103 protein-coding genes and 2 riboswitches (2 of these 105 only partly in view) are annotated in these 112,584 nt (G+C 72.3%); of the genes, 69 read left to right on the top strand and 34 right to left on the bottom strand.

The genetic code is table 11. The annotated features are described in order from the left end of the window. From NMQ01_RS15780 to NMQ01_RS15725, 12 genes are all read left to right on the top strand, one after another. Positions 1–342, top strand: the end of a protein-coding gene (locus tag NMQ01_RS15780) for a PP2C family serine/threonine-protein phosphatase (RefSeq protein WP_255184839.1). The gene continues 489 nt to the left of window position 1, outside the view; the window shows 342 of its 831 coding nt (coding positions 490–831); its start codon lies off the left edge, out of view; the stop codon is at positions 340–342. Between the two features lie 2 nt (positions 343–344). After that, positions 345–3,065 (top strand): FHA domain-containing protein, encoded by a 2,721-nt coding sequence (locus NMQ01_RS15775; protein WP_255184838.1) that lies wholly within the window; start codon positions 345–347, stop codon positions 3,063–3,065. A 7-nt stretch (positions 3,066–3,072) separates the two neighbouring features. Continuing rightward, the gene (locus NMQ01_RS15770; protein WP_255184837.1) at positions 3,073–4,782 is read left to right on the top strand and encodes a serine/threonine-protein kinase; all 1,710 of its coding nucleotides are present in this window, start codon (positions 3,073–3,075) and stop codon (positions 4,780–4,782) included. Further along, the gene (locus tag NMQ01_RS15765) at positions 4,779–5,264 is read left to right on the top strand and encodes a hypothetical protein (protein ID WP_255184836.1); all 486 of its coding nucleotides are present in this window, start codon (positions 4,779–4,781) and stop codon (positions 5,262–5,264) included. Before NMQ01_RS15770 ends, NMQ01_RS15765 begins: the two co-directional genes overlap by 4 nt. Further along, positions 5,264–5,980, top strand: coding sequence for a hypothetical protein (locus NMQ01_RS15760; RefSeq protein WP_255184835.1), 717 nt, complete (start codon positions 5,264–5,266; stop codon positions 5,978–5,980). The genes NMQ01_RS15765 and NMQ01_RS15760 overlap by 1 nt, the downstream gene beginning before the upstream one ends. A gap of 7 nt (positions 5,981–5,987) precedes the next feature. Then, complete coding sequence (locus NMQ01_RS15755; RefSeq protein WP_255184834.1) at positions 5,988–7,388, top strand: PQQ-like beta-propeller repeat protein; 1,401 nt, start codon at positions 5,988–5,990, stop codon at positions 7,386–7,388. 13 nt (positions 7,389–7,401) lie between these two features. Further along, positions 7,402–8,370, top strand: a complete 969-nt coding sequence (locus tag NMQ01_RS15750) for a MoxR family ATPase (RefSeq protein WP_255184833.1) — start codon at positions 7,402–7,404, stop codon at positions 8,368–8,370. Positions 8,371–8,390: 20 nt separating this feature from the next. Further along, positions 8,391–9,803 carry a DUF58 domain-containing protein gene (locus tag NMQ01_RS15745; protein ID WP_255184832.1) on the top strand — a complete coding sequence of 471 codons (1,413 nt, stop codon included), beginning with the start codon at positions 8,391–8,393 and terminating at the stop codon, positions 9,801–9,803. Beyond that, positions 9,800–12,271: a transglutaminase domain-containing protein gene (locus NMQ01_RS15740; protein ID WP_255184831.1), complete on the top strand. Its 2,472-nt coding sequence runs from the start codon at positions 9,800–9,802 to the stop codon at positions 12,269–12,271. Before NMQ01_RS15745 ends, NMQ01_RS15740 begins: the two co-directional genes overlap by 4 nt. Then, entirely contained in the window at positions 12,268–16,665 is a 4,398-nt protein-coding gene (locus tag NMQ01_RS15735; RefSeq protein WP_255184830.1) for an FtsK/SpoIIIE domain-containing protein, read from the top strand. The genes NMQ01_RS15740 and NMQ01_RS15735 overlap by 4 nt, the downstream gene beginning before the upstream one ends. 182 nt (positions 16,666–16,847) lie before the next feature. Then, a complete protein-coding gene (locus NMQ01_RS15730) occupies positions 16,848–17,120 on the top strand; it encodes a WXG100 family type VII secretion target (RefSeq protein WP_255184829.1) in 273 nt (90 codons plus the stop codon). Positions 17,121–17,188: 68 nt separating this feature from the next. Then, positions 17,189–17,470 (top strand): WXG100 family type VII secretion target, encoded by a 282-nt coding sequence (locus NMQ01_RS15725; RefSeq protein WP_255184828.1) that lies wholly within the window; start codon positions 17,189–17,191, stop codon positions 17,468–17,470. A gap of 76 nt (positions 17,471–17,546) precedes the next feature. Here the strand turns inward: NMQ01_RS15725 and NMQ01_RS15720 are convergent, their stop codons facing one another. Continuing rightward, positions 17,547–17,765 (bottom strand): biotin/lipoyl-binding carrier protein, encoded by a 219-nt coding sequence (locus tag NMQ01_RS15720; RefSeq protein ID WP_255184827.1) that lies wholly within the window; start codon positions 17,763–17,765, stop codon positions 17,547–17,549. 66 nt (positions 17,766–17,831) lie between these two features. Between NMQ01_RS15720 and NMQ01_RS15715 the strand changes: the two genes are divergently transcribed. After that, positions 17,832–19,034: a cytochrome P450 gene (locus NMQ01_RS15715; protein ID WP_255184826.1), complete on the top strand. Its 1,203-nt coding sequence runs from the start codon at positions 17,832–17,834 to the stop codon at positions 19,032–19,034. Between the two features lie 99 nt (positions 19,035–19,133). Here NMQ01_RS15715 and NMQ01_RS15710 read toward each other — a convergent pair whose 3' ends face one another. Beyond that, positions 19,134–20,225 (bottom strand): inositol-3-phosphate synthase, encoded by a 1,092-nt coding sequence (locus tag NMQ01_RS15710; protein WP_255184825.1) that lies wholly within the window; start codon positions 20,223–20,225, stop codon positions 19,134–19,136. Further along, a complete protein-coding gene (locus NMQ01_RS15705; RefSeq protein WP_255184824.1) occupies positions 20,222–20,830 on the bottom strand; it encodes a PadR family transcriptional regulator in 609 nt (202 codons plus the stop codon). The genes NMQ01_RS15710 and NMQ01_RS15705 overlap by 4 nt, the downstream gene beginning before the upstream one ends. A gap of 187 nt (positions 20,831–21,017) precedes the next feature. On the opposite strand from NMQ01_RS15705, the gene NMQ01_RS15700 reads away from it, so the two are divergent. The 10 genes from NMQ01_RS15700 to NMQ01_RS15655 all read left to right on the top strand — a co-directional run bounded on the left by NMQ01_RS15700 (position 21,018) and on the right by NMQ01_RS15655 (position 30,414). Further along, positions 21,018–23,387 (top strand): transglycosylase domain-containing protein, encoded by a 2,370-nt coding sequence (locus NMQ01_RS15700; RefSeq protein WP_255184823.1) that lies wholly within the window; start codon positions 21,018–21,020, stop codon positions 23,385–23,387. Then, positions 23,387–24,709, top strand: a complete 1,323-nt coding sequence (locus NMQ01_RS15695; protein WP_255184822.1) for a hypothetical protein — start codon at positions 23,387–23,389, stop codon at positions 24,707–24,709. The genes NMQ01_RS15700 and NMQ01_RS15695 overlap by 1 nt, the downstream gene beginning before the upstream one ends. 171 nt (positions 24,710–24,880) lie before the next feature. After that, complete coding sequence (gene rpsF, locus NMQ01_RS15690; protein WP_084451046.1) at positions 24,881–25,168, top strand: 30S ribosomal protein S6; 288 nt, start codon at positions 24,881–24,883, stop codon at positions 25,166–25,168. A gap of 73 nt (positions 25,169–25,241) precedes the next feature. After that, complete coding sequence (locus tag NMQ01_RS15685) at positions 25,242–25,859, top strand: single-stranded DNA-binding protein (RefSeq protein WP_255184821.1); 618 nt, start codon at positions 25,242–25,244, stop codon at positions 25,857–25,859. Positions 25,860–25,954: 95 nt separating this feature from the next. Beyond that, positions 25,955–26,191, top strand: coding sequence for a 30S ribosomal protein S18 (gene rpsR, locus NMQ01_RS15680; RefSeq protein ID WP_007925814.1), 237 nt, complete (start codon positions 25,955–25,957; stop codon positions 26,189–26,191). A gap of 29 nt (positions 26,192–26,220) precedes the next feature. Further along, on the top strand, positions 26,221–26,667 hold the full coding sequence (gene rplI, locus NMQ01_RS15675) for a 50S ribosomal protein L9 (protein WP_255184820.1): 447 nt from the start codon (positions 26,221–26,223) through the stop codon (positions 26,665–26,667). A gap of 163 nt (positions 26,668–26,830) precedes the next feature. Next, complete coding sequence (locus NMQ01_RS15670) at positions 26,831–27,394, top strand: hypothetical protein (protein WP_255184819.1); 564 nt, start codon at positions 26,831–26,833, stop codon at positions 27,392–27,394. Beyond that, the gene (locus tag NMQ01_RS15665) at positions 27,391–27,981 is read left to right on the top strand and encodes an OmpA family protein (protein ID WP_255184818.1); all 591 of its coding nucleotides are present in this window, start codon (positions 27,391–27,393) and stop codon (positions 27,979–27,981) included. The genes NMQ01_RS15670 and NMQ01_RS15665 overlap by 4 nt, the downstream gene beginning before the upstream one ends. Positions 27,982–28,067: 86 nt before the next feature. Next, positions 28,068–29,729 carry a DUF3352 domain-containing protein gene (locus NMQ01_RS15660; protein ID WP_255184817.1) on the top strand — a complete coding sequence of 554 codons (1,662 nt, stop codon included), beginning with the start codon at positions 28,068–28,070 and terminating at the stop codon, positions 29,727–29,729. A 67-nt stretch (positions 29,730–29,796) separates the two neighbouring features. After that, a complete protein-coding gene (locus tag NMQ01_RS15655; RefSeq protein ID WP_255184816.1) occupies positions 29,797–30,414 on the top strand; it encodes a hypothetical protein in 618 nt (205 codons plus the stop codon). Between the two features lie 60 nt (positions 30,415–30,474). Here NMQ01_RS15655 and NMQ01_RS15650 read toward each other — a convergent pair whose 3' ends face one another. Next, positions 30,475–31,818: an MATE family efflux transporter gene (locus tag NMQ01_RS15650; protein WP_255184815.1), complete on the bottom strand. Its 1,344-nt coding sequence runs from the start codon at positions 31,816–31,818 to the stop codon at positions 30,475–30,477. Between the two features lie 86 nt (positions 31,819–31,904). Here NMQ01_RS15650 and NMQ01_RS15645 point away from each other — a divergent pair, with 86 nt between their 5' ends. The 8 genes from NMQ01_RS15645 (at position 31,905) to NMQ01_RS15610 (ending at position 40,726) form a co-directional block, all read left to right on the top strand. After that, positions 31,905–33,983, top strand: coding sequence for a discoidin domain-containing protein (locus NMQ01_RS15645; protein ID WP_255184814.1), 2,079 nt, complete (start codon positions 31,905–31,907; stop codon positions 33,981–33,983). Between the two features lie 88 nt (positions 33,984–34,071). Continuing rightward, positions 34,072–35,064: a MoxR family ATPase gene (locus NMQ01_RS15640; protein WP_255184813.1), complete on the top strand. Its 993-nt coding sequence runs from the start codon at positions 34,072–34,074 to the stop codon at positions 35,062–35,064. Positions 35,065–35,071: 7 nt separating this feature from the next. Beyond that, complete coding sequence (locus tag NMQ01_RS15635) at positions 35,072–35,953, top strand: DUF58 domain-containing protein (protein ID WP_255184812.1); 882 nt, start codon at positions 35,072–35,074, stop codon at positions 35,951–35,953. Further along, positions 35,943–36,416, top strand: coding sequence for a hypothetical protein (locus NMQ01_RS15630; protein WP_255184811.1), 474 nt, complete (start codon positions 35,943–35,945; stop codon positions 36,414–36,416). Before NMQ01_RS15635 ends, NMQ01_RS15630 begins: the two co-directional genes overlap by 11 nt. Then, a complete protein-coding gene (locus NMQ01_RS15625; protein ID WP_255184810.1) occupies positions 36,416–37,399 on the top strand; it encodes a VWA domain-containing protein in 984 nt (327 codons plus the stop codon). The genes NMQ01_RS15630 and NMQ01_RS15625 overlap by 1 nt, the downstream gene beginning before the upstream one ends. Beyond that, positions 37,396–38,385: a VWA domain-containing protein gene (locus tag NMQ01_RS15620; RefSeq protein ID WP_255184809.1), complete on the top strand. Its 990-nt coding sequence runs from the start codon at positions 37,396–37,398 to the stop codon at positions 38,383–38,385. The genes NMQ01_RS15625 and NMQ01_RS15620 overlap by 4 nt, the downstream gene beginning before the upstream one ends. After that, a complete protein-coding gene (locus NMQ01_RS15615) occupies positions 38,382–39,125 on the top strand; it encodes a hypothetical protein (protein ID WP_255184808.1) in 744 nt (247 codons plus the stop codon). Before NMQ01_RS15620 ends, NMQ01_RS15615 begins: the two co-directional genes overlap by 4 nt. A 92-nt stretch (positions 39,126–39,217) precedes the next feature. Then, on the top strand, positions 39,218–40,726 hold the full coding sequence (locus tag NMQ01_RS15610) for a CoA-acylating methylmalonate-semialdehyde dehydrogenase (protein ID WP_255184807.1): 1,509 nt from the start codon (positions 39,218–39,220) through the stop codon (positions 40,724–40,726). Between the two features lie 98 nt (positions 40,727–40,824). Here the strand turns inward: NMQ01_RS15610 and NMQ01_RS15605 are convergent, their stop codons facing one another. Together NMQ01_RS15605 and NMQ01_RS15600 are read right to left on the bottom strand one after the other, a co-directional pair. Then, complete coding sequence (locus NMQ01_RS15605; RefSeq protein ID WP_255184806.1) at positions 40,825–41,397, bottom strand: hypothetical protein; 573 nt, start codon at positions 41,395–41,397, stop codon at positions 40,825–40,827. 52 nt (positions 41,398–41,449) lie between these two features. Then, the gene (locus NMQ01_RS15600) at positions 41,450–42,256 is read right to left on the bottom strand and encodes an alpha/beta hydrolase (RefSeq protein ID WP_255184805.1); all 807 of its coding nucleotides are present in this window, start codon (positions 42,254–42,256) and stop codon (positions 41,450–41,452) included. Between the two features lie 161 nt (positions 42,257–42,417). Here NMQ01_RS15600 and NMQ01_RS15595 point away from each other — a divergent pair, with 161 nt between their 5' ends. The 3 genes from NMQ01_RS15595 to NMQ01_RS15585 all read left to right on the top strand — a co-directional run bounded on the left by NMQ01_RS15595 (position 42,418) and on the right by NMQ01_RS15585 (position 47,161). Continuing rightward, positions 42,418–44,508, top strand: coding sequence for an AAA family ATPase (locus tag NMQ01_RS15595; protein ID WP_255184804.1), 2,091 nt, complete (start codon positions 42,418–42,420; stop codon positions 44,506–44,508). 31 nt (positions 44,509–44,539) lie between these two features. After that, positions 44,540–45,766, top strand: coding sequence for an NAD(P)/FAD-dependent oxidoreductase (locus NMQ01_RS15590; RefSeq protein ID WP_255184803.1), 1,227 nt, complete (start codon positions 44,540–44,542; stop codon positions 45,764–45,766). Positions 45,767–45,901: 135 nt separating this feature from the next. Further along, positions 45,902–47,161, top strand: a complete 1,260-nt coding sequence (locus NMQ01_RS15585; protein ID WP_255184802.1) for a hypothetical protein — start codon at positions 45,902–45,904, stop codon at positions 47,159–47,161. A gap of 13 nt (positions 47,162–47,174) precedes the next feature. Here NMQ01_RS15585 and NMQ01_RS15580 read toward each other — a convergent pair whose 3' ends face one another. Then, on the bottom strand, positions 47,175–48,659 hold the full coding sequence (locus NMQ01_RS15580; protein WP_255184801.1) for a multicopper oxidase family protein: 1,485 nt from the start codon (positions 48,657–48,659) through the stop codon (positions 47,175–47,177). Next, on the bottom strand, positions 48,656–49,087 hold the full coding sequence (locus tag NMQ01_RS15575) for a hypothetical protein (RefSeq protein WP_255184800.1): 432 nt from the start codon (positions 49,085–49,087) through the stop codon (positions 48,656–48,658). Before NMQ01_RS15575 ends, NMQ01_RS15580 begins: the two co-directional genes overlap by 4 nt. Before the next feature lie 173 nt (positions 49,088–49,260). Between NMQ01_RS15575 and NMQ01_RS15570 the strand changes: the two genes are divergently transcribed. Next, positions 49,261–50,052: a MerR family transcriptional regulator gene (locus NMQ01_RS15570; protein WP_255184799.1), complete on the top strand. Its 792-nt coding sequence runs from the start codon at positions 49,261–49,263 to the stop codon at positions 50,050–50,052. A 106-nt stretch (positions 50,053–50,158) separates the two neighbouring features. On the opposite strand, the gene NMQ01_RS15565 is transcribed toward NMQ01_RS15570, so the two are convergent. After that, on the bottom strand, positions 50,159–50,773 hold the full coding sequence (locus tag NMQ01_RS15565) for a DUF5701 family protein (RefSeq protein WP_255184798.1): 615 nt from the start codon (positions 50,771–50,773) through the stop codon (positions 50,159–50,161). 182 nt (positions 50,774–50,955) lie between these two features. Between NMQ01_RS15565 and NMQ01_RS15560 the strand changes: the two genes are divergently transcribed. The 6 genes from NMQ01_RS15560 (at position 50,956) to NMQ01_RS15535 (ending at position 56,855) form a co-directional block, all read left to right on the top strand. After that, positions 50,956–51,348 (top strand): YciI family protein, encoded by a 393-nt coding sequence (locus NMQ01_RS15560; protein ID WP_255184797.1) that lies wholly within the window; start codon positions 50,956–50,958, stop codon positions 51,346–51,348. Further along, entirely contained in the window at positions 51,345–52,595 is a 1,251-nt protein-coding gene (locus NMQ01_RS15555) for an RNA polymerase sigma factor (protein ID WP_255184796.1), read from the top strand. Before NMQ01_RS15560 ends, NMQ01_RS15555 begins: the two co-directional genes overlap by 4 nt. A 136-nt stretch (positions 52,596–52,731) precedes the next feature. After that, a complete protein-coding gene (locus tag NMQ01_RS15550) occupies positions 52,732–53,076 on the top strand; it encodes a helix-turn-helix transcriptional regulator (protein ID WP_255184795.1) in 345 nt (114 codons plus the stop codon). Then, complete coding sequence (locus tag NMQ01_RS15545) at positions 53,073–53,582, top strand: SRPBCC domain-containing protein (protein ID WP_255184794.1); 510 nt, start codon at positions 53,073–53,075, stop codon at positions 53,580–53,582. The genes NMQ01_RS15550 and NMQ01_RS15545 overlap by 4 nt, the downstream gene beginning before the upstream one ends. Positions 53,583–53,694: 112 nt before the next feature. After that, a complete protein-coding gene (locus tag NMQ01_RS15540; RefSeq protein ID WP_255184793.1) occupies positions 53,695–55,137 on the top strand; it encodes an alkaline phosphatase PhoX in 1,443 nt (480 codons plus the stop codon). A gap of 122 nt (positions 55,138–55,259) precedes the next feature. Next, entirely contained in the window at positions 55,260–56,855 is a 1,596-nt protein-coding gene (locus NMQ01_RS15535; protein WP_255184792.1) for a GMC oxidoreductase, read from the top strand. Positions 56,856–56,862: 7 nt separating this feature from the next. Here NMQ01_RS15535 and NMQ01_RS15530 read toward each other — a convergent pair whose 3' ends face one another. Both NMQ01_RS15530 and NMQ01_RS15525 read right to left on the bottom strand, forming a co-directional pair. Further along, positions 56,863–57,147 (bottom strand): sulfurtransferase TusA family protein, encoded by a 285-nt coding sequence (locus NMQ01_RS15530; RefSeq protein WP_255184791.1) that lies wholly within the window; start codon positions 57,145–57,147, stop codon positions 56,863–56,865. Beyond that, positions 57,148–57,636, bottom strand: coding sequence for a glutathione peroxidase (locus tag NMQ01_RS15525; protein WP_255184790.1), 489 nt, complete (start codon positions 57,634–57,636; stop codon positions 57,148–57,150). Positions 57,637–57,800: 164 nt separating this feature from the next. On the opposite strand from NMQ01_RS15525, the gene NMQ01_RS15520 reads away from it, so the two are divergent. Both NMQ01_RS15520 and NMQ01_RS15515 read left to right on the top strand, forming a co-directional pair. Continuing rightward, positions 57,801–58,463: a lysoplasmalogenase family protein gene (locus NMQ01_RS15520; protein WP_255184789.1), complete on the top strand. Its 663-nt coding sequence runs from the start codon at positions 57,801–57,803 to the stop codon at positions 58,461–58,463. After that, on the top strand, positions 58,460–59,677 hold the full coding sequence (locus tag NMQ01_RS15515; RefSeq protein ID WP_255184788.1) for an MFS transporter: 1,218 nt from the start codon (positions 58,460–58,462) through the stop codon (positions 59,675–59,677). Before NMQ01_RS15520 ends, NMQ01_RS15515 begins: the two co-directional genes overlap by 4 nt. Before the next feature lie 91 nt (positions 59,678–59,768). On the opposite strand, the gene NMQ01_RS15510 is transcribed toward NMQ01_RS15515, so the two are convergent. After that, positions 59,769–61,256 (bottom strand): DHA2 family efflux MFS transporter permease subunit, encoded by a 1,488-nt coding sequence (locus NMQ01_RS15510; RefSeq protein ID WP_255184787.1) that lies wholly within the window; start codon positions 61,254–61,256, stop codon positions 59,769–59,771. Between the two features lie 95 nt (positions 61,257–61,351). Between NMQ01_RS15510 and NMQ01_RS15505 the strand changes: the two genes are divergently transcribed. The 3 genes from NMQ01_RS15505 to NMQ01_RS15495 all read left to right on the top strand — a co-directional run bounded on the left by NMQ01_RS15505 (position 61,352) and on the right by NMQ01_RS15495 (position 65,242). Then, positions 61,352–61,627, top strand: a complete 276-nt coding sequence (locus NMQ01_RS15505) for a DUF2277 domain-containing protein (protein WP_072625968.1) — start codon at positions 61,352–61,354, stop codon at positions 61,625–61,627. A gap of 375 nt (positions 61,628–62,002) precedes the next feature. Then, positions 62,003–64,429: a replicative DNA helicase gene (locus tag NMQ01_RS15500; RefSeq protein WP_255184786.1), complete on the top strand. Its 2,427-nt coding sequence runs from the start codon at positions 62,003–62,005 to the stop codon at positions 64,427–64,429. Positions 64,430–64,678: 249 nt separating this feature from the next. After that, the gene (locus tag NMQ01_RS15495) at positions 64,679–65,242 is read left to right on the top strand and encodes a hypothetical protein (RefSeq protein ID WP_255184785.1); all 564 of its coding nucleotides are present in this window, start codon (positions 64,679–64,681) and stop codon (positions 65,240–65,242) included. A 662-nt stretch (positions 65,243–65,904) separates the two neighbouring features. Here NMQ01_RS15495 and NMQ01_RS15490 read toward each other — a convergent pair. The 3 genes from NMQ01_RS15490 to NMQ01_RS15480 form a co-directional block, all read right to left on the bottom strand. After that, positions 65,905–66,615: a VOC family protein gene (locus tag NMQ01_RS15490; RefSeq protein WP_255184784.1), complete on the bottom strand. Its 711-nt coding sequence runs from the start codon at positions 66,613–66,615 to the stop codon at positions 65,905–65,907. Positions 66,616–66,926: 311 nt separating this feature from the next. Further along, positions 66,927–68,879: a heavy metal translocating P-type ATPase gene (locus NMQ01_RS15485; RefSeq protein ID WP_255186394.1), complete on the bottom strand. Its 1,953-nt coding sequence runs from the start codon at positions 68,877–68,879 to the stop codon at positions 66,927–66,929. A 288-nt stretch (positions 68,880–69,167) separates the two neighbouring features. Beyond that, a complete protein-coding gene (locus NMQ01_RS15480; RefSeq protein WP_255184783.1) occupies positions 69,168–71,366 on the bottom strand; it encodes a DUF4185 domain-containing protein in 2,199 nt (732 codons plus the stop codon). Between the two features lie 125 nt (positions 71,367–71,491). On the opposite strand from NMQ01_RS15480, the gene NMQ01_RS15475 reads away from it, so the two are divergent. The 5 genes from NMQ01_RS15475 (at position 71,492) to NMQ01_RS15455 (ending at position 75,272) form a co-directional block, all read left to right on the top strand. Continuing rightward, a complete protein-coding gene (locus NMQ01_RS15475) occupies positions 71,492–72,658 on the top strand; it encodes a glutathione-independent formaldehyde dehydrogenase (RefSeq protein WP_255184782.1) in 1,167 nt (388 codons plus the stop codon). 1 nt (position 72,659) lies between these two features. After that, positions 72,660–73,229 carry a type 1 glutamine amidotransferase domain-containing protein gene (locus NMQ01_RS15470; RefSeq protein WP_255184781.1) on the top strand — a complete coding sequence of 190 codons (570 nt, stop codon included), beginning with the start codon at positions 72,660–72,662 and terminating at the stop codon, positions 73,227–73,229. Continuing rightward, entirely contained in the window at positions 73,226–73,528 is a 303-nt protein-coding gene (locus NMQ01_RS15465) for a putative quinol monooxygenase (RefSeq protein ID WP_072625910.1), read from the top strand. The genes NMQ01_RS15470 and NMQ01_RS15465 overlap by 4 nt, the downstream gene beginning before the upstream one ends. A 141-nt stretch (positions 73,529–73,669) precedes the next feature. Then, positions 73,670–74,800 carry an FAD-binding oxidoreductase gene (locus NMQ01_RS15460; protein WP_255184780.1) on the top strand — a complete coding sequence of 377 codons (1,131 nt, stop codon included), beginning with the start codon at positions 73,670–73,672 and terminating at the stop codon, positions 74,798–74,800. Positions 74,801–74,933: 133 nt separating this feature from the next. Then, entirely contained in the window at positions 74,934–75,272 is a 339-nt protein-coding gene (locus NMQ01_RS15455) for a TraR/DksA C4-type zinc finger protein (protein WP_255184779.1), read from the top strand. A 78-nt stretch (positions 75,273–75,350) separates the two neighbouring features. On the opposite strand, the gene NMQ01_RS15450 is transcribed toward NMQ01_RS15455, so the two are convergent. Further along, a complete protein-coding gene (locus NMQ01_RS15450) occupies positions 75,351–76,235 on the bottom strand; it encodes an aldo/keto reductase (protein ID WP_072625908.1) in 885 nt (294 codons plus the stop codon). Positions 76,236–76,406: 171 nt separating this feature from the next. After that, entirely contained in the window at positions 76,407–77,039 is a 633-nt protein-coding gene (locus NMQ01_RS15445) for an alpha/beta hydrolase (RefSeq protein ID WP_255184778.1), read from the bottom strand. Positions 77,040–77,258: 219 nt separating this feature from the next. Here NMQ01_RS15445 and NMQ01_RS15440 point away from each other — a divergent pair, with 219 nt between their 5' ends. Next, positions 77,259–80,555 carry an SNF2-related protein gene (locus NMQ01_RS15440; RefSeq protein ID WP_255184777.1) on the top strand — a complete coding sequence of 1,099 codons (3,297 nt, stop codon included), beginning with the start codon at positions 77,259–77,261 and terminating at the stop codon, positions 80,553–80,555. A 79-nt stretch (positions 80,556–80,634) separates the two neighbouring features. Here NMQ01_RS15440 and NMQ01_RS15435 read toward each other — a convergent pair whose 3' ends face one another. Beyond that, entirely contained in the window at positions 80,635–80,979 is a 345-nt protein-coding gene (locus NMQ01_RS15435; protein ID WP_255184776.1) for a DUF2200 domain-containing protein, read from the bottom strand. Between the two features lie 77 nt (positions 80,980–81,056). Here NMQ01_RS15435 and NMQ01_RS15430 point away from each other — a divergent pair, with 77 nt between their 5' ends. Then, complete coding sequence (locus NMQ01_RS15430; protein WP_255184775.1) at positions 81,057–81,341, top strand: hypothetical protein; 285 nt, start codon at positions 81,057–81,059, stop codon at positions 81,339–81,341. A gap of 10 nt (positions 81,342–81,351) precedes the next feature. On the opposite strand, the gene NMQ01_RS15425 is transcribed toward NMQ01_RS15430, so the two are convergent. Further along, a complete protein-coding gene (locus NMQ01_RS15425; protein ID WP_255184774.1) occupies positions 81,352–82,446 on the bottom strand; it encodes a hypothetical protein in 1,095 nt (364 codons plus the stop codon). After that, a complete protein-coding gene (locus tag NMQ01_RS15420; protein ID WP_255184773.1) occupies positions 82,443–83,549 on the bottom strand; it encodes a hypothetical protein in 1,107 nt (368 codons plus the stop codon). Before NMQ01_RS15420 ends, NMQ01_RS15425 begins: the two co-directional genes overlap by 4 nt. Before the next feature lie 127 nt (positions 83,550–83,676). On the opposite strand from NMQ01_RS15420, the gene NMQ01_RS15415 reads away from it, so the two are divergent. The 5 genes from NMQ01_RS15415 to NMQ01_RS15395 all read left to right on the top strand — a co-directional run bounded on the left by NMQ01_RS15415 (position 83,677) and on the right by NMQ01_RS15395 (position 89,002). Next, positions 83,677–84,285 (top strand): TetR/AcrR family transcriptional regulator, encoded by a 609-nt coding sequence (locus tag NMQ01_RS15415; RefSeq protein WP_255184772.1) that lies wholly within the window; start codon positions 83,677–83,679, stop codon positions 84,283–84,285. After that, positions 84,282–85,826 carry an MFS transporter gene (locus tag NMQ01_RS15410; RefSeq protein ID WP_255184771.1) on the top strand — a complete coding sequence of 515 codons (1,545 nt, stop codon included), beginning with the start codon at positions 84,282–84,284 and terminating at the stop codon, positions 85,824–85,826. Before NMQ01_RS15415 ends, NMQ01_RS15410 begins: the two co-directional genes overlap by 4 nt. A gap of 148 nt (positions 85,827–85,974) precedes the next feature. Continuing rightward, positions 85,975–86,751, top strand: coding sequence for a HEAT repeat domain-containing protein (locus NMQ01_RS15405; RefSeq protein WP_255184770.1), 777 nt, complete (start codon positions 85,975–85,977; stop codon positions 86,749–86,751). Positions 86,752–86,780: 29 nt separating this feature from the next. Then, entirely contained in the window at positions 86,781–88,676 is a 1,896-nt protein-coding gene (locus tag NMQ01_RS15400; RefSeq protein ID WP_255184769.1) for a hypothetical protein, read from the top strand. Positions 88,677–88,693: 17 nt separating this feature from the next. Continuing rightward, positions 88,694–89,002, top strand: coding sequence for a GNAT family N-acetyltransferase (locus tag NMQ01_RS15395; protein ID WP_255184768.1), 309 nt, complete (start codon positions 88,694–88,696; stop codon positions 89,000–89,002). Between the two features lie 5 nt (positions 89,003–89,007). Here NMQ01_RS15395 and NMQ01_RS15390 read toward each other — a convergent pair whose 3' ends face one another. The 3 genes from NMQ01_RS15390 to NMQ01_RS15380 all read right to left on the bottom strand — a co-directional run bounded on the left by NMQ01_RS15390 (position 89,008) and on the right by NMQ01_RS15380 (position 91,451). Then, positions 89,008–90,417 (bottom strand): NAD(P)/FAD-dependent oxidoreductase, encoded by a 1,410-nt coding sequence (locus tag NMQ01_RS15390; RefSeq protein WP_255184767.1) that lies wholly within the window; start codon positions 90,415–90,417, stop codon positions 89,008–89,010. A 40-nt stretch (positions 90,418–90,457) separates the two neighbouring features. Further along, positions 90,458–90,940 (bottom strand): cupin domain-containing protein, encoded by a 483-nt coding sequence (locus tag NMQ01_RS15385; RefSeq protein ID WP_255184766.1) that lies wholly within the window; start codon positions 90,938–90,940, stop codon positions 90,458–90,460. A 121-nt stretch (positions 90,941–91,061) separates the two neighbouring features. Then, positions 91,062–91,451 (bottom strand): ankyrin repeat domain-containing protein, encoded by a 390-nt coding sequence (locus tag NMQ01_RS15380; protein ID WP_255184765.1) that lies wholly within the window; start codon positions 91,449–91,451, stop codon positions 91,062–91,064. A gap of 193 nt (positions 91,452–91,644) precedes the next feature. On the opposite strand from NMQ01_RS15380, the gene NMQ01_RS15375 reads away from it, so the two are divergent. Continuing rightward, positions 91,645–93,216 (top strand): serine/threonine-protein kinase, encoded by a 1,572-nt coding sequence (locus tag NMQ01_RS15375; protein WP_255184764.1) that lies wholly within the window; start codon positions 91,645–91,647, stop codon positions 93,214–93,216. Positions 93,217–93,257: 41 nt separating this feature from the next. Here NMQ01_RS15375 and NMQ01_RS15370 read toward each other — a convergent pair whose 3' ends face one another. Together NMQ01_RS15370 and NMQ01_RS15365 are read right to left on the bottom strand one after the other, a co-directional pair. Further along, positions 93,258–94,448 carry a winged helix DNA-binding domain-containing protein gene (locus NMQ01_RS15370; RefSeq protein WP_255186393.1) on the bottom strand — a complete coding sequence of 397 codons (1,191 nt, stop codon included), beginning with the start codon at positions 94,446–94,448 and terminating at the stop codon, positions 93,258–93,260. After that, positions 94,448–95,104, bottom strand: coding sequence for a class I SAM-dependent methyltransferase (locus NMQ01_RS15365; RefSeq protein WP_255184763.1), 657 nt, complete (start codon positions 95,102–95,104; stop codon positions 94,448–94,450). The genes NMQ01_RS15370 and NMQ01_RS15365 overlap by 1 nt, the downstream gene beginning before the upstream one ends. A gap of 139 nt (positions 95,105–95,243) precedes the next feature. On the opposite strand from NMQ01_RS15365, the gene NMQ01_RS15360 reads away from it, so the two are divergent. Both NMQ01_RS15360 and NMQ01_RS15355 read left to right on the top strand, forming a co-directional pair. After that, on the top strand, positions 95,244–96,341 hold the full coding sequence (locus tag NMQ01_RS15360; protein ID WP_255184762.1) for an excalibur calcium-binding domain-containing protein: 1,098 nt from the start codon (positions 95,244–95,246) through the stop codon (positions 96,339–96,341). A gap of 141 nt (positions 96,342–96,482) precedes the next feature. Beyond that, on the top strand, positions 96,483–97,064 hold the full coding sequence (locus NMQ01_RS15355; RefSeq protein WP_255184761.1) for a class F sortase: 582 nt from the start codon (positions 96,483–96,485) through the stop codon (positions 97,062–97,064). Between the two features lie 32 nt (positions 97,065–97,096). On the opposite strand, the gene NMQ01_RS15350 is transcribed toward NMQ01_RS15355, so the two are convergent. The 4 genes from NMQ01_RS15350 to NMQ01_RS15330 form a co-directional block, all read right to left on the bottom strand. Beyond that, entirely contained in the window at positions 97,097–98,836 is a 1,740-nt protein-coding gene (locus tag NMQ01_RS15350) for a long-chain fatty acid--CoA ligase (RefSeq protein WP_255184760.1), read from the bottom strand. Between the two features lie 140 nt (positions 98,837–98,976). After that, positions 98,977–99,792 carry a C40 family peptidase gene (locus tag NMQ01_RS15345; protein ID WP_255184759.1) on the bottom strand — a complete coding sequence of 272 codons (816 nt, stop codon included), beginning with the start codon at positions 99,790–99,792 and terminating at the stop codon, positions 98,977–98,979. After that, positions 99,793–99,979: riboswitch (cyclic di-AMP (ydaO/yuaA leader) on the bottom strand. A gap of 198 nt (positions 99,980–100,177) precedes the next feature. Continuing rightward, the gene (locus NMQ01_RS15925) at positions 100,178–100,951 is read right to left on the bottom strand and encodes an NlpC/P60 family protein (protein ID WP_303707959.1); all 774 of its coding nucleotides are present in this window, start codon (positions 100,949–100,951) and stop codon (positions 100,178–100,180) included. Continuing rightward, positions 100,948–101,130: riboswitch (cyclic di-AMP (ydaO/yuaA leader) on the bottom strand. (Overlaps the previous gene by 4 nt.) Positions 101,131–101,281: 151 nt before the next feature. Further along, positions 101,282–101,953, bottom strand: a complete 672-nt coding sequence (locus NMQ01_RS15330) for a GTP pyrophosphokinase family protein (RefSeq protein WP_255184758.1) — start codon at positions 101,951–101,953, stop codon at positions 101,282–101,284. Positions 101,954–102,090: 137 nt separating this feature from the next. Here NMQ01_RS15330 and NMQ01_RS15325 point away from each other — a divergent pair, with 137 nt between their 5' ends. After that, positions 102,091–102,600, top strand: a complete 510-nt coding sequence (locus NMQ01_RS15325) for a DUF4919 domain-containing protein (RefSeq protein ID WP_255184757.1) — start codon at positions 102,091–102,093, stop codon at positions 102,598–102,600. Continuing rightward, a complete protein-coding gene (locus NMQ01_RS16015) occupies positions 102,597–103,556 on the top strand; it encodes a GNAT family N-acetyltransferase (RefSeq protein ID WP_369694819.1) in 960 nt (319 codons plus the stop codon). Before NMQ01_RS15325 ends, NMQ01_RS16015 begins: the two co-directional genes overlap by 4 nt. Positions 103,557–103,559: 3 nt before the next feature. On the opposite strand, the gene NMQ01_RS15310 is transcribed toward NMQ01_RS16015, so the two are convergent. Next, positions 103,560–104,546: a WXG100 family type VII secretion target gene (locus tag NMQ01_RS15310; RefSeq protein ID WP_255184756.1), complete on the bottom strand. Its 987-nt coding sequence runs from the start codon at positions 104,544–104,546 to the stop codon at positions 103,560–103,562. Positions 104,547–104,671: 125 nt separating this feature from the next. Between NMQ01_RS15310 and NMQ01_RS15305 the strand changes: the two genes are divergently transcribed. Continuing rightward, positions 104,672–105,166, top strand: coding sequence for a hypothetical protein (locus NMQ01_RS15305; RefSeq protein ID WP_255184755.1), 495 nt, complete (start codon positions 104,672–104,674; stop codon positions 105,164–105,166). Here NMQ01_RS15305 and NMQ01_RS15300 read toward each other — a convergent pair. Next, on the bottom strand, positions 105,153–105,419 hold the full coding sequence (locus tag NMQ01_RS15300) for a metal-sensitive transcriptional regulator (protein ID WP_255184754.1): 267 nt from the start codon (positions 105,417–105,419) through the stop codon (positions 105,153–105,155). The genes NMQ01_RS15305 and NMQ01_RS15300 overlap by 14 nt on opposite strands. Positions 105,420–105,443: 24 nt before the next feature. Then, positions 105,444–105,845, bottom strand: a complete 402-nt coding sequence (locus tag NMQ01_RS15295; RefSeq protein WP_255184753.1) for a DUF302 domain-containing protein — start codon at positions 105,843–105,845, stop codon at positions 105,444–105,446. Between the two features lie 122 nt (positions 105,846–105,967). Between NMQ01_RS15295 and NMQ01_RS15290 the strand changes: the two genes are divergently transcribed. The 3 genes from NMQ01_RS15290 (at position 105,968) to NMQ01_RS15280 (ending at position 108,816) form a co-directional block, all read left to right on the top strand. After that, entirely contained in the window at positions 105,968–106,780 is an 813-nt protein-coding gene (locus NMQ01_RS15290) for a sulfite exporter TauE/SafE family protein (protein WP_255184752.1), read from the top strand. Between the two features lie 63 nt (positions 106,781–106,843). Next, complete coding sequence (locus NMQ01_RS15285) at positions 106,844–107,431, top strand: rhodanese-like domain-containing protein (protein WP_255184751.1); 588 nt, start codon at positions 106,844–106,846, stop codon at positions 107,429–107,431. A gap of 11 nt (positions 107,432–107,442) precedes the next feature. After that, positions 107,443–108,816 carry a rhodanese-like domain-containing protein gene (locus tag NMQ01_RS15280; protein ID WP_255184750.1) on the top strand — a complete coding sequence of 458 codons (1,374 nt, stop codon included), beginning with the start codon at positions 107,443–107,445 and terminating at the stop codon, positions 108,814–108,816. 151 nt (positions 108,817–108,967) lie between these two features. Here the strand turns inward: NMQ01_RS15280 and NMQ01_RS15275 are convergent, their stop codons facing one another. After that, positions 108,968–109,864, bottom strand: a complete 897-nt coding sequence (locus tag NMQ01_RS15275; protein ID WP_255184749.1) for a hypothetical protein — start codon at positions 109,862–109,864, stop codon at positions 108,968–108,970. Positions 109,865–110,013: 149 nt separating this feature from the next. On the opposite strand from NMQ01_RS15275, the gene NMQ01_RS15270 reads away from it, so the two are divergent. After that, complete coding sequence (locus NMQ01_RS15270; protein WP_255184748.1) at positions 110,014–111,051, top strand: NAD(P)-dependent alcohol dehydrogenase; 1,038 nt, start codon at positions 110,014–110,016, stop codon at positions 111,049–111,051. Between the two features lie 247 nt (positions 111,052–111,298). Beyond that, a complete protein-coding gene (locus tag NMQ01_RS15265; RefSeq protein WP_255186390.1) occupies positions 111,299–112,480 on the top strand; it encodes an endonuclease in 1,182 nt (393 codons plus the stop codon). A 3-nt stretch (positions 112,481–112,483) separates the two neighbouring features. Here the strand turns inward: NMQ01_RS15265 and NMQ01_RS15260 are convergent, their stop codons facing one another. Next, positions 112,484–112,584 carry the final stretch of a hypothetical protein gene (locus NMQ01_RS15260; RefSeq protein WP_255184747.1) on the bottom strand. The gene runs 307 nt beyond the window's last position, so the window shows 101 of its 408 coding nt (coding positions 308–408); its start codon lies off the right edge, out of view; the stop codon is at positions 112,484–112,486.

Genomic DNA, 112,584 nt, shown 5'->3' with positions numbered 1-112,584 from the left:
GCACGCAATGTCGTCACCCGCTCCCTCGGCACCGACTACGCCTACCAGTCCGACGTGTGGGTGCTGCCGCCCTACGCCGGCGAGCGCTTCATCATCTGCAGCGACGGCCTGACCAACGAGGTCCCCGACGAGCGGATGCGTGACATCCTGCAGGCGTGCCCCGACCCGCAGGTCGCGGCCGAGGAGCTCGTCCGTGCTGCCGTCGAGGCCGGTGGCCGCGACAATGTCACCGTCGTCGTCGTCAACCTCGACGGGGACGTCGGGGACGACCTCGCCGAGACCAGTCCGCGCCGTCCGGGGGACGACACGACGCCGCGGGACAGCTTCACCGAGGAGGAGTGAGCATGCAGACGAGGATCGAGGGCCACGAGGGCTGGGTCGAGGTCACCCGCGACGGGGTGTCCGTCCTGGCGAAGGGGGACGAGACCCTCGTCGAGCGCATCACCGCTGCCCTCGACGCGGCCGACGGCGACGAGCTCGCCGATGTCGTCGTCGACGAGCTGAGCGCGGGCGGCGTGCGCCGCACGCCCGACTTCGCGCTCGTCGACCACGCGAGCGGTCGCGTCCTCGTCCGCGGCAGTGCCGTCGTGCGGCACACGGCCGCCGACGGCTCCAGCCGCGAGGTCACCGCACCCACCCGCGGCCCCTGGGCCGACGAGGACGTCGACACCGACGGTGAGGTCACGCTCGTGACGGGCGAGGCCGCCGCCGAGCCGGTCGCCGCCGTGGCCGGCCCCGAGACGGACAACCCCGAGACGGACGCGGCCGAGCGGGTTGCTGACTCCGGCGCCCCGGCGCCGGTCGTGGTTCCCGCGCCGGAGGCGGCAGCTCAGCAGGCCCCGGTGGCCGATGAGCGGACCGACGCGGCCGAGACCGACGCCGAGCAGGTCGAGGAGCCCAGCCCCGAGGCGCCGGCTGACGACGAGCCGGTGGGCATCGAGCCCGCCGAGGCCGAGCAGCAGGCCGACGCCGAGCCGGCCGACGAGCCGGTGGGCATCGAGCCCGCCGAGGCCGAGCAGCAGATCGACGGCGAGCAGGTCGACGAGCCGAGCCCCGAGACGCCGGTCGACGACGCCCCCTTCGCTCCTGACGAGGCTCCGCAGGCCCCGGCCGAGTCGGACGAGACGCCCGATCCCGAGGCGGCCGTGGAGACGCCGGGTGCGCCGAACGAGGCCCCGGCTGCGTCCGCAACCCCGGCCAGCACCGGGCAGCCGGCGGACCAGCCGGCAGGCTGGGCGATGCCCTCCGTCTTCGGCGGAGGCCAGCCGAGCGACGGGTCGAGTGACAGGCCGAGCGAGCAGCAGCGCCCCCAGCTGTCCGTCGTGCCCGACCCGGTCGCCGCCGCGCAGCAGCGTGAGCAGGGCGAGGAGCCCACACCCGTCGACGAGGGTGCGGTCATCGAGACCCCGGCGCCGGAGGGACGGTCGATCGGCGCCGGCGAGGCGACCCCCGTCGCCGACCTGACGGACGAGCCCGTGGCCGACGCCGCACCCGCGGCCGGCATGCCGGACGGCGCCGCCCAGGGCGCGGCAGCCCCGGCCGCCGTCGGCGGCGCGAGCGGCGACGACGAGGAGCTGCCGAGCTTCGACTTCCTCTTCGGCACCACCCACAGCCACCGCAGCTCCCTGCTGGCCGGCATGGAGGAGGACGAGGCGCAGGCCGAGGCCATCGACTCCGGTCCGGTCGCCGCGGCCGGCGGCTTCCAGCCCCAGGACAACCCCGCCAACGCGACCCTCGCCCCGCCGAGCGAGGACGAGGAGATCGACCGCCCCGCGGGCCCGCGCGGGCCGACCATCGGAGCGCTTCCCGGTGGGCTGCCGCCCATGCCGGGCAGCGCCCCGGCCCGGGAGGACTCGCCGGCCGGCGCACCCGGCCAGGAGGACTCGCCCGCCGACGCGGCAGGGGGAGCTCCCGCCGGCGACCCCGGCCACTTCGTCTCCGGCGCCGTCACGGGCGGGTCGCCGGAGCAGGGCCCCGCCGCCACTCCCGCCGCTGCCTCCCCCGACGGCTCCGCCGAGTCCGCACGACCGGACGACGCCGAGCCGGCACCGTCGGAAGAGCGTCCGGCGGTCTTCGGTGCCATGACCGGCCGCGAGCCGGGTCCGGCGCCGTCGACGCCTCCGTCGGCCCCCTCCTTCGGCGTGCAGTCCGCTCGTGACGACGCACCCGGCCACGAGCCGGGTGGCAACGTGCGCCCGCTCTTCCGCGACGGACACCTCGTCGGCAGCCGCGTGCCGCGGGCCGGTGGATCGGCCGACGAGGCCAGCACGGCGCAGCCCTTCGGGGGCGCCCCCGCGCCCCACGGCGCCGCAGCCGCCCCCGCACCTGCCGCTGGCGGTGCCGCCGGGGCGTCCTCCGCCCCCGCCGCGGGCCCGGCCGACCACGCGGCGGGAGGGGAGCCCCCTTCGTCCTCGGGTGAGGGGGTCATCTCCTCCGTGCCCTGGGGCGACGGCGGCACCGGCTCCATGCCCGGTGGCGTGCCGGCCATGCCCGGCCTCCCCGGGAGCATGCCCGGCCTGCCGACGCCCGACCTCGGTCCCGCCCAGCCGGCCCAGCAGGTCGCCCCGGCGGTCGATGCCGACACCGGCGACATCCCGACCGGCCCGATGGTCCTTGCGGTGCGCTGCTCGCGCGGTCACCACAACGCGCCCCACGCGACCCGCTGCCGGGTCTGCGGCCAGGACCTGCCGAGCCAGCAGCCCGAGCAGACCCCGCGGCCGGCTCTCGGCCAGCTGCGGCTCTCGACCGGCGACGTCGTCACCCTCGACCGGGGCGTGCTCATCGGTCGTGCGCCGCGCGCGGCCGCCGAGGCAAGCGGGGCCCGTGCCCCGCACCTCGTGCGCATCTCCAGCCCCGACAACGAGATCTCCCGCAACCACGTCGAGATCGTCCTCGATGGCTGGCACGTCCTCGTGCGCGACCTCGGCTCGACCAACGGCACCACGGTCGCGCTGCCCGGGTCCTCGCCGGTGCGCGTGCGCCCCGGTGACCAGCAGACGATCGAGCCGGGGACGACGATCACGCTCGCCGACCAGGTGTCGATGGTCTTCGAGGTCACGGGATGATGCCTGAGTGAGCAGCGCCCTCCCACCGGACCTGCCCGGGCTCGACTACGTCCAGCCGCTGGGGTCGGGCGGCTATGCCGACGTCTTCCTCTACGAGCAGCAGATGCCGCGGATGAAGGTCGCGGTCAAGGTCCTCAAGACCGAGGGCCTGACCCAGGCCATCAAGCAGCAGTTCATCGACGAGGCCAACACCATGGCCCAGCTCGCCGACCACCCCTACATCGTCCAGGTCTTCCGCTCCGACACGAGCGACGACGGGCGGCCGTACCTCATCATGAAGTACTACCCGCCGCCCAACCTGGCGCAGCGGGCCCGGGCGGCACGGTTCTCCGTCGAGGAGGTGCTGCGCACCGGCATCCAGCTCTCGAGCGCCGTCGAGACCGCCCACCGGGCCGGCGTCATCCACCGCGACATCAAGCCGGCCAACGTCCTCGTCAGCCAGTACGGCTCGCCGGGACTGACGGACTTCGGCATCGCCGGGCGTGGTGGTGCCCTCGAGGAGCTCGACGACGACATCGGCGTCTCCATCCCGTGGGCCCCGCCGGAGGTGCTCTTCGGCCAGAGCAACGGCGACGCCCGCGCGGACGTCTACTCCCTCGCCGCCACCCTGTGGCAGCTGCTCGTGGGGCGCTCTCCCTTCGAGGTGCCGGGCGGTGACAACTCCGCCTATGCGCTCATGCCGCGCATCCGCTCCAACCCGCCGCCGACGACCGGCCGTGCCGACGTGCCCCAGTCGCTCGAGCGGCTGCTCGCCCAGGCGATGAGCAAGAACCCGCTCGCGCGGCCCGCGAGCGCCATCGAGTTCGCCCGCAGCCTGCAGGCCATCGAGCAGGACGAGCGCTTCTCGCGCACGGCGATCGTCGTCCTCGACGAGCTCGGCCACAGCGCCGACTCGGGCCCGACACCCGGGGACTCCCCGGACCGCACGCAGCTGCGGGCCAACTCCGGCTCCGAGCCGCGACCGGTCCCCGGCATGCCACCCCCGCCGCTCGGTCAGCCGGTCATCGGCGGTCAGCTGAGCGGTGGCCGCTCCATCGGCGCGACCGGCGCGGTCCCGATCGCGCAGGGCGTCTCCCGTCGCACCGACGGACCGCCCCCGCCGGTGACCTCCGGTGCTCCGCCGTCCCAGCGTCGCCCCGGGCCCTCCGGCGGGGTAACCGGCGCACCCTCGGGCCAGCCCGCCGCGCCCGGCTCCGGCCCCCCGACCTCCTCGGGTCCGATCCCGCACGCCTCGGGGCCGCGACCCGTCACGTCCTCCGGCCCACGGCCGGCTCCAGACGCCGGCCGGCGCCGGATGCTCCCGATCGCCGCCGGCGTCGCGGCCCTGCTCGTCGTCGTCGGCATCGTCGCCGGCGTGATCGCGCTCAACGGCCGCGGCGGCGGGGAGGCGAGCTCGAGCAGCTCCTCCTCGGCGTCCGGTGGCGCCGCCTTCGGCGGCAGCGTCCCGACCTTCGAGATGAAGCAGGAGGGGTCGAAGGCCGTCATCACGATGAAGGTCGACGGCTTCCAGGACGGTGACAGCTACTTCGTGCGGGCGGGGCCGGGAGATGCCGACCTCTCCCGGATCACGGCGTCCGGCGTCGGCAACATCACCGACGGCACGGGCACCTTCAGCCAGGAGTTCGGCACCTCGGACCGGGTCTGCAGCCAGGTCCAGGCGCGTCGCGGCACCGACGCGTCGCCGTGGACCGAGATCAAGTGCCTGGACAAGTCGTGACGACCCCGACCGTGCCCCCGCAGGGTCAGCCGGCGCCGCCCGAGCCCCCGTCGAAGGGGATCGAGGTGGGCCTGATCCCCTTCGTGGCCGGGATCGTGGGCCTCGTCGTCGCGGCAGCCGTCCTCGCTCTCGTCCTGTGGGTCACCCGCGAGGATGCGCAGCCGCCTGCGCCCACGTACACCGACGCGACGCAGCCCAGCGGCGCGCTCGCGGACGCCCCGACCCTCGAGGTCACCGTCCACGACGAGGTGCTGCGCTGGGAGATGACGTACCCGGACCTGCGCACCGGTGACCGCTTCCGCATCCGGACCGGTCTCGACGAGGACCAGGTGTCCGGTGAGCCGGTCACGCTCCTGCCGGGGGAGACGGTCTACGAGCAGACGCTCGCCCCCGGACAGCGACAGTGTGGGATGGTGCAGGTCGTCCGGGGTGGGCAGGTCTCCGGGTGGTCGACGGTCCAGTGCGAAGAGGTGGGTGGCTGATGAGCGACAGCGTGGTGACGGTGGACTTCTGCGGTGAGCTGCACGAGGCACCGCGGGAGGGCAGCCTGACGATCGGTCGGGAGGGCGACGTCGAGATCGACGACAACCCCTTCCTCCACCGGCACTTCCTCCAGATCACCCACGAGGGTGGCTGGTGGTGGCTGACCAACGTCGGCTCGACGCTCACCGCCACCGTCGCCGACAAGAAGGGCCTCTTCCAGGCCTGGCTCAACCCCGGCGCCCGCATCCCGCTCGCCTTCGAGCGGGTCACCGTGTGGTTCACCGCCGGGCCGACGACCTACGACTTCGACGTCCTCGTCGGCAACCCGAGCTTCACCTCGGTCGACCACGAGGTCCTCCTCCCGCAGCAGGGTGGCGAGACGACCGTCGGCCGGGTCGCCTTCACCCCCGACCAGAAGCTGCTCGTCGTCGTCCTGTGCGAGGACTTCCTGCGTCGTGACGGGGCCGGGCAGGGCACGATCCCCAGCTCCGCGGCGGCCGCCGAGCGCCTCGGCTGGAAGGTCACGAAGTTCAACCGCAAGCTCGACAACGTCTGCCAGAAGCTCGCCGATGCCGGCATCCGCGGCCTGCACGGCGGGCCGGGCAAGCTCGCGAGCAACCGCAAGTCGCGCCTCGTCGAGCACGCCCTGTCGACGCGCATGGTGACCGAGGACGACCTCGTCCTGCTCGAGGACCCCGAGAGCGCGGAGGGCTGAGCCCGGCATGACCGCTCAGGGGGAGCAGACCGCGGGCGCGCAGCGCCGCCCGCGACCGGTGTGGCTGCGGGTCGCCTCGGGTGGCGTCGTCGCGCTGCTCGTCGCCGTCGCCGCGATCTACGCCTGGCGCGCCGATGGGCAGCCGGTGCACGACGTCGCCCTCACCGACGGGGGCATCTGGGTCTCCGGCGGCCGCACCGGCTACTGGGGTCGGGTCAACACCGGCGCCCACGAGCTCGACCTTGTCGTCCAGGGCGCCGGTCGCTCCGGCAACGGCGAAGGGGTCGTGCGACCCGACGTGCTCCAGGACGGGCGGCAGGCGATCGGCGTCACCGCAGACCGCCAGCTCGTCGCCATCGACACCCGCACCGGCGAGCCGGTCCGGGACGACTCCGGCACGGTCGAGACGGTCCAGATGCCCGAGCCGCACTGGGCGACGGGCCAGGACTTCCAGCGGCCCGACCTCGTGGCCCTCGGCGGCGACACCCTCGCCTTCGTCGACCACGACACCGGGCGGATCGTCGGCACCCGGCTCGACCCCGAGGGCGGCAGCTCGATCGGCGACCTCGCCGAGGTCGGTCCGCTCGACACCGTCGGGCCCCGGGCCTCGATCACCGTCGACGACGACGGCGACATCATGGCCGTGTCGGCGCAGAGCGGCCGGGTCGTCGAGATCCCGGCGAAGGGGGACGGCTTCGGCACCCCGAAGCGCACCTCCCTCGGTTTCACCGGCCGGGCCGCCGACATCACCGCGGTCGGCGACGCGTGGGTGGTCCTCGACCTCGAGACGGGCAAGGTCATGGCCGAGGGGCTGGAGCAGCCGCAGGCGCTGCCGGCGTCCAACGAGGAGGCCGGCCAGTCCCTCGTCGTGGCCACGCTCCAGCAGCCGGGGCCGGCGAGCCACGTCGTCGCCTACTCGACCGTCGAGAGCGCCGGCTTCATGCGGATCGACTCCGACAGCGACGGGGGCAACGAGGGTGAGATCCTCTCGGGCATCGACGAGGACAGCGGGGCCGGGGTCACCGGGGGCTCCCGATCGCGCTTCAACCGCATCTCACGCCCGGCGCTCAACGGCCCCTGCCTCTACGCGGCATGGGGCGAGGGCGGCACGATCCGCTGGGGTCGCACCTGCACCCAGGACAAGCGCCCGACCGTGGAGCTGCCCACCGAGGGCGAGCAGACCCGTCGCAACGGCGTCGCCGTGCGGCAGGCCCGTGGCCAGCTCGTGCTCAACGACCTCGACACCGGGCGGGTCTTCGACCTGAGCCTGCCCGACGACGTGCGCATCGACACCTGGCCCGGCGGCGCCCCCCGTGACGAGATCGAGCGCTACGAGCCGACACCCTGGGGTCGACCGACGACGTCGAGCCCCACCACCAGCCCCACGACCGCCACGAAGACCGGATGAGGAAGTAGGACGGATGAGCGTCACCCAGGAGCAGGCCAGCTGGTTCAGCCAGGCCTTCCAGCAGATGGTCGGCAACGTCGACCAGGTCGTCCTCGGCAAGCAGCACGTCGTGCGGCTGGCCCTCACCTGCCTGCTGTCCGAGGGGCACCTGCTCCTCGAGGACTACCCGGGCACCGGCAAGACCCAGCTCGCCCGGGCCATCGCGGGCACCGTGCAGGGGTCCTCGAGCCGCATCCAGTTCACCCCGGACCTGCTGCCGAGCGACGTCACCGGTGTGACGATCTACGACCAGCAGACCAAGCGCTTCGACTTCCACCGCGGCCCGGTCTTCGCGACGATCGTCCTCGCCGACGAGATCAACCGCGCCTCGCCCAAGACGCAGGCGGCCCTCCTCGAGGTCATGGAGGAGGGACGGGTCACCGTCGACGGCACCACCCACGACGTCGGGCGTCCCTTCATGGTCGTCGCGACGCAGAACCCGATCGAGCAGGCCGGGACCTATCGCCTGCCCGAGGCGCAGCTCGACCGCTTCCTCATGAAGACCTCGCTCGGCTACCCCGACCACGAGGCGACCGTCGCCGTCCTCGCCGAGGCCGGCCGGCGCGACCGCACCCGTGGGCTGCGCCCCGTCGTCACGGCGAAGGTCGTCGAGGACATGGCCGGTCTCGCCGACCAGGTCCACGTCGACCCGGCGATCCTCGCCTACGTCTCGCGCCTCGCCGAGGCCACGCGACGCCACCGCAACCTGCGCCTGGGTCTGTCGGTGCGCGGCTGCCTCGCCCTCGTGCGCTGCGCGAAGACCTGGGCGGCCAGCCAGGGCCGGACCCACGTCGTGCCCGACGACGTCAAGGTGCTCGCCGAGCCGGTGATGACCCACCGCCTGCTGCTCACCGCCGAGGCGGAGTTCGCCGGGGTGCGGACCACCGACGTCATCGGCCAGATCCTCGGCGAGGTCGCCCCGCCGACCGAGCGGGTGGCCTGAGCGGCCCGAGCGACCAGCAGATGACGACCGGAACCCCCACACCCCCGCCCGGGCCCCCGCGCGGGCGGGGCCGCGTGCGCGACGACGGGCCCGACCAGGGCCGTCCGGAGGACGCGCGGCTGGAGCAGATGGCGACCTCGGCGCGCGCTCGCGCGACCGGTCCCCGGCGCACCGTCCGCCTGCCCGGTGGCCGGCTCCTGAACGCCGGCCGCGGTGCCGGCCGGGCCGTGCGCCACGGCGCGGCCGCGACCGACGAGCGCCTGCGCCGGCGCTGGTTCGGCGGTCGGCTCGACCACGTCACGCCGCTCGGGTGGACCCTCGTCGGCCTCGCGATCCTCGCCTGGGTCCTCGCGGTCGTCCTCGGCTGGGTCGAGCTCGCCCTCGTCGCCGCGACCCTGCTCGCCGTCGTCCTGCTGTGCATCCTGATCTCGCTGCCCGCCCACCGCGCCGACGTCGAGCTCGTCGTCGATCCGCTGCGCGCGCAGATCGGCGACCTGGCCCAGGCTCACGTCGTCCTGACCAACCCGTCCAGGCGCACGATGCTCCCTTCGCTCGTGCGGCTGCCGGTCGGCGACGACGAGCAGGTCATCCCCGTGCCGCTGCTGCGCCGCGGGGCGCAGCACCGCACGGCCTTCCCCATCGACACCCCTCGTCGCGGGGTCATCCCCGTCGGCCCCGCGACGACCGTGCAGGGCGACCCGCTCGGCATCACCCGCCGCACCGTGACCTTCGGCGGCGCGCAGCACATGCACGTCCACCCCCGCCACATCACGCTCGAGTCCGGCGCCCACGGCCTGCTGCGCGACCTCGAGGGCGAGGTGACGCCGGAGCTGTCGATGGCCGACATCGACTTCCACGCGCTGCGCGAGTACGAGCCCGGCGACGACCGGCGCTACGTCCACTGGCGTTCCTCGGCGAAGCACGACCGCCTGCTCGTGCGCCAGTTCCAGGAGACCCGGCGCTCCCACCTGGGCGTCGTCGTCGACACCGACCCCGCGATGTACCGCCACGGCGAAGGGGATGCGGAGACGGCCATCGCCGTCGCCGCCTCGCTCATGGTCCAGTCGATCACCGACGCCCAGGAGGCGAGCGTCGTCTGCGGAGAGGCCTTCGCGACCCGCACGACGATCCCGCTCGTCCTCGACGCCCTCACCGCCGCGAGTCTCGGGCGCGTCGACCTCGTGCGGGGCGCCCGGCGGGTCGTCCAGCAGGCGCCTGACTCCTCGGTCGCCGTGCTGTGCACCGGCCCCGGCCGGGCCTTCCTCGAGATCCAGCAGTGCCTCGGCGAGTTCGAGACCGAGGTGCACAAGGTCGTCGTCGTCGTCGACCCGGTGAGCGACCCGAGCCTGCGCAGGCTGCGCGGGCTGAGCGTGCTCACGATCGGCGAGCTCGCCGACCTCGGCTCCGTCACGGCCGGGCTGGTGCCGGCATGACGAGCCCCAGCACGCAGACCCCCTCGGGCGCTCCGCCCTCCCCGGGTGGCGCGGGACGGGTGACCGAGGGCAGCCTCGTCGGCACGCCGAAGGAGGGGATGATCAAGCCCCAGCTGACCGGTGGCGACAAGGTGCGGGCGACCCTCGGGCGGATGCGCCCCGGCATCGGGCACGCGGTCGACGCGGCCTTCACCGTCGCCGTCATGGCCTGCTGCCTCGCCGGGCTGCGCACCGTCCTCTTCGGCTGGCAGTGGTGGCAGGCCGCCGCGGTCGGGGTCGTCCTGGGCCTGCTCGTCGGCCACGTGCAGGCGACCTACCGCTGGCCGATCGTCGCGACCACCGCGCTCGGGGCGGTCCTCTACCTCCTCCTCGGCGGTCCGCTCGCCGTCCGTGACGACGTCAAGTGGGGCTTCCTGCCCACCGGCCAGACCTTCAAGGACCTCGTGGGTGGCCCGGTCACCGGCTGGACCGACCTGCTCACGCTCGTCCCACCCGTCGACGCCCGGGGGCCCTACCTCGCGGTCGCGCTCTTCCTCGGGCTCGTCGGCACCGTCTTGGTCTACGCGACCGCCCGCGTGACCCGCTCACGCCTGCGGCTGGTGGCGACCCCCTTCGCCCTGCTCGCCGTGACCATCGTGATCGGCACCGGTCAGCCGGCCGCGCAGTGGGTGCAGGGACTGCTGCTCGCCCTGGTCCTCGTCGGCTGGCTCGTCGCGCGCGACCACCTCGACCCCGACATCGGCATCGCCCGGCCGGGGATGCGGCGCCCGGCCCTGTCCCGGGTCGTCCAGGGCGCCCTCATCGTGCTCGTCGCCGCCCTGCTCGGGGCGCTCGTCGGGCCGCTCCTGCCCGGCCGCGACGGCGAGTCCGACCGGCAGGTCGTGCGCACCGGTGTCGTGCCCGGCCACGACACGAGCGTGCTCGCCTCGCCGCTCAGCCGCTACCGCGACTTCACCGCGGACAGCCCCACCCAGCTCTACGAGCGTGAGCTGCTGCGGGTCGAGGGCGTGCCCGCGACGACGCCGATGCGCCTGGCGACCCTCGACACCTGGGACGGGTCGACGTGGGGCGTCGCCGGGCGCGGCGAGTCGCGCGCCGATGCTGGGCGGTCCTTCCAGCAGTTCGGCCGCCGGGTCGGCGTCCTCGACGGCGGCAACCCGACGCAGGTGCGGGTCACCGTGCCCGAGGGCGGCTACGGCGAGGGCTGGCTGCTCACGACGGGTCAGGTCGAGGGCATCGAGTTCCTCGGCTCGGCCCGCGAGCGGCTCGAGGGCAAGGCCTGGCTCAACCTCAGCACCAACTCCGTGCTCGTCCCGCCGGGTCTGCGCCCCGGTGACCGCTACGAGCTGCGCACCGAGCTCCCGGCGAAGGGGGCCGGTGCCCTCCCCGAGAGCCTGCCCGTCGCGCGGGGCTCGATGCCGATGACGGGTGACACCTCCTTCGTCGACGCCCGGATCGAGACGTGGAAGGGCTCCTCGGACGACCCCTGGGCCCAGCTGCGCTCGATCGCGACGACGATGCGCGAGGAGGGCACCTACACCGACGGGGCCCCGTCGACCGGTGCGAGCAGCGAGGCCGAGCGGGCGAAGATCGCGACCATCGCGCGCAACTACCCCGCCGGGCACGGCCTCGGGCGGCTCGACCGCTTCCTCAACTCCGAGGAGCTCGCCGGCAACGACGAGCAGTACGCCGCGACCCTCGGGCTCATCGGCAACCGACTCGGCATCCCCACCCGGGTCGTCGTGGGCGCGACGGCCACCGACGACGGACTCGTCCGCGGTCGTGACGTCCACGCGTGGGTCGAGGTCCGGCTGCGCGACGGCTCGTGGTTCCAGCTGATGCCGCAGACCTTCGTCCCGAGCATGACGGAGCAGCAGACCGACACCAGCCGGGCGCCGCAGGCCTGGGACAAGCCCGAGGTCGACCCGCCGCCGCAGCCGCCGCCGGCCGACCCGCCGCCGCCCGAGCCCGTCGTCGACTGGTCGTCCCCGTCGACCTGGCCGCTGTGGGCCCAGCTCCTCGCGGTCTTCGTCCTCCTGCCGCTGCTCGTGCTCGCGCTCACTCCGGTCGTGACCGCCGTGCGCCGGGCCGTGCGGCAGCGCAGCGGGTCCGCCGACCGGCGGATCGGCCGGTCGTGGAACGACCTGCTCGAGGAGGCCCGCCTCCTCGGGGTGCCGCTTCCCGCCGGCGGGACCCGCGTCGAGCAGGCCCGTGCCCTCGGGCCCCAGGTCGATGCCGTCCCCGCCGCCATGCAGGCCGATGCCCTCGTCTTCGGCGAGGCCCCGGCCCACCCCGACGCCGTGGGGCAGTGGCAGGGTGAGCTGCGGCGGGTGCGCCGACGACTGCGACAGGCCACTCCCTTCGTCACCCGCGTGCGGGCGACCCTCGACCCACGCTCCCTGCTGTCCCGTCACGAGGACATCGGGATGCACGACTCGACCACCACCACCCGTGAGGCCCACCGATGAAGCTGATGTTCACCCTGCGCGGGTCGGGCAATGTCGACACCGACCTCGTCGCGACGGTCGACGGACGCACGACCGTCGGCGACCTCGCCGAGCACCTCGTGCTCTCCGACCCGGAGCGGCAGCGCAATGCCAGCGCGCACGCCCCGGCGGAGCTCGGCAGCTACACCCTCGCCCTCGTCGACGAGAACCACCGCGCCGTCGACCCCAACACCACGGTCCAGGAGTCGGGGCTGCGCTCGGGTGCCCACCTCGCGGTGACCCGCCGATCCGCCGGCTACGAGGACTCCGCGGCACCGATCGCGACCGCGCGGGTCGTCGCCGGCCCGGACACCGGGCGCGAGTACCCGCTGCAGCGGGGCACCTCGCACGTCGGCCGCGGACGCGACTGCGAGGTGCAGATCAACGACGCCTCCGTCTCGCGCCGCCACGCGAAGCTGCTCGTCGCCGACGTCGTCGAGGTGACCGACCTCGGCTCCTCCAACGGCGTCATCGTCGGCGACGAGCGCATCGACCGCGCGATCCTGCGCGAGGGCGAGACCTTCACCATCGGTGACACGACCTTCGAGATCTCGGCCAAGACCCGGGCCGCGGGCCTGACGATGACCGACGCGGGCGACGTCGCCTTCACCCGCTCGCCGCGCATCGCCCCGATCTACCAGGGGCTGCAGTTCGAGGTGCCGGAGCTGCCGGAGCGCGGCAAGCCGCAGCGCATCCCGCTCGCCATGATGATCGTGCCGGTCTTCATGGGCGCGACGCTCTTCGCCATCACCCGCTCGCGCTTCACGATCATGTTCATGCTCATGATGCCGATGATGATGCTCGCCAATGCGTGGGAGTCGCGGCGTCGGGTGCGGCTGGACTTCGAGGAGGCGATGGCCGACTTCCGCGAGGACGTGGGCTACCTCGTCGAGGACATCGAGGTCGAGCTCGACCGCGAGCACGACATCCGGCGCCAGGAGCACCCGTCGGTGGCGGACTTCGGCCGGGCCGTGGCCGTGCACCACCCGCTCATGTGGACCCGGCGACCCGAGGAGCCGGGCTTCCTCGAGTACCGCCTCGGTCTGGGCGTGCGCCCGAGCCGCAGCGAGATCAAGCTGCCCAAGATGGGCCGCACCCGCGCCGAGGCCTGGCTCGAGGTGTCCCGACTCATGCAGGGCCTGGGCGTCGTCGCCGACGTGCCCGTGACCGCGCACCCGCTGCTCGACGGCGCCATCGGCGTCTCCGGGCCGCGCGACCACTCGCTCGGCCTGGCCCGCTCCCTCGTCGTGCAGACCCTCGCCGCCCACTCGCCCGCCGAGGTCGTCGTCTGCGCCTTGACCTCGACGTCGTCGGCCCGCGACTGGGACTGGCTCAAGTGGGCGCCGCACACGAGCTCCCCGCAGAGCCCGGTCGAGGTGCAGCACACGGCGAGCTCCGGACCCGGCTGCTCGGCCGTCATGGAGCAGCTCGAGTCCCTCGTCGCCACCGGTGTGGCGTCCGACAAGGGACGCGTGGGACCTGCCGTCGTCGTCCTCGTCGAGAGCGACGCACCCGTCGAGCAGGCCCGCCTCGTCCAGCTCGCCGAGCACGGGTGGAAGCACCGGATCATCGTCATCTGGGTCGCGCCGGTCACCGAGCAGCTGCCGGCCGCCTGCCGGACCTTCGTCGAGGTCGGCGAGGACGGATACTGCCAGGTCGGCTGGGTCGGCCCCGCCCAGGTCGCCACCCGGGTGGCGACCGACGGGGTCTCCGAGCAGGAGGCCATGGACGTCGCCCGGGGCCTCGCCCCGATCACCGACGCCAGCGCTGTCGTCCAGGACGACTCCGACATCCCGCGCTCGGTGTCCTACCTCGCCCTCGTCGGCACCGAGATCGCCACCTCCGAGCTGGCCGTCATCGAGCGGTGGAACGAGAACCGCTCGATCCTCACCGGGCGCCACGCGCCGCCCACCCCCAACCGCAAGCCGGGCTCCCTTCGCGCCGTCATCGGGCAGAGCGCGCTCGGGACGCACAGCGTCGACCTGCGCACCGACGGACCGCACGCCCTCGTCGGTGGCACGACGGGTGCCGGCAAGTCCGAGCTGCTCCAGGCGTGGATCCTCGGCATGGCGACGGCCAACAGCCCGCAGCGGGTGACCTTCCTGCTCGTCGACTACAAGGGTGGCTCGGCCTTCCGCGACTGCGTGCAGCTGCCGCACACGGTCGGCATGGTCACCGACCTCTCGCCGCACCTCGTCCGCCGGGCGCTCGCCTCGCTGTCGGCCGAGCTGCACTACCGCGAGCACCTGCTCGCCCGATTCAAGGCCAAGGACCTCGTCGAGCTGGAGCGCCGCGGCGAGGTCGAGGCCCCGCCGAGCCTGATCATCATCGTCGACGAGTTCGCCGCCCTCGTGCAGGAGGTGCCCGACTTCGTCGACGGCGTCGTCAACATCGCCCAGCGCGGCCGCTCGCTCGGCATCCACCTCATCCTCGCGACGCAGCGCCCGGCGGGTGTCATCAAGGACAACCTGCGCGCCAACACCAACCTGCGCATGGCGCTGCGCATGGCCGACGAGGACGACTCGAGCGACGTGCTCGGCACCAAGGACGCCGCCTACTTCGACCCGGCCCTGCCGGGTCGTGCGATGGCCAAGTCCGGTCCCGGCCGCCTCGTGCCCTTCCAGACCGGCTACGCCGGTGGCTGGACGAGCGACACCCCGCCACCGCCGGACATGCTCGTGTCGACCCTCGCCTTCGGTGCGTCGGTCGCGTGGGAGCTGCCCGCCAAGCCGAAGGGGGACGAGGACGCCGACCTCGGCCCCACCGACATCCAGCGGGTCGTCGAGACCGTCGAGCGGGCGCGGGTCGAGGCGCAGATCGCCATCCCGCGCAAGCCCTGGCTACCGGAGCTCGCCGAGGTCTACGACCTGGCGAAGCTGCCCACCGACCGGCGCGACGACGAGCTGGTCATCGGTGTCGCCGACGACCCGGACCTGCAGGCCCAGCCGACGATCAGCTTCCGCCCCGACTCCGAGGGCAACCTCGCGGTCTTCGGGGCATCGGGCGCGGGCAAGAGCTCCTTCCTGCGCACGATCGCGGTCGCCGCCGGCTTCACCGTGCGCGGCGGGCCGTGCCACGTCTACGGGCTCGACTTCGGCAACCGCGGCCTGTCGATGCTCGAGGACCTGCCGCACGTCGGCAGCATCATCTCCGGGCAGGACGAGGAGCGGGTCAAGCGGCTGCTGACGATGCTCCGCGAGATCGTCGACGAGCGGGCGGTGCGCTACTCCAAGGCCAATGCCACGACGATCACGCAGTACCGGCGCCTCACCGGGCACACCGACGAGCCGCGGATCTTCGTGCTCGTCGACGGCCTCACCGCCTTCCGGCAGGCCTACGAATCGGCGGGCGCCCTCATGCGCTGGCTCGACGCCTTCACCTCGCTGCTCGCCGACGGGCGTCCCGTCGGCGTGCACTTCGTGCTCTCGGTCGACTCCCGCGGTGGTCTGCCGGTGTCGATGGGCTCCTCGGTCCAGTCGCGCTTCGTGCTGCGCATGGCGACCGAGGACGACTACGCCTTCCTCGGGACGGCCCGCGACGTGCTCACCCCGGAGTCGCCTCCCGGCCGAGGGATCTTCAAGAAGCGCGAGGTCCAGGTGGCGGTCCTCGGTGGCACGAGCGATGCGTCGGAGCAGTCGCGGATGGTGCGCGGCTTCGCCGAGACGATGGCCAAGAGCGGTGCCGCTCCGGCCCGGCCGGTGGCCTCGCTGCCCGAGGTCGTCCCGATGTCGTCCCTGCCTGCGCAGCTGGACGGGCTGCCGGTCATCGGGATGAACTCCGACGACCTCGCGCCGGTCTCCTTCGACCCGCGCGGTGGCTTCGTCGTCACCGGGCCGCCCGGCAGCGGGCGCACGACGACCCTCGTGACGATGATCCGGGCGATCCGGGCCTGGCGCCCGCAGACCCAGATCAGCGTCATCTCGCTGCGGCGCAACTCCGAGCTGCTCACCATGCCGGAGGTCGACCGCACCGCGAGCCGCGAGGAGGACGTCAAGGAGCTGTGCACCGAGCTCAAGGAGCGCGCCCTCGACGAGATGGCCCTGCCGCAGGTGCTCATCGTCGAAAAGCTCGACGACCTCAACGCGCCGCCCTTCCAGTCGCCGATGCAGGACGCGATCAAGCCGCTCATCGACAACGACCACTTCGTCGTCGGCGAGGCGGACGCCTCCGCGATGAACTCGAGCATGGGCCTGCCGGGTCTGGTCAAGGCCTCGCGCTCGGGCATGGCTCTGGCGCCCGACGGGTCGGAGTCGCAGATGATCTTCAAGTCCGCCTTCCCGCCCCTCGCCCGGGTCGTCATGCCCGAGGGTCGGGGGGTCCTGGTGCGCCGGGGCCGTGCGGAGATCGTCCAGATCACCCTCCCGGACGCCCGCTGATGATGGCGAACTCCGTTGCGCGACAACGAAATTCGACCTACCTCAGAAGGGGGAGAGGGATGGGGAGTTCTCCCCATGTACCTCGCAGGACTTCACTCCCTAGTGTTGTCCTCAGACGGGCAGGGGAATCGCCCGCAGGACAGACCAACAGCAGTACCAACACCAACTCGCAGGAGGACAAGATGGCTTGGCTCGGAATGAACCTCGAGACCGTCAAGGGTGAGATCCCGAAGTGGCAGCAGCTCGCCGAGGACATCAACACCATCATCACCACGGTCAACACCCAGGTGCAGCAGGCCGACGAGGCCTGGAACGGTAAGGACTCGGACGACTTCATCTCTGAGTGGGAGGGTCAGCACCGCCCGGCGCTCGAGAAGATCAAGGGCCTCATCGAGAACCTGCAGGGGCAGCTCCAGGGCGACGTCCAGCAGCAGGCCGAGGCCTCCGGCAGCTGATCCGGCTCACGCCGCGACGGACACCCCAGACCACCTGACGCACAGAGACTTTTAGAAGGAGAACGAAGATGGCACTTACCGACGGAATGGACGTCGAGCGGATCCGCGAGATCGCGGGTCAGCTCAAGACGGAGGCCGGCAAGATCGGCGAGGTCGAGCAGAACGGCACTTCGCAGGTCAGCGCCCTGGCGGAGAACTGGCTCGGCCCCGACTCCGAGGCCTTCGCCACCGAGTGGCAGACGGCCCAGAAGCAGCTCCAGGCCGCGACCTCCGCGCTCGAGGGCTACGCCCAGAAGGCCGAGCACCAGGCCCAGCAGCAGGAGGGCAAGTCCGAACAGAAGGGCAACTGACCCTCGCTGGACTCCACGAAGGGCGGATCCGACCACTGGTCGGGTCCGCCCTTCGTCATGTGCGGCGGGGGTGAGGTCAGTCGTCGATGACGACGAGGACCTCGCCCTCCTGGACCACGTCGCCGGCGGTGACCTTGACCTCGAGGACCCGGCCGGAGCGGTCGGCGAGGACGGGGATCTCCATCTTCATCGACTCGAGGAGCACGAGCTCGTCCCCGATCGCGACCTGCTGGTCGGCCGCGACCTGCACGGAGATGACATTGGCGACCAGCTCTGACTCGACTCTGTGACCCATGCCACTGAGGTTAGTGGTGCCCGGGCCGGCGGCACGCCACCGGGTGCGCCGGAGCAGGATGGGCCCATGCCCGACGTGGACCTCACCGACCCCCGACTCGCCGACGACCCCTACCCGCTGCTCGCGCAGTGGCGGGTGGCCGGGCCCGTGCTCCGGGCCACCGACGGACGCTGGGTGGCGACGACGCACGCCGCGGTGGGGGCGACCCTGCGGCACCGGGCCATGGGCCGGATCTGGTCGGACTGGGAGCCGGCCGAGCAGATGGAGCCCTTCAACGCGCTCCACCGCCACCAGCTCATGGAGAACGAGCCGCCCGAGCACACCCGCATGCGGCGCCTGCTCGCCGGGGCCTTCGCCAAGGGGCACGTCGAGCGCATGCGCCCGCGCATCGAGACCCTCGCCGACGCGATGCTCGACGAGCTCGACCCGAACGGGCCCGTCGACCTCCTGGCCGCCTACGCCGAGCCGATGCCGGTCTACGTCATCGCCGACCTGCTCGGCGTGCCCCGCGAGGACGACGTGCGGCTGCGTGACTGGTCGCAGGCGATCGTGCACATGTACGAGCAAGGGGTCGACGAGGCGACCCGGGCCGCCGCGGTGCGGGCGAGCGTCGACTTCGCCGACTACGTCCGCCAGGTCGTCGCGGTGCGCCGGGCGCGGCCGGGGCAGGACCTCGTCAGCGACCTCATCGCCGAGCGGGCCGACGGGGGCGGCTTCACCGAGGAGGAGCTCGTCGCGACGGTCGTCCTGCTGCTCAACGCCGGTCACGAGGCCTCGGTCAACACCTTCGGCAACGGCCTGCACGCACTGCTGCGCCACCCCGACCAGCTCGCGCGGATCACCGGCGGTGAGGTGAGCGCGGCGACGGCCCTCGAGGAGCTCATCCGCTACGACGCGCCGCTGCAGCTCTTCGAGCGGACGGCCACGGCCGAGGTCGAGATCGCCGGCACCACCGTGGCGAAGGGGGAGACCGTCGCCTGCCTCATGGGCTCGGCCAACCGCGATGCCGCCGTCTTCGGGGCCGACCCGAGGACCGGCGCCGATGCCTTCGAGGTCGCGCGCGACCCCAACCCGCACGTGGGCTTCGGACTGGGCCGCCACTTCTGCCTCGGCGCCCCGCTGGCTCGCGTCGAGCTCGAGATCACGCTGCGCCGTCTGCTCGAGCGCTTCCCCGACATCGCGCTCGCCGGGCCGGCGCCGCGGCGCCCGACCTGGGTCCTGCGCGGCCTGGCCGAGCTGCCGGTCACCCTGGCGCCCGCCGCCGGCTGAGCACGAGAAACACCCCCTTCGCAGGAGGTCGAAACCCGTGCGAAGGGGGTGTGTCTCGGGGGCCCCGGAAACCCGGGGTCGGTCAGCGCGCGGGGTGGGTCAGCGCTCCTCGGTGCCCGCGATGAAGGCCTCGAGCTTCGCTCGGCCCTCGGTGTCCTCGCGCTGCTCCGGCGGCGACTTCATGAGGTAGCTGCTCGCGGAGAGCAGGGCGCCGCCGACGCCGCGGTCCTTGGCGATCTTCGCCGCGCGGATGGCGTCGATGATGATGCCGGCCGAGTTGGGGGAGTCCCAGACCTCGAGCTTGTACTCGAGGTTGAGCGGCACGTCGCCGAAGGCGCGACCCTCGAGGCGCACGTAGGCCCACTTGCGGTCGTCGAGCCAGGCCACGTAGTCCGAGGGGCCGATGTGGACGTTGCGGTCGTCCTTCTTGCCGGCGAGGGGGCCCTCGAGGTTGGAGGTGACGGCCTGCGTCTTCGAGATCTTCTTCGACTCCAGGCGCTCGCGCTCGAGCATGTTCTTGAAGTCCATGTTGCCGCCGACGTTGAGCTGGTAGGTGCGGTCGAGGACCACGCCGCGCTGCTCGAAGAGCTTGGCCATGACGCGGTGGGTGATCGTCGCGCCGACCTGGCTCTTGATGTCGTCACCGATGATCGGCACACCGGCGTCCTCGAACTTCTTCGCCCACTCCGGGTCGGAGGCGATGAAGACGGGCAGGGCGTTGACGAAGGCGACGCCCGCGTCGATCGCGCACTGCGCGTAGAACTTGTCGGCTTCCTCGGAGCCCACCGGCAGGTAGGAGACGAGCACGTCGACCTCGGCGTCCTTGAGCGCCTGGACGACGTCGACCGGCTCGGCCGGGGACTCGTCGATCGTCATGGCGTAGTACTTGCCGATGCCGTCGAGGGTGTGGCCGCGCTGGACGGTGACGCCGGTCGTGGGGACCTCGGCGATCTTGATGGTGTTGTTCTCCGAGGAGTTGATGGCCTCGGCGAGGTCCTTGCCGACCTTCTTGTCGTCGACGTCGAAGGCAGCGACGAACTCGACGTCGGAGACGTGGTAGTCGCCGAAGGTCACGTGCATGAGACCGGGGACGCTGCCCTGCGGGTCGGCGTCCTTGTAGTACTCGACACCCTGCACGAGCGAGCTCGCGCAGTTGCCGACGCCGACGATGGCGACGCGGATGGCGGTCATGGGTTCTCCTTGATGGGGGGCGGGTTGAAGGCGGGATGTGCGGGGTCGCTCAGCGAGCCCGGCCGCACCTGGGGGGTGCGTCGCTCGGCGTCGATGAGCTCGTCGAGCCACGAGACGGCGCGCTCGATGGCGTCCTCCCCGTGGCTGTGGAGGGCGGCCGTCCACGGGTCGAGGCGCTCGAGGCGCTCGCCGTCGCGCATGGCGCTCAGCTGCTCGGCGAGCCGGGCACGGCGACCCTCGAGGATGCGCAGGCGCACCTCGCGCTCGGTCCGGGTGAAGAAGGCCAGGCGCACGTCGAAGGCGTCGTCCGCCCAGCTGCTCGGGTCGGTGCGCCCGGCGATCGTGGCGAAGGCCTCCCGGCCTGCGTCGGTGATCGTGTAGGTGATGCGCTGCCGGCGGGTGCCGGACGCGCGGGCCGCGTCGTGGTCGACGCTGACCAGGTCCTGCCCCTGCAGGCTCGCCAGGCAGGGGTAGAGGGTGCCGAAGGAGAGCGCCCGGAAGGCACCGAGCCGGGTGTTGAGCCGGCGACGCAGCTCGTAGCCGTGCAGTGGGCTCTCGTGGAGCAGGCCGAGCACGGCGAACTCGAGCATCTCGCGACGGCGCACGGCAACTCCCTTCGCTCCAATCGGTGGACCCGGCCGAAGGGGGTGGGCCCGGTGGGGCGCGGATCGGCAAGGCGGGATCAGGTTACCCGATGTATCGAGCAGATACATCGAGCGAGGAGATGGCCGCGCGTCGTCGTGCGTTCATACTGGAGTCAGTCGTACCCGCCCCCGTCCCACGAGGTGCTCCATGGCCAGGTCCCCCCGCACGCGCGCCGAGGCGCGCTCGCGACGCAGCACCCGGCGTCGTCGTGGTCGCCGGGGCATCGTGCGCAAGCTCCTGCTGGCGCTCGTCGCGCTCATCGCGCTCGGCATCGTCGGGGTCGTCGTGGCCTACATGCTCACCGACATCCCCAAGCCCAACGACCGCGCCGTCTCGCAGGCCTCCGTCCTCTACTACTCCGACGGCAAGACCGAGATGGATCGCATCGCGACGGTCAACCGCGAGTCGGTGGAGATCACGCAGGTGCCCGACGGGGTGCAGCACGCCTTCATCGCCGCCGAGGACCGCACCTTCTACGACAACCGCGGCATCTCGCCCAAGGGGATCTTCCGGGCGATCTCCGGTGCGGTCGCCGGCGAGGACCGGGGTGGCGGCTCGACCATCACCCAGCAGTACGTGAAGAACTACTTCCTCACCCAGGACCGCAGCCTCGAGCGCAAGGCCCGCGAGATCCTCATCTCGGTGAAGATCGACGGCGAGCTGAGCAAGGACGAGATCCTCGCCAACTACCTCAACACCATCTACTTCGGTCGCGGCGCTGACGGCATCCAGACCGCCTCCAAGGCCTACTTCGGCAAGGACGTCAGCAAGCTGACGCCGTCGGAGGGCGCCCTGCTGGCGAGCGTCATCCGCGGACCCTCCCTCTACGACCCGGCGCTCGGCGAGACCCAGACCGCGGCCGCCAAGGAGCGGTGGGCCTATGTCCTCGACGGCATGGTCGCCGAGGGGTGGATGACCCCGGCCGAGCGGTCGAAGCAGAAGTTCCCCAAGACCATCGCCCCCAAGCAGCGCTCGGAGGCGGCCTCCGACGACATCGGCTTCATCACCGAGGAGGTCCGGCAGGAGCTGCGCAGCCGGCTCGACCTCACCGATGCCGACATCGACCGCGGGGGCTTCAAGATCGTCACGACGATCGACAAGGACGCCCAGGAGTCCGCGGCTGCCGCGGTGAAGAAGTCGCGCCCGACGGGTGAGGGCACCTCCGACCTGCACATCGGCCTGGCCTCGATCGAGCCGGGTGACGGCGCGATCCGGGCGATGTACGGCGGCTCGCGCTTCGGCACCGGCCGCTACGGCTACTTCAACTCCGCCGTCGACGGCAAGATGCAGGCCGGCTCGACGATGAAGCCCTTCACGATGATCGCGGCACTGCGCAAGGGGATCCCGCTCTCGACGACCTACAGCGGAGCCAGCCCCTACTTCAACCGTGCCTTCATCTACGACGGGGCGAGCGCGACCGACATCCAGCGCCAGGGCGGCATCGTCAACTTCGGCAACACCTCCTACGGCCCGGTCAACATGCGCACCGCGACCCAGAAGTCGATCAACACCTACTACGGCCAGCTCAACCTCGCCGTGACGCCGAAGTCGACCGCCGAGTCGGCCAAGGACGCCGGTGTCGTCGCCTACGACGGGGACAAGCGCACCTCCCTGTCGACCGGGCCCGGCAACGTCTTCGGCACCGACGCGGTGCGGGTCATCGACATGGCCAATGCCTACGCGACGATCGCCGCCGAGGGCCGCCGGGCCACGCCGTACTACATCTCCTCGGTGAAGAGCACCGGCGACCAGCACGACCTCGACTACAAGGTGAAGAAGGACGTGCGCCGCGCCTTCCCCCAGGACGTCGCCCGCGACACCATCCAGGCGATGAGCCTGGTCAACCAGCCCGGCGGCACCGGGTACCCGACGGTCGCCGACCTCGGCCGCCCCGTCGGCGGCAAGACGGGCACGACGTCCAACAACTACGCGGCGTGGTTCGACGGCTTCACCCCGGGGCAGCTCGCGACCGCCGTCGGCATGTACAAGGGCGACGGCCGGCTGGTCGAGAAGAACCAGCTGAAGAACCTCGGCGGCTTCGCCGAGGTCACCGGCGGCACGATCCCGGCGCGGATCTGGACCGACTACATGATCGGCGCGCTCGAGGGCGAGCCGGTCGAGAGCCTGCCGCCGGCCGGCAATGTCACCTTCCGCCCGCAGACGAGCCGTCCGACCGACGCCCCGGCGCCGATCACGACGACCCAGACGCCGGTGCCGCAGCCGACGACGACGCGCTCGACAACCCAGGAGCCGACCTCGACGTCGAGCAGCTCGACCCGCTCGAGCACCTCGACGACGAAGAGCTCCTCGACGACGAAGAGCAGCACCACGTCGTCGACGACCCGCTCGACGACCAGCTCTTCGACGACCCGCCCGACGACGACCCGCCCGACGACGACGGCGCCGTCGCCCACCTCGACGAGCGAGCCGTCGCCGACCTCGACGCGTCAGACCCCGACCCTCCCGAGGCCGAGCCTCACCCCCGGCGGCAGCGGCTCGGCCGGGCAGGGCGACTAGTGCCCCGCGAGTGGACCGAGCGCGACCTGCTCCCGCGGGAGGCGAGCGCGCTCGTCGGGGGGCCGCTCGGCCGTCGGGCCGCGCCGCGTGAGCGCTCGCTGCCGCGGCTGCTCCCGCTCGTCGTGCTGCTCGTTCTGCTCCCGATGGGGTCGGCCTTCCTGCGCCAGGGGCACTGCGTCGTCAACGGCTGGAACGGCAACGACCAGTTCTGGCGGGGCTGCTTCTCGGACCTGCCGGCCCAGTACCAGCTCGCCGGGCTCGACCGGGGCCTCGGCGGCTGGCTGACCGGTGAGATCCGCCTCGACCAGATGCCGCTGCTCTCCGGGCTCATGTCCGCCGTCGGCGGCCTCGTCCCCGAGGCCGGCTGGCTCGACGCCTCCCGTTGGTACATGGCGCTGTGGACGCTCATCATCACCCTCTGCCTCGTCGCGGCCGTCTGGTGCGTCGGAATGCTGCGCCCCGAGCGGCTCGACCTGGCGACCCAGCTGGCCCTGTCGCCGGTGCACGTCGTCGCCGCGCTCCTGTCGCCCGACCTCGTCGTCGTCACCCTCGTCATGGCGGCGATGCTCGCCGACACCCGCCGTCGTCCGGTGCTCGCCGGCGTCCTGCTCGGCCTGGCGCTGCTGGGGCACGCCTGGGTCAGCATCGTCGCCGTCGCGCTCGTCGTCGCCGCGCGACGGGTCGGGCACGAGGCGGCCGCCGTGCGGACGGTCCTCGTCGCCCTCGGCACCGCCGTCGGGCTGGCCGTCGTCCTCGCGCTCGCCTCGCCCGACATCGTCACCGGCCCGCTGCGGGCGTGGTGGGGCGAGAAGCCCGGCTACGGCTCCGTCCTGCTCATCCCCGAGCTCGCCGGGCACCCGCTGCCCGCCCGCGTCGCCCCGCTCGCCTCGGTCGCGGGCTGGGGACTGGCCGTGTGGGTCTGCGTCGTCATGGTCCGCAGGGCCTGGCGTCCCGCGACCTGGGCGCAGGTCGCGGCCTTCGCCGTCCCGGTCGTCGCGCTGACGAGCCCCTCGGTGCCGGTCCAGGCGGCCCTGTGGGTGCTGCCGCTGGCCCTCCTCGCGGGCGTCTCGTGGCGGACCCACCTGGGCCTCGTCGCCGTCGAGGCGGTCCACGCCACGGCGCTGTGGCTGCACATCGGCGCCGCCGCCGACCCCGACAAGGGCCTGCCGGCCCAGTGGTACGCCGTCGCCGTGCTCGGACGGGCCATCGCGTGGGGCTTCCTCATGTGGAGCGTCTGGTACACGCCGGTCGACAACCCCGGCCCCCGTCCACAGGCTCGTGCCCTGCCGGACGACCGTCCACAGGAGCCGGTCGCGGTCTGATGCGGACCCCCTTCGCCCGGCACGCTTTGGTGCGAAGGGAGGGCAGCCGATACCCTGAGGCGTCCCCGGAGCAGGTCTGTCACCCGACCGGCGTGCCCGGGCACCGATGCACCAACCCTCCTGTCACGGAGAGACCGTGACCGCACAGACCGAAGGAGGCGGGTTATCAGCATGCGTCAGTACGAGCTCATGGTCATCTTCGACCCCGAGACCGACGAGCGGGCCGTCCAGCCCCTGTTCGACAAGTTCCTCACCGTCGTCACCAAGGACGGCGGCAGCGTGGACAAGATCGACCACTGGGGTCGTCGTCGTCTCGCGTACGAGATCAACAAGAAGGCCGAGGGCCTCTACGCCGTCGCCAACCTGACCTGCACGCCGGCCACGAGCAAGGAGCTCGACCGTCAGCTGGGTCTCTCCGAGCAGGTCCTGCGGACCAAGCTCATGCGCGTCGACGCCTGAGAGGCGTCCCTCCCGGCCTGTCGGTCCCCACTGACAGGCTCACCTGAGAGATCACCGATCGACAAGGAATCCCATGGCAGGCGAGACCCCCATCACCGTTATCGGCAACCTCACGGCTGACCCGGAGCTCCGGTTCACCCCGAGCGGCGCGGCCGTGGCCAACTTCACCGTGGCCTCGACCCCGCGCACCTTCGACCGTCAGACGAACGAGTGGAAGGACGCGGAGACGCTCTTCATGCGCTGCTCCGTGTGGCGCGAGGCTGCTGAGAACGTGGCGGAGTCCCTCACCCGTGGCACCCGCGTCGTCGTCACCGGTCGCCTCGTCTCCCGCTCGTGGGAGGACAAGGAGACCGGGCAGAAGCGCTCCGTCATGGAGATGCAGGTCGACGAGGTCGGCCCGTCGCTGCGCTACGCCACCGCCAAGGTGACGAAGACCCAGCGCGGCGGTGGCGGCGGCCAGGGCGGCGGCTCCTGGGGCGGCGGCGGTGGCCAGCAGGGTGGTTCCGGTGGCGGCTTCGGCGGCCAGCAGGACGACCCGTGGGCGACCGGCGGCAGCCAGGGTGGCGGCCAGCAGGGTGGCGGCTCGTGGGGCGGTGGCCAGCAGGCCCCGGCCCAGGGCGCTCCCCAGGGTGGCGGCCAGGCCGGCGGTGGCTGGGGCAACGCCCCGAGCTACGACGAGCCCCCCTTCTGATCGATCTCTCGCGCCCGACCCCGGTCGGGCACTGACACCACACCCATCCCGAGGACCAACCTCGGGCTCTCATTGACACGAAGGAGAGCACCACGATGGCCAAGCCCGTAGTGCGCAAGCCCAAGAAGAAGGCCAACCCGCTCAAGGCGGCGAAGGTCGAGAACATCGACTACAAGGACGCGAACCTGCTGCGCAAGTTCATCTCCGACCGCGGGAAGATCCGTGCGCGTCGCGTCACCGGCGTCTCCGTCCAGGAGCAGCGTCGCATCGCGACCGCCGTCAAGAACGCCCGGGAGATGGCCCTGCTGCCCTACTCCTCGTCCAACCGCTGATCAGCGGCCGCGAAGCAAGGAGCAGACAGATGAAGGTCATCCTCACCCACGAGGTCTCCGGCCTCGGTACCGCCGGCGACATCGTCGACGTCAAGCCGGGCTACGCCCGCAACTTCCTCTACCGCCGTGGCCTGGCCACCGCGTGGACCAAGGGTGCGCAGAAGCAGGTCGAGGCGATCGCCTCCGGCCGTGCCGCGCGCGCCGTGAAGTCGCTGGAGGAGGCGCAGTCGATCAAGGGCAACCTCGAGGCCCAGCAGGTCACGATCAGCGCCCACGCCGGTGACTCCGGTCGCCTCTTCGGCGCCGTGACCAGCCGCGAGGTCGCCGAGGCCGTCAAGGCCGGCGGTGGTCCCGAGCTCGACCGTCGCACGATCGAGATCCCGACCCCGATCAAGTCGGTCGGCCCGGCCGAGGCCCTGGTGCGTCTGCACCCGGAGGTCCAGGCCAAGGTCGCGCTCGACGTCGTCGCCGGCTGAGTCCGTCACGACGCCCTGACGAAGGGGGGCGACCCACCGATCACCCGGTGGGTCGCCCCCCTTCGTCGTGCCCGGGGAGTCCTCCCCATGGGTGCTGGCGCAGGCGTCCCCCTACAGTTGCCCCAGGCCGCCGGGGCCGACGAGACGGGGGAGAAGCATGATCATGCGTACACGAGTCTTCGCGCTGGGGGCGGCCGCCGCCCTCGCGCTCAGCGGCTGTTCGATGCTGGGTGGGGACGACGAGGGGGCGGGCTCGTCGTCGTCGCAGACCTCGGGCGTCGTCACCGGCAATCCTGACGAAAACGGGGCCAAGACCGCCGGGATCGACCTGAAGAACCCGCCCGCGGCCATCGCCGAGGCGACCGTACAGATCAACAACGACTCGGTCGACACGACGAAGATCGAGCTGCTCGAGCTGCGGCGCGACGACAACGTCATGCTCGCGACTTTCCGCCTGACGGGCGAGGGCCGCGGCACCGAGAACAAGTCCGCCTTCAAGTTGCTCGGCTGGAGCTCCTTCGAGCCGGTCCTGATCGACATGAAGAACCTCGAGAAGTACCGCCACGTGGACGACCTCACCAGCGATGCGACGGAGGCGAGCGCTCCTCTGGGTCAGCCGGTCTACCTCTTCACCGCCTTCCCGCTCCCGCGTGACGGCGTCACCGCGATGGACCTGCGGGTGACCTCCGAGTCCCCGGCCATCGAAGACGTCCCGATGCCGCAATGACGACCTGCACCCGAGGTCGTGCCCTCGTCGCCGCAACGCTCGTCGCCCCCTTCGTCCTCGCCGGGGCCTCCTCCGCCGGCGCGGCCGACGACGAGCCGCTGACGATCGACAACCTGCCAACCCTCTCCGACAGCGAGATCAACAAGCACCGCAGCCCGATCGACGTCCCCGACGTGCAGGCGATCGACGTGCCGGACATCGACCCCTTCGAGCCCGAGGTGACGTCCTCGGGTGGCAGCACGGTCGTCACCCTCGACACCGACGTGCTCTTCGAGTTCGCCGAGGCCGAGCTCGGCGAGAGCGCCCAGGAGGCCGTCGTGGAGGCGGTCGCGGACATCCCCGACGGTGCGCAGGTCGCCGTCGTCGGCCACACCGACTCGGTGGGATCCGACGCGGACAACCTCACGCTGTCCAAGGAGCGCGCCCGAGCGGTCGCCGACGTCATCGAGGACGAGCGGGACGACCTCGAGCTCGACGTCAGTGGCAAGGGGGAGAAGGACCCGGTCGCGGCCAACGACAAGGGCGGCGAGGACAACCCGGACGGCCGGGAGAAGAACCGCCGCGTGGAGATCCGCTACCGGGGCTGAGGCTGGGTAGTGCTCCCCATGTCGCTCGGGTGGTCGCCGACCTTAAGGTCTGGGTAAAGAACCACCACGAGCAGGGGGAACCCACCATGTCGCAGCCGCCCTTCGGTCACCAGCCGCCCCAGCCCGGTTACGGGCAGCAGCCGCCTCCGGGCTACGGCCAGCAGCCCCCGCCGCCCCCGGGGTACGGGCAGCAGCACCCGGGCTACGGCGCCCCCAGCGGGCAGCCGGCCTACGGCCAGCCCTTCCAGCAGACTCCCGGCGGTCAGCCGCAGCAGCCCGGCCAGTGGGGTCACCAGCCGCCCCCACAGCAGCAGCAGGGCGGCTCGAAGGCGCTCAAGTGGGGCGCCTTCGGCGCTGCCGGTGTCGTCGCCCTCGGTGTCGTCACGGGCGGTGCGGTCCTCGCCTACAACAAGATCGGTGGCGGTGGGGCGCAGCCCGAGGCCGCACTACCGGCCAGTGCCATCGCCTTCGCGAAGGTCGACCTCGACCCCTCCGCGGACCAGAAGGTCGACGCCTTCCGCTTCGCCCGCAAGTTCCCCGGCATGCGCGACAGCCTCGACGGCGTCGACGAGAACGGCGACCTGCGCAAGGAGATCTTCGACGCGATCAAGGAGGACGGCGGCCTCGAGGGCGTCGACTACGCGCAGGACGTCGAGCCCTGGCTCGGCCAGCGCTTCGGCGTCGCGATCCTGCCGCCGGCGGACGGCGCCCAGGAGCCCGGTGTCGTCGTCGCGCTCGCGAGCACCGACGAGGACGCCGCGAAGCAGGGCCTGTCCAAGGTCACCGGCAGCGAGGGCGGCTACTGCTCCGTCCAGCCCGACTTCGCCATCTGCGGCGAGGAGCAGAGCGTCGTCGACAAGGCGGTCAACGACGCGAAGGGGAGCGCGCTCGCCGACAGCGACACCTTCAGCCAGGACATGGACGACCTCGGTGAGGACGGCATGGTGACCGGCTGGATGGACATGTCCAAGGCGGGCGACATCACCCAGAGCACGCTCGGTGCCTCCGCCCAGACGACCCAGCAGGGCCGGCTGGCGACCGCGCTGCGCTTCGACGGGCCGACGCTCGAGCTCGCCGGCCGGATGAACGGTCTGCCCGCGGGCAGCGTCCCCAACGGCGACGGCACCTCGGTCGGCGACCTGCCGGCGGACACCCTCGGCGCCGTGGCCGTGACCGGCCTCGACGACGCGCTGCGCAAGGCCTGGCCCGAGATCGACAAGAACGCCCGCACCGCCCTCGGCGATGACTGGCAGAGCGGCATCGACTCCTTCACGAGCGAGACCGGCCTGTCCGTGCCCGAGGACGTCGCCAAGGCGGTCGGCTCCGACACGGCCGTCGCCGTCGGCCCCAACGCCGACGAACCGAAGGTCGCGCTGGTCACCAACGGCGACAAGGGCCTGATCGACAAGCTCACCGGCTCGATGACCTCGAGCACCGGGGACGCGCCCCCGGTGACGGTCAAGGACGCCGGCGACGGCCGCACGGTCGTCGCGACGCCAGCGGGCTACGCCGACGAGATCGCGAACGGCTCGGGCCTGGGCGACAGCGACGCCTTCAAGGACGCCGTGCCCGACGCCGACAAGGCCGGCTCGGTCGCCTACGTCGACATCAGCAAGGCCGTCGAGCTGTGGGGCGGTGACATGGACGCCGAGGACAAGGAGAACATCGAGCCGCTCTCGGCCCTCGGTTTCGCGATGTGGGGCGAGGACGACCACGCCGACTTCACCCTGCGGCTGACGACCAAGTGACCCGCCTGCCCGGCACCCGGGGGTTTCCCCGGTGCCGGGTAGCAGGCAGGATGCAGGGGTGACTTCCATGGGGCAGACCGACGACAGCAGCACGCGCGACGAGTTCTGGGGGCAGGTCGGGCAGGTCGGCGCGCGGCGCGGACCGCTCGGTGACGCCGACGAGGCGGGCCTGTGGTCTGGCGGTTCGTCGGGCTACGTCCACGTGACGACCCCCCACTCGGGCATCGCCGCCACCGACGGTCTCTCCGCTGCCGGTGCGGACGGCAGCTCCCTCGGCCTCGAGGTCTACATCGAGGGCCGTGAGCTCGTCGACCGTGCCGAGGGCGAGGGCCGCTGGCTCGTCACCGCGCTCGAGGAGGCCGCCGGTGCGCTCGCCGCGGCGGGGCCCGACGTGGTCACCGCGGCCCTGGCCGACCACGACCTGATCTCGCTCGAGATCTCCGCAGGTGACGCGCCCGCGGACTGGGTCGCCGACGGTCGTCTCGGGCTGCTGCTCGGCGTCGAGCTGCCCGGCCGCCCGCAGACGATCGGGTCGGTGCGCGCCCTGTCGATCAGTCCCCTGCGCCCCTCGGAGCTGGCGGTCGTCGTCGCCGAGGGCGCCGCGGGCCGGCGGCGCCTCGCCGAGGCACTCGCCGCCCAGGGCTGGTACTCCTACGCCGACAGCACCCGCCAGCCGGTCCTCTGACGCAGCCCGGCCTCCGACGCGGCCCGGCCTGACCGAGCCCGTCCCGACGCAGGGTCCGGGCTAGCGGGTCGCCCCGGTGACGGCCCACGCATCGCCGCGGACCCGCCAGGCCATGAACCCGCCCCGCACGAGCATGAAGGCCGTGAAGGCGAGCCACAGCGCGACGACCGCCGCCTCGGGCCCGTGGCCGGCTCCCAGCGCGCGGGTCACGAGCACGATCGGCACGTAGGCGAGCAGCACGAGAGTCATCGACGTCGCCAGCCAGCGCCCGTCGCCGGCGCCGATGAGCACCCCGTCGACGACGAAGACGTAACCGGCGAGCGGCTGCCCGAGCGCGATGACGACGAGGCCGGCGGCGATCGCGCTGCGCACGGCCGGGTCGTCGGTGAAGAGCGCCGGCAGCACCCGGTGCAGCGCGAGCAGCCCGACGCCGAGCAGCACCCCGCCCCACACGCCCCAGCGGACCATGAGGGCGGTCGCCTCGCGGGCGCCGCGCGCGTCACCGCTGCCGAGCTGCGCCCCGGTGAGGGCCTGCCCGGCGATCGCCAGGGCGTCGAGGGCGAAGACGAGCAGCGACCAGATCGTCGTCGTCACCTGATAGGCCGCGAGCGGGACGTCGCCGAAGCCGGCGGCCGTGGCGACGGTGAGCAGGATGATCGCGCGCAGCGCGAGGGTGCGCACGAGCAGGGGCGCCCCGTCGAGGGCGGCGCCGAGGACCCGCCCCACATGCGGACGAAGGGAGGCCCCGGCACCTCGTCCCTGCCGCAGGACGACCGCGAGCAGGGCCAGGGCCATGCCCCACTGGGCGAGGACGGTGCCCCAGGCGGCGCCCGCGATGCCCATGCCGAGGCCGAGGACGAGGCCGACCGAGAGCACGGCGTTGGCGCCGAAGCCGACCGCGGAGACGGCGAGCGGGGTGCGGGTGTCCTGCAGCCCGCGCAGGATGCCGGTGGCCGCGAGCACGAGCAGCATGGCGGGCAGCCCGAGCGCGCTCACCCGCAGGTAGGTCACCGCCTCGTCGAGCGCGGCCGGTGACGAGCCGAAGGCCGCGGCGAGGGGGCGGGCGCCGAGCCCGACGACGAGGGCCGCGAGCAGCCCGAGGCCGGCCGCGAGCCAGACACCGCCGACCCCGACCTCGATGGCTCCGCGCCGGGAGCCGGCGCCGAGCTGGCGGGCGACGACGCTCGTCGTGCCGTAGGCGAGGAAGACGAAGACCCCTGCGGCCGTGAGGAGCACGGAGCTCGCGGCGCCGAGCCCGGCGAGCGGCACGACGCCGAGCCGACCGACGACCGCCGCGTCGACCATGAGGAAGAGCGGCTCGGCGACGAGGGCCACGAAGGCCGGCACGGCCAGCGCGAGGATCTCGCGCGGCCCGACGGTGGGAGCCGGATCGGGGGAGGTCACCCGAGCACCCTACGAGTCGCGCGCCGACGGCCCGATGCCGCTACGGTGGCTGCAGCGTCCAAGTTACCCACGGGTAGGAGTCGATGATGACCAGACCGCAGCGCCGTCGCCGGGGGCGAGTGACCCCCTTCGTCCTGCTCGTGCTCGTGGCCCTGCTCGGGATGAGCGCCACGGGAGCCGGGGCCGACCCGACCCCGTGGTACGAGCAGAGCAACCCGCTCGCCGAGGACTCCGAGGTGGGCGTGAGCGGCGCGCCGGCCACCGGCACCGGGCCGAAGGGAGAGGTGCGTGGCCTCATCGACGCCCACACCCACCTGATGTCCGACGAGGGCTTCGGCGGCGACATCGTCTGCGGCAAGACCTTCAGCGAGCTGGGCATCGAGGACGCCCTGACCGACTGCCACAGCCACGGAACCGACGGGCGGACCGGCCTGATCGAGAACGTGACGAACCTCGAGGGCAAGGGGCCCTTCGACCCGCACGACACCGATCTCTACCCGACCTTCACCGATGCCCCGAAGTGGTCCTCGCTCACCCACCAGCAGATGTACTACCGCTGGGTCGAGCGCGCCTGGCGGGCCGGGCAGCGGGTCATGGTCGCCGACACGGTCAACAACTCGGTCCTGTGCTCGCTGCCGACGCAGGTCAACACGAGCTCGTGCAACGACATGGACGTCGTGCGCCGTCAGGTGAAGAAGACCAAGGAGCTCGAGGCCTTCATCGACGCCCGGCACGGCGGGCCCGGCAAGGGCTGGTTCCGCATCGCCTACACGGCCGACGAGGCCCGGCAGTACATCGAGCAGGGCAAGATGGCGGTGATCCTCGGGATGGAGGTGTCGGCCCCCTTCGGCTGCGGCATGACGCTCGGCGTCTCGCACTGCACGAAGGCGAAGATCGACGCCGGCCTCGACGAGGTCAAGGGCCTGGGGATCCGCTCGATGTACCTGTGCCACAAGTTCGACAACGCGTTGTGCGGGGTGCGCTTCGACCCCGGCACCCAGGGCATCGTCGTCAACGTCGGCAACTTCCTGTCCACGGGGCAGTGGTGGCAGGTCGAGCGCTGCCCCACCGACCTGCACGACAACACCGTCGAGGGCGGGGTCATCCCGCCCAAGGTCGCCGAGCTCGTCCCCGGTCAGGTGCTGCCGATCTACCCGGAGGGGCCGCACTGCAACCGGCAGGGTCTGACCGCGCTCGGTGAGTACGCCCTGCGCGGGATGATGGACCGCGGCCTGCTCGTCGAGCTCGACCACCAGAGCGTGAAGGCGGCCAAGCGGACCATGGAGGTCCTCGAGTCCGAGGGCTATCCGGGCGTCATCTCGAGCCACTCGTGGATGGACAAGCACTTCACCGAGCGGATCTACCGGCTCGGCGGCTTCATCACCCAGTACGGCCACGGCGCCGACGCCTTCGTCGAGGAGGGTGCCGCGGACCGGCCGGTGCGGCAGAAGTACGACGTCGGCTACGGCTTCGGCATGGACATGAACGGCTTCGGCGGGACCCCGCCGCCGCGTGCCGATGCGGCCGAGCGCCCGCTCGTCTACCCCTTCGCGCCGCTCACCGGCCGGGGCACCGTCGAGCGTCAGGTGACCGGCGAGCGCACGTGGGACTACAACCGCGACGGGGTGGCCCACTACGGGATGGTCCCCGACTGGGTGGCCGACATGCGCAGCAACCACGGCGAGCCCGGGCAGCAGGTCGTCGAGGACCTGCTCCGCGGCCCGGAGTCCTATCTGCGCACCTGGTCGGCGACGGCCGACTGGCAGCAGGGCGCCGACCTGACGAAGGGAGCGGTCGCCACCGCGAGCAGCACGGAGTGGACGCTCACCGGCCGGCTGCGCCCGGGCAGTGCCATCGACGACGACCGCTCGACCCGCTGGGCCAGCCGGTGGGGTGACGACGCGTGGTGGTCGGTCGACCTGGGCACCCCGCGCCTCGTGCGGACCGTGACGCTCGACTGGGAGCGCGCCCACGCCAGGGACTACCGGCTCCAGGTGAGCCTCGACGGCGCTGCCTGGCGCACCGTCGAGACGGTCCGCGGCAGCGACGGCGGCCTCGACCACCTGGCGATCCCGGCAACCTCCGCCCGGCACGTGCGGGTCGTCACGGACGAGCGGGCGACGCAGTACGGCATCTCCCTGCACGAGGTGAAGATCGGCAGCTGACCCGGGGGAGTGCTCCCCAGTGCCGGGTCGTGGTCCGGTCCGTAGAGTTGGCGGCGGACACCAGACCACCACAGCGAAGGGGAGCGACGTGCCGCCCACGAGCAGGATCAGCAAGGACCAGCTGGAGCGGGCCCGTGCCCTCGTCGCCGCGGTCGACCAGGGCTTCGAGTCGAAGGTCGTCGGCCAGCGGCGGCTGCGGGAGACCCTCCTCATCGGTCTGCTGACGAGCGGCCACGTGCTGCTCGAGTCGGTGCCCGGCCTGGCGAAGACGACGGCCGCGCACGCGCTCGCGACGGCGATCGGTGGGTCCTTCAAGCGGATCCAGTGCACCCCCGACTTGCTGCCGAGCGACATCGTCGGCACCCAGGTCTACGACGCGAGCCAGGGCAAGTTCGTCACCCAGCTCGGGCCGGTGCACGCGAACTTCGTCCTGCTCGACGAGATCAACCGCAGCTCGGCCAAGACCCAGTCGGCGATGCTCGAGGCGATGCAGGAGCGGCAGACCTCCATCGGCGGCCAGGTCTTCAAGGTGCCCGAGCCCTTCCTCGTCCTCGCGACGCAGAACCCCATCGAGCAGGAGGGCACCTATGTCCTGCCCGAGGCCCAGCTCGACCGCTTCATGCTCAAGGACCTGCTCGACTACCCGAGCCCCGCGGAGGAGGCCGAGGTCGTGCGGCGCATCGACGCCGGCGTCTTCGACCAGCCGGACCGGGCGATGATCCATGTCGCCGATGCCCGCGAGCTGCAGCGGCTCGCGAGCTCGGTCTACCTCGACAAGGCGATCCTCGACTACATCACCTTCCTCGTCGCGGCCACCCGCACCCCGGGCAAGGTCATGCCGCCCGAGCTGGCCCGCTACGTCGAGATCGGCGCCAGCCCGCGCGCCTCGATCGCCTTCGCCAAGGCGGCGCGGGCCGCGGCCCTGCTCCAGGGGCGCGACCACGTCATCCCCGAGGACGTGCGCCACCTCGCGCACCGGGTGCTGCGCCACCGCGTGCTGCTCACCTACGAAGCCACCGCCGACGACGTGCGCGTCGAGACGATCATCGACGCGGTCGTCCGCGCCGTCCGCACCCCGTAGGGCCGCCATGACGCGGCTGGTGCACAAGGTCAAGGGCAAGCTGTCGATCCACGTCCGACGTCGGTCGGTCGCGCTGCTCGACGGCGGCTACGCCTCTGTCCACAAGGGCCGCTCGATGGACTTCGACGACCTGCGCGAGTACGCCGTCGGTGACGACATCCGCGACATCGACTGGAAGGCCTCGGCCCGCCACGGCTCGATGCTCATCAAGCGCTACGTCGCCCAGCGGCACTTCGAGCTCGTCGTCGTCATGCCCGCCGGGCGCGAGATGGCCGCGACCGCGGCCGGGGGCGAGCCGAAGCGCGATGTCGCGGTCCTCGCCGCCGGGGTCCTCGGCTGGCTCGCCGTGCGCCACGGCGACGACGTGTCGATGATCAGCGGTGCCCCCGGCCGCATCCACGCCACCCGCGCCCGCAGCTCCGAGGGCCATCTCGAGCACCTGCTCCAGGAGAGCCTCGCCCGCTCCCAGCCGGACTCGCCCTCCGCCGACCTGCCGGGCCTGCTGCGGCACATCACCCGCAACGTCAAGGGCCGCAAGGTGCTGCTCGTCATCGCCGACGACGGCGTCGAGCCCGCCGCGGTCGAGGACACGCTGCGCTCCCTTCGCCTGCGGCACGAGGTGCTGTGGGTCGACGTCGCCGACCTCGACCCGCTCGGCCTCGACCCCGAGACGCTCGTGCGCGACGTCGCCGTCGACCACCCGCTGCCCGACCTGCTCGCATCCGACCGGGAGCTCGCGGCCGCCTTCGCGCAGTCCGAGGGCACCCGACGCCACGACCTCGACGCCATGCTCCGGCGCACCGACGTCTCCTCCGCCCGCGTCAGCCACACCGACGAGGTCGTGCCGATGGTCGTGCGCATGCTCGAGAAGAGGCGCCGTGGACGCTGACCCGATCTACCTCGCCCCGCAGGACTACTCCGTCGTCTGGCCGGTCCTGGGCTTCTTCATGCTCTTCGGCCTCGTCGTCTGGGCCATGTGGATCTGGCTGCTCACCCGACCGCCGGAGGGCGAGGACGGGCGTGGCTCGCTCCCGCCGTCGGCCCTGGCCAAGCTGCGCCGCGACGCCCTCGCCCGCATCGACACGGTCGATCGCGAGGTGCGGGCCGGCACCACGACCGCACGCCGCGGCCACCACGAGCTCTCGCAGATCGTGCGCGGCTTCGTCAGCAAGGCGAGCGGCCTCAAGGCCGAGACGATGACGGCGGCCGACCTGCGGGAGCGCGGGCCGGCGCACCTCGCCGACCTCATCGAGCAGTACTACCCGCGGCAGTTCGGCCAGGCCGAGGCCGACCCGCCGAGCTTCGCCCGCTCGGCGTCCGCGGCCCGCGATGTCGTCGGGGGGTGGTCGTGATGGGTCTCGCGTGGTGGTGGCTCACCCTGCTCCTCGTCCTCGCCGTGCTCGTCGTCGCCGGCCTCGGCTGGTGGTTCGCCGGTCGCGACAAGGCGGCGCGCGACGCGGTCCTCGTCGCCAACTCCCGGCGCCTGACCCGGCTGCCCGCCTACCGGGCGGCGCTGTCGCGCCAGCGGGTGCGCCTCGCCGGCATCGCCGGCCTGCTCGCCGTCGTGCTGCTGCCGCTCGCGGTCGCCGCCGGTCGCCCGGGCACGACCGAGACGATCGACCCGTCGAAGAACAACCGCGACATCATGCTCTGCCTCGACGTCTCGGGCTCGATGTACTCGACCGACCGGGCCGTGCTGGAGAACTTCTCGGAGATCGTCACGAGCTTCCGCGGCGAGCGGATCGGGCTGGTGCTCTTCAACAACCAGTCGGTGACCGCCTTCCCGCTCACCGACGACTACGACCTCGTCTCCGAGCAGCTCAAGGGCTATGCGGAGGGCTTCTCGCTCTTCGGCAGCGGCGAGTACGACCCGACCTCCGGCACCTTCAACGAGCGCATCCTCGCCAGCTCGCTCGTGCCCGACGGCCTGGCGAGCTGCGTGCTCAACTTCGACCACGCCGACCAGGAGCGCCCGCGCGCGATCATCCTCGGCACCGACAACGACGTCCACGGCGAGGGTGTCTACACCCTCGACGAGGCGACCCAGCTGGCCAAGGACCGCAACGTGCGCGTCTACGCGCTCAACCCCCTTCCCCTCGGCTCGTCGCACACCGAGCTCTCCTCGGCCACCGAGGAGACGGGCGGGCGGACCTGGGGTCTGGACCAGCCGGGCGCGACGACCGAGGTGACCAACAACATCGACGAGCTCGAGTCCGCCCGCCTGCCCGACGTCGCCCCCGTGCACGTGCGCACCGACCTGCCGCGCGTGTGGATCGTGCTCAGCCTGCTCGGGCTGCTCGTGCTCTACCCGCTGCTGTGGCGGTGGCGCCGATGAGCTGGCACCCGCTCCTGCCCTGGCCGCTCGTCGTCCTGCTCGGCCTGCTGCTCGTCGGCTTCACCGCATGGCGGGTCGTCGCCGACACCCACCACCGACTGCGCTGGGGCCTGCGTCTGGCCACCGCCGTCGCCATGGTCCTCACCCTGCTCGGGCCCGCCGTCGACGGTGCGATCGCCCGGCAGGCGGCGAGCGACGTCAACGTCTACTTCGTCGTCGACACGACGACCTCGGCGATGGCCCGCGATTTCGACGGCGACCGGACGCGCATCGAGGGCTATCGCGAGGACATGGCCAAGATCCAGGAGGAGATGCCGGGCGCGCGCTTCTCGATCATCACCTTCGACTACGCCGCCCGCGTCGTCATGCCGCTCACGACCGACACCAATGCCCTCAAGACCGCGGCGGAGAACCTCCGCGCGGAGAACAGCCTCTACTCGGGCGGCTCGTCGATCACCGCGGCCCAGGAGCGGTTGCGGCTCACCCTCGAGGGGGCCAAGGAGCGCCAGCCCGAGCGCTCGCGGATCGTCTTCTACCTCGGCGACGGCGAGCAGACCTCGTCGCAGGACCCGACCCCCTTCGACCTGCCCGACCTCGTCGACGGTGGCGCCGTCCTCGGCTACGGCACCGAGCAGGGTGGCCGGATGGCCTCCACGGATGCCGACGGCGAGCCCGGTGAGGACATCAAGGACAGCCAGGGCAACCCCGGCGTCAGCAAGATCGACGAGAAGCGGCTCGAGGAGATCGCCGAGCAGCTCGGGGTGCCCTACACCCACCGCGAGGGCGGCGACATCGGGCCGGCGCTCACCGACGCCGACCCCGGCGAGGCCGTCGACGGCGAGGGGGCCGGCATCGAGACCTACACCTCGCTCGTGTGGGTGCTCGCGCTCATCATGTCGGGCCTGCTGCTCGCCGACCTCTTCGTCACCACCCGCGAGATCGGCCGTCTGCGCCGCGTCGAGGCCGAGGCAGGAGGCACCCCGTGACCGCCCCCATGGAGCCCCGGCTGCGCCGGCGCCGCCGGATGATCATCGCGACGATCATCCCGGCGATCATCATGATCGTCCTGGCGATCCGCTTCCTCACCCTGCCGCTCTTCATGGGCCAGGCGCAGGACGCCCACGGCGGCGACGACGGCGACGGCATGGTCAAGGCCGCGGAGCGGCTGCACCCGCTCAACCTCGTCGAGCGGTGGCGCGCTCCCTTCGTCGAGGGCACCGGCAAGTCGGTCTCCGGTGACCTCGCCGGCGGCCGGGCCGACCTCGAGACCGCGCTCGAGCGCACCAAGGACCCGCAGGACGACTGCACCGTGCGCACCAACCTCGTCATCACGATCTCGCAGCAGGCCGACGAGGCGAAGGAGGCCGGCGACACCGACAAGGAGAAGGCGCTCGCCGAGGAGGCCCTCACGCTCATCGAGGAGGGCCCCGAGGGCTGCCTCGACGGCAGCGACGACGGCAACGGTGGCGAGGCCGGGCGCAAGCAGCAGGAGCAGAAGGACAAGCTCGAGGAGCAGACCGGCAAGAAGCAGCCGGAGGACCCGCAGGACCCGGGCAAGGACGACCCGAAGGACGACGGCGACGGCGAGGGCGAGGAGCCCAAGGACCCGAAGCAGAAGCAGCTGGAGGAGCGCAACCAGACCGGTCAGCGCGAGTCGGAGAACGACAAGCGCGAGTCGGAGGCCGAGGGCAGCGGCGGGCCCGACCCCGTCGAGAAGCCCTGGTAGGAGCTGCGCGAGCCCATGGACGAAGGGGGGTGACGCTCCCCCTGTCGTGCGCTTGGATGTGGTGACGAATCCGTCTGCCCGAAGGAGGGCACATGAGCGCCACCCCGTCCGCGCCCACGCGCATCACCCACCTCGTCGGCCACCGGGCGTGGCAGGGGGAGCCGGGCCGCACGAGCGAGGTCTGCAACCCGGCGACGGGCGAGGTCACCGGCACGCTCGACCTGGCCAGCGCCGAGACCGTCGGCGAGGTCGTCGCCGTGGCGCGGGAGGCGGCGCGCGAGTGGGGCCGGGCGTCGCTGGCGCGGCGGGTCAGGGCGCTCTTCGCCTTCCGCCAGCTGCTCGTCGAGCACACCGACGAGATTGCCCGGGCGATCACCGCGGAGCACGGCAAGACCCATGACGACGCCGTCGCCGAGATCGGGCGCGGGCTCGAGGTCGTGGAGTTCGCCTGCGGCATCCCGCAGCTGCTCAAGGGTGGCTTCTCCGAGGGCGTCTCGACCGACGTCGACGCCTTCTCGATCCTCCAGCCGCTGGGTGTCGTCGGCGTCATCTCGCCCTTCAACTTCCCCGCGATGGTGCCGCTGTGGTTCGTGCCGATCGCCGTCGCCACGGGCAACGCGGTCGTCATCAAGCCGAGCGAGAAGGACCCGACAGCGGTCAACCTCATCGCCGACCTGTGGCGCGGGGCCGGGGTGCCCGACGGGGTGGTCAACGTCGTGCACGGGGACAAGGAGGCGGTCGACGCGCTGCTCGACCACCCCGACGTCAAGGCGATCTCCTTCGTCGGCTCGACCCCCGTGGCGCGCCACGTCTACGAGCGCGGGGTGGCCGCCGGCAAGCGGGTGCAGGCGCTCGGCGGGGCCAAGAACCACATGCTCGTGCTGCCCGACGCCGACCTCGACCTGGCGGCCGACGCAGCGGTGTCGGCGGGATACGGCGCGGCGGGGGAGCGGTGCATGGCGATCTCGGTCGTGCTCGCGACCGAGTCGATCGCCGACGAGCTCGTCGCCCGGATCGTCGAGCGCACCCGCACCCTGCGCGTCGGGGACGGCAGCGGCGACGTCGACATGGGCCCTCTCGTCACCCGCGCGCACCTCGACAAGGTCACCGGCTACGTCGAGGCGGGGGTCGAGGCCGGGGCCGAGCTCGTCGTCGACGGGCGTGAAGGCGCCGAGGCGCTCGGGCCGGGCTACTTCCTCGGGCCGACGCTCTTCGATCGGGTGACGCCGCGGATGTCGATCTACACCGACGAGATCTTCGGCCCGGTGCTATCCGTCGTGCGGGTCGCGTCCTTCGACGAGGGGCTGCAGCTGATCAACGACAACCCCTATGGCAACGGCACGGCGATCTTCACCCACGACGGCGGCGCCGCCCGGCGCTTCCAGCACGAGGTCGAGGTCGGCATGGTCGGCATCAACGTCCCGATCCCCACGCCGATGGCCTACTACTCCTTCGGCGGGTGGAAGAGCTCGCTCTTCGGCGACACCCACGCCCACGGCATCGAGGGCGTGCACTTCTTCACCCGGACCAAGGCGGTCACCCAGCGCTGGCCCGACCCGAGCCACGGTGGGCTCGACCTGGGGTTCCCCACGAACGGCTGAGTCGCTGGGGCCCTCGTGGCCGTGTGAGGTTGTGCGCGCCCGTGTCACCGTATGGGGTCACACGGGCGGGCAGATCCTCACACAGGTGACGAAGGAGCTCAGCCGGTGGGCTCGTGGATGAAGGCACGGGCAGCCGCCACGCCCTCCGCGACGTCCCAGTGCGGGAAGCCCACGGCGGCCAGCTGCTCGGCGCTGACGGTCGGACCGGCCGCGACGATCGCCGCGATGGTGGGGCGGTCGGGCGGAGTCAGGCCGTGGTCCTCAGCCTCTGCCTCGACCCAGTCCATGAGCTCGAGGACGGCGTCCTCGTCGCACATCACGGGGACGAAGTCCCACTGCGCGTCCTCGTCGGGGTCGAAGGCGTCGTGCGTCCAAATACCATCGGCCCAGGCCTGCGCGGCGTCGATGGCATCGCACTCCTGCGGCAGCGATGGGTGCTGCAGCCCCTCGAGCCACCAGGCAGGTCGCCCGTCCATGACCACCGGGGCGCCCGCGGTGAGGTCTGCGGACTCGGCCCCGCGGTCCCACAGGAAGAGCAGGGCCCGGTCCTCCGGCAACATGGCCAGCGCGCACCAGCTGCCGCCGAAGTCATGCAGGAAACGCAGCCCGTCCCGGCACCAGGCGCCCTCGCGGCCGGAGGCCGCGGCAGAGGCCGCTTGCACGGCGGCCACCGCCGCCCAACGATGGCTCAGGTCCTGTGGGGTTGGCGCGCTCTGGGGTGCCTCAGATGTGGTCATTCACGAAGGCCATCACGTCGTCGAGGACCTCTTCGCGGTTGGTCTCGTTGAAGATCTCGTGGCGGGCGCCGGGGTAGCGCTTCGAGGGGGCGCCGTCGGGGGCGATGTGCGCCCAGCCCTCGTCGCTGCGGTCGATCGGGACGAGCTGGTCGTCGGCGCCGTGCAGCCAGATCGTCGGGATGGTGAGGCGGCCACCGCGGGTGATCGCCTCGAGGGTGGCGCGCAGCGCGAGCAGGGTCGGGCGCTTGAAGTCGCCGTGCCAGACGAGCTCGTCGGCCTCGTAGGCGCGGCCGACGTCGGGCTCGCGGCTGAGGGTCGTGATGTCGATCGGCGTCGGCGGGATCTCGTCGAGGTCGGCCAGGGCCGTGGGCTCCCAGGAGCCGAGCACCGGGCCGGAGAGCACCGTCGCGGTGAGCGTCTGCGGGTACCGCTGGGTGTAGCGGGCGGCGATCATGCCGCCCATGGAGTGCCCGATGAGCACGAGCGGCAGGTCGGGGTGCTCCTCGTGGGCGCGCTGGACGAGCAGGTGGAGGTCGTCGACGACGCCCTCGAAGTCCTCGACGAGCACCCGCTCGCCCTCGCTGCGCCCGTGGCCGATGTGGTCGTGGGCGTAGACGACGGCGCCGTCGGCGGTGAGCCGCTCGGCCACCCACTGGTAGCGCCCGACGTGCTCGCCGTAGCCGTGGGCGATGACCGCCACCCACGTCGGGTCGCCGGGCGGGCTCCACAGGGAGCCGATGAGCAGGCCGGCGTGGCCATGGGTCTCGATGTCCTCGGGCGGGATGGAGCTCACGGGTCCTCCTGGGTGACGTCGGTGTCCGGCTCCAGTCTGTCAGCGGACCCGGGGCGAAGGGGGGTGCCGTCCTGTCCGTGGGAACAATTCGCCGCGTCGCGCGTTGGACAGGGCCGCACTCGAGGACAGGGGACCGCGTGACCGCAGGCAGGACCGACCAGATGACCACGCAGGACGCGATCGGTGAGGAGCAGCAGGCGCTCGACGCGGCGCACGCCCGCCGGGGCGAGGTGATCGACGAGCTGGAGGGGCGTCTGCAGGGCAGCGCCCGGGAGGACTCGGTGGCCGCGGCCGCCATGCGGGCCACCCGGCAGCGCCTCGCTGAGCTGACGCAGGCCGAGCAGGGGCTGGTCTTCGGGCGCCTCGACGCCCGTGACGGCAGCAGCCTGCGCATCGGACGCGTCGGCGTCCCGGCCGCCGAGGACGACGCGGATCCGCTCGTCGTCGACTGGCGGGCGGAGGCGTCGCGCCCCTTCTACACCGCGACCGCCGTTGCGCCGCAGGGGAACTCGCGCCGCCGGCACATCCGCACCGAGGGGCGGCGGGTCGTCGCGGTCGACGACGAGCTGCTCGATGGCTCGACCGACGGCGAGCTGGTCGGCGAGGGCGCGCTGCTCGCGGCGCTCGACGAGCGCCGCACCGGTCGGATGGGCACGGCCGTGGCCACGCTCCAGCGCGAGCAGGACGACATCGTGCGGGCGGACCCGCGCGGCGCGCTCGTCGTCCAGGGCGGCCCCGGCACGGGCAAGACCGTCGTCGCGCTGCACCGGGTCGCCTACCTCCTCTTCGCGCAGCCGCAGCTCGCCCGGGCGGGCGTCCTGGTCCTCGGGCCCTCGCAGCGCTTCCTCGACTACATCGGCCAGGTGCTGCCCGCGCTCGGTGAGACCGCGGTCGTCTCGGCGACCTGCGAGACCCTCCTGCCCGGGGTCCGTCCGGGGCGAAGGGAGGAGCGTCGCCTCGCCGAGATCAAGGGACGGGCGCTGTGGCAGCAGGCGCTCGCCGACCGTGTCGCCGGGCTGGTGCCACCGCCTACGGACCTGACACTGCACTGGGACGGCGAGGACTACCTCGTGCCGGCCGCGACGATCGATCGGCTGCAGCGGGGCGCGCTGTCGGGCCGGTCCTACCACTCGGCACGGCGGGTGCTCACCGGCCAGCTCGTCGACGTGCTCACCGAGCTCGTCGCGGAGCGGGTCGTCGAGCTGCTCGCCTCGGCGGAGGAGGGCTTCGAGGAGATCCTCGATCGGGTCGACGCGAGCCTCGCGCGAAGCGACGACCGCGGCGCGCGGACGCAGGGCTCGAGCGGCTCGGTCGACGGCGAGCTGAGCGAGGACGAGGTCGAGGAGCTGCGTCGGCGGATCGAGGACGACCCCGGCCTCGCCGCCCGGGTCCGTGCCTGGTGGCCCGACCGCGACCCCGCAGACGAGCTGCGAGCCCTGCTCGGCGACCGGGCGGCGCTCGCTGCCGTGCCCGGCCTCACCGACGACGAGCGCGACCTCGTGGCCGCCGAGCCGACTCCCTTCGCCCCGAGCGACATCGCCCTGCTCGACGCGATGTCCGACCTGCTCGGCGAGGACGCACCCCGGGTGACGCAGGGAGACTTCGTCGCCGATCGCGCTGCGGCGCAGCGGGACTGGGTGTACGGCCACGTCGTCGTCGACGAGGCGCAGGAGCTGTCGGCCATGGAGTGGCAGATGGTCCTGCGCCGCTGCCCGGCCGCCTCGATCACCGCGGTCGGCGACATCGACCAGACCGAGGCGCCGCACGCCCACACGACGTGGGAGGGCGCGCTCAGAGAGGTGCTCACCGACCGGTGGCGCCGCGCCGACCTGACGATCTGCTATCGCACTCCGCGCGAGGTCATGGACCTCACCGGTCCGGTCCTCGAGGCAGCCGGCAGCACCAACGAGCCGCCGCGCGCGGTACGCAGCAGCGGAGTCGAGCCGTGGCTGCGCCACGTGCCCGAGGGGGACCTGGCCGCCACCGTCGCGGCCGAGCACGCGGCCCTCGCCGAGCGCTGGGACGGCGGCTCGGTGGGCGTCGTCGCCCCCGCCGACCGGGTCGCCGACCTCGCCGCGGCCCTCGGCCCCGACGTCACGGTCATGAGCGCCACCCAGGCCAAGGGGCTGGAGTGGGACGCCACCCTGCTCGTCGACCCCGACGGCATCGCCGCCGAGCCGCGCGGGTGGAACGGGCTCTACGTCGCCCTCACCCGCTGCACCCAGGAGCTCGGCCGGGTGGTCATCGCGTGACCCCCGGCGGGGCCTGTGCGAAGGTCGGGGCATGACCGAGAGCAGCGGGGACACCGCCGAGCGCATCGTCGTGGTGGGTGCCGGCGAGTGCGGGACCCGGGCGGCGATGGCCCTGCGGGAGCGCGGCTTCGCCGGGTCGATCACCCTGCTCGGGCGCGAGGAGGTCGTCGCCTACGAGCGCCCGCCGTTGTCGAAGGCCGCGCTCGCCGACGACGACCCCGAGCTCGTCCACCCCTGGACGCCGGAGCAGCTCGCGGAGGCGGGGATCTCCTTTCGCCTCGGGGTGGACGTCACGGCGATCGACCGGGAGGCGCGGACCGTCGTCACCGACGCGGGGGCGATGCCCTACGACCGGCTGCTCCTGACGACCGGGGCGGGGTCGCGGCGGCTCGGGCTGGACCACGTGCACTACCTGCGCACCCACGCCGAGGCGGCGACGCTGCGCGACCTCGTGCGGGCCGGGGGCCGGCTGCTCGTCATCGGGGCCGGGTTCATCGGTCTCGAGATCGCCGCTGGGGCCCGGCAGCGCGGCATGGAGGTCGTCGTCGTCGAGGCGGCCGACCGGGCGCTCGCGCGGATGGTGCCGCCGGTCGTCGCCGACGAGGTCGTCGCCCTGCACACCGACCACGGCGTGCAGGTGCGCACCGGCACCACCGTGACCTCGGTCGACGAGGTGGCCGGCCGTCTGCGGGTCGGCCTGTCGACCGGCGAGAGCCTCGACGTCGACGCCGTCGTGGCCGGTGTCGGAGCCGCGCCGCACAGCGAGCTCGCCTCTGCCGCAGGCCTGCTCGTCGAGGACGGGATCGTCGTCGACGAGCAGCTGCGCACGAGCGACCCGCACATCTGGGCGGCGGGGGACTGCGCTGCCGTCCCCGATGCCCGCAGCGGTCACCGGGCCCGCGTCGAGTCCTGGCGCAGCGCCCACGACCAGGCGGTCACCGTCGCCGCGTCGATGACCGGTGGGCAGGAGCCACACGTCGCGGTCCCGTGGTTCTGGTCCGACCAGTACGACCAGATGCTCCAGACGGCGGGTCTGCCGACGACGGCCGTCAGCGAGGTCGTGCGCGAGCGCGAGGACGGGTCGCTGATCCACTTCGGGCTCGACGCGCAGGGGCGCCTCGTCGCCGCCACCTCCCTGGGCCGCGGACCGGTCGTCGCCAAGGACATCCGGGTCGCCGAGTCGCTCATCGCGACCGGGGCGACTCCTGACCCGACGGCACTCGCGGACCCGGGGACCCCCCTTCGCTCCCTGCGGTGACGCGGGCACACCGAGCGGTGACGCGGGCCCACCGGCAGTGACCACCCTGCCGTCCGGTCCGTGCTCGCGCCTGCATAGATTGGCCGGCGCCCGTCCGCCCGGACGCGCGACGGCAGCACGAAGAACCAGGGAGACATGGACCAGTCCACCGAGACGGAGCCGGCCACCTTCACCCGCCGAGCGGGCTCCTCGGGACTGCGCCTCGGCTGGACCAACGTCCGCAACAACTGGCTGACCCTGGTCGGACTCATCGTCGTGTGGGGCGGCTACTACTACCGCAACAACGACTGGAGCAGCACCGTCACGATGCTGTCGTGGACGGTGGGCGGCGTCTTCGTCGGCGCCACGCTCTTCTACGGCCTCTACGGACTGTCGACGGTCCGGCTCACTCGCGACGAGCTGGTCGTCACCCGCTTCGGTGTTCGTCAGCGCCTCCTCCGGGACGAGGTGGGGGATCTCGTGCGCGGCAGCGCCTACCCCACCGTCGGGAAGTCGCTGGAGCTGCACTACTGGTTCATCACCGACGTGCGGGGTCGGCGCTTCGTCGCCCTGCCGGACTCGCTCTTCCCGGACGACACCTTCGAGGAGCTGGCGGCCGTGCTCGGGGTCAGGTCCCGACCGGTCACCGGGGCGGAGGAGGAGCACCGCCTCTCGCCGTGGTGGATGCGCAACCTCGTGCTGACGGGACTCCTGACGGCGGTGGTCCTCGTGGCCGTGGTCGCGCTCGCGTGGTGGGGTGGGGGCGCGGTCCGGGACTGGATGCACTCCCGAGCGGAGGCCTCCGCCCAGGAGGACTTCGCCGCGCAGGTCGAGCCGCAGCTGAAGACCTCGCGCTTCCCGCACCTGGACCTGGAGGAGCACGGTGCACCGGCGTCGCCGCTCTTCGTCTCGGGGGATGCGAAGACGCGGTCCGAGGTGACCCTGCGGTCGCGGGTCGACCTCGTCGGCACCGACCCCGACCTGGCCTCCGCGGAGGCGATCGAGCTGCTCGAGATCCAGTGCGCTCCCTCGACGAAGGGAGCGGAGGTCACCGTCGTCGCGGTGGGCTACACCTCGGACGACGTCCTCGGCTACGACCGCTTCGTCGAGCTCGACTGCGCTGCCGATCCCGCCGCCCTGCACGACTGGCTGACGTGGTCCGAGCAGCACCCGGCGGACAAGGACGAGGGCAGCTTCACGGTGACCCAGGGGCGCGCCTTCGACGGCGAGCAGTCCGACCTCGAGATCGTCGGCGAGGCCGTGGACGCCTCCGACACGGCCCTGCGCGCCACGATGGAGCGCGCGTGCGCCTTCCCGGGGGCCGACGAGGCGATGGTGACGGTCTACGACCGCGACATGGAGCGCAGCATCCCGCACGTCAGGTGCGACGGCATCGAGGCACAGCTCGCCGAGTAGTCCGGCTCCGCGCTCACACGACCGAGAAGTCCGCCATCATCATCCGGTCCTCGTGCTCGAGGTTGTGGCAGTGCAGGACGTAGCGGCCGCGATAGCCCGCGATCGGCACGAGAACCTCGGCGCGCGAGGTCGGGCCGACGTCGATCGTGTCCTTCCAGACCGGCGCACCGTCCTGCTCGACCTGGAAGCCGACGAGGTGCGCGTGGACCGGGTGGTGCACGTCGGTCGTGAAGCGCCACCGCTCGAGGGTGCCCAGCCTGGGCCGGGCGATGTCGACGCCCGGTCGGTAGGGCTGGTCGTTGACCGTCCACATCGCGAGGTCACCCCCGCCGCTGGACCCGCCCGCCGACCCGTGCGACCCGTGTCCCTGGCCGCGCGCGCCGAGCGAGAGCTTGAAGTCGCGCGTCACGACGACATCGGCCGGGTCGAGCCGCTCGATGCTCGACAGCCGTGAGGGCACGTGCGAGTCGTCCCGAGCCCGGCGTGCCACGTCGAAGCGCATCACCTGACCCATCGCGCCGCCGTCGAGCCGGTTGACGAGGGTCACCTGCGAGCCGACCTCGTGCTCCGAGAAGTCGACGACGACGTCGGCACGCTCGGCCGGCGCGAGGGTGAGGGTCGAGCGCCGGTGCGGCCGGGTCATCAGCCCGAGGTCGGTGCCGACCTGGACGAGGTCGCCGCCCGGGTCGAGAGCCAGCTCGAGGCGACGGGCATTGCAGGCGTTGAGGATTCGCAACCGATAGCGGGCGGCGTCGACATCGGTCCGCGGCCACGGGGCGCCGTTAACGAGCATGACGTCACCGAGGAGGCCCCCGTGGTAGCGCGCATCGATGACCCCGTCGGTCAGCGGGTAGACGAGCTCGGCGTCGTCGCCGAAGCTGCGGTCGGTGATGAGGAGGGTCAGCTCGCGCTCCTCGCTCGGCAGCCCGAGATCCTCCTCGGCCGGGTCGCGCAGCACGAAGGCTCCGGCCATGCCGGCGTAGACATTCGGCCCCGTGAGGTCCATCGCGTGGTCGTGGTACCAGAGCAGCGCGGCGCGCTGGTCGAGCGGGTAGTCGTAGACCCGGGACGAGCGCGGCCGGACGAAGTCCGTCGGGTAGCCGTCGTGCTCCGGCGGCACGACGCCGCCGTGCAGGTGGTTGACGACCGGGACGTCGAGCTCGTTGGCCACGGTCAGGTGCAGCGGGACCCCCTTCGTCGCCTCGATGGTGGGTCCGGGGAAGAGGCCGTCGTAGCCGGCGATCTCCGTCGTGCGCCCGGGCAGGATCTCGACGGCCTTGCGCCGCACCGTGATTCGTGCCCGGCCGTCACGATCAGGACGAAGGGGGGTCAGCCGCGGCAGGTCCGTGCCGAAGGGGCGCGGCAGCGGGACCGAGCTCGTGAGGAGGGCCCCGGTGGACCCGCCGGGCGAGGTGAGGGAGAGCCCGCAGGCGGCGAGGGCCACGCCGGAGACGATGCCGCCGGAGAGGCCGAAGAGCTGGCGTCGGGACAGGCTCACTGCCGACCTCCCTTCGCGCCGCGGGTCCACGGCCAGACCGCCAGCCACAGGGCGAGGGCCACGAGGGCGACGCCGAGCGGGATGTGGAGGACGAGGACGCGGGTCGAGCCGAGGGCCACCTGCGCCGTCGTGAGGAACCCGAGGGCGATCGAGGTGGCGACGAGCCACCAGTGCCGACCGACGACCCCGAGAGCCAGGCCGCACACCCCCGTCACCCACGTGACGAGCACGAGGATCCCGCCGGTGACGAGGTGCACGTCGAGTGCCGCCCACGTGCCCTGGAGGAAGGAGCCGATCGAGATCGGTTGCAGCACGAAGGCGATCGCCTGCGGCAGCATGACAAGCCGGGTGATCCAGAGCAGTGCGGTGTGCAGCCCCGAGCGGCGTGGCGTCGGTGGCGCGAAGGGGGCGAGGGCGGGCGTCGTCATGGTCTTCGACGCTATGGACCGGCGCGCCCGGTCACCATGGGCCGGGCACCCCGAGGCGACGGGGGGATCGCCCCACCCTCCACGGTGGTCGAGGTGCGCGCCTGCGAGCCTCGAGACCCGCGAAGGAGGGCGGGTTTGACCCTCACGCGACGTGAGGCACCACAGTCGTCGCCATGACCGAGATCGCGCAGCACACTGGCCTCATGGAGGCGCTCACGGTGGGGCAGGTGGCCGAGACCTTCGGCGTGACGGTGCGGACGCTGCACCACTACGACGAGGTCGGGCTGCTGCACCCGAGCGAGCGCACGCCGGCGGGTTACCGGCTCTACACCCGCGAGGACCTGCAGCGGCTGAGCACGATCGTCGTCTACCGGAGGCTGGACTTCAGCCTCGAGGAGATCGGTGAGCTGCTCGACGCCGACGGTGCCGAGGTGATCGACCACCTGAGGCGGCAGCGCGACGAGGTCACGGCCAGGTTGGCGCAGATGTCCGACCTGGTCGAAGCGATCGACCGACGACTGGAGGCAGAGATGGACAACCAGCCCGCGACGACCGAGGACCTCAAGGAGCTCTTCGGCGACGGCTACAACGAGGAGTACCAGGCCGAGGCGCAGCAGCGCTGGGGCGACACCGACAAGTGGGCGCAGTCGCAAGCCCGGACGCAGCAGATGACCAAGGAGCAGTGGGCCGAGGTCAAGGTCGAGATGGAGACCTTCGAGGCCGACCTCGGGGCCGCGGTGCGTGCGGGTACGCCGGTCGACGGCGACGCCGCTGCGGTGCTCGCCGAGCGGCACCGCGCGAGCATCGAGCGCTACTACGACTGCTCGCACGAGTTCCAGGTCTGCTTGGCGCAGATGTACCTCTCGGACCCGCGCTTCACCGAGCACTACGAGCAGATCGAGCCGGGCACCGCGCAGTGGCTGCACGACGCGATCGTCGCCAACGCGGCGCGCCACGCCGACTGAGGGCGTGTGCACAAGAGGTCGTCCTGAGGCGTCAACGGGCAGATGAGTGCCGCGAGATGCACGAGGACGACCCTTTGTGCACGCCCGTCAGTGCGGCGCGGGGCCGTCAGTGGCGCGCGGCCGCCGAGGCGAAGCCCAGCCAGGTGTGCCGGTTGCCCGCCCAGCACCAGCCGACCTTGGGGGCGCCCTTGCGGTCGCGCCCGTCGCGTCCGGTGCCGTTGCTGATCCAGATGGCGGGGGTGCGGGCGTCCAGGCCCTTGGCCTTGGGCTTGCGGGAGGCGATCGTCATGAAGCATCGGTTGCGCTCGAGCCGCTCCGGCTCCTGCAGCAGCCAGCTGATGCCCTCGCTGACCGTGAGCGGGTGGCGGCGGCGCTCGCGGATCGCCGGCAGCGCCTCGTCGGGTGACCAGTTGGCCATCTCGTCGCCGCGCTCGATGCCGGCGATCCAGTAGAGCGGCGCATCGGGCACGACCTCGTCGGGCAGCGGTACGAAGTCGGCCAGGTCGGTCATGTCGGTCACGACGAACCCGGGCTGGTCCCCCTTCGTCAGCAGCGGGGCGAGGTCCGCCGCCGGCACGAGCGAAGGGGAGACCACGAGCACGCCGTCGCCCTCCGGGGCGTCGGGGACGAGGTCGGCGAAGGCGGTGGCGGTGAGGCCGGCGAGGTCGTGGACCCCGAGGGCGATGAGGCGGGCGGTCTGGGCGGCGGCGTCGGCAGTCATCGGTGGGGGAACGGCGAGGTGAGCGAAAACCTTCCGGCACCCTTCGAGACGCTTGCTGCGCAAGCTCCTCAGGGAGCGGGGTGGGTGGAGGATGTCGAGAAGCGCCCCGCGGCTCCGACGTCCGTGGTGTCATGGCCAGCAGGCCGCATCCCGAGGCCGCCCCGGCGGCAGGAGGCACCACCATGAAGTTCGTCATCCTCGTCCACTCCACGCCCCAGCCCTGGGGCCACCCCACGGGAGACTTCGTCGCCGAGCACCAGGCGCTGCCGGCCCAGCAGCGCGAGCAGATGGAGCGTGACTTCGAGCAGCTGCTCACCGAGATGCAGGAGGCGGGTGAGTTCCTCGCCGCGGAGGCCCTCGGTGACCCGGCGACGTCGCGGCTCTTCCGCTGGGCCGATGGCGAGCCGATCGCGACCGACGGTCCCTATGCCGAGACCAAGGAGCAGTTTGCGGGCTTCTTCCTCGTCGACGTCGCCGACCGGGAGCGGGCCGAGGAGCTCGGTCGGGCCTTCGCCGGCCCCGGCGAGACGATCGAGGTGCGGCCGACGATGTGGCCCGGCGGCGAGGAGCAGTGAGCGCCGGCGAGGACGTCTGGCGGGAGCACACCGCCGACGTCCTCGCCGCGCTGCTGCGGCGCAGCGGCGACTTCGGGGCCTGCGAGGACGCGGTCCAGGAGGCGCTGCTCGCCGCGGCGGAGCAGTGGCCGCGTGACGGTCGGCCCGACGACCCGAAGGCCTGGCTCGTCCGCGTCGCCTCCCGACGGCTCATCGACGCCCGGCGCTCCGCGGACGCCCGTGAGCGCCGGGAGGAGGGCGAGTCCCGCTCTGCCGCACCGCTGCTCGAAGGGAGCGGGGTCGGGGTCGGCGACCCCGGAGCCGTCGTCGAGGGGCCGCCGGTCGACGACGACACCCTGCGGATGGCGATGCTCTGCGCTCACCCCGACCTGTCCGACGCCTCCCGGGTGGCCCTGACCCTGCGGGCCGTCGTCGGTCTGACGACCGCGCAGATCGCGGCCTGCTTCCTCGTGCCCGAGGCGACGATGGCGCAGCGGATCAGCCGGGCCAAGGCGACGATCAGGGGCAGCGGAGCTCCCTTCGCCCCGCCGACGCAGGAGGACGCGACGGCGCGGCTGCACGCGGTGCGGCACGTCGTCTACCTCGTCTTCACGACCGGGCACACGACCGCTGCCGGTGACGCGCTCGTCGACGTCGACCTCCAGCGTGAGGCGCTGCGCCTCGCCGAGCGGCTCCACCGGGCGCTGCCGCGCGACCCCGAGACCGCGGGCCTGCTCGCCCTGCTGCTCGTCGACCACGCTCGTGCGGCTGCTCGGGTGGACGCGGCCGGCGACCTCGTCCCGCTCGATGCGCAGGACCGCGCGGTGTGGGACCACGAGGCGATCGCCCGAGGCGTGCGGCTCGTCGAGGAGGCCTTGGTGCGTGGGGCGGTCGGGCCCTTCCAGCTGCAGGCGGCGATCGCGGCGGTCCACGGCGAGGCGGCGACGGCTGCGGAGACGGACTGGCTGCAGATCGTCGTGCTCTACCGGATGCTGCTGCGGATCGCGCCCTCGCCGGTCGTCGCGCTCAACCTGGCCGCGGCGGTCGGGATGGCGGAGGGCGCGGTGGCCGGGCTCAATGCCCTCGCCCCGCTGCTCGACGACCCGACCCTGGCCCGCGGGCACCGGGTCCACGCCGTCCACGCCCACCTGCTCGAGATGGCCGGCCGACGCGAAGAGGCCTGTGCCGCATACCTGCTCGCGGCCAGCCGCACCCAGAGCATCCCCGAGCAGCGCTACCTCAACCGGCGGGCGGCCACCGTCGGCTGATTCTCGGGTGACCCGAGAAACTGCCGCTTCGCAAGGGTTTGGAACTCATGCGAAGCGGCAGTTTTCCGGGTCACCCGGAAAACGTGTGACGCGTGAGGGTTGACAACGTACAACCATCTGGTTGTACGTTAGATCCATGGCACCGACGGACGAGGAGAGGGCAGACGCCTTCTTCCATGCGCTCTCCGACAGCACGAGGCGGGACATCCTGCGTCGCGTGCTGGCGGGGGAGCACTCGGTGTCCGCCCTGGCCGCCGACTACCCGATGAGCTTCGCCGCCGTGCAGAAGCACGTCGCGGTGCTCGAGCGGGCGGGGCTGATCACCAAGCGCCGCAGCGGACGAGAGTCGCTGGCGAGCGGGGACGTCGAGGCCGTGCGTGCCGTCGGTGCCCTGCTCGCCGAGCTCGAGGCCGTGTGGCGCGGCCGGGTCGCGGGGATCGACGCCCTGCTGGCCAACGACAGCACCAACCCCACCGCATGACCCACACCCAGGAGATCGACATGCCCATCATCGACGTCACCACCGACCTCGACACCCGCACCCTCGTCATGACGACCGAGTTCCCCGTCAGCGTCGAGCGCCTCTGGCAGGTGTGGGCCGACCCGCGCCAGCTCGAGCAGTGGTGGGGGCCCGAGGGCTACCCGGCCACCGTGACCGAGCACGACCTCACCCCCGGCGGCACCGTGAGCTATCACATGACCAGCCCCGAAGGGGAGAAGTTCCCCGGCGGCTGGACCGTCGTCGCCGTCGAGGAGCCCCGCCGGCTCGAGCTGCGCGACTACTTCGCCGACGCCGACGGCAACCCCGTCGACTCCGCCCCCACGTCGACGATGGTCGTCGAGTTCGTCGCCGTCGACGGTGGCGCGCGCATGGTCAACACCTCGACGTGGGAGTCCGCCGACGACATGCAGAAGGTGCTCGACATGGGCGTCGTCGAGGGCTCGAAGTCCGCCGTCAGCCAGCTCGACAAGCTGCTCGCCGCCTGAGCGCGGCCCACGTTTCACCCACCGTTCGCCCGGGGGACCCGTCAGGGTCGCCCAGGGCGAACTCCTGCTTGCTGGACTGCGGACGTCCCCTCGACCGATCCCAGGAGTTCCCATGTCCACCCCCACCCCGATCGACCGCCGTACCCTCCTCGGCGGCTCCGCCGGCGCCCTCGGCCTGCTCGTCGCCGGCAGCTCCGCCCCCTTCGCCTCGCACGCCAGCGCCGCGCAGACCACCCGCCTGGCCGCCGGCTACGGCCCGCTGCGTCCCGCGGGTGAGCTGCTCGCGCTGCCGGAGGGCTTCAGCTACACCGTCCTCGCCGAGTCCGGCACGACGACGGTCGGCGGCTACGCCGTGGCCGGTAGCCAGGACGCGATGGGCGCCTTCGCCCGTGCCGGCGGCGGCTCGACGATCGTCTGCAACCACGAGATCGGTGGCGCCGACGACGACGCCGTCCCGCACGTCGACGGCCTGGTCTACGACCGCGGGGCGAAGGGGGGAACCTCCACCCTCGTCGTCGACGCCGACAACACCGTGGTCGAGCACTACACCTCCGTGGCCGGCACCGTCGACAACTGCGCCGGCGGCATCACCCCGTGGGGCACGTGGCTGACCTGCGAGGAGACCGACGAGCGTGCCGGCACCCACGAGGACGACGGCGTCACCTACACCTTCGAGCAGGACCACGGCTACGTCTTCGAGGTCGACCCGACCAGCCAGGCGGCCAACATCGGCACGGCCAACATCCCGCTGAAGTTCCTCGGGCGCTTCGAGCACGAGGCCGCCGTCGTCGAGGAGGCGACCGGTCGGATCTACCTCACCGAGGACGCCGACGAGCCCAACGGGCTCTTCTACCGCTGGACCCCGCCCGCCGGCTACCGCCAGGGCAAGGGCGCGCTCCACGCGCTCGCCGCCGACGGCGCCGTCGAGGTCGGCACCCTCGAGGCGCTCGTCGCCTTCGAGCGCAACGGCACCCACGTCACCGACCTGTCCAAGGCGACGAAGACCAACACGACCTACACCGTGCGCTGGGTCGAGGTCCCCGACCGCGACGCCCGCGAGACCCCGATCCGCGAGCAGCTCGCCGACGACGAGGTGACCCGCGCGCGCAAGCTCGAGGGGCAGTGGTGGGGCGACGGCGGCGTCTACGTCGTCTCGAGCTATGCCCGCAGCGACGACGGCTCGCTCCACGAGCACGACGGCCAGGTGTGGTTCTTCGACCCGGCGAAGCAGACGATCACGCTGACGACGATCTTCGCGGTCAACGAGGACGGTGCCGGCGTCGACGGCCCGGACAACATCACCGTCTCGCCCCACGGCGGGCTCGTCCTCGCCGAGGACGGCGAGGGCGCCTCGCAGCTCATCGGTGTCACCGACCAGGGCACGGCCTATCGCCTCGCGCTCAACCTCGTCGACGACAGCGAGTGGGCCGGCCCGACCTTCGACGCGGCCGGCACGACGCTCTTCGCCAACATCCAGGGCGACCCGGGGCGCACCTTCGCCATCACCGGGCCGTGGGGCCGTCCGTCCAATGCCCGGGAGCAGGCGCGCGGCTGACGCCGGCCAGCTCGTCCCCCTTCGTCCGGGGCCGCTCGTCCTGCGGCCCCGGACGTCCTGTGCCAGCCTGTGGTTACTAGCCGGTAGTGATCGGCGAGTTCCCTTCGGGCACAAGGAGATCCATGTCAATCAGCCGTCGCACCCTCCTCGCCGCAGCCGTCGGTGGGGCCACCGTCGCCGGACCGGCGCTCGCCCCGACCGCACGAGCCGCGACCACGACCGGCGAGGGGCCGCGCATCGCGATCATCGGCTCCGGCTACGGCGGCGCCGTCGCCGCCCAGCGGCTCGCGGCGGCCGGCCAGAGCGCCGACCTCATCGAGATGGGCATGGACTGGCGCACGGTGGAGCCCGTCAACGGCAAGGTCTTCACCTCGATGACGGCGCCGAGCGCCCGCTCGACGTGGTTCCAGGACCACGTCGAGCTCCCCTTCTCCACCATCCTCGGCGTGCCGACCTCGATCCCGACCGAGCGCGGTGCCGGCGTGCTCGGGATCGAGCGCTTCGACCACATGAAGGTCTACGTCGGGCGCGGCCTCGGCGGCGGCTCCCTCGTCAACGGCGCGATGGCCGTGACCCCGCGCCGGTCCTTCTTCGAGCAGGTGCTGCCCGACGTCGACGCCGAGGAGATGTACCGGACCTACTTCCCCCGGGCCAATGCCGCGCTGGGCGTCGCCCCGCCGACGGCGACGATGCTGGACTCGCCCTGGTACGGGTTCAGCCGGGTCGCCCGTGACCAGGCGCGCGCCGCGGGCTTCGACACCACGCTCGTGCCGAGCGTCTACGACTGGGACCACATGGCCCGCGAGGCCGCCGGCGACGCACCGAAGTCCGCTCTCGCGCAGGAGATCCTCTTCGGCAACAACCACGGCAAGCGCGACCTGACGAAGACCTATCTGCGGACCGCGCTGGCCAGCGGGCGGATCACGCCGATCGTCATGACCGAGGTCACCGCCCTCACCCGCACCGCCGAGGGCGCCTACGAGCTCGAGCTGCGGACGATCAACTTCGACGGTGACGTCGTCTCGACCCGCCGCTCCACCTACGACCGGGTCGTCCTCGCGGCCGGCAGCGTCGGCACCTCCCGGATCCTGCTGCGCGCCGCCGCACACGGTGGCCTGCACGGGCTGCCGAGCGCCGTCGGCCACGGGTGGGGGCCCAACGGCAACCTCATGGTCGCCCGCTACCTCGGGCTCACCGCGACCGGGTCGCAGCAGTCGTGCATGCCGGCGATGGGCATCAACGCGTGGGACGACACCGAGGCGTCGGTCTTCGCCGAGATCGCCCCGCTGCCCCTGGGCGTCGAGACCTTCACCTCCAACTACCTCGCCGTGACCAACAACCCCAACCGCGGCTCCTTCGCCTGGGACAGCGGCCGCGGCGCGCTCACCCTCGACTGGGACGAGAGCAAGGCCGCTCCGGGCGTCGCCGCGGCGAGGGCCGTGATGGACCGCCTCAACCGGGAGCACGGCACGGTCTACCGTCACGACCTCTTCGACGACGGCAAGGCCTTCGCCGACTACTTCAGCTACCACCCGCTCGGCGGCGCCGTCCTCGGCGAGGCGACCGACCTGTCGGGTGAGCTCAAGGGCTCGCCGGGCCTCTTCGTCATGGACGGGTCGCTCGTCCCCGGCAAGATCGGGGTCAACCCCTTCGTCACGATCACGGCGCTCGCGGAGCGCAACATGGACCGGCTGCTGGCGAGCGGGCGCTTCTCCTGAGGCGGCGTCAGGCCGGGTGCCAGGGCCGGTCGGGGCGGGTGGCGACGGGGTCGTCACCCACCCGCACCCCGTAGACCGGGGGCGGGCCGGGCTCGGCGACGCCGAGGTAGTGGTGGCCGGTGATCCGGCACCACGCCGGCAGGTCGATCGGCGCCACCGGGTCGGTCGTGCTCAGGTGCACGATGCTGCCGGCGGGCAGGTCGGCGACCCGTCCTCGGAGCAGGATGAGCAGCCGCGCGCAGGACAGGTCGCCGCCGTCGATGCGCTCCGCGGGTTGTTCCGTCGCCTCCACTCAGGCGAGGACGGAGCGAAGGGAGGCCAGCACCCGGTCGTCGTCCGGCGTGACCTGCGGGCTGAAGCGGGCGACCGGTGTGCCGTCGGCGTCGATGACGAACTTCTCGAAGTTCCACCGGATGTCGCCGCTCTCGCCGGCCTCGTCGGCCGTGTCGACGAGGCCCGCGTAGACCGGGTGGCGGCCGGGGCCGTTGACCTCGACCTTCTCGCTCATCGGGAAGGTCACGCCGTAGGTCGCCGAGCAGAAGTCGGCGATCTCCTCGGCCGTGCCCGGCTCCTGCCCGCCGAACTGGTTGCACGGCAGGCCGACGACGGTGAACCCCTGCGCGGCGTACTGCTCCTGCAGCGCCTCGAGGGCGGTGTACTGCGGGGTCAGGCCGCACTTGCTCGCGACGTTGACGAGCAGCGCCGGCCGGCCGCCGGTGAGGTCGCGCAGCGTGCCGGGCGTGCCGTCGAGGCGGGCGATGGGGGTGTCGAGGAGGCTCATGCCCCGACGATATGCCCCGACTCCCGGGCGGTGGTTGGGCAGGGCGAAGGGGGACGGCTGCGCCCGCCGAAGTCCTGCCTGGTCCGCTGGTCCCGTTGTCGTTCTCGACTTCGGCTTGAAGTGCGCAGCCATCCCCCTTCGCCTTGCCCCCGTAGGCTCGGGGCATGCCTGCGCTCGTCGCCCTCGTGGTCGTCACCGTCGTCCACCTGGTCGCGCAGGGTGTCGCGCCGGGAGGGGTGCTCGCGGACCTGACCCAGGTGCTGCTCACGCCGCTGCTCGCGTGGCTGCTGCTCACGACGACCCGCCTGCCGCGCTCGCGGCTGGTGCGTCTGACGCTGCTCGCGCTGCTGCTGTCGTGGCTCGGCGACACCCTGCCGCGCTTCGTGGCCGAGGGCAGCGCCGCGGGCTTCGGGCTCATGCTCGGCTGCTTCCTGCTGGCGCAGCTGGCCTACGCGGCGGCACTGGCCCCCTTCGTCGGGCGCAGCATCGTGCGCACCCGACCCGCGCTCCTCGCGCCCTATGTCCTCGCGCTCGTCGTCCTCGTCGCGGTGACGGCCGGTGGGGCCGGGGCGATGTTGCCCGCGGTCGTCGTCTACGGGCTGGCGATCGTCACCATGGCCGTCCTCGCCACCGGCCTCGACCGGGTCGCGACGGTCGGCGCGATCGTCTTCCTCGTCTCCGACGCGCTCATCGCGCTGCGTGCCTTCGCCGACGTCGAGCTGCCGCTCCACAGCGTGCTCGTCATGCTCACCTATGTCGTCGGGCAGGGCCTGCTCGTCGCCGCGATCGCCCACCACGACCGGGCGGCGAGGCCGCGTCCGGCATGACGCACGAGGGCTACCTGCCCGGCAGCAGCGGCTACCGGCGGATCGTCTGGTCGCTCTTCGCCGCCGGTCTGGCGACCTTCACCCTGCTGTACTCGACGCAGGCGCTGCTGCCCGACCTGCGGCGTGACTTCGGCGTCTCGACGGGGGCGTCGACCCTCAGCGTGTCCCTGGCGATGTTCGGCATCGGCGCGGGGCTGCTCGTCGCCGGACCGCTCTCCGACGTCGTCGGCCGCACCCGCCTGATCCACCTCTCGCTCGGAGCGTCGGTCGTCATCGGCTTCGCCTCGGCGCTCGCTCCGACCTGGGAGGCGCTGCTCGCGCTGCGCTTCCTCGACGGCTTCGCGCTCGCCGGGCTGCCCGCGGTCGCGACGGCCTACCTGCGCGAGGAGCTGCACCCCTCGAGCCAGGGGCGGGCCGCGGGGCTCTACGTCGGGGGCACCGCCTTCGGCGGGATGTCGGGCCGGCTCGTCTCCGGTTTCGGCGCTGAGCTCGGCGGCGGGTGGCGCTGGGGCATCGCGGCGACCGTGCTCGTCGGGCTCGCCTGCGCGGTCCTCGTGCGGCTGGCACTGCCGGCCTCGCGGGGCTTCGAGCCGGCGCCGGGCAACCCGCGTGCGCTGGCGGCGATGACCCGACGGGCCCTGTCGGACCCGGCGCTGCTCGCCCTCTACGCCATCGGCGGCTGCTCGCTCGGGGCGATGGTCGCGCTCTTCAACACCATCGGCTTCCGGCTGGCGGATCCCCCCTTCGCGCTGGGGATCGGTGCGGCGAGCCTCGTCTTCCTCGTCTACCCGCTGGGGACGGTCAGCGCGACGTGGTTCGGCGACCTTGCCGACCGTCACGGCCGGCGCACGGTCATCCCGATCGGGGCGGCGGTCGCGATCGTCGGGGCGCTGCTCACGCTGCCCGACGTGCTGTCGCTCGTCGTCGCCGGGATGGGCCTGCTCGTCATCGGCTTCTTCGCCGTTCACGGGGTGGCGAGCGGCTGGGTGCCGCTGCGGGCCCACCTCGGCGGGACGAGCGCCGGCCAGGCGGCCTCGCTGTACCTCTTCACGTACTACCTCGGGTCCGCGGTCTTCGGCACCGCCTCCGGTGCCGCGTGGACGCGGGCCGGGTGGCCGGGCTCCGTGATGCTGTCTGTGGTCCTCATGCTGCTCGTCGTGGCCCTGGCTGTGCTGCTGCGCCGCACTCCCTCGCTCGTGCCCGGCGTGCGCTGAGCCGCCTGCTCCCGGACGGGGATCGACGACCGGAGCACCGGCACGTCGTAGCCCGAGCCGAGAGCAGGCGGCGAAGGGACGTCGCCTCCGGTCAGGCGAGCTCGGCGGCAGGCTCCTCGGCCGGCGTCTCGGTGGGATCCTCGGGGTCCTCGACCGGTGTGCTGACCATGAGGCAGGTCGCGACGCTCACCGCCGCGGCCACCGCGAGCATGACGAAGGCGGCCTGGACGCCCGAGGTGCGCTCGGCCGTGCTCGGGTCGGACCCGGCGACGAGGGACATGACGGCGATGCTCGTCGCGGTGCCGGCGGCGCCGAAGACCTGCTGCGAGGAGCCGAGCAGCGCCGACCCGTGGGCGTGCAGGGAGTGCGGGAGCGACCCCAGGCCCGCGGTGAAGAGCGGGGTGAAGAGCAGCGCGAGCGAGAGGCTGAGGAGCACGTGCAGCACGAGCACGGTCCACATGCCGACGTGCGGGAGCAGGAGGGCGAAGAGGCCGAGCGAGACGGTCATGCCGACCGCACCGGGGACGACGAGCGGTCGGGCGCCGATGCGGTCGTAGAGCCGGCCGATCGACGGGCCGAGCAGGCCCATGGCCAGGCCGCCGGGGATGAGCAGCAGCCCGGTCTCGAGGGTGCTCAGGCCCAGCCCGCGCTGCAGGTGGATCGGCAGCAGGATCACCGAGCTGATGAGCGCGGCGAAGCCGAGGCACATCGTGACGAAGGCACCGGTGAAGCTGCGATGCCGGAAGGCGCGCAGGTCCATGAGCGGGTCGCCGGTGCGAGCGAGGGTCAGCTGTCGCCAGGCGAAGACCGCGAGGGCGAGGGCTGCGACGCCGGCCGCGAGGAGGGGGTCGACGACGGGCTCGGGAGCGGGACCCCCTTCGCCGCCGTGGCCGCCACCGAGGCTCGAGAGGCCGTAGACGATGCCGCCGAAGCCGACGACCGCCAGGGCGACGCTCGGTAGGTCGAGGCGGCTGTGCTCGCGCTCGCCGGTGTCGGGCAGCAGACGCAGGCCGAGGGCGAGGGAGGCGGCGGCGATCGGCAGCACGGCGAGGAAGATCAGGCGCCACGTGCCGAGCTCGAGCAGGACCCCGGAGACCGCCGGGCCCATCGCGGGCGCGACGGCGATGACGAGCGAGACATTGCCCATGGTGCGGCCGCGGTCGGCGACGGGCACGAGGTCCATGAGGGTCGTCATGAGCAGCGGGATCATCACCGCGGTGCCGCCGGCCTGCACGACCCGGGCGGCGACGAGCACCTCGAAGCTCGGGGCGGCCGCGGCGATCGTCGTGCCCACCGTGAAGAGGCCCATCGCCAGGGCGAAAGTGCGCCGCGTGGCCAGGCGCCGCATGATCCAGCCGGTCATCGGGATGACGACGGCCATCGTCAGCATGAAGGCGGTCGTCAGCCACTGCGCGGAGGTCTCGACGACACCGAAGTCGTCCATGAGCCGCGGGATGGCGTTGTTCATGATCGTCTCGTTGAGGATCACGACGAAGGTGGCCACCGTCAGCACGCGCAGGATGAGCGTCGTCTGGGCAGGGGTGGTCACGGGGTGCGGCGCCGCCGCGGTGATGGGCATGTCCTCCATGGTCCGCCAGCCCACCGACAGCGACCAAATGCTTGTGACCGGCGAAGGGGGGTGCCCCTGTCGGTCCGCAGGAGGAGACTGGGGGCATGTGCCGAAACATCCGACAGCTGCACAACTTCGAGCCCCCGGCCACGACCGACGAGGTGCGCGCCGCCGCCCTCCAGTACGTGCGCAAGGTGAGCGGTTCGACGAAGCCGAGCCAGGCCAACCAGGCCGCCTTCGACGAGGCCGTCGAGGAGATCGCGCAGGTGACCCAGCACCTGCTCGACCACCTCGTGACCAATGCGCCGCCGAAGGACCGCGAGGTCGAGGCCGCCAAGGCCAAGGAGCGGGCGCGGGCCCGCTACGAGCGCGCCGGCTGATCGCTCCCGTGACCCGTGTGACCGGGCGGGCCGTCCGTCGATACGGGGCTTGCCTGATCGCCCCCGATGTGTCGCGGAGCACGTCGTGGTCTGTGGATGGTGGACTGGCTGATCTTTTTGGGGTCCACACCTGTTCCTCGGTGTTTGCGCAGGTCAGAGGCGGTGTCGGTGCTGGTCGAGACCGGAGATCCACAGACTTGTCCACGGGCTGTGCACAGACCAGTGGCGCGTCGTCCACACCCGGTCCACACCTCTGTCCACAGGGCCGTTTGGCGTTGTCGGCACCGGGTGCGACAGTGCTCTGACGTCCCCTCGCGGGGGCGCGCGGACCCCCCCTTCGGCCGGGTCCGGTGCAGGAGACGGAGGGTAGCCCGGGTGACGACGTTCGAGCAGGACACGAGGTCATTCGGCGACTCCGACTCCTACTCGTCCGGGCCCCCCGCCGACCGGCTGCCCCCGCAGGACCTGGGCGCCGAGCAGTCGGTCCTCGGCGGCATGCTGCTGTCGAAGGATGCGATCGCCGACGTCGGTGAGGCGGTGCGCGGGCACGACTTCTACAAGCCGGCCCACGAGCTGATCTTCGACGCGGTCATCGACCTCTACAGCCGCGGCGAGCCGGCCGACGCGATCACCGTCGCCGACGAGCTGAGCAAGCGCGGCGACCTGCAGCGTGCCGGCGGCCAGGCCTATCTGCACGACCTCATCCAGTCGGTGCCGACCGCGGCCAATGCCGGCTACTACGCGCAGATCGTCGCCGAACGGGCGGTGCTGCGTCGCCTCGTCGAGGCCGGGACCAAGATCGTCCAGATGGGCTACGCCCAGGGCGGTGGCGACGTCGAGGAGATCGTCAACGCCGCGCAGGCCGAGGTCTACACCGTCGCCGAGAAGCGTGGCGGCGAGGACTACGCCCCCCTGTGGGACACGCTCAACGAGACGATGACCGAGATCGAGGTCGCCGCCGGCCGCACCGACGAGATGACCGGTGTGCCGACGGGCTTCACCGACCTCGACGAGCTGACTCACGGCCTGCACCCGGGGCAGATGATCGTCGTCGCGGCCAGGCCGGCAATCGGCAAATCCACGCTGGGTGTGGACATCGCCCGCGCGGCGGCGATCCACCACCAGATGGCGACCGCGATCTTTTCCCTGGAGATGAGCCGCAGCGAGATCACCATGCGTGTCCTCGCGGCGGAGGCGAGCATCCAACTGCAGCACCTGCGGCGGGGCAAGATGAGCGACCCCGATTGGCGCAAGCTCTCCCGCGTCGTCGGCCGGATCAGCGATAGCCCGCTCTACATCGACGACTCGCCCAACCTCGCGCTCATGGAGATCCGCGCCAAGGCGCGGCGCTTGAAGCAGCAGCACAACCTCAAGCTCATCGTCATCGACTACCTGCAGCTGATGACCTCGGGCAAGAAGGTCGAGTCCCGCCAGCAGGAGGTCTCCGAGTTCTCCCGTGCGCTCAAGCTCCTGGCGAAGGAGCTGCAGGTCCCGGTCATCGCGATCTCGCAGCTGAACCGTGGTCCAGAGCAGCGCACCGACAAGCGCCCGGCGATGAGTGACCTTCGTGAGTCCGGTTGCCTGCCCGCCGAGACCCGCATCCTGCGTGCGGACACCGGTGCCGAGACGACGATCGGCGAGCTCGTCGAGACGGGCGCCAAGGACATCGACGTCTGGGCGCTCGACGACTCCCTGCGCTACGTGAAGCGCAAGATGACGCACGCCTTCTCCACCGGCACAGCCGTCGTCTTCAAGCTGACCCTCGCCTCGGGCAAGACGGTGCGGGCGACGGAGAACCACCCCTTCCTTGCCTACGAAGGGTGGACCCCCCTTGCCCAGCTGCGGCAGGGCGACCGTGTGGCCGTGCCCCGTCACGTCCCCTCACCGCGGGCGCTCACCGAGTGGGAGGACGCGCGCGTCATCCTGCTGGCGCACATGCTGGGCGACGGGCGACAGTCCTCGTTGATGGATCGCGTGCCGGACGAGGTCTTCTCCCTCCCCAAGGCTCAGATCGCCCTCTTCCTCACGCACCTCTGGTCGACCGGCGGTGCCGTCACGATCGATGGGGAAGGGGGGACCGGCCGCCTTTCGCTGGCGGTGTCTCGTGATCTGGCGGACGACGTGTCCCGATTGCTGCTGCGTTTCGGTATCCAGGTCGAGATCCGCGACGGCGCCGTTGTCATCGCCGAGGTGGACTCGCAGCGACGGTTCCTGCAGGAGATCGGTGTCCACGGTGTGTTCGCCCAAGCTGCTGACGACCTCCTGTCTCTCGTCCGCCAGGCGCGGGAGCACATCGACGCGGACGCGGTCGCGCCCGAGGTCTGGGAAGACGTCCGCGAGGCCGTGGTCGAGCGTGGCCCGTCGCGTCGTGAGCTGGCGGCCGCTGTTACCAGCGGCCATGCCGGTGCTGTCGCCTACGCGACCTCCCCGTCGCGGGAGCCGGTGGCCCAGTTGGCTGCGGTCCTCGACCGAGCGGAGCTCGATCTGGCCGCCGTCAACGACGTCTTCTGGGACACGGTCGTCGCCGTGGAGGCCGACGGCGTCGAAGAGGTCTACGACGCGACTGTCCTCGGCCGCCACAACTTCGTCGCCAACGGCATCGCGGTGCACAACTCGATCGAGCAGGACGCCGACCTCGTGATCCTGCTCCACCGCGACCGCGACCCTGGGTCGGAGCGCGAAGGGGAGGCCGACGTCATCGTGGCCAAGCACCGAAACGGCCCGACCGCCGACATCGTCCTCGGCTTCCAGGGTCACTACGCCCGCTTCTCGAACCTCGCCAAAGACTCGGGCGGGTTCTGATGTCGAGAAGCGCCCTAAATTAGAGCAAGTCGACTTCTATCTAAGATATGAGGATCCGAGGGCACTAGGACGCCAGACTTCTGGTGCTCGGACGCCGCGCGGGCAAGGTTTGCTCCCTTGAGACGCAACGCAACCTCATCTGTTGACCCACTTAGTCCAACTGGCTCAAACTGACCCCCGAAGTGCCTGAGGCACGGTAACGCGGGGCCTTCACGCGCCTCACATCCATGACTCCCTGCAGGAGGACGTTTGACCCCGTGCCGGCTCCACATCACAGGCGCGAGTGGGACAGGCACGACGACGCTTGGCCGCGCGGTGGCCACGACGTGGTCGGTCCCGCACGCCGACACCGACGACTACTTCTGGGCGCCTACCTCGCCGCCGTACACGACGAAGCGCGACGGGACCGACCGCCTTCGCCTCATGCACGAGATGTTCGTCGGACGTGAGGCCTGGGTCCTGTCCGGGACCCTCATGGGTTGGGGCGACTCACTTGCGGAGCACTTCGACGCGGTCGTTTTCCTCTCGCTCGACCACGACGAGCGAATGGATCGACTCCGCGCCCGCGAAGTGACCCGGTACGGCGTCAGCATCGAGACCGGCGGCTCGCGCGCGACCGCGCATCATGAGTTCATGCAGTGGGCCGGAGGCTACGAGGACCCGGACTTCGACGGGCGCAACCGTGCGCGGCACCAGGCCTGGCTGGGCACACTGCCCTGCACCGTGCTCCGGCTGGACAGCGCTCGCCCCGTAGACGAACTCGTGAAGGAGATCATCGAGTTCAGCCCACCCGGAGCGCACGTCACGAGCTGACATGTGCACAGTCGAGACGTGCCCACCGAAACGCCCGACATGCCGCGGCACTTCAGCATGTGGAGACACGGCTCTGCGTTGAAGAGGGCGACCTGGCGAGAGCGCGACCGGCGCGATCATGCGCGGAGATGCACAACTAGGCCACGATCGAGTGGCGCGACGTCTGGGAGTCGGTGGAACACAACACGGATGGGCAATCCGGGTCGATCACCGAGACAAGCGCCGAGCTTGGACTTCTAGATTGCACACGTCTGGGATCCAGGCCGGATCTGTGCAATCTAGGCAGCGTGTCATGTGCAATGTTCGCTGCATCTCGACATCTGATGTTGTAGAGAGGGGTCCTAGTTTGTATACGCGGCTCCGGGCAGTGTGTAGGGACTGCTGCTCGAATAGGTGAAATTCGGTAGCTGCTGCAGCGGACGAATGGGTCGTATCCGGGTCCGCAGGGCCGTGGGGCCTTCATTGGACGATGGCGCCCTGTGGGCCGAACCTATGCAAAGTTGGCCGCGTGTCGTGTGCAGTCTGGACTCGATCTCGACATCCAATCTCCTCCGAGAGTCGGTCAAGGCGCGCGCCTTGACCGTGCCCTCAGAGAACAACAGTCAACCTCATTGAGGGTGAGGAATGTCGAGCGGACACTCAGCGACACATCTAAGGACCGATCAGGCCGGAGCCGCCGACATGTCGGCGCACAGCACGCCCCGGTTGCCCTCGGGGTCGGCGATGACCGTGAGGCCGGGCGCTTGGCTGTCGTCGACGACCTCGCCGCCGGCCGCGACGGCCGCGGCGACCCTCCCTTCGACCTGCTCGGGGGCCACGTAGACCTCGAGGTGGAAGCGCTGACCGCCCCCACCCTCCGGGTCCACCTCCCCGAACCACAGGTTGGGGATGCGCACGTCGGCGTCCCGGATCTCGTCGCCCGGCGTCCCGCGACCCTGCGACTGCGGGTCGCCGGTGAGCAGCGCGGCCCACACGGGCGCGACCTTCGCGGAGTCCGTGACGTCGAGCCCGAGCTCGACCTCGCTCACCCCAGCCGGGTCCGCGGTCAGCCCGAGCTCGGCGGCGATCTGCGTGATCCGGCGCGCGAGGTCGACGTCGCGCTGCGTCACCCACTCGATCCCGTGCAGCTCCGACCCGTCCTCGTCGTCGCGGTAGACCGCGTCCTGGCTGACGACCTCGAGGTCGACGACACCCTCCCCGATCCGCACGCGCGGATGATGACCGAGGTCGTCGCCCCCTGCGCCGACGGCCGTGACGAACCGCGCCGCCTCCCCGAAGCCTTCGACCCGATACCTCGCGTGTAGCCCCTGGGCGAGCTTGCGCCAGTCGGTGAGCCCCTCGGCAGCGATCTGATCTCCCCTGATCATGTCCATGGCGTCCACGCTAGCGGCGAAGGGGTGCCGTTGCGGTCCGCGGACCGCCCCGACGTGGTCAGCCGGAGACGACCTCGGCGAGCACGACGAGCAGCCTCTGCGTCAGCTCGGCGCCTCTGAGGCCGCGGTGACAGCCAAGACCTGACGCTGTTGCCGGTCGGCGTGGCGGTGTACTGCCAACCGAACGTGCAGCATCGCCGGTAGAGGTCGTACTTCATGTAGGTGTAGTCGCGGCGGTTGCCGGAAGACTCTGGGGTGGTGCTCATGACCAGTCCTTGCTGGAGCTGGGAGTGCATTGCTGGTGAGCCGATTCACTCGTCGGTGTCGCGGCCCAGGAGTTTTGCGGTGCTGCGCGCCGGGGTCAGGTCGAGGCGCCGCAGGAGCTGGGCGTTCAGGGCGACTACGACGGTGGAGGCCGACATGAGGATCGCGCCGACGCTCATCGGAAGGACGAAGCCGACCGGGGCGAGAACGCCCGCGGCCAGTGGCACGGAGATGAGGTTGTACCCAGCGGCCCACCACAGGTTCTGCTTCATCTTGCGGTAGGAAGCTCGCGAGAGGTCGATGACCGAGAGCACCGAGCGCGGGTCGGAGCTGGCGAGGATCACGCCCGCGGAGCCGATGGCCACGTCGGTGCCGGCGCCGATGGCGATGCCGACGTCGGCTTGGGCCAGGGCGGGGGCGTCGTTGACGCCGTCGCCGACCATGGCGACCTTTCGCCCTTCGTCCTGCAGCTCGGTGACCTTGGCGGCCTTGTCCTGCGGGCGGACGCCGGCGAAGACCCGGTCGATGCCCAACTCGGTGGCGACGGTCTCGGCGACGGCCTGGGCGTCTCCGGTGATCATCACGACTTGGGCGCCTGCGGCGTGCAGGGCGTCGACGGCGTCGCGGGACTCAGCGCGGACCTCGTCGGCCAGGCGAAGGGCGCCGATGACCCCGCCGTCGGCGAGGACGTGGAGGATGATCGCGCCCTCCTCGCGCCAGGTTTGGGCGACGGGCAGCTCCGCCAGGTCGTGGAGCTCGAGCAGGTAGGGGCCACCGACCTCGATCACCGTGCCGTCGACGCTCGCCCGCACCCCCACTGCCGGGGATGAGGAGAAGTCACCGGCGCGCGGGACCTCAAGCTCGCGGGCGCGTGCGGCACCGACGATGGCCCGGGCCAGCGGGTGCTCACTGTCGGCCTCGGCGGCTGCCGCCAGCGCGAGGATCTGGTCCTGGTCGTGACCGCCGTGCGCCTCGATGCCGGTGACGGTGGGCTCGCCCTTGGTGAGGGTGCCGGTCTTGTCGAAGAGGACAGTGTCGACGGTGCGCATCGACTCCAGCGACAGGCGGTCCTTGACGAGCACGCCACCGCGGGCGGCCCGCTCGGTGGCGATGGAGACCACCAGCGGGATGGCCAGCCCGAGGGCGTGGGGGCAGGCGATGACAAGGACGGTGATCGTGCGCACCACCGCGATGTCGGGCAGTCCCTGCACCGACCAGACGAAGGCCGTGATCACAGCGGCGCCGAGGGCGAACCAGAAGAGCCAGGCTGCGGCGGTGTCGGCGATGCGCTGGGCGCGGGAGGAGGAGGCCTGGGCGTCGGTCACGAGCTTCTGGATGCCGGCCAGGGCGGTGTCGTCACCGGTGGCGGTGACCTCGACGCGCAGGCCGGAGTCGGTGGCCACGGTGCCGGCGACGACGTTCTCCCCCTTCTCGCGGCGCACGGTCTTGGACTCGCCGGTGACCATGGACTCGTCCATGCTGGCCGAGCCGTCGACGATCCGTCCGTCGGCGGGCACGGACGCCCCGGGGCGGACGATGGTGACGTCGCCGACCACCAAGTCGGCCGGTGCGACGGTGACGACCTCGTCGCCGTCCACCTTCTCGGCCTCATCGGGCAGGAGCGCGGCCAGGGAGTCCAGTGCGGAGGTGGTCTGGGCCAGCGAACGCATCTCGATCCAGTGGCCCAGCAGCATGATGACCACCAGGAGGGCCAGCTCCCACCAGAAGTTCAGCTCGTGGTCGAGCACGCCCAGGCTCGCGCCCCAGGAAGCGATGAAGGCCACGGTGATGGCCAGGCCGATCAGGAGCATCATCCCCGGCTGGCGAGTGCGGATCTCGTCCACGGCGCCGGTGAGGAAGGGCCGGCCGCCCCACAGGTACATGACCGTGCCGAGCGCGGGCGAGACCCACGGCGCCCAGCCTCCGTCGGGCAGGTCGTAGCCGATGAGGTCGGCGAACATGTCGTTGAAGCCGACGACCGGGACCGCCAGCACAAGCATGATCCAGAACAGGCGGCGGAACTGCCCGACGTGGTCGCCGTGCCCTCCGTGGCCGCGGTGCTCGCCGTGGCTGTGCTCAGCGTCGCGGCCTGCCTTCCGCGGCTGGTGATCACGCGGATGACGCCCGTGCACCTGGTCGGTCACGTGGGCTTCGGGGTGGCTGTCGTGCGTGTCCCCTTCAGGCGCGAACTGGTGGTCGTGGTTGGCGCTCATGCCTGCAATCTATACCCCCTAGGGGTATAGATCAATGCGTGGCCTCGCTCCCCGGAAGGCAGGCGCCGGGCCGGGTCACCTGGGCAGCGTGACCCGGACGAAGTGCGGCCGGTACCGCAGCGGGTCCTCGACCACGCGCTCGCTGTTGGTGTCGTTGGTGCTGTACGACGCGACGACGCTCCCGGCCTGCGGGAAGAGCGAGGGGTGCGCCAGCGGCATGTAGCGCACCTGGCCGGTCTCTCCCTTCGGCACCTTGGCGACCGCGGTGCCCGATGACCACGGCCCGGTGGGGGAGTTCGCGGTCCACACGGTGATGTCGCTGCCGAGCAGGTCGTTGCGCTTGCTCAGGGCATACCAGCGCCCGCCGCGAGTGAAGACACTGAGCGTCTGCGAGACCCCGTCACGCGCCGCGATCATCTCGATCGCGTCAGCCTGCGAGCGAGACCACCCGCTGCCGTCCCAGTAGCGCCAGCGCGACTGGTTCAGCAGGTCGTCGGGCCGCACCCGCGCGACGCGAAGGGAGTACCCCCACGCCCTGTCGGAGCCCGGGTTGGCGGTGCCGTACACGTAGACCCACCGGTCCGTGCCGCTGCCAACGAGCGCGGTGGCGGCACCCCACGTCGGGTGCTCGCGGCCGGAGCGGTCGGCGCCGATGTCGCGCTGCTCGATCAGCTGCGGGGTCGCACCGGCGGGGACGACGAAGACGGCGATCGACAGCCCGAGGTTCTGGAAGCCGAAGGCGTCGGACCCTGTCGTCTGCACCCGTTGCGTCGTGACGTAGACGAGGTCGTAGCCCGTGCGGCGGTCGACGATCGTCGACATCGGCCAGTAGCCGACGGGGTTGTCCCCGCTGCCCGCTCGGTCCGGGATGAGGGCGCCGCCGGACTTCGGCAGGACGGCACGCAGGCACCGGTCGTCGGCGACGAGCATCGAGTTGCGGACATAGGTCGGCCCCGCCTGCCCGCCGCGCAGCGTGTCGCCGAAGAGCCACAGCCGCCGGCCGTCCTGCAGGAGTGCGTCGGCGCCGACGTCACCCCCGCGGAAGTCGTCGGTCCCGCGCAGGCCGGCGATCCGATTGAGGTCGTCGACCGAGGTCACGGACCCGGAGGCGACGCAGTCCGCGGTCGCGGCGAGCGAGGCCACGGGGCGCGGGGTGGCCGCCTCGGCGCGGGGCACGACGACGGCGAGCGCGAGCATCGCTGCGGTGAGTGGCGCAACGACGCCGAGGACCCGCACCCGCCACGCGTTGACCCCGCTCAGGTCCCGCAGCGACTCGTCGCCGACCGGCTCGGGCACGGCGTAGCGGCGCCGCACCGATCCGGCGAGGACGACGACGAGCAGCGAGGTCGCGATCCACACGAGCAGCACTGCGACCGGTCCGACGGCGAGCTCGCCGCGCAGGGTCACCGCGGTCGCGGTGTCGACGCCGGCGCCCGGTACCCCCAGCCCGGCGAGGCTCGCCCACGGGTCGCCGACGAGATAGGGGTCGACCCGGGCGAGCACCGGTGCGCCCGTGGCGAAGAAGGCGACGACCACCAGCCCGAGACCCGCCCACCCGAAGAGTGCTTCGAGCGCGATGGTCGAGACCGCGGCCGCTCCGGCGACGGCGGCCGCCACGAGCACCCCGACCCAGCTGCCGCGCAGCACGAGCACACCGATGAGCGCCCCGCCGACGACGGAGGCGGAGCCGATGACGAGGGTCCGGCGCAGCGCGCGCAGGTGGGTGCGGGACACCGGCCCGTCGCGCAGGCTCGTGCCCACCGCGAGGAGGAACCCCAGGAGCAGGGCGAGGGCGACGGCAAGGCGGGCGGCCTCCCTTCGCTCGTCGGCGTCAGCGGGGCCGACGGTCTCGACGTGGACGGTGCGGCCAAGACTCTCGTCGGTCTGCTCGACGCGGTCGCGAATCGCCGCGTCGAGGGTGTCGTCGTTGGCCGAGGCGAGCAGCAGGCGGTCGACGGACCCCTCGAGATCGACGATGAGCGCGGCCCGCGCAGACCCGTCGTCGAGTGCCGCGCGTGCCGTGTCCTCGTTGGTCACCGCACGCAGGTCGAAGGGGTCGCCCGGCAGGTCGTCGTACTGCCGGGCCACGCTCTCGGCGACGACCGGGTCGGCGGCGACCACCGCGGGCACGGCGTGCGGACGCAGGTCGTCGGACCCCGCGAGGACAAAGGCGGCCCAGGCGATCTCGGCGACCACGACGACGGCGAGCACCATCGCGACCGCGGGGGGCATGACGTGCCGCCACCGCGGACGGTCCGTATCGGTGGGGCCCACGTCCGCAGGCTAGGGGAAGTCCGGTCGACATGTCGGGTTCGGTGGCACGCGCTTGACGCGGCCATGACGCGCTGTGAGTGTGAAGGAGTCAGAAGTTCACCACGCACAACCATTGGAGACTCGCCATGAAGGCTGTCGTCTATCAGGGGCCCAGAGATGTCGCGGTGACGGATGTTCCGGACGCGAAGATCGAGCGCCCCACCGATGTGCTGGTCAGGATGACAACGACCAATATCTGCGGCTCGGACCTGCACATGTACGAGGGACGAACCTCCTTCGAGGAGGGCCGCACCTTCGGCCACGAAAACATGGGGGAGGTGGTGGAGATCGGTAAGGGCGTGGAGAAGGTCCAGGTCGGCGACCGGGTCGTGCTGCCCTTCAACATCTCGTGCGGGTTCTGCAAGAACTGCGAGCGCGGGCTCACGAACTACTGCCTCACCACCCAGCCTGACCCGTCTGCCGCCGGCGCGGCCTACGGTTTTGCAGAGATGGGCCCGTACGGCGGCGGCCAGGCCGAGCTGCTCCGGGTGCCCTTCGGAGACCACAACGCACTGCGCCTGGGCGAGGACGCGGAGGAGAAGGAGAATGACTACGTCATGCTCTCCGACATCTTCCCCACCGGTTACCACGCCACCGAGATGGCTGGCGTGATCCCGGGCGACAGCGTCGTGATCGCTGGAGCCGGTCCGGTGGGTCTGATGGCTGCGCTGTCCGCGACGATCAAGGGCGCCGCGAAGGTCATGGTGGTCGATCGCCACCCCGACCGGCTCGCGCTGGCCGAGCAGATCGGAGCGATCGCCATCGACGACTCCAAGACCGACCCCGTGCAGGCTGTGCTGGACGAGACCATGGGGCTCGGAGCCGACCGTGGCTGCGAGTGCGTGGGCTACCAGGCCCACGACCCGCAGGGGAACGAAGACCCGGCTGCCACCTTGAACATGCTCATCAACTCGGTGCGTTTTACCGGCGGGATCGGCACCGTCGGCGTGTTCGTCCCCGAGGACCCGGGGGCCAAGGGCGAATTGGCCAAGCAGGGCAAGGCGGCCATCGACTTCGGCACCCACTGGTTCAAGGGACAGACCATGGGCAACGGTCAGTGCCCGGTCAAGAGGTACAACCGCCGGCTGCGTGACCTGATCGCGGCTGACAAGGCGAAGCCGTCCTGGATCATCTCCCACGAGATCTCGCTGGACCAGGCCGCCGACGCCTACAGGAACTTCGACTCCAGGTCCGAGGGCTGGACCAAGGTCGTCATCAAGCCGGGTATGTCCGACGGAAAGAAGGCAAACTGACATGGCAGCAGATCTGCAGGGCAAGAGAGTCGCGATCCTCGCCGCGGACGGGGTCGAGCGCGTCGAACTCGAGCAACCCCGCGAGGTTCTGGACAAGGCCGGCGCCCGGACCGAGGTCCTCTCGGTCGATGAGGGCGAGATCCAGGCCCGCGAGAACGACCTGGATCCGGTGGGGACGTTCGCCGTCGACGGGCTGGTGGCTGAGGCCTCGGTGGCCGACTACGACGCCTTGGTGCTTCCGGGCGGCACGGTGAACCCCGACAAGCTCCGGCTCGACGAGGACGCTGTCGCCTTCGTCCGGGACTTCGTCGAGAGCGGCAAGCCGGTGGCGGCGATCTGTCACGGACCGTGGACGTTGATCGAGGCCGGCGTGGCCACCGGTCGCACCCTGACGTCCTTCCCGAGCATCCGCACGGATCTGCGTAATGCTGGCGCGAACGTCGTTGACGAGGAGGTCGTGGTCGACAAGAACCTCATCACCAGCCGCTCGCCGGAGGACCTGCCGGCGTTCTCCGCGGCGATCGTGTCCCAACTCGAGGGCACCTCGACAACGGAAGGGGGGAAGTCATGAGTGTGACCAAGGGACTGCTGGTCAGGTTCGACGCGCTGCCCGGCAAGGAGGACGACGTGAAGGAGTTCCTTGACAGCGGCCGTGCGCTTGTCGAGGAAGAGCCGGCGACCACTGCGTGGTTCGCGATCCGCCTCGGGCCCTCCTCCTTCGGGATCTTCGACGTGTTCCCCGACGACGCCGGACGTGACGCTCACCTGTCCGGCGCTGTTGCGGCAGCTCTCGGCGAGCAGACCGGTGCGATGTTCTCCGAACCGACGATCGAGAAGCTCGACGTGTTGGGCTCCAAGCTGCCCGCCTGACACCACAGACCGGGAGTACTGACCCGGACATGAGGGGTCGCTGCCCGCGGTGACTTCGGGCTGACACAGTCCGTTGACGTCGTGGCAGCGACCCCTTTTCTTACGGCATATCGCACATCCCTAACAGATCGAGGAACCGCGATGACAGGAACTGACGACGACGTTGCCACGACGCGTTCACCCGAGGTAGCAGTGATCGGGGGCGGGATCGTCGGTCTGTCGACGGCGTACGCGCTGCGGGAGCAGGGCGTTCCGGTGCGCTTGTACGAGGCCGGTGTGCCCGGCACGGGTCAGTCCGCAGGCGAGTCGCGGATCTTCCGGCATGCCCACGACGACCCGCGACTCGTCGCTCTCGCGCGCGAAAGCCGCGGCGTATGGGATGAGTGGGCCGAACACTTCGACGTCGAGCTGGTCTCATCAGACGGTGTCGTGGCGATCGGCGACAGCGCTCTGGCGCGGCTGCGGGTGCTTGACCAGGTCGGCGGCGTGGAAGCGCACGAGATCGATGCAGCGGAGCTCGCCCAGCGAATGCCGCTGCTCGCTGGGTACTCGGGGCCAGCGGTGCTCGACGAGTCGGGCGGGGCGATCCGCACCCGCACCGCGATCACGGCACTCGCGGGTGCCCTCGAAGATGCCGTCACCACCGCAGAGGTCATCTCCATCGATCCCCGCGCCGATGGGACGGTCGAGGTGCGCAGCGTCGCCGACCGGGCTGTCTACTCCAAGGTGGTCGTGTGCGCCGGCCGCGAAACCGCCCGCCTGGCCCGCAGCGTCGGCCTGTCGCTGCCGGTTCGCCTTGCCGCACACGTCCGGCTGACCTTCGACGTGAAAGCGGCCGCCCCGGCACGAGTCGCGTGCCTGCAGGACAGCAGCGGCGTCTTCGGCGAAGTCGGTGTGTACGCGGCGCCGCTACCGGGCAACAGCAGTTATTCGGTCGGACTCAGCGAAACCGTCGGCGTCCGCGACGACGGAACGTTCATCGACCCTGCGGCGATTCGATCGCTGGACGAACGCGCACGCGAATACGTGACACGGGCGCTGCCCGGTCTCCACCCAGAGCCGCGCGACTTCCTTCACTGCTGGGTGACCGACCTCCCATGGAGCGAGGACGGCGTGGCCGTGTGGGAGGCAGGCTCTGTCCTTTTTGTGGCCGGTCACAATCTGTTCAAGCAGGCACCTGCGCTGGGTCGTGCTCTTGCCCGGGCTGCGACCGGCGGCGGTCTCAGGGGCGAGCTCACGCCCGACGCGCGCCTCGGCGAAGCCCAGGACTAGTGGCCGGTGACCCACGGATGCGGCGCTGCGCCAGCCCGAGAGGCTTGACGTCCTGGCGTCGAAGCTCCCCAATCCGACCCCACCTCCGGGGGCAGCCCGCCGACCTGTAGAGGGCGGGTGCCATGATGCGTGGATGCCTGACCCACGGACACTTCTCGACGCCGATAGAAGGGAGACCCTCGCTCGTCTCGCGACCCTCACCGGCGACTTCGACGCGCTCGTCGAGGCCAGCGAGGGGAGCAACGCCGACGACGAGCACGACCCGGAGGGGGCGACGATCGCCTTCGAGCGCTCGCAGGTCGATGCGCTCGCTCGGCAGGCCCGCGAGCACCTCCGCGAGATCGACGCTGCTCTGGCCCGCCTCGACGCAGGCGACTACGGCACCTGCGAGCGGTGCGGTCGCCCCATCTCGGCGGGTCGGCTCGAGGCGCGACCCACGGCGCGGACCTGCATCGATTGCGCTGCCCGCTGACCGCAGGTGATGCGGATCAAGGACATCCCGCGTGCGCGAGCACGCGGGATGTCTGTGTCTCATGGGCCACGCGGCCCATCATGCCTCCGGGATCTCCCGGCCGAAGCTCTCCAGCGTGATGTCCTCCGGCTCGGGGCCACCGCGCTTGCCGGTGTCGAGGCCGTCGATGGCGGCCAGCTCGGTCTCGGAGAGCTCGATGTCGAAGACGTCGAAGTTCTCGGCGATCCGCGCGGGAGTCACGGACTTCGGGATGACCTGGCGGCCCTGCTGCAGGTGCCAGCCGAGCATGACCTGCGCGGGCGTCTTGCCGTGTGCGTCCGCGATCGAGCGGATCGTCTCGTTCTCGAGGGTGCTCGTGTGGCCGGAGTCCCGGTAGAAGGTGATGCCGCCGATCGGGGACCACGCCTGGCTGACGATCCCGAGCTCGTTGTTGCGGTCGAGCAGCGCCGACTGGCGGAAGTACGGGTGCACCTCGATCTGGTTGACGGCCGGCACGACCTCGGTCTCCGCGAGGAGCCGGTCGAGGTGCTCGTGCATGAAGTTCGAGACGCCGATGGCGCGCACCCTGCCGTCGGCGAGCAGCCGCTCCAGCGCTCGGTAGGCGCCGATCGTCGTGTCGAACTCGCCCGGCAGCGCCTGGTGCAGGATCAGCAGGTCGATCTGCTCGACGCCGAGCTTGCCGGCGCTCTTGTCGAAGGAGTGCAGCGTCTCGTCGTAGCCGTAGTCGCTGATCCAGATCTTCGTCTCGACGAAGACCTCGTCGCGGGCGAGACCGGACCGGCGGATCGCCTCGCCGACCTCGCGCTCGTTGCCGTAGGCGGCGGCCGTGTCGATGTGCCGGTAGCCGATCTGCAGCGCCGTCTCGACCGCAGCGATCGTCTCGTCCGGCCGGGTCTGGAAGACGCCGAAACCGAGAGCCGGGATGGTCACGTCGTTGTTCAGGGAGATCGTGGGGGTGCTCATGTCCTCGACGATAGGACCCCGGCCGGCGCTGGGGGAGTGCCTGCCTGTCGGGGTACTGGCCTTCCCCCCTTCGCCTCAGCGGAGCAGACTGATCCGCCGCAGCCACGCCCCGGGCCTCGACGACCTCGTCGACGCGGTGACCGCGCGCTGCGCGGGGGTCTGACGCGACCGTCAGGCGGTGACGTCCTCGAGCCAGGCCGACAGGGCCTGCCGGCTGGCGGCGGTGAGGTCGTGCCCACCCGGCTCGCGCAGCGCCGTCGTCGTGGCGCCGGACTCGCCGGTGAGGTAGTTCCACGTCCGGTCGAGGAGTTCGCGGGGGATGACCTGGTCGGTGTCGCCCTGGATGACGAGCGTCGAGGTGCCCGCGAGTCGCTCCGGCGTGGTCGGCAGGCCCGCGTCGAAGGGCATCGTCGCGAAGAGGATCGCCCCGCCCACGAAGCGCTGGGGGTCGGCCAGCAGGAGCCCGCCGGCGAAGGCGGCGCCACCGCTGAATCCGACGAGCACCACGGGGCGGCCCTCCGGGGCCACGTCGTCGAGCCAGGCGCGAAACCACGCCATGGTCGCGGCGAGCGACTCGGCGACCGGCCGGCCGATGCCACGGTTGGCGAACCACGCGAAGCCCCCACCCTCGGCGATCGGTGCGCGCACCGCAGCGTATTGCAGGCCCTGCGGCAGATGCGGAGCGAGCGAGATGATCTCGCCCTCGTGCGACCCGCGGCCGTGCAGCAGCACGACGAGCGGCGCGTCGGGATCGCTCGGTCCGTGGGTGACGACGACGGGCTCGGGGAAGGCGTGGGTGGCCATGGAGGGCTCCTGGGTAATAGTTGTTACGTCAACCAATCTACCGCATGGCGAAGGGGGACGTCGCGTCGTCGGGCGGCGCGAGGCCACGGCTGGGTCCACAGGCGGGGAGTGCGGTGGGTGCCTGTCCACAGGCGGCGGTCGTGGTGAGGCGGTGACGGGGTACCGGCCTACGGTGGGGGCATGCCGATCCTCCCTTCGTCCTCGTAGCGGGGCTGACCCGTGGTCTGGGACGTCGAGTCCGCCACGTGGGTCCGCGGGCTGAGCGACGACGAGATCCTCGCCGCGACGGACGAGGGGTCCTTCGAGCGCGGTCTCGACTACGCGGAGCGTGGCATGGTCCAGCAGGTGGCGACGCTCAACCGGGGCCGGGTCGTCGTGGCCAAGGTGGCCGGCTCGGAGCGGGACACCTACCAGACCATCGTCTCCCTGCGCAGCGACCCGAGGGATGCCGTCGTCGAGTGGGGCGCCCGCTGCAGCTGCCCCGTGGCCCGTGACTGCAAGCACGCCGTCGCCGTCGTGGTCAGCGTCCGCGAGGTCCTCGGCGGATCTGCGGGCGGCGTCGAGCCGAGCCCGCCGACCCGGCCGTGGGAGGACGCGCTCGCGCCGCTGGCTCGCGACCCCGACCCGGAGCCCCTGACCCAGGGCGCACCCGTCGCGCTCGTCGTCGAGCGGGTCCAGGCGCCGCTGCACACCTGGGGGCGGGAGCGGGCCCCCCGGCTCCGGCTGCGTCCGACCCGCCGCACCAAGGCGGGCCACTGGGCGAAGAAGTACTCGTGGAGCGAGCTTCTCCAGCCCAACCCCTACGCCGCGGTCGGGGTGCGCGAGGGTCACCGCCGCGCCGTGAGCGCGCTCTTCGCCCTCTACGAGGCGCACACCGGCATGCGCCGCCACTCCTACGGCTCGGGCGGCGACGTCCACGTCGACGCACTCGGGCCCAGCGTCTGGCTCGCGCTGCGGCGGGTCCGCGACGCGGGCGTCGCCCTCATCGCGAGCGAGGCCGGCGACGAGGTCGAGCTGCTCGACGAGGCGGTCGAGGTGGTCCTCGACGTCACGGCTGTCGACGAGGGGCTCCTGCTCCGCCCGTCGATCGACGGTGCCGGCCCGGACGCGGGTGATCTCCAGCTCGTCGGCGAGCCGGCGCACGGAGTCGTCTGGGCCGAGGTGGGCGAGGACGGTGAGCGGATGCGGTTGGCGCCCTTCGGTGCCGAGCTGACGCCCGAGCTGGGTGAGCTGGTCGCCGGCCGCGACATCGTCGTGCCCGAGGCCGACGTCGAGCGCTTCGTCGCCCTCTTCCTCCCGCGGCTGCGGGAGCGGGTCACGGTCATCTCCTCCGACGACAGCGTCGACCTGCCGCTGCCGGAGCCGCCGCAGCTGCACCTCCACGTGCGCCGGGACGGTCGCGGCGTGCTGCTCGACCTGGGCTTCGCCTACTCGGCGGGCGGGAGCACCCATGTCGTCGGTGCTGACGAGCAGGGGTCCCTCCCGCGCGATCGCCGGGCCGAGCACGCCCTGCTCGAGGAGCTCGAGCCGCTCGCCGACCTGCCGGGCGCGCGGATCCGGTCTCCGCACGGCTGGCGGCTGCGCTCGCCGATGCGGCTCCACGGGCCCGCGGCGATCCTCGCCCTCACCGTCGTCGTGCCGCGGCTCGACGACGACCCGCGCTGCATCGTGGTCGTCGACGACGACGTCCCGAGCTTCGAGGAGCTCGACGCCGAGCCCGAGGTCTCGCTGCACGCGGCGAGCGAGGACGGCGGCTCCGACTGGCTCGACCTGCACGTGCGGGTCACCGTCGGCGACGTCGAGGTGCCCTTCGAGCCGCTCTTCGCCGCGCTCGTCGCCGGCGAGGAGATCATGCAGCTCGAGACCGGCGAGTGGTTCCGGCTCGACCACCCGGTCCTCGACGACCTGCGGGCGCTCATCGAGGAGGCTCGGGCACTCGTCGAGCCGGAGGCCGGCGAGGTGCGGCTGAGCCGGTACCAGGTCGACCTCTACGACGAGCTGGCGGCGATCGCCGACGTCGAGGTCGAGCGCGATCACGCGTGGCGCTCGGGCGTCGAGACCCTCCGCGAGATCGACAGCCGCCCGGTGCCCGAGGCGCCGGCCTCCCTGCGGGCGACCCTGCGGCCCTACCAGCTCGAGGGCTATCACTGGCTGAGCACGCTCTGGGACGCCGGTCTCGGGGGCGTCCTCGCCGACGACATGGGTCTGGGCAAGACCGTGCAGGCCCTGGCGCTGCTCGCCCGCGCCCACGAGGCGGGCGAGCTCGACCGGCCGGTGCTCGTCGTCGCCCCCACGAGCGTCGTCGGCACGTGGGCCAGCGAGGCCGCGAAGTTCGTCCCCGACCTCGTCGTGCGTACCCTGCCGCAGACCCACCGCCGCCGCGGCGCGTCCGTCGCCGAGGCGGTCGACGGCGCCCACCTCGTCGTCACCTCCTACGCCGTGCTGCGCATCGACGCCGCGGAGTTCGCCGAGGTCGACTGGCGCGGCGTGATCCTCGACGAGGCGCAGTTCGTCAAGAACGACCGCTCCAAGACGCACCAGGCCCTGCGGCGCCTGTCGACCCCCTTCGTCCTCGCGGTGACCGGCACCCCGCTGGAGAACTCGCTCATGGACCTGTGGTCCCTCTTCGCGCTCGCCGCACCCGGGCTCTACCCGCGGCGCGACCGCTTCGGCGACCTCTACCGCAAGCCCATCGAGTCCGGCGAGCAGCCCGAGCTGCTCGACCGGCTGCGCCGCCGGATCCGCCCGCTCATGCTGCGTCGGACCAAGGAGGAGGTGGCGATCGACCTGCCGCCCAAGCAGATCCAGGTCCTGCCGGTCGAGCTCACCGCGACCCACCGGCGCATCTACGACCGACACCTGCAGCGCGAGCGAAAGCGGGTGCTCGGGCTGCTCGACGACCCCGACGCCAACCGCGTGGCGATCCTTGCCTCGCTGACTCGGCTGCGGCAGCTGAGCCTCGACCCCGGTCTCGTCGACGACGAGCACCGCGGCCAGGGCATCTCGGCCAAGCTCGACGTGCTCGTCGAGCACCTGGGCGAGCTGGCCGTGGAGGGCCACCGGGCGCTCGTCTTCAGCCAGTTCACCGGCTTCCTCGCGATCGTGCGCGAGCGGCTCGAGGCCGAGGGCATCACGACGAGCTATCTCGACGGGGCGACGACCGACCGCGCGAGCGTCATCGACGGCTTCAAGCAGGGCGAGCAGACCGCCTTCCTCATCAGCCTCAAGGCCGGCGGTGTCGGCCTGACCCTCACCGAGGCCGACTACGTCTTCGTCCTCGACCCGTGGTGGAACCCCGCGGCCGAGGCCCAGGCCATCGACCGGGCCCACCGCATCGGGCAGGACAAGCCGGTCATGGTCTACCGCCTCGTGTCGACCGACACGATCGAGGACAAGGTCGTCGACCTGCAGGAGCGCAAGCGCGACCTCTTCGAGCGCGTCGTCGACGACGGCGGCGCGCTCTCGGGGGCGATCACCTCTGCCGACATCCGGGCCCTGCTCGATCCGAGCGACTGACGCCGACGCACGCCACCCCACCCGCGGGTCGAGGGGGTACGGCCGACACGGCGCGGTGGGCGCTGGCCCCGACGTGGGCTCAGGCCGAACGCAGCACCTTGTCCATCGCCTTGCCCTTGGCCAGCTCGTCGACGAGCTTGTCGAGGTAGCGGATCCGGCGCATCAGCGGGTCCTCGACCTCCTGCACCTTGACCCCGCAGACCGAGCCGGTGATCAGCTCGGCGGCCGGGTTGAGCTGCGCCTGTCCGAAGAAGTCCTCGAAGGTCGTCCCCTCGGCCAGGTGTCGCTCGAGCGCCGCCTGGTCATAGCCGGTGAGCCAGCGGATCACCTCGTCGAGCTCGTCCCTGGACCGCCCCTTGCGCTCGACCTTGGTCACGTAGTGCGGGTAGACGTCGGCGACGGCCGTGGTGAAGATCCGGTGCATGTCGCCAGCCTAGGGGCCGCCCCCGGTGGCTACGGTGGTCGGCGGACGGGCAGGGTGCCCGGCGAGAGGGGTGGGTCATGCGGGTTCTTGCGGTCATCGTCGGGGTGCTCTTCATGCTCCTCGGAGCATTGACGATCGCCTTCTCCTTCGCCTACATGCACGACTCCCGCAGCTCCACGGACTCCTGGACGTGCACGACGACCGAGACCGGGTCGTCCTGCGGCGCCGACGCCGACAGCGTGCAGGACATGATCGTCGACGCCAGCCTGTCCAACACCTTCCAGATCATCGGCGCGACCCTCTTCGTCAGTGGCTCGGTGCTCAACGCCGGTGCCGTGGCCGCCTCCGGCCGTCGCGCCTGAGCGAAGGGGGTCAGCCCCGCCCGAGCTGGTAGCGACCCGAGACCCGCACCGTCGTCGGCATGGTCGCCCCGTCGAGTCGGAGCGTGCGCGCCACCGAGAGCTCGCGCGGCGTCGCATCGTCGTCGACGGCGAAGACCGCATAGCCGGGGCGGGCGCTGGAGTACGTCTCCCCGCCCTCGAGGCCCTCGGTGCGCTCCGGCTCCTGCCCGTCCAGGCGGAGCGAGAGGAAGGCGACGCCGGTGACGCTGCGCGGCGTGCCGTCGCGGTCCACGACGTATGACATCGGGGAGGGGCGGACGGCGACCCCGGTCCAGTGCCGCCCCTGGCCTGCCCAGCCGAGCTCGTCGTCCCAGGCGTAGGGGGCCAGGGGTCCGGTCGTGAGGGTGGCCCGGCGGGCGTAGGGCCGCCACGCGGCGTCGGTCCGCAGCTGGCACGGTCGGGAGTCGGGGCACGGCACGTCGACCCGCCGCGGGCGGACTGCCAGTCCTCCGGCGGCGCCGCGGTCCAGCTCTCCGGTCGCCACGTCGAGGCGCTGGGTCACGCCGTCGAAGGTCACCTCGACGGCGAGGTCGTCGACCTCGGCGTCGACGGCGACGAGCGTTGAGGTGCCGGTGCCCGTGGCCTCGGCGGCCAGCTCCCGTCCCGTCCCGTCCGCCAGGTCGATGCGTCTCCCGCCGGCGACGAGGCGGATGCCGATCTCCTGCTCGCCGACCTCCTGACCAGCGGCGTTGTCGACCGGCCGGGCCAGCCACGAGACGGGGACGAGGCGGGCCGCGTCATCGGCGCGCACGGGCGCCGTGTCCGACCAGTCGCGGTCGGCGCCGAGGTCGACGAGGCTCGCGTCCATCTCGCGCACGGGTCGGCCCACCTGCAGGTCCACGGCCGTGCCGGGGACGAGCACCTCGTGCGGCTGCCCGTTGTGGACCCGCGACTGGAGCGACAGCCGGTCGCCGGCGGCGAGGACGTGTCGGTGGTCGGCGCGCCAGCCAGCGGCGAGGTTGCTGGCGAAGGCGGCCGCCGCCAGTGCCGCACAGACGGTGGTCCAGAGCTGCGCGCTCGTGGCGGGGCGTCGGGCGGTGCGGCGGGCGAAGGGGGCCCGGGTCACGACAGCCGCCCTCCCTCGACGTCCCAGACGAGCCGCAGCGTCTCCCGGCCCGTCGCGAAGGGATCGCTCGGGACCGCCTCGATGTCGAGCGCCGCGGCCAGGTCCGGGTTCGTGCCCTCGTCGACCTCGAAGACGAACATCTGGGGGTCGTCCGGGTCCTGGATCGCCAGGGTGCCGGAGTTGAGGTCGTTGACGTCGACGGGGCCGGCGAGCGGCTCCTCGCCGCCGAGGCGCGCGGAGAGGGTGGTGGCGGAGCTCCAGCTCTCGTCATCGGTCCGCTCGACGTCGACCGTGCGGTCGAGGGTCAGGAGCACGGCGACGTACTCGCGTCCCCGAGGGGCCCAGCCCAGCCCGTCGACGTAGGGCACGCGCAGCACTCGCGTCACGGTGCACGCCGTCTCACGGGAGTAGTCCTCCAGCTCGAGGTCGGAGGAGTCGGCGCGGCGGCTGCGGCCGCAGTCGATCTCCGGTTCGTCCTGGAGGCTCGTGGCGGCGGGCAGGTCGGCGAGTTGTGCGGCTCGGCCGAGGTCGGCGGCGCCGTCGCTGCCGACGACCTGCTCCTCCCCGTCGACGGTGACGACGAGCTCCACATCGGTCGGGGCGCCGTCGACGGCCACCCATCGCGTTCCGGTGGCGTTGCTCCACGCGGTCTCGGGGTCGAGGCGGAAGCCTCCCGGGCGATCGCTCAGCGGGTGGTCGACCCCGTCGGCGCGCACGGAGACCTCGACCTGCGTCGCCAGGGGGCGGCGGATCCCGACGAAGGGCACCTGGTCGGTCGGGCTCGTCAGGTCGACCCTGACGAAGCTCCCTCCCTCGGGAGGTGCCACGTCTGCCGGGGCGCCGGAGATGTCGGGCAGCTCCGGCTGCGCTGCTGCGACCGCGACGTCGAGATGTCGCCACGGGAGCTCCAGCCGGACCTGGTCGGGCAGGGGCTCCTCGGCGTAGGGGGAGGAGAAGACGTCACCCGGGCTCGCCTGCGGACGCGAGTCGCCGTCGCCGTCGAGGCCGGTGACGGCCCAGGCGAGGCCGAGGGCCAGTGCGGTGCCGCTGGCGAGCGCGGTGGCGGTCGACCACAGCGACGGGAGCTCGGCAGCGCGCGACATGTGGACACCTTCGTGCAGTGCCGGTGTGGTGGCAACGGGGAGGGCTCCCCGCGGGCGACTTGGCGTTCCCCCCTTCGATCCTGTACACATGTACATGTACGGATGTACAACAACAAAGGGAGGGGCCGTGGGCTCCACGCAGGACCGGCCGGCACCCGGACGACGTGACCCGGAGGGGCGCCGCCGCGCGATCATCGAGGCGGCCGCCGAGCTTGTCGTCGAAGGGGGCGCCGCCTCCCTGACCCACCGCGCCGTCGCGGCCCGGGCCGGGGTCTCGCTCGGCTCCACGACCCAGTACTTCGGCTCGCTCGACGAGCTGCGTGAGCTCGCCCTGCAGTCGCTCTCCGACCTCATCGACGCCGGCCTGGCCGAGGTCGAGGCGCAGCTGCTGCCCCTCGACGACGCCCCCGAGCGGCTGGCGCGGGAGATGCACGGCTTCCTCGCCGACGAGCGGGCGGTGCGCGCCGACCTCGAGCTCGTCCACGCCGGGCTCGGTGACGACCCGCGGCTGCGCGAGCTCGCCCTGCGGTGGACCGACCGGCTCGTCGAGATCCTCTCCCGCCACCTGGACCCGCCCGTCGCCGAGGCGATCGGCCTGTACCTCGACGGCGCCACGCTGCACGCCGGGCTGCACGACGAACCGGTCTCCGCCGAGGCGATGGCCGCGGTCTTCCGCCGGCTCATGGCCGCCCCCACCACAGCCACCACCACGACCGAAGGGAGTGACCCCCGATGAACTCCACCCTCACCTCCGCGACCGCCCCGGTGTCGACGCGCCGCGCCTGGGCCGCCGTCGCCGTCCTCAGCGCGAGCCTGCTCGTCATCACGATGGACATGACGATCCTCAACATCGCGTTGCCGGACATGGCCGCCGAGCTGCGACCGACCGCCAACCAGCAGCTGTGGATCGTCGACGTCTACTCCCTCGTCCTCGCCGGGCTGCTCGTGCCGTGGGCCGCGGTCGCAGACCGGTGGGGCCGCCGACGGATGCTCCTGCTCGGCTACGCGATCTTCCTCGTCAGCTCGCTGCTCGTCCTCGTCGCCGACACCGCTGAGGCGGTCATCGTCCTGCGCGCCGTGCTCGGCATCGGCGGCGCGATGATCATGCCCAACACGCTCTCGCTCATTCGCGTCATCTTCACCGACGCCGGGCAGCGGGCGACGGCCCTGAGCATCTGGGCCGCCGTGTCCGGGCTCGGGGCGGCCGTGGGCCCGCTCGTCGGCGGCTTCCTCCTCGAGCACTTCTCCTGGCACGCGGCCTTCCTCGTCAACGTGCCGCTGATGATCGCCGCGATCATCGCCGGCGTGCTCGTGCTGCCGGAGTCGCGGGTCGAGGGCGCCGGCCGGTGGGATGTCACGGCCGCGGTGCTCGCGCTCGTCGGCATGGTCGCCTTCGTCTGGTCGGTGAAGTCCTTCGGCAAGGAGGCCAGCCTCGTCCACCCGCCCGCGCTGCTGGCGCTCGCGGTCGGCCTCGGTGCGCTGACGATCTTCGTGCGGCGCTGCCTGCGCAGCGATGCGCCGCTGCTCGACGTCGGCCTCTTCCGCAGCCGTCCCTTCAGCGCCGGGATCATCGCGGCGCTCGGCACGACCTTCGCCATGCTCGCGGCGCTGCTCCTGCTCACCCAGTGGCTGCAGCTCGTCGAGGGCGCGAGCCCGATCGAGTCGGGGATCAAGCTCATCCCCGTCGCGCTCGCCGGGGCCGTCGCCTCGCTCGCCGCGCCGCCGCTGGCCCGGGTCATCGGGGCACGGGCCGTGCTCGCCTCGGGGCTGGTGCTGGCGGGGGTCGGGCTGCTCGCCGTCGGGCTCGGACCCGACGAGCTGACCTACCCGCTCGTGCTCACGGCCATGCTCCTCGTGGGTGCCGGCACCGGGTCGCTCGCCATCGCCTCGGCGATGGTCATGATGGGCTCGCCCGAGGACAAGGCCGGCAATGCCGGTGCGCTCGAGGAGACCTCCTACGAGCTCGGCGGCACCCTCGGAGTCGCGATCCTCGGCAGCGTCTCTGCGCTCGTCTACCGCACCCACCTGCAGGAGTCGCCCGCTCTGGAGCAGGCCGGCCCGCAGGCGGCCCGGGCCGCCGAGGACTCCCTCGGCGCAGCGGTGGCGACGGCCGACGAGCTCGGCCTGCCGAGGCTGGCCACCGACGCCGGCGCCGCCTTCGTCGACTCGCTGCAGGTGGCCGGCCTCGCCGGCGGGACGCTCATGCTCGTCGTGGCCGCCGCGGTCTTCGTGCTCACCCCGCGCGGCACCGACATCTCCGGCGCCACCCACGGCTGACCCCCAACCCTGCAAAACCCTAGGGTTTTGCGAAGTTGCTCGCCCCCAACCCTGCAAAACCCTAGGGTTTTGCGAAGTTGGGGAGGGGTCGTGGGTGTGCAGTGCCGTTTGGCCACGCGAAGGGGAGGGGCGGGTAGCGTCGAGCCACGTGAGCGAGACACCCTTCGACCAGGCCCTGCAGGCGGCACGTCACGACGACCCGTCGGTCCGGCAGCGGGCCGCCCTGTGGCTCGGCACCCACGCCGACGAGAGCGTCGCCGCCGACCTCGTGCGGCTGCTCGTCACCGAGCCCGACTTCTACGTCCGCGAGACCCTGACCTGGGCCGTCGTCACCCGTCAGGCGGAGACCTACCCGCTCCTCGTCGAGGCCCTGCACGACGACGCCCTCGCCGAGGGGCCGGGCCGGGTCCAGGTGCTCCACGCGCTGAGCAAGATCCGCGAGCCCGCTTCGGTCGCCGAGATCCTGCCCCTGACCGACGACGCGGACGATGCCGTCGCGGCCAAGGCGTGGTGGGCGCTCGGCCGGATCCACACGCCCGGCGCCGTCGCGGCGCTCGTCGACCACCTCGGGGTCGAGCAGGACTTCCGTCGCCGCGAGCTGACCCGAGCCCTCGAGCAGGCCGGTGAGGCCGCGGTCGAGGGGCTGGCGACCCGGCTGCGCGAGGACCCCGACCTCTCCGTGCGCCGTCACGCCGCCGAGGCGCTCCTCGCGATCGGCGACCCGGCCGCCCGCGAGGCTGCCACCGACCTCCTCCACGCCGTCGAGCGCGACGACAAGGAGGTCGTCCTGCCGGCCATCGAGGCCCTCGCCGAGCTCGACCTGCCCGAGGTCGACGGCGTGCTCACCCGCCTGCGCGACGGTGACGACGCCTGGCTGTCCATCACCGCTGGGTGGTTGATCACGGACCGCGCCGACAGGGCCTGAGCCGCACCGCCGCACGCTTGGATGGACCGATGGCCACCTCGACCCGTCCGCGGCTGCTCCCTTCGCTCCTCGTGGCGCAGGCGCTGCTCGTCGCCTCGCCGATCGCCACGCTCGACAACCTGCTGACATCGCCGCGCGCCCTCGGCGCCCAGGCACGGCGGGCGGACCTGCCGGCGACGATCGCGTCGGGCCTGCCCTTCGTCGTGGCGCTGCTGCCCGTCGCCATGGTCGCGGTCGCCGTCGCGGTCCGCCGCCGCACCCCCGGCTCGTGGATCGGCGCCGGCATCGTCTCGACCCTGGCGCTCGTCATCGCGATCGCCCCCGGCCAGCGCGGCATGACCACCGCGGCCCCGCTCGTGCACGGCATGCTGCTCGGGATCGTCGCTGCCGCAACGCTGCTCGTGCTGTGGCGGGCCCGCGGCGAGCGCACTCGCGAGCACGGTCGCTCGCGAGCCGGCCGGGTCACCGTCGCCGCCGCCCTGGCCTGGCTCCTCGCCCTCGCAGCCGTCGGCGCCACCCGCGACACCATCCCGATCGGCCCCATCGGCGCCGCCCTCAGCCCCGACCTCGAGGTGTCGTCCACGACCCCGACAGCGCCGCTCGACGGCGAGCCGGCCGCCCAGGGGCGACACCTGGCCGCCAACCCCGACAGCAACATCCACGGCGACGCGGCGATGACCGATGCCTACACCGACCGTGAGGTGCTCGACCCCCGCGGCGCCCGGGTCATCCGTCGTCACCTCGGCGGCGTGTGCGCCTCGATGCTCTTCGACGAGCACGTCCGCATCGTCGCGGTGTGCGTCAACGCCACCCGGGTGACGCTCAACGTGCTCGACCCGGACTCGCTCGAGGTCCTCGCCCGGGAGCACGTCGCCGACCGGCCCTTCCGCGCCGACTTCGCGACGAACTTCGCCGGGGGCGGATACGCCGTGCTCGACGACGAGCAGCGGGTCGTGCTGCCCACCTCCGACGGCCGGATCACCCGCTGGTCGGTCGCCGACTCCTCGGGCGAGCCGGCGATCGAGGCGGTCGACGAGTTCGACGTGACGTCAGGTCTGGCCGAGGGCGAAGGGATCAACTCCGCGGTGCCGGGCACGGACGGCGAGATCTGGGTCGTCGGCCAGCTCGGCTCCGTGGCCGTGCTCGACCCCGAGTCCGGCGACGTCGGCTCGACGCGCTTCGAGGACGCCGACATCGAGAACTCCTTCGCCGTCGGCAGCGACGGACGCGCCTGGGTCGTCACCTCGCGCGAGCTCGTCGCCCTGCGCGCCGACGGCGCCACCCCGCAGGTCGCGTGGCGGCAGACCTATGACGCCGGCACCCGCCGCAAGCCCGGCCAGACGAGCCGCGCCTCCGGCACCACGCCCTCCCTCCTGCTCGGCGAGCGCTACGTCGCCATCACCGACAACGCCGACCCGCGGATGCACGTCGTCGTCTACGACACGCGGCGGGGGCTGGGCAGCCGGGAGCACTGCCGGGTCCCGGTCTTCGCCCCCGAGCGCAGCGCCACGGACAACTCCCTCATCGCCATCGGGTCCTCCCTCTTCGTCGAGAGCAACTACGGCTACAACCTCTTCGACGCGACCTTCGGCCGGTCCACCGAGCCCGGCATGACCCGCATCGACGTCACCGACGACGGCTGCGAGCGGGTGTGGGCCAACGACCAGATCCGTACCCCGTCGGTCGTCTCCAAGGGCACCCGGGCGGGGGTCATCGCCACCTACACGAAGGGGGAGTCCGTCGCCGGCATCGATGCCTGGTACTTCACCGCGGTCGACGCGACGACCGGCAAGGTCATGTGGCGCCGGCTCGCCGGGACCGGTCCGATGGTCAACAACCACTACGCGGCGATCTACGTCGGACCCGACGGCGGGCTCTACGTCGGCGCGACCGGCGGCATCGTCGCCCTGCGCCCCCGGGCCTGAGCCCTACGCTGAGGACCATGGCCGACGTGACGATCACCCACCGCCCCGACGAGTCGCGCTTCGTCGCCGAGATCGACGGCGCCACAGCGGGTTTCGCCGAGTACCAGCTGACCGACGACCTCTACGTCTTCACCCACACCGAGGTCGACCGCGCCCACGAGGGCCTCGGCGTGGGTGGTGCCCTCGCCCGCGCCGCACTCGACCACGTGCGGGCCGAGGGCCGGCGCAAGGTGCTGCCGGTCTGCCCCTTCATCGAGGGCTGGATGGCCCGGCACCCCGACTACCAGGACCTCCACTTCAAGGCGCGCTCGACCGCGACCGACTGACCGGCTCAGGGGCGACGCAGCTCGACCGGCAGGGCCTCGAGCAGGCGCAGCCACACCTCGCTCGCGTCGGGGAAGCTCGGCACCGCGTGCCGCAGCAGGTGGACCGGCACCTGCCCGGTGATCGCGATCGTCGCCGCGTGCAGCAGCTGCCCGGCGTCGGTGCCGACGAAGGTCGTGCCGAGGACGAGCCCGGTGGTCCGGTCGACGACGAGCTTCGCCCGGCCGGGGGCGTCGTCGCGCAGCAGCGCGGCCCCGCCGACCTGCGCGAAGGGGACTTCCGCCACCTCGACGTCGTGCCCCGCCTCGCGGGCCCCGGCCTCGGTCATCCCGACCCGCGCCACCTGCGGGTCGGTGAAGACGACCTGGGGGACCGGCACCCCGTCGGGCACCGGGAGCGGCTCGCGCCCGGTGGCCGCGGCTGAGATCGCGTCCCCGACCACCCGCGCGCGGTACTTGCCCCAGTGGGTCAGCGGCGCCTCGCCGCTCGCGTCACCCACCGCGTGGAGCCACTCGGGCAGCCGCCCCTCGAGCACGTCGTCGGGGGAGAGGCCGACCGCGTCGAGGCCGACATCGCCCAGTCGGGGGCGGCGCCCGGTCGCGACGAGCACCTCGTCGGCCTCGACCTCGCCGTCGTCGGTGACGACCGTGACCGGGCCGCCGTGGACGCGGCCGACCCCGGTGTCCCGAGCGTCCGGCCGGCGGCAGCCGGTGGCCGACGTCGAGAGCCGCACGTCGACCCCCTTCGCCCGAAGTGCCTGTGCGACGACGCTGCCCGCGAAGGGCTCCTGACCGGCGAGGAGGGTGTCGCCCCGCACGAGCATCGTGACCTCGCTGCCGAGGGCGGCCATCCACGTCGCGGCCTCGACGGCCACGACCCCACCACCGACGACGACGAGCCGCCCCGGGACCTCGGCGACCGCGGTCGCGTCACGAGAGCCCCACGGGTGCGCGTCGGCGAAGGGCGGCGGGACCACCGGCTCGCTGCCGGTGGCGATGACCACCGCGCGGCGGGCCCGCAGCCGGAGCGGGCCGTCGTCACCGGTCACCTCGACCTCGCGCTCGCCGACGAGACGAGCGTGGCCGCGCAAGGCCGTGATGCCCAGGCCCTCCGCCCAGCGGACCTGGCCGGAGTCGTCACGGCCGCCGACCCAGGTGTCGCGGCGGGCGAGCAGGCCCTCCGGTTCGACCTCGGCGGTGGCCACCCCCTGCAGGTGGGCGGTGGTGTCGGCGACGGCGATCGGGCGCAGCAGCGCCTTGCTCGGGATGCACGCCCAGTAGGAGCACTCGCCGCCGTAGAGCTCGCCCTCGACGAGCGCTGCGGTGAGGTCGGTGCCCTCGATGGCGTACTGCGCGACGTTTTCGCCGACGGGTCCGGCGCCGATGACGACGACGTCGTACTCGTGGGTCTCGGGCATGCTGGCTCCTCGGGTGGTGGGGTGGCCGGGCGAAGGGAGGTCAGACCCAGTAGGTGTCGTGCCGGACCATGAACTCGGCGCGCTGCTCCTCGGTCATCTCCTCGCCGCGGGCGAGGGTCTCGAAGTAGTCCTCCCGCGGTGCCCCGGGGGCGAACATCAGCAGCATCGACGCGTGGTCGGACCCGCGGAAGCCGTGCACCCCGCCCTCGGGGACGTAGAGGAAGTCGCCGGAGGTCGCGGTGACCCACTCCCGGCCGTCGAAGAGGCGCACCTGCCCGGACAGGACGTAGAACTGCTCGGAGAGCGCGCGGTGGAAGTGCGGGTCGGGCCCGGTCTCGGTGTCGCCGAAGGTCCACCGGTAGAGCCCGAAGCGGCCCTCGGTGCGCTCGCCCCGCGCGAGGTACTCGCAGGTCCCGCCGTTGCGATAGGTGATCTCCGGCGGCTCGTCGGCGCGGCGCACCCAGGCGCTCGCCTCACCGTCCCCGGAGTAGGTGTCCGAGGGATATCTCCGGATGAGGGACATGGGTCCGGTCTACCACCGCCGGGCCGAGGCGGCCAGAGCCCACCGTCCGTCCGGTAACTCCGCAGGACCCCAGGGTCTTGCAGAGTTGGGCGAAGGGAGGAGCCGTCGCCGAACGAGCGGGTCACCGCTCGAGCAGGCCCTCCTGGCCGAACATCTGCGCCGTCGCCCAGGCGCTCGGCGTGCCGGCGTCGGGGTCGGCGCCGTGCTCGAGCAGGGCGGCGACGACCTCGGGCTCAGCCTTGAAGACGGCGCCGGCCAGAGGTGACTGGCCGCGGTCGTTGAGCGCATCGACGTCGGCGCCGCGGCGGGCGAGCTCGCGCACCGTCTCGGCGTGCCCGTGGTAGGCCGCGAGCATGAGCATCGTGTTGCCGGCGGGGTCGCGCAGGTCGACGGGGGCGCCGGCCTCGACATAGGCGCCGAGCCGCTCGGCCTGCCCCTCGCGGGCCCAGTCGAAGAGCTGGTGGGCCAGCTCGATCGCGGCGTCGTCGGGGCCCGGGGTCTCGTCGCTCATGACCCCAGTCTGGACCGCGCGGCGCAGGCGAGCACCGGGGGCGCCGGCTCCGCCCTCGGCCCACGCGGGAGCCGGGACGCGGGCGGGCCTTCCCGGCGGCGGGCGCAGCGCCTACGGTGGTAGCTGCGGGCAGTCAAGGGGACCTGTCGGAGCCGGCTCCGACGCAGCCCGCGTGCGGGAGGAGGGCGGAGCCATGAGCGAGCCTGCCCCTCTCGTGGCCGGCCGCTACGAGCGTGGCCCGGTCTTCGCCGGCAGTGCAGGGGCCGGAGTCGCCGGCGGGCGCCGCGAAGCGAACGAACCCACCGGGCGGTCGTGGCTGGCCCGTGACACCGTCCTGCAGCGTCGAGTGCTGCTCAAGGAGCTCGCCGCCGAGCCGGAGCGGGCCGACGAGGCCTTGCGCGTCGCCCGCACCGCCTCCCGCCTGAGCCACCCGCACCTCGTCGCGGTCTACGACGTCGTCACCGACAGCCAGCCGCCGCTCCTCGTCCTCGAGCTCGTCGACGGCCCGACCCTGACGGCGCAGGTGCGTGAGCAGGGTCAGCTGCGCCCGCACGAGGCCGCCGTCCTCGGTGCCCAGCTCGCCTCCGGCCTCGCGGCCGTGCACCGCGCCGGCCTCGTGCACGGCGGGGTCGGCCCGTCGAGCGTCCTCATCGGTGCGGACGGGGCTCCCAAGCTGACCGAACCCATCGACCACGACCCCACCCTCACCGGCGAGCGTGGCCGGTCCGCCGACGTGTGGGCCCTCGGCACGACCCTGCGGGCGGTCCTCGCCGGCGGCGGTCGCGGCACCGAGCTCGGCGCGGTGCTCGCGGCGATGACAGCCAAGGCTTCCTCCCGCCGCCTGACCGCCGACGAGGCCCACCGCCGGCTCGCGGACCTCGCCGACGAGCCGGAGGTCGACCCGGCGGTCGGCTTCGGGCTCTTCCCGTGGGCGGACGACGAGCCCGACGAGACGGTGGTCATCCCACGGAGCGAAGGGGGCTCCCGTCGCCGCGCGCAGCCGGTCACCGGTGTGGGCGCCGCGGGTGGCGCGGCCGGTACGGGCGGCGCGGCAGGGGCAGTCGGAGCGGCGGGTGCAGTCGGAGCGGCCAGCGCGACAGGTGCCATGGGCGCGGCCACAGGCGCCGGAGGGACCGGCGGTGCCACCGGCGTCGTGGCCGGCGGAGGCGCGGCCGCCTCCCTTCGCCCCGGTGCGCGCCCGCGGCGGCGTCGCGGTGCCGGCCTCCTCGTCGCGGGTCTCGTCGGCGCGGTCCTGCTCGTGGCGGGCGCGGCCTTCGCCCTGACCCGCGAGGCGGACACGGCGATCCCGGTCGAGGTCACGACCACGACGACGAGTGACACGACGACCACCGGGACGCCGACGCGGACCTCGTCGACGAGCTCGACGACCACCCCCGCGCCGACCACGACGGCCCCGGTCGCACCGCCTCCGACGACGACAGCGCCGCCGGCCCCCACGACGACGCAGGCACCACCGCCGACGACCACGAGCGCCCCCCGGTCCACGTCGACGACCCCGTCGCTCACCACGACGACCACCACGTCGTCGTCGACCTCGACGTCGTCCACGACGGTGCCGCCGTCGTCCTTCACGGTCGCGCCGCCGACCACGACGACGCCCACCTCGACGACCCCGACGAGCACGCAGCCCACGACCACGGTCCCGACGACAGAGCCCTCGACGCCCCCGGCGACGAGTGACCCGACGACGCAGCCGTCCTCCGGCGGCTCGACGAGCCCGGCCCCGCAGACCTCCGCCCGATAGCCGGCGCCCCGGCCGATTGCGGCGCGTCGGCGCCCCGCGGCCTAGGGCAGCGCCTCCCCCTTCATCAGCCGCGACGAGTAGACGTTGGTGATCCGCACGCCGTCGAGCCAGGCGGTGAGCCGCTCCGCCTCGACGGCGAGAGCGGACCTCCCTTCGGTCCCGAGGTCGGTGCCCGGGCACTCGACGACCGACACGACGCCGTCGTCGTCCTGCACCCACGCGCCGACGATGCGGCCGTCCCACCAGGCCGTGGTGCCGCCGTTGCCGTTGCTGTCGAAGAGCAGCTCGCGGTGGGAGGGGTCGAGGTACCAGTCGCGGGCCTTCCACCCCATCGTCGTGGGGTCGAGTGTCGGCAGCAGGGCCGCCCAGGGGCCGAACTCGGCGACCGGCTCGAGGTCGTCGGGCAGCAGCCACCCCGTGGCGCCACCCTCGAGCCCCACCTCGACGGCGCCGACGTCCGCGAGGGCCGCGCGGGTGGCCCCCTTCGTCGCCCCGAGCCACCACTGCACGTCCTCGGTCGTGCCGGGACCGAAGCGCTCCAACCACCGGCGCACGAGCTCGGTGTAGCCGGTCGCGAGGTCGGGGACCGCCGGCTCCTCGCCGAGCCACGCGTCCATGAGGGTCCACGCGGGCTTCGACAGGCGCCAGTGACCGGCATTGGGCCCGCGGGTGATCCGCCCCTGCGCCCCGAGCCAGGTGAGCACGCGCGGCGCGAGGTTGAAGGTGCCGCCGTAGCGCTTGCCCTCGTTGATCGTGATCGCCCCGGAGAGCTCCGGCAGCTCGGCACGCAGGGCGGCGGCCGGGAGGGCCTCGCCGCCGGCCAGCCGTCGCTCCACCGCGGCTCCCGCCGTCTCGAGCCAGGCCGCACCGTCGTCGGCGATGCCGTGCCGCGTGGCGTCGCGGGCGACGAGCCGGTGCTGCTCGGGCGCGATCCGCTCGCGGGCCACGGCGAGCGCGGCGGGCAGCAGGTCACGGGGGAAGGCGAAGAGCGTGCGGCGCATCGCCAGCTGCTTGACGATGCCGCGGTCGTCGTAGAGCACCGTGTCGACGTCGAAGGGGGTGACCCCGGTGGTGCGGGCGCCGACGGCCAGGTGCACGGTCGCGGCCTCGGTCGCGTGCAGGCAGACCACCGAGCGGGCCGCGCCGACGACGTCGGGTGCGTGGTGGTCGGGGTGCAGTGCGTGCCGTGTCGCCAGGCGGGCGCGGCGCTCGGCGTCGCCGACGGTGCGCATCACGCCCGGCGGCCGACGGCGAGGAAGACCGGGTAGTCGCGGTCCTGCTTGTGCACGTGGCCGGCATCGCCGACGGTCACGTCGACGAAGCCAGCTGACGCGAGCCGGCTCGCGACCTCGGCGCGGTCGAAGCCGTGGTGCCCGCCGAAGTCGTGGTCGTGGAAGCTGCCGTCCTCGCGGTCGAGATCGGCGACGGCCACCCACCCACCGGCGTCGAGCAGCTCGGCGAAGCCGGCGAGGACCCGGTCGAGCTCCCCGACGTGGTGCAGGACGTTGGAGGTGACCACGAGGTCGAAGCGCTCCGTGGGCACCGGCTGGGTCTCGAGGTCGAGGTCCCACACGCGCGTCGGGGACGGCAGCGTGCCGCCGGCCACCTTGTCGGCGAGCACCTGCCGCATCCCCGAGGAGCTGTCGGCAACGGTCACCTCGACCTCCGGCAGGCGCGGCAGCAGCGCCGTGGTCACGAGGGCGGTGCCGGCGCCGTAGTCGAGCAGCCGCAGCCGCGGACGAAGGGGGACCCGCCCCGCGATCGCCGCCGCCACCTCATTCGACTGGCGCACCTTGTCGGGGTCGTCGTCCCAGGTCGCGGCCGTGTCGTCGAAATGCTTCGCGTCCCCGTCGTGCCGGTGGCCGTGCTCGTTGTCCGCTTCGCCCATGGCCCCACCCTGCCAGCAGCCACCGTCAGCCAGCACCTTGCGAAGGGGGCTTCCCGCCCGGCCCGGGTGGGTATATCTTCCGACCATCGGCGCGCCCGTGGGGGAGCGCCTTCGCCGTTTCGTCATGGGGAGAGCAGACGTGCGCACCACCATTGCCAGGACCACCATCGCCGGACTCGTCATGTCGGGAGGCCTCGCGCTGACCTTCGCCACACCGGCGACGGCCGCCGTGCCGAGCACCCTGTGCGACGCGGGCACGACCTTCGCCGTGACGAGCGCCGAGGGCGTCGACGCCGCGCTCGTCAGCTCGGTGCGCGAGGCGCTCACCGCTCGCGGGCTCTCGGCGGCCGACGGCGACGCCGACGTCACGGCCGTCATCGCGCCGGCGTCCGAGGTGACGAAGGGCGGCGACGCGTCCGTCATGGCCGTCGCGCTGATCGCGGGTGAGCCCGACCCGTCCGCGACCGTGGAGGGGCGCGACTGGGCCCGGGCCGCGTGGACCGACGGGGCGACCCCGGTCAACACGCTCCTCGACGCCTCGTGCGGGGCGGTTGCGCCCGACACGGCGGACGACGCCCCGGCCCAGGACAGCGAGACCGACGGCTCCGTCCCCGCCGCTGCCGAGAAGGCCTCGGCGGCGGACGCCCAGCAGGCGGCACCGGTCGTGGCGCCCCAGGCCGCTCCGGCCGCTGCCCCGCAGGTGGCCGCCCCGGCTGCTGCGCCCCAGGCGGCTGCCCCGGCAGCTGCTCCTGCTGCGCCGGCGGCCAAGGTCCCCGCGGCCAAGGCTCCGGCGGCCAAGGTGCCGGCTACCAAGGCTCCGGCGGCCAAGGTGCCGGCGGCCAAGGTGCCGGCTGCCAAGGTCCCCGCCGCAAAGGCCCCCGCCGCCGCGCCGAGCCGGTCATCCGTCACCGTGTCGGCCTCGTCGGCCGCACCCTCCGTCACGACCGCTGACAAGGACTGCCCCGACTTCTCCTCCCAGAGGGAGGCGCAGACCTTCTTCACCCTCCACGGTGGCCCGGCCATGGACCCCCACCGCCTCGACGCCGACAACGACGGCATCGCGTGCGAGACCTACTTCGGCACCGACGGCTCGGACGCGGCGGACCGCACCCAGGCGCGCACGATCAACGCCGGTGTCCCCGACGTCGCCGGACCCAACACCCTGGGCCTCGTCGGTGGTGGCCTGCTGCTCCTCAGCGGCATCGGTGTCGCCGTGCGCGCCCGTCGCGCGGACTGATCCGGCGGCAGCACCCTGAGACGACTCGCCCTGCTGCTGCTCGCGCTCGCCCTCGTCGTCGGGGGTGCCGGGCTCGTCTGGTGGTCGCTCGCGGGAGGGGAGGAGCCCGCGGCGGCGCCGGTCCCCAGCCACACCTTCGCGGTGGCATCGCCGACCCCGGACCCGACCCGCACGGCGACCGTCGCCCCGATCCCGGACGACTCGACCTCGTCCTCCAGCGCCTCGGCCAGCACCTCGACGAGCGCGAGCGAGGGCCTGGTCATGTCGCCCGACCGGATGGGGCCCGAGCGCCTCTACGTGCCCTCGCTCGGGATCTACGCCAGCCTCGACGGGGTGAAGTTCAGCGGCGGGTCCCTCGACATCCCGCGGGAGCCGTGGCGGGTCGGTCGCGACGTGTGGTCCGCCCCGCTCGACGCGGGCGCGGGCACGACCCTGCTCGCGGGGCACGTCGACCTGTCGGGGACGCCGGGCGCTCTCGCGCGGCTCAGTGACGCCCGTCCGGGAGCGCTGGTCCACGTCACCGACGGTGCGGGTCGTCGGTCGACCTTCGTCACGACGAGCCTGCAGAGCTACTCCAAGGTGTCCTTGCCCCGCTCGATCTTCGCGGTCGACGGCCCCCGCCAGCTCGCCCTCGTCACCTGCGGCGGCCCGGTGATGACGATCGACGGGGAGCAGCACTACCGCGACAACGTCGTGCTCACGGCGGTGCCGGCGAGCAGCTGAGCGGCCTTGGCGGGGCCCGTCCGGGCCCCGACTCAGCGCTTCGCGTAGAGCCCCTCGATCGCCTCGGCGCGCTGGGTCTCGATGACGTGGCGCCTGAGCTTCTGCGTCGCGGTCATCTCGCCCGACTCCTCGGTGAAGTCGTCGTCGAGGACGACGAACTTCTTGATCCCCTCGGCCTTGGAGACCAGCTCGTTGGCCTCGTCGACGACGCCCTGCAGCTCGGCCTGCGGGTCGGCGGGGCGCTCCGTCTCCGGGTCGAGCGTGATGAGCGCTGCGACGAAGGGCCGTCCCTCGCCGACGACCATCGCCTGGGAGACGAGCGGGTGGGAGCGCAGCACGTCCTCGAGCGGACCGGGCACGACGTTCTTGCCGCCCGCGGTCACGATGATCTCCTTGGCCCGGCCGGTGATCGTCAGATAGCCCTCGTCGTCGAGCGAGCCGAGGTCACCGGTGGCGAACCAGCCGTCGACGATCGACGACCGCGTCGCCTCGTCGTTGCCCCAGTATTCGTCGGTGACGACGGCGCCGCGGACTTCGATCGCCCCGTCCTCGCCGATGCGCACCTCGTTGCCCGGCAGCGGCCGGCCGACGGTGCCGACACGCTGCTGGCCGGGCCCGTTGACGGTGATCGCCGCGCAGGTCTCGGTCAGGCCGTAGCCCTCGTGGATCGGCACGCCGACGCCGCGGAAGAAGTGGCCGAGGCGCTCGCCGAGCGCCCCGCCGCCGCTGATCTCGTACATCGTCTCCCCGCCGAGGGCCGCGCGGACCTTGGCGTAGAGCAGCCGGTCGAAGACCGCGTGCAGCACCCGCAGCCGCAGCCCGGGGCGGCCCGGGCGCGGGTCGTCGCCCACGGCCCGGCTCCAGTCGATGGCGACCTGCTCCCCCTTCGCGAAGACGGCGGCGGAGACGCGGCGCCCGGCCGCCTTGGCGCGGATGCCGGCGTGCACCTTTTCGAAGACCCGGGGTACGCCGACGACCATGTGCGGACGGAAGGAGCCGAACTTCTCGACGATCGTCGAGAAGTCGGACCAGAAGCCGACCGTGGCGCCGGACTGCGCGGCGATGTAGGCGACGGAGCGGGCGAGCACGTGCGCCATCGGCAGGAACATCAGGATGCGGCGGCCGGGCGCCCCGACCTCGCCGATCGGGTGTGCCAGGCAGCCCGCGACCTCGGCGGCGAGGTGCCGGTGGGTGAGGACGACCCCCTTCGGCCGACCGGTGGTGCCGGAGGTGTAGACGATCCCGGCGAGGCCGTCGAAGGTCACTGCGTCCCGGCGCGCGTGCACCTCATCCTCGGCCACGGTCTGACCGCGCTCGGCGAGGGTGGCGAGGGCGCCGTCGTCGATGACGAGGACCTCGACGTCGAGACCGGTGGCCAGCTGTGCCATCGCCGGCGTCTCGACGAGCAGGACCCGCGCGCCGGAGTCGCGGACGATCCACTCGAGCTGGCTGCGCGACGACGACGGGTAGACGGGGACGGTGCCGGCCCCGGCGTTCCAGATCGCCTCGTCGAGCAGCAGCCACTCATAGCGGGTGTCGGCCATGAGCACCACACGGTCACCGGCGGCGACGCCGCTTGCGACGAGTCCCCGGACCGTCGCAACGAGGCTCTCGAGGTGCTCTCCGGCGGTGATGGTCTGCCAGTCGCCGTCGACGACGTGGCTGAAGGAGGGATGCTGCGGGTCCTCCTGCGCCCGACGCCAGGGACGAAGGGGGAGCAGGTCGCGGTCGGTGAGCTCGAGGGCTTCGCCGGTGGCGTGGGTGGCGGGCACGGATGACCTCCTGGGGCGACTACACGTGTAGAAAGGGCCAGTGTCTCACGCGCCTTCGGCACCCGAGCACGACAAGGCCCCGACCGTAGCGGTCGGGGCCTTGTCGTGCGAGCCGCTCGGAAGCGGCCCGCGGTGGTCGCTCAGAAGCGGCCGTAGGACACGTCGTCGGTCCAGATGTCGCGCTCGGTGACACCGGTGCTCGAGTTGCCCGCGTCGATGATCTTGCCGTCGCCGGCGTAGATCCCGTTGTGGTAGGCGGGGTTGCCGAAGAAGACGATGTCGCCGGGCTGCGGGTCGGAGACCGGGGTGGCCGCCGCCTGCTGCTCGCTCGTCGTGCGCGGCAGGTCCTTGCCGGTCGACTGCTTGTAGACGTACTGGACGAAGCCGGAGCAGTCGAAGCCGGACGGGTCCTCGCCACCCATGACGTAGGGCGAGCCGACGTAGCCGCGGGCGGTGTCGACGATCGACGAGCTCGCGCCCGTGCTCGCCTGCGCGACCTCGACGGTCGAGCCGGTGCTCTCGGTGGAGGCGCTCGGGGCGGACGAGGTCGAGCCGCCGGTCAGGCCCATGGCCGAGCCGGTCTCGGGGCCGACGACGCCGTCGGCCGCCAGGCCCTCGTCGGCCTGCCACTCGGTGACGGCCGCGGTGGTCTCCGGGCCGAAGGCGCCGTCGGCGGTGACGCCGACCTTGTCCTGGATCTGCTCGACGACGCTGCCGCTGTCGCCCTCGCGGACGATGTCGGTGAAGCTGCCGGTCGACGCGCTCGGGGCGCTCGCGGTGCTGGTCGAGGTCTGCTCGACCGGGGTCGTGGGTCCGCCGTTGGCGGAGGCGCTCGTGGCGGTCATCATCGACGCGCCGAGGCCAAGGGCCGTGGCGGCGAGGACGCCCGCGCCGGCCCGGTGGGCGGCGGAGCGGGTGCGGGTCGCCGCGTGACGGGCGGTGTAGGTGCTGCTCATGGTGTGTCTCCTCGAGCCTGCGGAGTTAGCTGTCGGGTTGGGGTGGAGACCACCCCGCCCACGACCCGGCGAGCCGGGTCCGAGGACTTCACCCCAAGGTCGTGACGACCATGAAGACGTGGGTCCTCCGCTCCTACCGGTAAACCAGGGGAACCGTCGCAGTGGTAGGACTCGGCACCTGCGGACGGCGTCCCGGCGATGTGCCGGGACCGGGGTCGACCATAGGTCATATGGTCACGAATTGGTAACGCGGGGTGTCAGAGCCCTTGGCGCACAAGGCAATGAGAGCTGTCGTGACCCCCCCCCAGCCACAGGACGAAGGGGAGGTCCCGACGCGTGGTCGGGACCTCCCCTTCGGGTCGAGCGTCGTGCGCTCGGGTGCGGCTCAGAAGCGCCCGTAGGAGACGGCGCTGGTCCACAGCGAGCGCTTGGTGACGGCGCGCGGGCTGCTGCCGGCGTCGTAGATCATGCCGTTGCCGGCGTAGATCGCGACGTGGTACGCCGGGGCGCCGAAGAAGACGAGGTCACCGGCCTGCGGGGAGGAGACGCGGGTCGCGGCCTGGCGCTGCGCCTCGGCGGTGCGCGGCAGGCTCTTGCCGTGGCGGGCGAAGACGTACTGCGTGAAGCCCGAGCAGTCGAAGCCGGAGGTCGTCGTGCCGCCGTAGCGGTAGGGCACGCCGACGAGGCTGGCGGCGGTCGACAGGAGCGAGGAGCCGGCGACCGTGCGCGTCGTGGTGCGCGAGGTGGTCGTCGTGGTGCGGCTCGAGCTCAGGCCCATCTTGGTGCCGGTGCGGGGGCCGACGATGCCATCGGCGACGAGGCCGTTGCGGCGCTGGTAGCGCTTGACCGCGGACTCCGTCAGGGGCCCGAAGACGCCGTCGGCGCTGGCGCCGGTGCGCCACTGGATCTGCCTGACGACGTAGCCGCGGGCGCCGCGACGGACGAGGCCCGAGAAGCTCGCGGTCGACGTCGCGGACGACGCCGACGAGACGGAGGCGGCGGACGGGGCGCTCACGGTGGCGGGTGCCGCGCTCGCGGCGGGCGCCGTGGCGGCGGCGGTACCGAGGCCGACGGCGGCGACGGCCACCAGGCTGGCGCCGGTGCGCTGGGGGGTCTTCGTGCTCGGGGCGCGGTGGCGCCCGGCGTAGAACATCGACATGGTCTCTCCTCCGCCTGCGGAGTTAGCTGTCGGGTTGGGATGGAGATGAGCATCCCGCCCACCGGTCGTGCGACCGCGTGGACTTCACCCCGAGGCACTGGGGCCGAAAAAATGGGTCCCCCGCTCCTGCCGTGGCGTTCAGGGACCACCCGGCTGGCAGGACTCGGCGACCTGGTGGTGACCCCGCAGTGTGGGGTCGAAAGAAGAGTAGGGCATCGGGACACGGTTTGGTAACGGCCCTGTGGAGATTTTTCTGGACCCGGGCGCGCCTGCCGTGCCGGCGTCGTCGACGGGGCGTAGAGCGGGGCGTGCGACCGGCCGGCCGGGGCCTCAGTCGGTGCCGTGGACGGCCCGGTGCAGCTGGGCCATCTCCTCGTCCATCCGGGCCGCCGTGGCGGCCGCGTCGGTGATCCGCTGGCGCAGGTGGGCGGGCACGTCACCCTCGTACTTGTAGAAGATCTTGTGCTCCGTGCTCGCCCAGAAGTCCATGGCCACGGTGCGGAACTGCACCTCCACCGGCACCTGGACGGGCCCCGACGAGAGGAAGACCGGGATCTCGAGGATGACGTGCAGCGACCGGTAGCCGTTGGGCTTGGGGTTGGCGATGTAGTCCTTGACCACGCGCACGGAGATGTCCGCCTGCTCGGTGAGCGCCGCCATCAGCCGGTAGACGTCGGCGACGAAGGAGCAGATGACGCGCACGCCGGCGATGTCGGTGATGTGCTCGCGCAGCGCCGGGATCTCGAGCGGGACCTCCTGGCGGGCCGCCTTCTCGAGGATCGACTCGGGGCTCTTGACCCGCGTGGAGATGTGCTCGATCGGGTTGTCGAGGTGCAGCTCGGCGAACTCCTCGCGCAGGATCTCCAGCCGCGTGGCCACCTGCTCCATGCCGAAGCGGTAGCCGAGCATCATCCGGGTGAAGTCCTCGCGGATCTGCGCGAACTGGCGCAGGGACGCGTCGGAGAGCTCGGGCAGGCCAGAGGGCTGGGCGGCGCTGGTCACCCGGCCAGCGTAGGCAGGTCCCCTGAGAGGCAGGTGTGCGTCGGTGCGTGGCGCTGGGACGAAGGGGGAGTGGGCCGGGCCGCGTCAGCGCCCACCGCGACGGATACGGTCGGAGCAGGACCACCCGAGGAGCCACGATGAGCGAAGCCCACGCCGAGAGCCTGCGAGAGCTCGTGACGAGGTACCTGAGCGAGCAGACACCGGACAACCTGGCCGCGTTGCGTCACGCAGTCCGGTCGTCGGCCGGCTTCGACCCCGACGTCGACCTGCGCGAGGCCGTCCCGCTGCTCGAGGCCGGCCGACACCGCGAGGCGCTCGACGCGGTCCGGGCCAAGATGCCCGGTGCCGCCCTCAACCCCTCGGCCCACCTCCTGCTCGCCGCAGCCCACGAGGCGCTGGGTGACGACGCCGCTGCCCAGCGCGAAGCCACCCTGCACACGCTGTCGGTCTCGAGCGTGCTCGCCACGGGAGACGGCACGCAGGAGCGCCCGTGGTCCGTCCTGCGCGTCGCCGACGAGTACGACGTCATGCGGGCGAAGGGGGTGACCCCCCGCCGTCAGGCCACGCGCACCGTCGACGGTCGGGTCGTCGACGTGCACGAGGTCGTCGACGGTCCGGACGTGTGGTTCGTCCTCGACCCGGCATGATCGGCCCCGCCCCGTTGCTGCCGATCATCACGGAGCGGCTGCTCCTGCGGCCCTACACCCACGACGATCTCGACGCCAGCCTCGCGTACTACGGCGACCCGCAGGTGGCGCGTCACCTGCTCGAGCCACCGTGGACCCCGGCGGTCGCCCGGGAGCGCATCGCCGAGCGCGTCGAGCGGACCGGCCTCGACGGACCGAGGCGGGCGCTGGCACTCGTCGTCGAGCACGAGGGGCGGGTCGTCGGCGACGTCGCCGTGTGGGCGAGGGACGCGACCGGCGCCACCTGCGAGGTCGGATGGTCCTTCCGCCCCGACGTCGCCGGGCAGGGCTTCGCGACGGAGGCCGCTGCAGCGGTCCTCGACCATGCCTTCGACCACCACGGCGTGCACCGCGTCGTCGCCGAGCTCGATGCCCGCAACCTCGCCTCGGCCGCGCTGTGCGAGCGCCTCGGCATGCGGCACGAGGCCACCCACCGGCAGGACCTCTTCAGCAAGGGCGAGTGGACGGACACGCTCGCGTACGCAGCGCTCGCGAGCGACCGGCCCCGTGACGTGGGTGACGCCATCGTCGTCAGCGCCGTCGACCTGCGCGATGCCACGGGGAGGGTGCTCACGGTGCGCAAGCGCGGCACCGCCGCCTTCATGCACCCCGGCGGCAAGCCCGAGCAGGGCGAGACCGCCGCGGAGTGCGCGCTGCGCGAGGTCGAGGAGGAGCTCGGCCTCGTGCTCGACGCGGAGCGGCTCGAGCTCGTCGCCGTCCACCGGACCGCGGCCGCCAACGAGGCGGGGCGACCGCTCATCGCGAGCGTCTTCCGCCACCCGCACCTGTCGGACGTCACGGGGCCGGTCGTGCACCCGGCCGGGGAGATCGACGAGGTCCGCTGGACGGCCAGCGACGAACCGCTGCCTGACGACGTCGCGCCGCTGCTGCGCTGGCTCGTCGCCCGGGAGGCGTGAGGGTCAGCCGGACTCGGAGGCCTCGAGCAGTCGGTCGAGCTCCTCGGGGGTGAGCTCCTCGGCTCGGCGACGCTCCTCCTCGAAGGCATCGGCCTCGAGCGGCTGGTCGACATATCCCTGCGGGTCCTCGTCCCACTCGGTGTAGTCGCCTTGGTTCTCGTGCCAGGCCTCCACCTCTTCGGGCGTCACCCCGTTGTCGTACGTCGGCTCGACGCCGCGCCAGTCCTCCCACCAGCTCGTCGTGCCATCCTCCACGGCCTGCTGCTGCATGGCGTGGCGGGTCTCGTGCGACGCGGTGTTGAGCACGTCGGGGTCGGCGAGGTTGGTGTCGTCGATGACGACCCGGCCGCGACCGCCGTTCCACAGGTTGGGGTCGTAGTACTCGCCGGCCAGGTCCTTCGTGTTCTTGAAGGTGACGATCGGTGGCGGCTCGATGCCGTACTCCTCCGCCTGCTCGAGGACCATCTGCTCGAGGATCGCTCGACGCTCGTCGTCCGTGTAGGTCTCCCACTGCGCCGCGACCTCGGGCGGGATCTCGCCGAGCTGCCCCTCGAGCGGGTCGTCGGCGGGCGGCGGCGGTGCGGCCGGCGCGGTGAGCTCGTTGGTCAGGGGCAGATCGGTCAGGCCGGTGACGATCGGCGCCCGCAGCCCGGCCAGGGCGTCGGGCGATCCCGTGCCGAGCGCACGCCCCGCGCTCACGCCCGCGATCGCCCCGGTGCGCCCCGCGCTCGCACGCTCCTGCTCGTCGGCCTGCTGCTGCAGGCCGGTCGCCATCGCGCGGCACGTCGCCTCCGCCCGGACCAGGGCGGACCGGGCGTCGGGCCACGCGTGCGCGAAGCCCTGCGCGTCGAGGCCCGACCAGTTCGCGAGCAGTGTTGCCAGCAGCCCGGTGCCCCGATGGGTGATGCCCTGGAGGTGCTCCGCACTGTCGGCGAGCTGCTCGCTCACCTCGCGCATCCGCTGCGGGTCCCCGCCCTGCGTCACGGCCACGTCCGCTCCCTTCGTCCGTGACCGACGCTATCGAGCCACCGCGACCGTCCTCGATGGGGAGCGCTCCCCACCGCGGCAGGCGACCTCCACTGGCAGGGTGGGTCCGACCGGACGGAGGGAGTGTCATGAAGGTCGTCGACCCCAGGGGCCGCACGTGGCGGGTGTCGCGGCGGTGGATGCCGTGGCGGCGCAAGAGCCGCGTCGGGGACTGGGCCGACGTGCCGACCGGCGGCGGACTCGGCGACGACCCGATCAGCGCGATCATCGGTGTCTTCCTGCTGATCCTGATCATCCCCTTCGTCATCCTGTCGATCGTCGTGGCCCTCGAGATGCTGCTCCTGCTGCTCGTCCTCCCCTTCGCCCTGCTCGGCCGGATGGTCTTCGGCCGGCACTGGCACGTCGAGGTGCGGGACGGCTGGGAGTTCGCGTGGGAGACCGAGGCCGGTGACTGGCAGCAGAGCGGGCGGGCGATCGAGCACATCGCCGAGGGGCTGCGTCGCGGTCTGGTCCCCTGGCAGGCAGCGGATCCGGCTGCGGCACAGGCCTCCTCGCACCCTCCGGCGACGGGGGGACCCCCGCCCGGGCAGCCGCCCCCGCCGCCGGGCGTCAGGCGAGGGTGAGGAAGAGCTTTTCCATCGCGGCGCGGTCGTCCTCGTCGACCCCGTCGGGCGAGGAGAGGCACTCCCGCAGGCCCGAGGAGACGATGGCGAAGCCCGCGCGGTCGAGGGCGCGGCTTGCCGCGGCGAGCTGGGTCACGACGTCCTTGCAGTCGCGTCCCTCCTCGATGAGGCGGATCACGCCGCCGATCTGACCCTGTGCGCGGCGCAGCCGGTTGATGACCGGGCCCATGTCCTCGATGTCGAGGGTGACCATGTCTCTCTCCTTCGGGTCAGTGGGTCAGGAGACCCTGCTCGGCAGCGAGGCCAGAGCGTTGTCGAGGCGGGTGCGGGCGTCGGACGCGACGTCCTTCAGGCGGTCGTTGTCCGTCACCCCGACCATCATGTCGGGGTCGAGGGCCTCGACGACGCTGCGCGCTGCGCCGTCAGCGCGCACGACGACGTTGCACGGCAGGAGGAGCCCGATCGACGGCTCGTGCGCGACGGCCTGCTCGGCGAGCTGGGGGCGGCAGGCGCCGAGGATGACGTAGGGATCGAGGTCGGCGTCCACTTTGGCCTTGAGCGTGCCGGCGAGGTCGATCTCGCTGAGCACACCAAAACCTTCGTCGGCCAGTGCCTCGCGGGTTGCGGTCAGGGCCCGGTCGAAGGGGGCGTTCACGGTCGTGGTCAGGGCGTACTGCATCTCGTTCTCCCGTTGTCTGGGTGCACATCGATCACCATATACCCCTTGGGGTATCAGTCAACCGCAGGGCGACGGCTCCGTCCCGGTTGAACTATACCCCCGGGGGTATTAATCTCCGGCCCATGCACCTCGTCGCACTCCTCGCCGTCGTCCCGCTCGGGCTGGCCATCGGCCTTGCCCTGGGTGCCCTCGGCGGTGGCGGCTCGATCCTCGCCGTGCCCGTGCTCGTCCACCTGCTCGGCCAGGGGCCGGTCGCGGCGACGACGGGCTCGCTCGTCATCGTCGGCATCACGTCCGCTCTCTCCCTGCCGGCCCACCACCGGGTCGGGCGGGTGCGCTTCGGTCAGGGGCTGACCTTCGGCCTGCTCGGCGTCGTCGGCGCTGTCGCCGGGTCCGCGGCCTCACGTGCGGTCGACCCCGATGTCCTCATGACGACCTTCGCGGTCCTCATGGCGGTCGTGGCGGTGCTCATGCTGCGTCGCGGCACCCGCCCGGAGGCCGACCTCGGGCGGCACGAGCCGATCCTCACCCTCAACCCCGTGACCTGCGCCTGCCCGCGCCTGCTCAAGCTCGTCGTCGCCGCGAGTCTCGTCGGCCTCCTCACAGGCTTCCTCGGGGTGGGCGGCGGCTTTGTCGTCGTGCCTGCGCTCGTCATGGTCCTCGGCTTCCCGATGCCGGTCGCCGTGGGCACCTCCCTGCTCGTCATCGCCGTCAACAGCGCGACCTCCCTCGTCGCCCGCTTCCAGCACGGCGCCGGCGAGCTCGACTGGCCGCTGATCCTCGGCTTCGCCGCGGCGGCGGTCGTCGGCAGCCTCCTCGGCAGCCGCGTCGCCGACCGCATCCCCGCGCAGCGCCTCTCCAAGGCCTTCGCGGTCCTCGTCCTGGGCGTCGCGGCCCTCACCGCCGCGCAGGCCCTCCCCGGGCTGCTCGCCTGACGCAACCTGCTCCCGACCAACCCGACTGACCTCCCCTTCGTCCATCCCCGATCAAAGGAACCCATGACCACCGTCACCACCCGCCCTATGACCCTCACCGCGACCGACCTGCGGGACTGGCTCGCCGAGCCGGCTGGCCCGCGTCTCGTCGACGTGCGCACGCCGGCGGAGTTCGCCGCGTCGCACATCCCCGGCTCCTACAACGTGCCGCTGCCGCTCCTCGAGGAGCACCGCCGCGAGCTGGCCGAGCACCTCGACGACGACGTCGTCCTCGTGTGCCGCTCGGGCGCGCGCGCCTCCCGGGCCGAGAGCGCCCTGGCCGATACCGGGACGGACCACCTGCACGTCCTCGACGGCGGCATCACCGCGTGGGAGAGCGCTGGCGGTGACGTCGTCGCGGGTGAAGGGGGCTGGGATCTCGAGCGTCAGGTCCGCCTCGTCGCCGGCTCCGTCGTCCTCACCGGCATCCTCGCGAGCACCGTCGTCCCGCAGGCCAAGTGGCTTTCCGCGGGCATCGGCGCGGGCCTGACCGGCGCCGCCCTGACCAACACCTGCGCGATGGGCGCGCTCCTCGCGCGCATGCCCCACAACCGTCGCCACGAGCCCACCCCCGAGGCCGTCTTCGCGCAGCTGCGCGGCGGCCGGAACTGAAGGAGACCGACATGATCCTCACCCAGTACTACCTCGGCTGCCTCTCGCACGGCTCCTACCTCATCGCCGACGAAGGGAGCCGCCGCGCCGTCGTCGTCGACCCCCAGCGCGACATCCAGCAGTACCTCGCCGACGCCGCGGCGCACGACCTGACGATCGTCGGGGTCATCAACACGCACGTCCACGCCGACTTCGTCGCCGGTCACCTCGAGCTGGCCGCAGCGACCAGCGCGTGGATCGGCTACGGGCCGACGGCGGCCGAGCGCGCCGAGTTCGAGGTGCGCACCCTCGCCGGGCGCGACCGCATCGAGCTCGGTGACGAGGTCACCCTCGAGATCCTCGAGACCCCCGGTCACACGTGGGAGTCGATCAGCGTCCTCGTGCACGAGCGCGGCGTCCCGCACGCGGTGCTCACCGGCGACTCACTCTTCATCGGCGGCGTCGGCCGGCCCGACCTCGTCGTCTCCGACGGCTCCACCGCCGAGGACCTCGCCACGGCGATGCACCACACCCTCCACGACGTGCTGCTCCCGCTGCCCGACGAGACCAAGGTGATGCCGGCGCACGGTGCCGGGTCCTCCTGCGGCCGTGGGCTCTCCGACGAGCTCGAGTCGACGATCGCGGCGCAGCGCGCGAGCAATCCCTTTGCTGCGGAGATGTCGGTCGAGGACTTCATCGGAATGGTGACGACCGGCCAACCTTCCGCGCCCGCGTACTTCCAGGTCGATGCCATGCTCAACCTGCGCCAGCGCGACCTGCTCGAGCCCGGGCAGTCGGTCGTCCCCTTCACGCCGGCCGAGGTGGTCGCCGCGATCGCCGGCGGCGTCACCGTCGTCGACGCCCGCTCGCCCGAGGACTTCGCCCGCGGGCACCTCGCGGGCTCGGTCAACGTCGGCCTCGACGGCCGCTTCGCCGAGACGGTCGGCACCGTCGTCGACCACGCCGCCGAGGTCCTCCTCGTGGCGCCCGAGGGCCGGGCGGCCGAGGCGGCGCTGCGGATGGGGCGGATCGGCCACGACGCGGTCGTCGGCCACGTCGCCGCGCCGCTCACGCTCGACGGTCCGCTCGCCCCCCTCATGACGACGAGCGAGCGCACCGAGGTCGCCGACCTCGCGGCGCTGCCCGAGCAGACCGTCGTCGTCGACGTGCGCAATGCCGGCGAGCGCGCCGACGGGCAGGTCATCCCCGGCGCCGTCCACATCCCCCTGGCCGAGCTCGCCCGCCGCCACGACGAGCTGCCGACCGACCGTCCGCTGCTCGTGCACTGCGCCGGCGGGTGGCGCTCGTCCGTCGCGGCGAGCCTGCTGCGCTCGGTCGGCCACGCGGACGTCACCGACCTCGTCGGTGGGTACGCGGCCTGGGAGCAGCAGACCGTCGACGCCTGAGTCCGAGGTGCGCCCACGGCTCCTGCGCTACGTCCCGTGACGTAGCGCAGGAGCCGCTTGTCGTCCGGTGCCCGGGCCGTTGAAGTGCGGAATGGTGGTGGCGAGGCCCCGGGCCGTCCGTGCGAGGAGGATCAGCTCGAAGGTCTCGGGATCATCGGGCACCCACCGACCGAAGGTCGCCGTGGACGCCCGCGAGGACGGCGAGCGCGCCGGGCGTCGCGAGCAGGGTGATGGCCGCGACGGCGGGCTGGAGGGTCCCGCCGTGGGCGAGCAGCAGCTGGGTCGGGCCCTGCAGCGCGGCCGTGCAGCAGCCGACCCACACGACGAGGTGAGGGAGCCGACCGCGCTGCGGTGGGACGGCCAGGCGCGCCGACGGGGCGACGACGGCGGCGAGCGCCAGCAGCCCGCTGACGACGAGGACCGTGCGCTGGACCGGCGCCTCCATCCCCTGCGGTCCCGCGTCACCGGGGCCGGCCACACCCCACCACCCCATCGCCAGGGCGAAGGGGAGGACCGTCACCGCGCCGAGGGCGAAGGTCAGGCGGCGCTGCACCCGCGGAGGGCTGGCGAAGCTGGCGCCCCACCGGCCGTCGGCGTACCGGCACAGGAGCACGGCCAGGGCGACACCGAGCAGGGTGAACCCGCCGTAGACGCACCCGAAGACCCAGGCCGCCATCCCCTCGCCCTCCACGGACGGGCGTCCGTGGGCGATCGTCTCGACGACCTGACCGAGCGGCATGCCCAGCAGGATCGGCGCGAGGAGCCCGCTCGCGCCGGCGGCGAGCAGGGCGAAGAGCCGTGCGGGCAGTCGATCTGCCCAGGGGCGGGTGAGCGACCAGGCCAGGCCGAGCGCGACGAGCTCGAGGCCGACGGTGACGAGGTTGCCCACGACGAAGCGGGTCGAGCGCATCGTCTCCGTCGCGGCCTCGGTCAGGCCGATCGGCGAGCCGGTGAGCCACAGCAGCTTGAGCGCCAGGTAGGGCGTCACGGCCGCCATCGCGAGGACGAGGGGCCACGGGAGGGCGCGCGGTGCGGTCGTCGTGGTCACCTCCCCATCCCAGCGGTCGGGTGGGGCCCGGCGACAGGGTGCGGACCCCCCTTCGTCCGTGGGGCAGGCACCCGCCTGCGTTTGCTGACGAAGGGGGTGCAGGAGTTGACTGAGGTCGTCCCCATCTCCTGTCTCGAGAGGAGCGCCCCGTGCGCACCGTGAAGGCCTGGGCGGCCCCGTCCGCCACCGAACCCCTGACCGCGACGACCATCGAGCGTCGAGACGTCGGCCCCAACGACGTCCTCATCGAGATCGCCTACGCCGGCATCTGCCACAGCGACATCCACACGGCCCGGGCCGAGTGGGGCGACGTGCACTACCCGATCGTCGTCGGCCACGAGATCGCCGGTGTCGTCGCCGAGGTCGGCTCCGAGGTGACCAAGCACGCCGTCGGTGACCGCGTGGGCGTCGGCTGCCTCGTGAACTCCTGCGGCGAGTGCGATGCCTGCCGGGCGGGCAACGAGCAGTACTGCCCCGACGCGATCGGCACGTACAACGCGACCGATCGCGACGGCACGATCACGCAGGGTGGCTACTCGACGCACGTCGTCGTCGACGCCGACTTCGCGCTGAAGATCCCCGAGGGCATCGAGCTCGACGTCGCGGCCCCGCTGCTGTGCGCCGGCATCACGACCTGGACGCCGCTGCGCCGCTGGGGTGTGCGCGAGGGCTCCAAGGTCGCGGTCGTCGGTCTCGGCGGGCTCGGGCACATGGGCGTCCAGCTGGCCGTCGCCCTCGGCTCCGAGGTCACGGTGCTCTCGCAGTCGCTGAAGAAGCAGGAGGACGGCCTCGCGCTCGGCGCCACCGACTACCGGGCGACGAGCGACGACGAGACCTTCACCGACCTGCGCGGGAAGTTCGACCTCATCCTCAACACCGTCAGCGCCGACCTGCCGATCAAGAAGTACCTGTCGCTGCTCGCCCCGGAGGGCACCCTGGTCAACGTCGGCGCCCCGGCCGAGCCCTTCGAGGTCCCGGCCTTCGCCCTCATCGGGGGCAGCAAGGCCCTCGCCGGCTCCAACATCGGCGGCATCCCCGGCACCCAGGAGATGCTCGACTTCTGCGCCGACAAGGGCATCGGCGCCAAGATCGAGGTCATCCCGGCGGACAAGGTCAACGAGGCCTGGGACCGCGTCGTCGCCTCCGACGTGCGCTACCGCTTCGTCATCGACGCCGCGACGATCTGAGTCGCATCCCCGAGCACAAGAGGTCGTCCTGAGGCCTCTCGCGGCAGACGAACGTCACGAGATGCACCAGGACGACCTCTTGTGCACGCCGGGGTCCCTCGAGTCCTGACGAGTGCGGGGCTTCAGGGAGGACCGGGAGAGAACTGCGACCCGGTCCTGACCTATCGTTCACCCGCGGACCGAAGGGGGTCGCGAACATGGGCGCGACCCCCTTCACCCACCCCCGTGAGGTCCGCCCGTGTCCCGCATGTTCCGTCGACTCGCCGGCACCACCGCCGCCGTCGCCCTCGTCGCCGTCCCGATCCTCCCTTCGCAGGCCGTCCCGTCGTCGACGACCGCGGTCGCCGGCCAGAGTGCCTCTGCCGCAACGCCGCTCACCGTCGCCGACGCGCTCTCCCGGCAGGACGGGTCCACCCAGACCGTCCGCGGCCACGTCGTCGGCCAGCCGACCGCGACCGACCGGGTCGTGACGAGCGGATTCCCCAACGACTACGCCATCGCGATCGCGGCGACGAAGGGGGAGGGCGACACCTCGAAGATCCTCTACGTGCAGGTGCCCTCGGCCCTGCGCGCCCAGTGGGGCCTGGCCTCCAACCCGGACCTCATGGGCCAGCAGGTCGACGTCACCGGGGCCCTCGCCAGCTACTTCTCCCACCCCGGGATGACCGGCACGAGTGCCATCGGCCTGGCCGACGGGACCACCCCCGAGGACCCGGAGGACCCCGGTGACCCGGGCGAGCCGACCGACCCCGGCAGCTACTACGACGGCACCGCGGGCCTGACCGGCGCGGCCCTGAAGTCGAAGCTCCACGACATCATCAGCAACAACCGGGTCCTGTCCTACGACCAGGTCTGGGACGGCATCAAGGACGTCGACGAGGACCCGCAGAACACCAACAACGTCGTCCTGCTCTACAAGGGCACGAGCTCGCCGAAGTCGAACAACGGCGGCGACGCCGACAACTGGAACCGCGAGCACGTCTGGGCCAAGAGCCACGGCGACTTCGGCACGTCCAACGGCCCGGGCACCGACCTGCACCACCTGCGCCCGACCGACGTCACGGTCAACAGCGACCGCGGCAACCTCGACTTCGACAACGGCGGCAGCGAGAACGACGAGGCCCCGGGCAACTACGCCGACAGCGACTCGTGGGAGCCGCGCGACGCGGTCAAGGGCGACGTCGCCCGGATGATCTTCTACATGGCCGTGCGCTACGAGGCCGGCGACATGGTCGACCTCGAGGTCAACGACCAGGTGAACAACGGGTCCAACCCCTACATGGGGCGGCTGTCGGTCCTCAAGCAGTGGAGCCAGCAGGACCCGCCGGACGCCTTCGAGCAGCGGCGCAACGAGCGGATCTTCGACAACTGGCAGGGCAACCGCAACCCCTTCATCGACCACCCGGAGTGGGTCGAGTCGATCTGGTGACCCTCAGTCGGTGAGCTCCAGCCGGTAGCTCGTGCCGGCGTCCGTCGTCGGGGTGGCGAGCCTCAGCGGGGTCCCGCGCTCGACGGTGAAGTCGTGCTCCGGGT

Origin of the sequence: Janibacter sp. CX7, from assembly GCF_024362365.1 — a bacterium.
In the GTDB taxonomy this organism is placed as follows: Bacteria; Actinomycetota; Actinomycetes; order Actinomycetales; family Dermatophilaceae; genus Janibacter.
The sequence above is the reverse complement of the archived record's forward strand: the minus strand, read 5'-3'. Positions and strand labels throughout refer to the sequence as shown.

What these genes read in the sequence shown, in the direction of transcription:
- NMQ01_RS15715 (WP_255184826.1), top strand. Translation starts at nt 17,832, where the DNA reads ATGCCCGACGTGGACCTCACCGACCCCCGACTCGCCGACGACCCCTAC.
- rpsF (WP_084451046.1), top strand. Translation starts at nt 24,881, where the DNA reads ATGCGTCAGTACGAGCTCATGGTCATCTTCGACCCCGAGACCGACGAG.
- NMQ01_RS15670 (WP_255184819.1), top strand. Translation starts at nt 26,831, where the DNA reads ATGCGTACACGAGTCTTCGCGCTGGGGGCGGCCGCCGCCCTCGCGCTC.
- NMQ01_RS15925 (WP_303707959.1), bottom strand. Translation starts at nt 100,951, where the DNA reads ATGTCGATGTTCTACGCCGGGCGCCACCGCGCCCCGAGCACGAAGACC.
- NMQ01_RS15595 (WP_255184804.1), top strand. Translation starts at nt 42,418, where the DNA reads ATGACCACGCAGGACGCGATCGGTGAGGAGCAGCAGGCGCTCGACGCG.
- NMQ01_RS15370 (WP_255186393.1), bottom strand. Translation starts at nt 94,448, where the DNA reads ATGCGCACCGTCGGCGACGCCGAGCGCCGCGCCCGCCTGGCGACACGG.
- NMQ01_RS15545 (WP_255184794.1), top strand. Translation starts at nt 53,073, where the DNA reads ATGACCCACACCCAGGAGATCGACATGCCCATCATCGACGTCACCACC.
- NMQ01_RS15395 (WP_255184768.1), top strand. Translation starts at nt 88,694, where the DNA reads ATGGCCGACGTGACGATCACCCACCGCCCCGACGAGTCGCGCTTCGTC.
- NMQ01_RS15475 (WP_255184782.1), top strand. Translation starts at nt 71,492, where the DNA reads ATGAAGGCTGTCGTCTATCAGGGGCCCAGAGATGTCGCGGTGACGGAT.
- NMQ01_RS15465 (WP_072625910.1), top strand. Translation starts at nt 73,226, where the DNA reads ATGAGTGTGACCAAGGGACTGCTGGTCAGGTTCGACGCGCTGCCCGGC.
- NMQ01_RS15775 (WP_255184838.1), top strand. Translation starts at nt 345, where the DNA reads ATGCAGACGAGGATCGAGGGCCACGAGGGCTGGGTCGAGGTCACCCGC.
- NMQ01_RS15585 (WP_255184802.1), top strand. Translation starts at nt 45,902, where the DNA reads ATGGACCAGTCCACCGAGACGGAGCCGGCCACCTTCACCCGCCGAGCG.
- NMQ01_RS15735 (WP_255184830.1), top strand. Translation starts at nt 12,268, where the DNA reads ATGAAGCTGATGTTCACCCTGCGCGGGTCGGGCAATGTCGACACCGAC.
- NMQ01_RS15420 (WP_255184773.1), bottom strand. Translation starts at nt 83,549, where the DNA reads ATGTCGCGCGCTGCCGAGCTCCCGTCGCTGTGGTCGACCGCCACCGCG.
- NMQ01_RS15700 (WP_255184823.1), top strand. Translation starts at nt 21,018, where the DNA reads ATGGCCAGGTCCCCCCGCACGCGCGCCGAGGCGCGCTCGCGACGCAGC.
- NMQ01_RS15520 (WP_255184789.1), top strand. Translation starts at nt 57,801, where the DNA reads ATGCCTGCGCTCGTCGCCCTCGTGGTCGTCACCGTCGTCCACCTGGTC.
- NMQ01_RS15430 (WP_255184775.1), top strand. Translation starts at nt 81,057, where the DNA reads ATGCGGGTTCTTGCGGTCATCGTCGGGGTGCTCTTCATGCTCCTCGGA.
- NMQ01_RS15635 (WP_255184812.1), top strand. Translation starts at nt 35,072, where the DNA reads ATGACGCGGCTGGTGCACAAGGTCAAGGGCAAGCTGTCGATCCACGTC.
- NMQ01_RS15365 (WP_255184763.1), bottom strand. Translation starts at nt 95,104, where the DNA reads ATGGGCGAAGCGGACAACGAGCACGGCCACCGGCACGACGGGGACGCG.
- NMQ01_RS15610 (WP_255184807.1), top strand. Translation starts at nt 39,218, where the DNA reads ATGAGCGCCACCCCGTCCGCGCCCACGCGCATCACCCACCTCGTCGGC.
- NMQ01_RS15450 (WP_072625908.1), bottom strand. Translation starts at nt 76,235, where the DNA reads ATGAGCACCCCCACGATCTCCCTGAACAACGACGTGACCATCCCGGCT.
- NMQ01_RS15660 (WP_255184817.1), top strand. Translation starts at nt 28,068, where the DNA reads ATGTCGCAGCCGCCCTTCGGTCACCAGCCGCCCCAGCCCGGTTACGGG.
- NMQ01_RS15485 (WP_255186394.1), bottom strand. Translation starts at nt 68,879, where the DNA reads ATGCTTGTGCTGGCGGTCCCGGTCGTCGGCTTCAACGACATGTTCGCC.
- NMQ01_RS15655 (WP_255184816.1), top strand. Translation starts at nt 29,797, where the DNA reads ATGGGGCAGACCGACGACAGCAGCACGCGCGACGAGTTCTGGGGGCAG.
- NMQ01_RS15570 (WP_255184799.1), top strand. Translation starts at nt 49,261, where the DNA reads ATGACCGAGATCGCGCAGCACACTGGCCTCATGGAGGCGCTCACGGTG.
- NMQ01_RS15265 (WP_255186390.1), top strand. Translation starts at nt 111,299, where the DNA reads ATGTTCCGTCGACTCGCCGGCACCACCGCCGCCGTCGCCCTCGTCGCC.
- NMQ01_RS15730 (WP_255184829.1), top strand. Translation starts at nt 16,848, where the DNA reads ATGGCTTGGCTCGGAATGAACCTCGAGACCGTCAAGGGTGAGATCCCG.
- NMQ01_RS15525 (WP_255184790.1), bottom strand. Translation starts at nt 57,636, where the DNA reads ATGAGCCTCCTCGACACCCCCATCGCCCGCCTCGACGGCACGCCCGGC.
- NMQ01_RS15740 (WP_255184831.1), top strand. Translation starts at nt 9,800, where the DNA reads ATGACGAGCCCCAGCACGCAGACCCCCTCGGGCGCTCCGCCCTCCCCG.
- NMQ01_RS15305 (WP_255184755.1), top strand. Translation starts at nt 104,672, where the DNA reads ATGAAGGTCGTCGACCCCAGGGGCCGCACGTGGCGGGTGTCGCGGCGG.
- NMQ01_RS15300 (WP_255184754.1), bottom strand. Translation starts at nt 105,419, where the DNA reads ATGGTCACCCTCGACATCGAGGACATGGGCCCGGTCATCAACCGGCTG.
- NMQ01_RS15455 (WP_255184779.1), top strand. Translation starts at nt 74,934, where the DNA reads ATGCCTGACCCACGGACACTTCTCGACGCCGATAGAAGGGAGACCCTC.
- NMQ01_RS15685 (WP_255184821.1), top strand. Translation starts at nt 25,242, where the DNA reads ATGGCAGGCGAGACCCCCATCACCGTTATCGGCAACCTCACGGCTGAC.
- NMQ01_RS15755 (WP_255184834.1), top strand. Translation starts at nt 5,988, where the DNA reads ATGACCGCTCAGGGGGAGCAGACCGCGGGCGCGCAGCGCCGCCCGCGA.
- NMQ01_RS15460 (WP_255184780.1), top strand. Translation starts at nt 73,670, where the DNA reads ATGACAGGAACTGACGACGACGTTGCCACGACGCGTTCACCCGAGGTA.
- NMQ01_RS15550 (WP_255184795.1), top strand. Translation starts at nt 52,732, where the DNA reads ATGGCACCGACGGACGAGGAGAGGGCAGACGCCTTCTTCCATGCGCTC.
- NMQ01_RS15400 (WP_255184769.1), top strand. Translation starts at nt 86,781, where the DNA reads ATGGCCACCTCGACCCGTCCGCGGCTGCTCCCTTCGCTCCTCGTGGCG.
- NMQ01_RS15490 (WP_255184784.1), bottom strand. Translation starts at nt 66,615, where the DNA reads ATGGACATGATCAGGGGAGATCAGATCGCTGCCGAGGGGCTCACCGAC.
- NMQ01_RS15505 (WP_072625968.1), top strand. Translation starts at nt 61,352, where the DNA reads ATGTGCCGAAACATCCGACAGCTGCACAACTTCGAGCCCCCGGCCACG.
- NMQ01_RS15625 (WP_255184810.1), top strand. Translation starts at nt 36,416, where the DNA reads ATGGGTCTCGCGTGGTGGTGGCTCACCCTGCTCCTCGTCCTCGCCGTG.
- NMQ01_RS15385 (WP_255184766.1), bottom strand. Translation starts at nt 90,940, where the DNA reads ATGTCCCTCATCCGGAGATATCCCTCGGACACCTACTCCGGGGACGGT.
- NMQ01_RS16015 (WP_369694819.1), top strand. Translation starts at nt 102,597, where the DNA reads ATGATCGGCCCCGCCCCGTTGCTGCCGATCATCACGGAGCGGCTGCTC.
- NMQ01_RS15295 (WP_255184753.1), bottom strand. Translation starts at nt 105,845, where the DNA reads ATGCAGTACGCCCTGACCACGACCGTGAACGCCCCCTTCGACCGGGCC.
- NMQ01_RS15380 (WP_255184765.1), bottom strand. Translation starts at nt 91,451, where the DNA reads ATGAGCGACGAGACCCCGGGCCCCGACGACGCCGCGATCGAGCTGGCC.
- NMQ01_RS15445 (WP_255184778.1), bottom strand. Translation starts at nt 77,039, where the DNA reads ATGGCCACCCACGCCTTCCCCGAGCCCGTCGTCGTCACCCACGGACCG.
- NMQ01_RS15725 (WP_255184828.1), top strand. Translation starts at nt 17,189, where the DNA reads ATGGCACTTACCGACGGAATGGACGTCGAGCGGATCCGCGAGATCGCG.
- NMQ01_RS15375 (WP_255184764.1), top strand. Translation starts at nt 91,645, where the DNA reads ATGAGCGAGCCTGCCCCTCTCGTGGCCGGCCGCTACGAGCGTGGCCCG.
- rplI (WP_255184820.1), top strand. Translation starts at nt 26,221, where the DNA reads ATGAAGGTCATCCTCACCCACGAGGTCTCCGGCCTCGGTACCGCCGGC.
- NMQ01_RS15290 (WP_255184752.1), top strand. Translation starts at nt 105,968, where the DNA reads ATGCACCTCGTCGCACTCCTCGCCGTCGTCCCGCTCGGGCTGGCCATC.
- NMQ01_RS15560 (WP_255184797.1), top strand. Translation starts at nt 50,956, where the DNA reads ATGAAGTTCGTCATCCTCGTCCACTCCACGCCCCAGCCCTGGGGCCAC.
- NMQ01_RS15665 (WP_255184818.1), top strand. Translation starts at nt 27,391, where the DNA reads ATGACGACCTGCACCCGAGGTCGTGCCCTCGTCGCCGCAACGCTCGTC.
- NMQ01_RS15575 (WP_255184800.1), bottom strand. Translation starts at nt 49,087, where the DNA reads ATGACGACGCCCGCCCTCGCCCCCTTCGCGCCACCGACGCCACGCCGC.
- NMQ01_RS15390 (WP_255184767.1), bottom strand. Translation starts at nt 90,417, where the DNA reads ATGCCCGAGACCCACGAGTACGACGTCGTCGTCATCGGCGCCGGACCC.
- NMQ01_RS15325 (WP_255184757.1), top strand. Translation starts at nt 102,091, where the DNA reads ATGAGCGAAGCCCACGCCGAGAGCCTGCGAGAGCTCGTGACGAGGTAC.
- NMQ01_RS15515 (WP_255184788.1), top strand. Translation starts at nt 58,460, where the DNA reads ATGACGCACGAGGGCTACCTGCCCGGCAGCAGCGGCTACCGGCGGATC.
- NMQ01_RS15645 (WP_255184814.1), top strand. Translation starts at nt 31,905, where the DNA reads ATGACCAGACCGCAGCGCCGTCGCCGGGGGCGAGTGACCCCCTTCGTC.
- NMQ01_RS15590 (WP_255184803.1), top strand. Translation starts at nt 44,540, where the DNA reads ATGACCGAGAGCAGCGGGGACACCGCCGAGCGCATCGTCGTGGTGGGT.
- NMQ01_RS15745 (WP_255184832.1), top strand. Translation starts at nt 8,391, where the DNA reads ATGACGACCGGAACCCCCACACCCCCGCCCGGGCCCCCGCGCGGGCGG.
- NMQ01_RS15565 (WP_255184798.1), bottom strand. Translation starts at nt 50,773, where the DNA reads ATGACTGCCGACGCCGCCGCCCAGACCGCCCGCCTCATCGCCCTCGGG.
- NMQ01_RS15760 (WP_255184835.1), top strand. Translation starts at nt 5,264, where the DNA reads ATGAGCGACAGCGTGGTGACGGTGGACTTCTGCGGTGAGCTGCACGAG.
- NMQ01_RS15285 (WP_255184751.1), top strand. Translation starts at nt 106,844, where the DNA reads ATGACCACCGTCACCACCCGCCCTATGACCCTCACCGCGACCGACCTG.
- NMQ01_RS15410 (WP_255184771.1), top strand. Translation starts at nt 84,282, where the DNA reads ATGAACTCCACCCTCACCTCCGCGACCGCCCCGGTGTCGACGCGCCGC.
- NMQ01_RS15710 (WP_255184825.1), bottom strand. Translation starts at nt 20,225, where the DNA reads ATGACCGCCATCCGCGTCGCCATCGTCGGCGTCGGCAACTGCGCGAGC.
- NMQ01_RS15620 (WP_255184809.1), top strand. Translation starts at nt 37,396, where the DNA reads ATGAGCTGGCACCCGCTCCTGCCCTGGCCGCTCGTCGTCCTGCTCGGC.
- NMQ01_RS15470 (WP_255184781.1), top strand. Translation starts at nt 72,660, where the DNA reads ATGGCAGCAGATCTGCAGGGCAAGAGAGTCGCGATCCTCGCCGCGGAC.
- NMQ01_RS15510 (WP_255184787.1), bottom strand. Translation starts at nt 61,256, where the DNA reads ATGCCCATCACCGCGGCGGCGCCGCACCCCGTGACCACCCCTGCCCAG.
- rpsR (WP_007925814.1), top strand. Translation starts at nt 25,955, where the DNA reads ATGGCCAAGCCCGTAGTGCGCAAGCCCAAGAAGAAGGCCAACCCGCTC.
- NMQ01_RS15345 (WP_255184759.1), bottom strand. Translation starts at nt 99,792, where the DNA reads ATGAGCAGCACCTACACCGCCCGTCACGCGGCGACCCGCACCCGCTCC.
- NMQ01_RS15750 (WP_255184833.1), top strand. Translation starts at nt 7,402, where the DNA reads ATGAGCGTCACCCAGGAGCAGGCCAGCTGGTTCAGCCAGGCCTTCCAG.
- NMQ01_RS15280 (WP_255184750.1), top strand. Translation starts at nt 107,443, where the DNA reads ATGATCCTCACCCAGTACTACCTCGGCTGCCTCTCGCACGGCTCCTAC.
- NMQ01_RS15535 (WP_255184792.1), top strand. Translation starts at nt 55,260, where the DNA reads ATGTCAATCAGCCGTCGCACCCTCCTCGCCGCAGCCGTCGGTGGGGCC.
- NMQ01_RS15435 (WP_255184776.1), bottom strand. Translation starts at nt 80,979, where the DNA reads ATGCACCGGATCTTCACCACGGCCGTCGCCGACGTCTACCCGCACTAC.
- NMQ01_RS15540 (WP_255184793.1), top strand. Translation starts at nt 53,695, where the DNA reads ATGTCCACCCCCACCCCGATCGACCGCCGTACCCTCCTCGGCGGCTCC.
- NMQ01_RS15720 (WP_255184827.1), bottom strand. Translation starts at nt 17,765, where the DNA reads ATGGGTCACAGAGTCGAGTCAGAGCTGGTCGCCAATGTCATCTCCGTG.